Raw genomic sequence first — 113,676 nt, 5'->3', positions numbered from 1 at the left:
GGGATATGCCGGAAGTGACCTTGCGAACGCCACCGATCTTGCTCTTGCGGTCGAGACCAGGGTCGGTTGCGGCTCCGTCTGGCCGCTCCTTTATCGCGACGCGACCATCATCCCAGCGCTGATGTTCGTGGAGCCCGGACTCGCGGATCGGGTCAACGCCAGGCTGGACGAAGCCTTCGACAGGGCCCGGCGTCTCGTTGCCGAGCACAGGGACGAGCTGTTGGCGCTGGCCAATGCGCTTGTCGAAAGAGACACGCTGGAAGGCCCCGAGATTGCCGCGCTGATGGCCACCCCGTCGTCTGCTGGCCCTTCGTCATAGCGGCACAATCCCCGATGCCGGGGCCTTCGCAGCCCAAGGCACCATTCCCCACACAACCATGCTGCCGGTCGGCAGGCAAACCTGAAGGAGAAGAAGATGATCATATATGGTGATGGTCCCCGCGAGATCCGCCAACTGGAGCGGATGATAGAGAAGCTGCAGGCGCTACTCGACGACCTGATTGCCATCGGGGAAGGGGATCTGCCAGGCCAGGACCGCCTCGAGGACGCACCGCTGATCGACAACTGGTACCTGGCGACACGACAAATCGTCTGCCTGCGGGGCGAGATCTCCGGTCATCCGCGGCTGGGATACGCCCCGCACGGAATAACCTCCGATCTCTGGCTGCTTGCACCGCAACGCCGCTTTGCCCGGACGGTTTCACGCTACTATCGGTTGGGTTCACACACGAAAGGTTTCGACGACTAGGTAAGAGTCGATCAATGGCCGAATAGACAACGGTTCCGCGGACTTCGGCATCAAATCATGATGATGTGCAGGCAAAGCACTCTGCCTTGCGGCAAATCCCCTGCACGTCATCCTGATTTGAGATGATTTGTGGTTCTGCGATTCAAACATGCTGGCAAGCGATTCAAGGATCGAGATCGGCGTTACAGAACTCGATATTCCCGATTCCGGCACAAACGACGTTTGCGCCGCCTGCCCGTGATGAGCGAGAGCGGGGCGCAGGGCTGCTCGTCCTGCAGCGGTTCCTGATCCAGGCGTCGTAGTCTCTGCGGGAGATGAACCACATCACAGCCACCGGTGGCCAGTGGGCGAATTGGATCGATTTGAAATGCCTTGCCTGCACCTCAGGTCGATTTGCGATGATTTGCGGAAATCCGATTCATCTCCCTGAAACTGCGATTCCGATATCCAGATCAGCGTTGCAGATGTCGAGAAATGCGATTCAGTCTCAAACGACGTTTGCGGGAGAGAGGAGAAGGAGAGCGGACAGGTGACCAAACGGGGTGACAAGCGAGGTGATAAGCGGCTGGCGGAACAGCGCGAGCGTCAGCAGGTTTATCGCAAGCGGATCAAGACCGAGCGTCGGCCCTCAAGGGACGACATCGCCCGGGTGCTGCTGCACGTGGTCATCACCAGGAGCGCTGCCAGGGACAAGCTGGATGAGCTGGAGAAGTTCGGCGACCTGATCGTCGACAGGCTCGTGGAGCAGGGCTTCGACAAGCGTGTTTCCTATGACGCCTTCGATCAACTCGTCGACAAGTACGTGAAGCAGGGATGGGAGTTCAGGAGGAAGACACATATCACTAGTGAGCCCCCAACCGATGGCGATGACCAGGAATGATGCCAACGCTCTTGATGGAGAAATCCCTAGGTTCTGTCTGGACGCCCAACCCCGGTTCTGTCGGCATGACCACTTGGACTTCAACCGCTCGGAGCTGGCGTCAAGGGTGCTGTATTGCACAAACGTCGTTTTGTTGATTCATTGTATTCCCCCCGTTACTTCCTGAAACGGCGTTTACGACTGAATCGGAATCTAGACCGTGGACAATCACTAGGATGCCCGCATGACGATACGGGAGAGACGGCTGACGGCAACCGACCGCATTCGGCTCGTTCTGGCGGACGAGATCGTACTGGGGTCCATCGGCCCGGGTGTTGCGCTGGACGAGGTCTCGCTTGCCGAACGCTTCAAGGTATCCCGAACACCGGTACGCGAAGCTATCCGCCAGCTGGAGGCGATTGGATTCGTCGAAGCCAGGCCTCATCGCGGCGCAGTCGTTCCCCATTTCACGAAAGAGAAGATCGACGAGATGTTCGTCGTCATGGCTGATCTGGAGGCGCTTTGTGCCCGGAACGCTGCAGCCTCCATTGAGCCAGCAATGAAGCAGCAGTTGATGGACGCGCACCTCGCTTGCAAGCAGGCTGCGCTGGAGGGTGACATAGATGAGTACTACCGGAGAAATATCGCGTTTCACGAGGTCATCTATATCGCAAGCGGCAACGGTTTCCTGGCGGAAATCACGCTGAACGTGCGCAATCGCGTTGCACCCTTTCGCAAGGCGCAATTCCAGAGTTTCAACCGTCTGATGAACTCGGTCGCGGAACACGAGACGATCGTAAACCATATTCTTTCGGGTGAGGCCGAAGCTGCGGCTGAAGCGATGACGCAGCATCTGCGGGTTGTGAGAGATTCGGTGGGGACGGTTGCCCCCACCCTGCGCTGATCCGCTTCAGGCGGCGGCCTCGACACTTCGGCGGAAAGCACGCCAGCCGCCAAACCGGCTGATGTCCTCGGCCTCCCGGACGGCGATCTCCTCGACGAGGAAGCCCTTCGCAGCCGCCCCGCCACGCAGCTTGACCGTACCGATACCGAGCGGTGATGGAATGCGCGATACGAACAGACCGAAGGCTTTTGGCGTCAATGCCCAGACTTCCACTTCGATGGCCGCGCCAGCTTCGCTCTCCACGCGAAGAAGCCCTGGTTTCCGGGGTGCAGTGCCCGGTAGTTCGAAGAGTCGATAATCCGATGTCGTGGCGTCGAGGCGTACGAATTTTGCGTCGAGTTCCACCAGTTCCTTGTTCAGCGGCATGCCGCTCAGATGGGCGCCGACCACCACGAGGTCGATCAGGTATTCACTCTCATTTGTTTGCATCGTGCAATTCAGTCCGCTTGAATGTAAAAGAGCCCGCCGGTACGCCGGCAGGCGGGTTACCCCTCAGTTCTGAGCCGTCGCTTCGGAGGCCTTCAGGACGATATCATCGGTTAGTATCGTGGAGAGATCGACCGGGCCTGCCAGTGCCTTCTGCTCGCCTTCGCCTAGCTGAAGGTAGTCCATGTACACCTTCCAGGCTTCGGGCAGCATCGTGCCGTGGACCTTAACGCTCTCAGGCGCGGTATAGTAAGTCTGGACCAGCGACCAGAACTGCGGTGCGACAGGGTTGTCACCGAGGGACGCGGCGGCGTACTTTGTCTTCAGAAGTTCGAATGCCTTGTCGGGATTGTCCATGCCCCACTGACGGCCTTTAAGGGTTGCTCGCACGAACTTTACCAGAAGCTCCGGATCGCTGTCGTAAGTCTCGGCTCGAACCGACAGTGCGTCGCCAGGGAATGCTGCGATAGCTGCCGGAGTGATAGAGCGAGTCTCGATGCCCTGAGCCGCGATGAGCAGCAGATCGCGCTTGGCTCCGGCATAGGCTTGGATGCGGTCGGTTTCGAATGAACGGATGGTCGTGGGATCGCCTTCGCCGGCCACCACAAGCTTAACGTCTTCGCCTTCCTTTAGTCCGGTCTCGACGATCGACGCACGGGTCATTGGAACCTCACCGCCAGCGAGATCCGAGAGGCCGATGGTCTTCCCCTTCATGTCAGCCATGCTTTTGATGTCGCTGTTTGCCGGCACGACGATGTCGAAGGTGTCGGGGTAGTACACCTGCATGATGGCCTTCAGCGGGAAACCTCGTTGTACGGTCTGCATGGTGGCAGCCGAAGAAAAAATACCCCAATCGACGTTGCCGGCGGCGAGCTGACGAGCAGCATCCGACGAACCCTTGGAATAGTTAAGGGTCACATCGAGGCCTTCCTCTTTGTAGTAGCCCATCTCTTGCGCCATGTAGATCGGGAACATCTGGGCAGTCGCGCCGCCCTGGGCGGTAACGCCGTTGAACTTCACCAGCTCTTGTGCCTGCGATGCGGCAGCCATCATGGTGATCGCCGTTGCCGTGGCGTAGGCTGTGAAACGGGAAAGCATTTTCGTCGTGGCAGTCATGGGAGGTTCTCCTAGTTGTTGGTCTGTATGCACGGGATCAAAGTTGCTTCCAGAAGACGATCTTTCCCTCCAGCCATTCGATCAGCTGGTAGACAAAGAGAGTGAAGAGCGAGAGCAGGATGATGAGCGAGAACACGCCGGCGATATCGAGCTGGAAGTTCATCGCGTAGATCAGGTAGCCGATACCAGCCGATGCGCCGACGAACTCGCCGACGATCACGCCCAGGACCGCGAGCGTCCAGCAGAGTTTGACCCCCGCCATCATGATCGGGAGCGCGTTGGGCAGCAGCAGATAGCGGAATGTCTTCCAGCGGCCGGCGGTGAGCGATTTCATCAACTTGATCGCATTCGGATCGACGGATGAGATACCGGTCAGTGTGTTGAGAAACATCGGGAAGAAGCTCATCACAACACCGATCGCGATCTTGGATGCCTGATCGAAGCCGAACCAGGTGACAAAGATCGGTGCAAGAACGATTTTTGGCGGAGCTTGGATGGCGACGAGGTAGGGATAGAGAGTGGCGCGGACGCTGGCGAACATCGCAACACTCACACCCAGGAGAGCCCCGCCGCCAAGTCCGAGCGCGAAGGCCCAAAGTATTTCTTGAACGGTCACCCAAACATTGGGCCAGAACGAGCTGGAGCCCACGACACGAACCGTCGCTTCGATCGTATCTACCGGCGAGGGAATGATCAGCGCGTGGACAAAGCCACCTTCTGTAGCGATCGCCCAGGCGATCAACACGAAGATGCCGAAGCCTATCGCCATCGCGCGATTGGCGATCCGCTCGCGCTTCTGCTTGATCTGCTCGGAAGCAAGGAACCGTTGGATTGTGTCCGCGTGGATGTTCGCCGCAGGCTCCACCTCCGCCGTAGCGGATGCGGATGCGGAAGAGATATTAAGCGAGGCCATGTTCATTCGTCTCGTTCCTTCTGGTCATCAGTGATCGACGCCGAGCATCCGGCGGATATCGAACACCAATTCGGAATAGCGGGGGTCGCGCATCACCTCTGGCTTGCGCGGTCGGGGAAGGTCGACGTCAACGATGCCTTCCAGGCGGCCTGGGCGCGGCGTCATCACGAATATGCGGTCGGAAAGAAAGACTGCTTCGCCGATGTTGTGGGTGACGAAGATCACGGTCTTGCCAGTCTTCTCCCAGATACGGAGCAGCTCGACATTCATCGTCTCGCGGGTGAACTCATCGAGTGCGCCAAAGGGCTCGTCCATCAGGAGAACCTTCGGATCGTGGGCAAGAAGCCTTGCCAGCGCCACGCGTTGGCGCATTCCACCGGAAAGCTCGCCGGGATATCTGTCGCCGAAGCCGTTGAGCCCGACCATGTCGAGCAACCTGTCGGCTTCTTCCGCCTGTTGCTTGCGATCAAGGCCCAGGATGATGCCCGGCAGTTCCACGTTTTGCCGGATGGTTCGCCAAGGAAAGAGCACGGAGGTCTGGAACATCATCCCGATCTCGGCTCGGGGCCCGTCGTGCTCTTTGTCTGATAGCAGCAGCACGCCTTCCGTCTGATTTTCGAGCCCACCGAGGATCGACAGCAGAGTTGACTTGCCGCATCCGCTTGGGCCGACCAGCGAAATGAACTCGCCTTCATTCACGTCGAACGACACGTCAGACAGAGCCACCAGTGGTCCTGTCGCTGTGGCGTAGACTTTGCTGAGATGCGATCCCTCTATCAAACCGGCAGTCATGAACTTCTCCACTTAAATTGCATGCAAAAAAGAATGCAATGCGCGTGCCAGTTGGAAAGGAGCTATGAGAACAGTTGGTTAGCGAAAGGGGCGTCAGGTGCCTGAAGACAAAAATTCCGCCATCGGTCGTCCATCAAGCAGAATGAGCAAAACTTGAGCGTCGATAGGGAGTCACCCTATCGAGCCAATACACCGCCGTCTGATCTAGTGCGAACGTCTGCTGTATCAGTCCTTGGTAGGGGCATCAGATCATCTGAAGCTGGGCGCAGGGCGGGCTTCCAGTACCATTGGCGGCTTTGATCGGAACCTTGGCGGCTGTTATGCCCACGCTGCTTGATACCGCGCTTCGCGCGTAATCTCGCAAGCGGCTTGTGCGCCCAGCTGAACAGCTAACGCATGGAAGAAGCATGCCGCTGTTTTTCCTGAGAGCTTGGTAGCAGCTATGAAAACGTCCTCCAACAAAGACGGCGTGGAAATCAGGCTTTTCCCTTACGCGCCCATGGCGGGGCCTGCTTGTTTTCCACCCATGGGAGAAGCTGTAGCGGAGCGGGTTCGATAGTGGCGGTGATGACCGGGTATTTGGTCAACGCGCTGCGCATCAACGGGAGGCCTGCTGGATTGGTGTAGCGTGTATTTGTTTCGCTGCCCTCGCTCAGTCTTCCCGAAATATCGTCAATCACCTCTGTTGGTACGCCTGCTTGCTTCAGTGTATCCGCCATGCCGTGGCGAAGGGCATGCAGGGAGCGCTTCCACATGTTCTCCCCCAGTGCCTCCTGCATGATTGGGGTAAACGTGTCGTAGAAGAGGTCCCCAGGGTCATTCCTGGTCCTGTCGGAGAACAGGTCTGGGAACAACGCTTCATAGCCAAGCTGCTTGATCGCCGCGTGATACTGGACGAATCCAAGCCGAACCAGCTCATCTGGGACGGGGAGGGTCCTGTGAGATTGCGCGTTTTTCAGCCGCCGCAATGCGTTTGTTCTCAACTGGATGACAAGCCCGTTTGGATCTTGCTCCACGTCGTCAACGGCGAGACCGGCGAACTCGTTACGTCTCGCACCAAGATAGGTGAAAAGGATCGGGAGATAGTACAGGGCATCATGGAAGATGTGCCGGCCGGGTTTCTTTCTCCCACGCCTGCAATCCAGGGAGCCGGTGTAGATCGGACTCGCGAAAATGGGTGCGATGTCCTGCGGCGACGGCTTGTATTGCTGCAATCGGATTAGCCCCGCTTTAGGCTTCTTCGGACGCAGCCCCTCGAAGGACCAATCAGCGACATCGAATCCGTGACCACGCACATGCTTCAGAAAGTGTTGCAGATTCCCAAAATGCTTGCGGATGGTCCCGGTCGAAAGACCAACCTTGGCCTTCGTTCCCGTGGCCTCGGCCGCCTTCCGCAACCTGTCGCCTTCCGCGCGTAGTTCGATCGCCGACATGGCTCTCATTCGGCTGCTTCGGCCCCAGTCCGTCGGAATGTCGTTGAAGTGCTGACGTAGGCGGCCAATGTGATACTGCTCGATCTGCCCGGAATGCTCCACGCCATGTTCTGCAAGGACCGACTTGAACATCCGCACCAGCGACATGGCGTCCCGCGCGGTCGCCGGCTCCCATTCCTTTCCCATGTTCGCGATCAGCTTTTCGCATTCCTGCTCGAAATCCGAAACAGCAACAACCCGCTGTTCGCCCTCCTGACGCTTGGATGCCTTCCCCGATGCCTCTCTGCCGTTTTCCGACTGAAGCGGCGCGGCGAAGGAAGCAGGTTCAACGGCGGTGGCCTTGACTTCGGCAACGGGATCGTCCGCTCTGCTATTCACTGTGAATTCGCTTAGGCTGCGATCAACCAGTTCGTGGCGCTCGTAGATATCCAGCAGGGCTGCTGCCCGACCTTCGAAGATTTTCGACATCGCCCGCTCACGATTGAGCGCGGTGTCCGGAATGTCGAAGTTGTAGATCAGCCGCCGGATGGCGTCTTCGAAGCCCGCGCTACGCGCAATGGACAGTTCCGCGCGATAGTTCGCTCGGATAGCCTCGATATGGGAAATCGGTATTCCGCTCTTTAGGAGAAAGGCGAGGCCGGGACAGTTCTCTTCGAGGCTGAGGTCTGAACGGGTACCGAACTTCGCGAGGAGCTGATATGCCCAGCCGGCCTCAAGGTCGAGTTCCATCTCCATGACGTCGGCACCGCGCCCATTGCGCTTGGCCATGGTGCTGATGTCATCGAGCCTCTCTAGTTCCCTGTCCCGCTCGTGTTCGAAGAGTTTCTGGAGTTGCTGCTTGGACATGTTTTCCTGCGACTGCATCTTCAGCTCGGCCAGCCGCGTGTTGAGCTTGCGGCCGATGATCTGTGCCTTCCTATGATCCGAACAGTGAAGGGTCAGTGAAAGCCGGCTGCCTGGTGGGCATTGAATGAAGGCGGCCGGGATGCGTGGTCGCCAGTAGAAGATGTTTCCGCGGCGGATGAGATCCTCGACTTCGTGGCGGACAGCCATGACGAAGGTACCCTGTGTCGGGCCCAGGGTGGCTACCGGGCCGAATCCGGCTTGGGCATCACCTTTGGGCATCAGTTCTGGGCATCAGGTCGCCAATGATGCCAAAACGGGATCCGGCACGACTGGAAAAACAAGAGAATCAGGGCTTTCCGGGAGAATTGGCTGGGGAACCTGGATTCGAACCAAGATTAACGGAGTCAGAGTCCGTCGTTCTACCGTTGAACTATTCCCCAACGAGCGGGCTGCAAAGCAATCCCGCGAACGGTGTGCGCGGCTTATAACCAAACAGTTCGCACTTGCAAATACCCTCTGACAAAAAAATCTTCGATCTTCCGTCGATTTGCGTCTGAGCAAAAACCGATTGGCGAACTCGGCCTCTGCTGTTATCCTGTCGCCAACGAAACGATCAGACGCCAGCGGCAGCCCTTTTGAGGGATTGCGCGGCGAGATGGACATAGAAGTGATGGACCCCGATAGCGGCGGAAAGCCGCCGGAAGGCGGGGTGTCGGCGGCATCGCGTCATGAGGCGAAATCCTCAAGACGTGGCAAGGCGAAGCGTCGTGGCAAGCGCCGCGACGCGGCGGCAAACTTGCGTTTGGGCAAGGCTCTCGAGCCTGCCTCTGCTCCGCGCCCCCAAAATACCAAACCAGATGCGCCGGTGCGCAAGCGCAAACGCAGGCGTTCGAAATCCTCGGCCGCCGGTACACCGCAAGCTGTTGCGGCGGCGGCAGGCCAGCCGGCGGATGCCGCAGTGTCATCCCCGCAGGCTGCAGGAACCGTATCGGCGCCGACCGGCAAATCTCCTCGCCATCGACGCAAGAAAAATCGTGGCGGTCGCGGCTTGCAGGGCAGGCCTCTTGCGCCTGCCAAGGCCGTGCCGAGTTTCGCAAAGTCGCCGAATGGCGCGGGTGCCGCATCGGTCATGCCGGCGCGGGAGCAACGGCCACGTGATCCGGATGCGTCGGGCCTAGGCGCGCGGCCAGAGCGGCCGCAGTTCGTCGATGATCTTTATGCAGCGCTTGATCTCGGCACCAACAATTGCCGCCTCCTGATCGCCCAGCCGACGCGGCCGGGGCAGTTTCGGGTGGTCGATGCCTTTTCACGCATCGTTCGTTTGGGCGAAGGTCTCGGCACCAGTCGCAGGCTCTCGCAGGATGCGATGGACCGTGCGGTGGAAGCCTTGCGCATCTGCGCGGCAAAGCTTGCCAACCGGCCGATCCGCCGCAAGCGCCTGATTGCTACCGAAGCCTGTCGTTCGGCCGAAAACGGCGAGGAATTCTTGGCGCGCGTCACGGCTGAGACGGGGCTCGAACTCGAGATCATCAACCGCGAAACCGAAGCGCGGCTGGCCGTCTCAGGCTGCTCGTCGCTTGTCGGGCGCGAGGCGCGGTCGGTGGTTCTCTTTGATATCGGCGGAGGGTCATCGGAGATCGCCGTGATCCGCATCGATGACAACCGCTCGAGCCGGCTTGCAAACCACATCACCCACTGGACCTCCTTGCCCGTTGGTGTCGTGACGCTATCGGAGCGTCATGGCGGCCGTGACGTCACTCCGGATGTGTTTGCGGCCATGGTCGCCGAAGTGGAAGGCATGCTGGCCGAGTTCGATTGCCCGCCGCTCGGGCCCGAACATCGCCACGGCGCGGAAGATTTCCACCTGATCGGCACGTCGGGTACGGTGACGACACTTGCCGGCGTGCATCTCGACCTGCCGCGATACGATAGGCGCAAGGTGGATGGCCTGTGGCTTTCGGACGAGGAAGTGACGGCCATGCAGGCAAAGCTCCTGTCTTGGGATTTTGCCGGACGTGCGTCGAACCCCTGCATCGGGCCGGACCGCGCCGACCTGGTTCTTGCCGGCTGCGCAATCCTCGAGGCAATCCGCCGCCGCTGGCCGAGCCCGCGGATGCGGGTTGCGGACCGCGGCCTGCGTGAAGGTCTGTTGACGGATATGATGGCCGATGACGGCGTTTGGCGCCGGGTGCGGTCGCGCCACCATGGCGGCCACCGCCATTCGGATTGGTCGGATGAAGCGGGAGCAAGGCGATGACGAAACCGCCGGTGGGCAGCAACCGTCTGGGCCGCAAGCTCGGCCAGAAGGTCAAGAAGGGCAAGCTGAAGGCGTCGTCGCGGCGTTGGCTTGAGCGGCATATCAACGATCCCTACGTGCAGCGGGCAAAGCTGGAAGGGTATCGGGCACGTGCGGCCTTCAAGCTGCTCGAGATCGACGAGAAGCATCACATCTTGAAAGGCGCCAGGCGCATCATCGACCTTGGCGCAGCACCTGGCAGCTGGTCGCAGATCGCCGCCAAGGTAACAAACTCCACGGACGAGGATATTCGCGTTGCAGCGATCGACTTTCTGGAAATGGCGCCGCTGCCGGGCGTGAAGATCCTGCAGCTCGACTTCCTGGATCCAAAAGCGCCGGAGCTTCTGATGGAAGCGATTGGCGGCACGCCGGATTTGGTAATTTCGGACATGGCGGCGCCCACGACCGGGCACCAGAAGACGGACCATCTGCGCACCATGCATCTGTGCGAAGTCGCCGCCTATTTCGCTGTGGACGTGCTGGGCGAGGGCGGGCATTTCCTTGCCAAGACCTTCCAGGGTGGCACGGAGCGCGACCTGCTCAACATGCTGAAGCAGAATTTCAAGCAGGTCATCCACGTCAAGCCGCATTCCTCTCGCGCGGAATCGGTCGAGATGTTCCTGCTCGCCAAGCACTTCAAGGGTCGCAAGGTGCAGTCAGCCGATGCGGAACCGGTGGAGGCGGAAGCCGATCGCGCCGAGGATCACTCGCCCGCTTCGGACTGAACCACCTTGGGCCGGCGATGACCGGATACCGCTGCGCCGGTCATCGGGTCGAGCCTCAGAAGCGGCACGACCGCGAAGAGCGACAGCCCCGCCACCAGGAAGAATGCCAGGTGGAAATCGGCCAGTTGCAGGTGTGAGCCCGTGACCACCGACGAGGCTTCCAGGATGAAGGCCGCGAAGGCAACGCCGAGCGCCAGGCTGATCTGCTGCACGACGGAAGCGATGGACGTTGCCTGGCTCGCCTGGGCGTCGCTGATCTCGGAATAACTCAAAGCATTGGAGCCGGTGAAGAAGAACGACCGGCAGACGCCCGACATCAGCAGGAAGGCGATGATCAGCGCATGCGGCGTTTGCGGCGTAAAGAAGCCGTTCGCGGCCGTCGTCGCAGCCCCCATCGTACCAGCCACAATCAGCGTCATCTTGAAGCCGGACATCGCAAAGACGCGCCGCGCCACGAACTTCACCATCAGTGCCCCGACAGCACCTGCAAAGGTAATCAGTCCCGACTGGAACGGGTTCAGCCCAAAGGCAAGTTGCAGCATCAGCGGCAGGAGGAAGGGGATGGCGCCTGTCGAGATCCGGAACAGCGTGCCGCCGATCGTCGCGGTCCGAAAAGCATCATCCTGGAAGATCCGAAGGTTCAGGATCGGTGCCGGGTGGTTGCGGGCATAGAGCACATAGACAATGCCGGCACCGAGGCCCGCGGCGGCGGCGATTATCCCGACAGCCGGGGGCAGTGCGGGCAGGCCGATGACCGATAGCCCGAAGACGAGACCGGCTGCCGTCACGGAGGTGAGCAGGAAGCCCCGCCAGTCCACGCCCGGTGGATTGGTGCCTGGAACTTCGGGAAGGTAGATGGTGGCAAGCCAGATGCCGATGATGCCGACGGGCACGTTGATCAGGAAGATCCAGTGCCAGGTGAAATAGGTGGTGATAAAGCCGCCGATCGGCGGACCGGTGAGCGGCCCGACCAGCGCCGGGATCGTCAACAGCGCCATCGCAGACACGAGCTCGCTGCGCGGGGTGGTGCGCAACAGGACGAGGCGCCCGACAGGTGTCATCATCGCGCCGCCCATGCCCTGCAGGAAGCGGGACAGGACGAACTGGCTGAGGGTGGCTGAAAAGGCGCAGCAGATCGAGCCGATCACGAACACGAAGATGGCAAGCCGGAAGATCTTCTTGGCGCCGTAGCGATCGGCCATCCAGCCGCTGACGGGAATGAACATGGCGAGCGCCACCATGTAGGAGGTCAGCGCGAGCTTCAGCGTGATCGGCCCAACCTCTAGATCTTCTGCAATCGTCGGAAGCGCAGTCGATATGACTGTGGAATCCATCTGCTCCATGAACAGGGCGACGGCAAGGATCAGGGGAACAATACGATTCATCGAGAACCACGCTTATGCGTCAGAGTGGCAACGTGCTTAAACCCACCGGTGGCGGATGCCAACGACTGCTTGAGGCGATAAGCCATTTTCCGTCACGTCTGCGTGATGCCGGTTTCCCTCTCGGGCAAGGTGAATATCTTGCCTTGCACCGGAGCCCGAAGCGGAATTCGGCGACAACAAGAACGTGGGAGATTATCGTGGCACTATTCGGGATTGGCCGACGCGCGCTGCTGGGTAGCGCAGGCCTTGGAATTATCGCCGCACCGGCCATTCTTGGGCGGGCGCAGGCCCAGGAGAACCAGAACTTGGCAATAAATCGCGTGACCCCGCCTGACATCCACAAGTTCAAGGTGGGCAGCTTCCAGGTGCTCGTCGTCAAGGATGGCGCCCGTGCCTCCGGCAACCCGGGCGAAACCTTCGGCACCAACCAGTCGCCGGAAGAGGTCGGAAAGCTCCTGACCGACAATTTCCTGCCGGCCGACCAGTTCGTGAACAGCTTCTCCCCGACGCTGATCGATACCGGCAGTGATGTCATCCTGTTCGATACCGGATTCGGCAAGGCCGGGCGCGAGCAGGGCATGGGACGCCTGATCGAAGGTCTGGCGGCCGCGGGCTACATGCCGGATGACATCAGCATTGTTGTCCTGACCCACCTGCATGGCGACCATATCGGCGGCATCATGGAAGATGGCAAGCCGGCCTTCTCGAAGGCGCGGTATGTTACCGGTGAGACCGAGTACAATTTCTGGACCGATGCGGCACGCGCCGGCACACCGGCGGAAGGAAACCAGAAGGCGGTGCTCGCCAACGTCAAGCCGGTCGCCGACAAGATGACCTTCCTGAAGGACGGTGGCGAAGTCGTATCCGGTATCACCGCGATGGCAGCACCCGGTCACACGCCTGGGCACATGATCTTCAACGTCGAGTCGGCCGGCAAGCGCCTCATCCTGACCGCCGATACGGCAAACCACTTCGTTCTGTCCCTGCAGCGGCCGGATTGGGAAGTTCGCTTCGACATGGACAAGGCGAAGGCTGCCGAAAGCCGCAAGAAGGTCTTCGACATGATCGCCACCGACAAGGTCGCCTTCCTGGGCTACCACATGCCGTTCCCGGCGGTGGGTTATGCCGAAAAGCAGGAAACCGGCTACCGTTTCGTGCCAAAGAGCTACCAGTTCGACATCTGAGGCCGCGGTTCGGCCAACAGCCTGTGACTCTTGCAAACCCGGAGGTCCGCTTCCGGGTTTTTGCTATTCCCTTCCCGTCATGAACGTGTTACCAGCCCTCGCCAACTTCCAAGCAATAGTTGCCGGAGCGTCGGGACGTAGATTCGTTCCTGAGCGTATCCCGCATTTTCTAAATGAAGGAATTTGGCCATGGCTCGCATCATAGAAACGGCAACCGGCGCAGACGCGCTTACCTTTGACGACGTGTTGCTGCAGCCCGCCCACTCCGAGGTCATGCCGGGCCAGACGAATATCTCCACCACCATCGCCCAGGATATCGAGCTCAATCTGCCGATCCTGTCCGCTGCCATGGACACGGTCACCGAAAGCCGGCTCGCGATCGCCATGGCCCAGGCCGGCGGCATCGGCGTTATCCACCGCAACCTGAGCCCGGTCGTCCAGGCTGAAGAGGTTCGCCAGGTCAAGAAGTTCGAGAGCGGCATGGTCGTCAATCCGGTGACGATCGGGCCTGACGCGACGCTCGCCGAAGCGCTTTCGCTGATGAAGACTCACGGTATTTCCGGCATTCCCGTTGTCGAAAACGGTGGTGGTCATGTGCCGGGCCGGCTCGTCGGTATCCTCACCAACCGCGACGTGCGTTTTGCATCCGATCCGAGCCAGCGCATCTATGAACTGATGACGCGCGAGAACCTCGTCACGGTGAAGGAAAGCGTCGACCAATCGGAAGCCAAGCGCCTGCTGCACAAGCACCGCATCGAAAAGCTGCTGGTAATCGACGGCGAAGGCCGCTGCGTTGGCCTCATCACCGTCAAGGATATCGAAAAGTCGCAGCTCAACCCGAATGCATCGAAGGATGCCCAGGGTCGCCTGCGTGCCGCTGCTGCCATCAGCGTCGGAGACGATGGTTTCGAACGTGCCGAACGCCTTATCGAGGCCGGTGTCGACCTGCTCGTCGTTGATACGGCGCACGGTCATTCGCAGCGCGTCCTCGATGCCGTCAGCCGCGTCAAGAAGCTGTCGAACTCGGTGCGCATCATGGCCGGCAACGTCGCCACCGCCGACGGAACCAAAGCCCTCATAGATGCCGGTGCGGACGCCGTGAAGGTCGGTATCGGCCCGGGCTCGATCTGCACCACCCGCATCGTCGCCGGTGTCGGCGTGCCGCAGCTTGCGGCCATCATGTCGGCCGTTGAAGCCGCCCGCGCGCAAAACATCCCGGTCATTGCCGACGGCGGCATCAAGTTCTCCGGCGACCTTGCCAAGGCGATCGCGGCCGGTGCATCGGCTGTCATGGTCGGCTCGCTGCTCGCCGGCACGGATGAAAGCCCCGGCGAAGTTTACCTGCACCAGGGCCGTTCGTTCAAATCCTATCGCGGCATGGGCTCGGTTGGCGCCATGGCGCGCGGTTCTGCCGATCGTTACTTCCAGGCGGAAGTTCGCGACACGCTGAAGCTCGTGCCGGAAGGTATCGAGGGCCAGGTTCCATACAAGGGTCCGGTATCGGGCGTTCTGCACCAGCTCGGCGGCGGCCTGCGCGCTGCGATGGGTTATGTCGGTGGCGCGACGATCAAGGAGTTCCAGGAGCGGGCGACCTTCGTGCGCATCTCGGGTGCCGGCCTGCGTGAAAGCCACGCGCATGACGTGACCATCACCCGCGAAAGCCCGAACTACCCGGGCGCCGGCCTCTAATCAGTCGAAAGTGGCGAGGGATAGAGGCTCTCACGTAGAATTGTCCTCTGTCCCTTCTATACCCGCCTCGATTGCGCTGTACCTTTCTCGCCGCTGAGCTTGGCAAGGGAGGAGCGCAGATGAACAGCGACAATCCGAAGATTACGCAGGCGATGATCAACGCCTACGACGAATACACGCATCTTCATCTCGACCGGCGCCGCTTCATGGAAAAGCTGACGCAGCTTGCCGGATCCGGTGCGGCGGCCGCTGCAATCGCCCCGCTGCTGGCGGCGAACGGTGCCAAGGCCGACATGGTGCCGGCGACCGACGACCGGCTGACGGCAGAAGACGTGACCTATCCCGGCGCTAATGGCGTGACGATGAAGGGTTATCTCGTCCGGCCGAAGAACGCGTCGGGGCCGCTCGGCGGCGTGCTTGTCATCCATGAGAACCGCGGCCTCAACAACCACATCCGCGATGTTGCCCGACGTATGGCGCTTGAAGGGTTTAATGCGCTTGCCGTGGATTTCCTGTCGCCGAACGGTGGGACGCCACCCGACGAGGAACAGGCGCGGCAGATGTTTTCCTCGCTCAATCCATCCGAAGTCGCCGCCAATGGCGAAGCAAGCCGCGTTTACCTCGCCGGCATCGAGGGTGCCAACGGCAAGGTCGGCGCCATCGGCTTCTGCTGGGGTGGGGGAACGGTCGGAAACCTCGCGGTAAAGTCGCCGGACCTTAATGCCGGGGTGATCTATTACGGTAGTCAGCCAAAGACGGAGGACGTGCCGGCGATCAAGGCGCCGCTGATGGCGCATTACGGCGGGCTCGACGAGCGCATCAATGCCGGCATCCCGGCCTTCAAGGAAGCGCTGGAAAAGAACGGCAAGGAGTTCGAGATCTTCGTTTACGAGGGTGCCAACCACGCCTTCAACAACGACACCTCGTCCGCACGCTATGACAAGGCTTCCGCCGACCTCGCCTGGAGCCGCAGCATCGCCTTCTTCAAGAAGCACCTGAGCTGAGGATGACGTAAGGCGAAGCCGGTAACGCCGGCTTCGCTATTGCACCATTACCAGCCCGGCATCACCGAACTCGAGCGGCCCCGCACGATACGCGGGAAGGCCTTCACTTCGCCACTGTCGAGATCGTCGGGAATGACCGCCGGCGAGATGTTGTCGAGGCAGGCCGTGATGTGGTCGGTGATCGCGTTCATCAGCGACGGCGAAAGGCCCGGTCGCTTCATCAGGCCGATCTGCACCGGCGGCAGGGGCGGGAAGCCATCGGCCGAACTCAGCACCTTCATGCCGGTGCGCAAGGCCGACTCCGGAAGAACCGAAACCGCCATGCCGGCCAGCACGGCTGCGGCAACGACGGTCGACGACCAGCTTGTGAACAGCACCTGGTATTCGCGCCCATCCGCATCCAGTGCCGAGCAGGCGAGCTGCCGCCAAAGGCAATCCCGTCGTCCCAGAGCAAGTGGAACCGGCGCGTCGTCCTTCAGCGGATGGTTGGCCGAAGCCACCCAGCAGAGCGGCTCGGTGCGCACGACGTCGGAGATGCGCTGGCGCGGATTGTGCGTTACGAGCGCGATGTCGAGCTCGCCCTTCGCCATCTTTTCCGCAAGGCTGACCGACGGTTCGCAGACGATGTAAAGCTCCACATTCGGATGCGTCTTTGCAAACCGTCCAATGATTTCGGGCATGTAGCGGTCGGCATAATCATCGGGCGTACCAATGCGCAACGTCCCCTCGAGACGGTTGTCGTCGAAGGCCGCGATCGCTTCGTTGTTCAGCCGGATGATGCGCCGCGCATAGTTCAACAGCTTCTCGCCCTCCGCCGTCAGCCGGTTGCCACGCCCGTCCTTGGCGAACAACTGCTTGCCGATCCGCTCTTCAAGCCGGCGCATCTGCATCGAGACCGCGGACTGCGTCTTGAACACCCGGTCGGCCGCCTTGGTGAAGCTGCCGGAGTCAACAATGGCGATGAAGGTATGCAACTGATCGATATCAAGCGGTGCGGACATAGTCGTCATCCATCAGAGTGGTTGATGCTTACGATTAAAAACATTCGTTGGACTGATCAATAGGATTTCCGCATAACAGCATCATAATCATCTTCAACGGGTGCCTCCCAAGGGCGCCTCGCCGGCAGTCTTTCCGTGCACAGCAACGGGAAGGGCTGCCTTCTCGTGCCTGCGAAAGGATAGAGCCATGAGCACGACCCAATGCGGAACTGACCTCGACCTCCTCCATGAGCGCCGTAAACCTGCCGGTTTCGTCGCGGGCATCATGGTGCGAACGACATCCGTATGGCGTGCCCTCCGCAATCGCATGGTCGCCAACAGCCTCTATGATCTCGATGACTATCAGTTGAACGACATCGGGATCACGCGGCGCGATGTGATCGCAGCGCTCGAGCATTCCAGCGTGCTGGATGACCCGACGCGGCTGCTGGCTGGCGCCGCCCGCCAGCACTCCCGCACGCGGTTTGCCCGTACGCCAGGCCGCTGACCTCCCAAGTTTCCCCGCAGGGTGATAGCCAATAGCCCTGCCTCTTGCCCGGCCGGTTAATCCGCGCCGGGCTTTTTTCATATGTGGCGTCGTTGTTATTGGCCGGTCTTGGTGCCGTCAGCCGGCGAGGTTCTCCCGCCGCCAAAATAGGTTTCGAAGATCTGCTCCATGTTCTTCTGGTAGGTTTTCTGCACGTCCAGTCCGCTGTCGAACATGCTGTTGAGTATGTCGCGATAGACATCGGTCGGGCCCGCGGAGTTCGTGGTGCCGGTCGAAGGCCCTGGGAACGCTCCCCCCATCATGTCCTGGAATGCCTTTGCGAAAGGATTGTCCGCAAATGGATTGGCTGACGTCGTCTCCGCGGGCTTGTCCATGCCCCACATCGAGCGCATCTGCTGGAGGAACGGGTTGTCGAGGCCGGTGGCGCTGGGTTGTGCGTGCTTCGGCTGCAGTCCCATGTTCTCGAGCCATTGTCGCTGCATCTGGCCAAGCGGAGAGGCGGAAAACGCGTCGCTGCCACCCGTCATCTGCCCGGTCATCTGCTTGAACAACCCACCCATCAGCGCGTCTGCCATGGCGGGCATGATCTTCTTGTAGATCTCCTGCCCGATGCCTGTGAACTGCTCGGCCTGCTGGGCAATGGCGCGCGAAACGTCCTTCGAACCGAACAGGCGTGCCAGGACCTCGTTTCCATCGGCCAGGCCCTGCGGCGTAAACGCCCGGCTCATGTCCTCGAAATATTTGGCGTAAGCGCCTGAAAACAGGCTGCTCATCAGCTGCGTCAGGTCATAAGGCTCGCTGCTGGTGCGCTTGAAGCCGGCAGAGAAGGCAGGCATCAGCGCCGCCATCGCCTGCGCCGCCTGTTCCTGCGCCAGGTTGAACTGCTTGGCGAGTGCCTCGATGCTCGCGCCGTTCTGAGCCCTCAGCATCATGTCGAACAGTGGCAGCATGGAGCGATCCTTTCCGGCCGGGTTCACCCATCCTATCGCCGGAAAGCCGCCACCGCAAACCGCCCTAGGCGGTTTTGACGCTAATACTGGTATTCCTCGAAAACCGGCTCAACAGAGCCGTTCCAGCGGCCGTTGAAGAGGGCCAGCATGTCCTGTGCCATGGTCGTCTTCTTGGCGAGAACCTCTTCGAGCGGCTGCAGGAAGATGCTTTCGTCCTGGCCTTCGCCATTCAGGCGGGCACGGGACTTGAGCCCAGCCTTGGAGATCGCCAGCACCTCACGGGATGCCTCAAGCACGGACCGGCCGCGGATCTGCGCGTCGAGACCCTTGGCGGGAACCGCGTCGCGCATCGCCACGACATCCTCGAAGGTCCATTCGGCGGTAAGTTTTTCCGCATCGGCAAGCGCCGTGTCATCGTAAAGCAACCCGACCCAGAAGGCGGGGAGCGCACAGATTCGGCGCCACGGGCCGCCATCGGCGCCACGCATCTCCAGGAAGCGCTTCAGGCGCACATCGGGGAAGAGCGTCGAGAGATGGTTGATCCAGTCGCCCATCGTCGGCTCCCAGTCCGTGATCTCTCCCTTCAGCGCGCCGTTCATGAACTGGCGGAAGGTGATGTTCGTGCAGTCGCGGTATTTGCCGTCGCGGACGATGAAATACATCGGCACGTCGAGCGCCCATTCGACATAGTCGTTGAAGCCGAAATCCGGCTTGAAGACGAAGGGCAGCACGCCGGCGCGCTGGTTGTCGGTATCGCGCCAGATATCGCCGCGCCAGGAGAGGAGGCCGTTCGGCTTGCCCTCAGTGAAGGGCGAGGAGGCAAACAGCGCCGTTGCGAGGTACTGCAGCTTCATCGAGACGCGCATCTTGCGCGCCATGTCTTCTTCCGAGGAGAAGTCGAGGTTCACCTGGATGGTGCAGGTGCGGTACATCATGTCGAGGCCCTGCTTGCCGACCTTCGGCATGTAGTTCGTCATGATGCCGTAGCGGGACTTCGGCATCCGCGGCGTCTCGTTGAACGACCATTTCGGGCTGCCGCCGAGGCCAAGGAAGCCGATGCCCATCGGCTCGGCGATTTCCTTCAGGATCGCCAGGTGCTGGTTGGATTCCTTGCAGGTCTCGTGAATGTTTTCGAGCGGCGCGCCCGACAGTTCGAACTGCCCGCCCGGCTCGATCGAGATCGCGCCCTGGCCGGATTGCTCGCCAAGACCGATGATGTTGTCGCCGTCCATGATCGGCTCCCAGCCGAGCTTGGCCTGCATGCCCTTGAGTAGCGCGGAGATGCTGGCGTCACCGGAATAAGGAACCGGGCTGTTGTCGGCGCGGAAGAAGGCGAACTTCTCGTGTTCCGTGCCGATGCGGAATTTGTCCTTTGGTCGCGCGCCCACTTCCAGATAGCTCGAAAGCTCGGACACCGAAGAAAGCGGTGTCTGGTCTGTCGTGTCTCGCGCCATAAAAAATACCTTGTTCGAACAGTCTGATCGGACGCCACAATCCGTACGGGAGCCGGCTGATTGGACCGAATTGATGTGCGGCGCAAGTGAATTTCTTTCAACGCATCTTCAGAAAATCAACGCCGCTGTGTCAATTCCGCCGCCACGCTTCAACGCCAGTCGCCGATGGCTGCCTGGATGACGGCGAGAGCCGCAACGGCGGCCGTATCGGCCCGCAAAATCCGGGGACCTAAAGGGATCGCCGTGACGAAGGGCAGGGCGCGAAGCCGCTGGCGTTCTTCTTCCGAAAACCCGCCTTCCGGACCAACGAGAAGCGCGAGCTGCGTTTCCTCGATGCGCGAGAGGATCGGGAGCGGGTTTTGGCCCTCGTCGCCCTCGTCACAGAAGATGATGCGGCGCTCAGTCGGCCAACTATCGAGAAGGTCGCTGAGCCTCTTCGGTGCAACGACCTCGGGCACCGAAAGGATGCCGCATTGCTCGGCGGCTTCCACGACATTTGCCTGGAGCCGGTCCAGATTGGTGATCTTGCCCTGCACATGCTGGGTCATGACCGGCTGCAGCAGACCGGCGCCCATCTCCACCGCTTTCTGGACAAGGTAATCGAGCCTGCCAACCTTCAGCGGGGCAAACAGGTAATGCAGACCCGGCGTCGGAGGCTGCGGCCGCGTCTGCTCCACGGCGTGGAGTTGGATCTTCTTGCGGCTTGGGAAGGTGATCTTCGCCCGCCACTCGCCATCGCGTCCGTTGAAGACGAGAACGTCGGAGCCTTCATCCATGCGCAGCACATTGGCGAGATAGTTGAACTGCTCGGGCGTTACCTCGTGCCGGGCGTCCGCCCCAAGCGGTGCCTCGATGAAAAGCCTCTGCATTCGAAAATTGGCGCGCATGAAAACCCTCGCTACAAGAACAGCGCGAACATAACCGTCGCGATGAGCGCCGCAAGCGCTGCCGATGCGGGAAGCGTGATCATCCAGGCCGCAATGATGGACAGGAAATGCGAGCGGCGCACAAGGCGGCGATGTCTCATCTCCTCATCCGTGCGAGGTTTGGGCTCGCTTACGTCCGGCTCCTTGCCGGCCCGGACCCGCATGTATTCGTAACGGCGCCTGGAGTGGCGGGTGTACCACTCTCGGAAGAAGCCGACGCCGAACACGGCGCCGACCGCAATGTGGGTCGAGGATACCGGCAGGCCGACCCAGGATGCCACGATCACCGTCAGCGCTGTCGACAGCGATACGCAGTAAGCGCGCATCGGGTTGAGCTTGGTGATCTCCGCGCCGACGAGCTTGACGAGCTTCGGCCCATAGAGGATGAGGCCGAGCGAGATGCCGACCCCGCCGATGACGAGTTCCCAATAGGGCACGTGGACGTCGTCAGCCACTCCGCTCTGGGCCGCCGAGACGATTGCGGCGAGAGGGCCTACGGCGTTCGAGACATCATTTGCACCATGGGCGAATGACAGGAGTGCCGCTGAGCAAACGAGCGGGATGCGGAAGAGCTTGCGCAGTGACTGGTTGCGGTTCTCCAATCCCTCCGCCTGCCGGGCGATCACCGGGATCAGCAGGCGCCAGGCAACAAGCCCGACAACGAGGGTGATCAGCGTTGCGACCGAGACGGGGACATGCACCAGCTGCCCGAGCCCGATCAGCGAGAGGAAGCCGGCAAAGGCGCCCACCATGATGCCGATCAGCGCCGGCACCCAACGCTTGGCCGCACTGATCTTGTCATGCTGGTAGATGATCGTTTCCTTGATGACGAACAGGAACAAGGCGGCAATGACTGCGCCGAGGATCGGCGAGAAAACCCAGCTCGCGGTGATCCCGGCGACGGTGCCCCAACTGACGGCGGAAAAGCCCGCGGCAGCAATGCCGGCACCCATCACACCGCCGACAATCGTATGGGTGGTGGAGATCGGTGTCCCGAACCAGGTCGCGACGTTGATCAGCACCGCCGCGGAAAGAAGGGCTGCCATCATCGCCCAGATCATCACCTCGGGACTGCTGATCGCTTCCGGCGGCAAAATGCCTGTGGCGATGGTGGTCGCCACGCCGCGCCCTGCAATCACCGCGCCCGCGACCTCGAAGACGGCGGCTAGCCCTAAGCCGAATGCCATGGTCATGGCGCGCGCGCCGACCGCTGCACCAATATTGTTGGTGACGTCGTTGGCGCCGATATTCATGGCCATGTAGGCGGCAAGACCCGAGGCGGCGATGACGAGGACGGCTCCCGGCTCGCCCGTCACATAAGCTCCGGCGAAGATCGCAACGAGAATGATGAACAGCAGCGCGGCACCCGGCGCTGCAAGCCCGCGGGACGTCTGACGCGCGGCCTCCTCAACGGAGGTGAACTTTTCCAGATCTTTGTCGAGGGTCGGCTTCGCCAATCGTGGCCGTCGGCTCATGATCCCGCCTTGGATGTGAAAATAATCGCCCGCCGCTGGAAGCACGCGGGCATCGGTTCATCGGTAAGATCGAGGCTTTTGGCCTAAAGGCAAGGGCCGGCCATGGCAACACGGGTTGCCGCCTAGCCAGCAACCTTGGTCTGCGCGCCCGCAAGCAGCGGTTCCATCTTCTCGGCAAACTGCAGGAAGAGGATCTTCAACTCAGGTTCGTGGACACGCGTCGCAGCCTCTTCACACGAGACCCATTCGATCTTGCGCGACCCCTTCTCCGGAAAGCTCTTCAGGCATTCATCGACTTCCAGCGCATGAACCTGCACCACGACCGGAATTTTCAGGCCGTTGTCGAGCGTCTTGCGATAGTGGTAGTGGCCAAGCGGTTCCTTCTCCACCTTGCCCTTCACGCCGACCTCTTCATAGGCCTCGCGCTCGGCAACCTGGTGCGCCTTCTTGTCGGTCATCGGCCAGCCCTTGGGGATGACCCAGCGTCCCGTATCGCGGCTGGTTGCCACCAATACTTCAAGCAGGCCCTGCTTTTTCTTCATGCGGTAGCACAACGCAGCATACTGCTGTCGCGGCGGCCGCTGCAGCATCAAGTGTAGATTGCGTTTTACCTTGCTCATGAAGCCCAATTCTGACCTGCCTCCGATGGTTGCCAGCTTGTAATATAGTGATTGCGCCAGGCTTAACGAGCTCGGCCGCCGGGAAGATCCGGAGTCATCACTATTTGGTCGCTGAATGGAGATAGTTGGCGCAGCTCGCTACGGCGTCAACGGGTAAATTGCACAGCTGTTCATTTGGTGGGCGGCGCCGGGTCACGGTAGGCAACAAAAAAGCCGGCGCTGAGGCCGGCTTTTCGATCCGATAATCGGTGACGTCCTAGAATTTGTAGGAGACGCCGAAGTTGATCGCGTGCGTCAGAATGTTGGTCTCGAGTTTCGAGCCGCTGTCGATGTCCACGTCGATCCAGGAATAGTTGCCCTTGTATTCGGTGAAGACCGACCAGTTCTCGTTCACCTCGTAACGAACGCCGGCCTGCGCCTGGAGCGTCGCGCCGCCGAACTGGTAGTTGAAGGTGCGGCCGGTCGGGCGCGTCACCTCAACATGCGGAACGTTGATGCCGACACCAGCGCCGACGTAAGGCTTGAACGGACCTTCGAGGTCGAACTTGTAGAGCGCGTTGACGGTGAGCAGGTTCAGGCCGTCGGTGAACTCGAACGTCGTCCAGCCGGGGGATTTCGTGAAGGTCGCGTCGTCGGCATAAACCTTGGCGTGGGTATAGTCGAGCGAGATACCCCAGTTGGCCAGAGCACCGCCCTCGAACCAGTAGGTACCGCGTATACCCCAGTAGGGAGGCATCTGGAAGGATTTCGTGTCCCAGCCGGCGGTGAAGTCGGTAGCGCCTGCTCCCGATACGCTGACATCCGAATGCGGCGCGAACTGGAAGCCGCCGTAACCGGAGATTTCAAAACCGCCACGGCTGGTAACTTCTTCAACCGGAGCAGCGATCGGCGCTTCAACGGTAGCCATGTCGGCAGCCTGGGCTGCACCCGCAGCAAGCGCTGCAGAAAGGATGGAAAGCGAAAGGAGTTTGCGCATGAATCAGCCCGCGGAATGGGATTGGCAATCGATATGCCATATTGTAGCTGCCGGCGCTTCGCCGGTCTGTGCTTTTTCTGCACCAGTTATCGACGAAGCTAAAGCAGTTATGGTTAATCAATTCTGAAGTGTAGGCAGAAAGCGGCCAACGCCGCTCCCTGACTTGCCAGGCGCGCCGCTCAACCGCCGAAAATGGTGCGGAAGATGTCGACGCCGCGATCCTGGAAGCTCACGTCGCCCTGCTTGTTGCCGGGGCCGATGACGATGACCTTGGCGCCGATATCGGCGCGGGCATAGAGATGCTCGACATCCTTGTTCATCATGCGGATGCAGCCCGACGACATGTTGAGGCCGATCGTCCAGGGCTGGTTGGTGCCGTGGATGCGGAAGATCGTGTCGCGGCCGCCCTTGTAGAGATACAAGGCCCTTGCACCGAGCGGGTTGTCGATGCCGCCCGGCATGACGACGGGCAGGATACGGCCGGCACGCGCCTCGCGGGCACGCATTTCTGCCGGCGGACGCCAGTCCGGCCATTCAGCCTTGCGACCGACCTTGACGACGCCGGACCAGCCGAAGCCTTCGCGGCCAACGCCAATGCCGTAGCGGGTGGCGCGATCGCGGCCTTCGACGTAGTACAGGAACTTGTTGTTGGTATCGACGATGATCGTGCCCGGCTTCTCGTTCGTCGTGAACCGGACGCTGCGCCGCTTGTACTTTTCAGGCACTTCCCGCTGCTTTGCGACCTGGGTCACGGCACTTGTCGGCCGCTCCACATGCGGTGAGGCGGGGCTGAAAGCGCCGGCGCTCGTTGCGGTCAGGAAAATCGCCCCAGCCAGGCCTGCTGCGGCTGCCAAGATGCTTTTCTTCATTCCACCCATCCCCGTTTCTCCAGAAGCACAAGAAGCTAGCGGCTGAAGAACGCAAAGCAAGCATTAAGCGGGGTGGGAAGGACAGGTGACGCGAAACAAGACAGCTGCACTGTGGCGCAGCTGCCTCACTTTTTAGCCGAAATAGGCGGTGTTACATCACGATGACACGGGTTCCGACATTCACCCGCTCGTAGAGATCAACGACATCTTCGTTGCGCATGCGGATGCAGCCGGAGGAAACGGCGCTCCCGATTGTCCAGGGCGCGTTGGTGCCATGGATGCGGTAAAGCGTCGAACCGAGGTAAAGCGCGCGTGCACCCAGCGGGTTCTCCGGACCGCCTTCCATGCGCGCCGGCAGGTAGTGACCCTTTGCCGCTTCGCGCGTGATCATCTCCTTCGGCGGCACCCAGCTCGGCCATTCCGCCTTGCGGGTGATCTTGTGGGCGCCCGCCCATTCAAAGCCCGGCTTGCCGACGCCGACGCCGTAACGGCGGGCCTGGCCGCCTTCCATGACGAGGTAAAGGAAGCGGTTGTTGGTATCGATCACGATCGTGCCCGGCTTTTCCTTCGTGGCATAGGAAACCACCTGCGGCAGGAACTGGGGCTCGAGCTGGCTGCGGATCGGCCGGTTGGCGCGCATCGCGACCGGTTGCACGGGGCGGCGGTCAAGGACACCGCGCCGCGCCGGCTGTGCCTGCCGCTGCTGGTAGACCGGGCGCGGCCGGTAGACGACCCGCGGCTGGGCGGCTTGGCGCGGATAGGCGACGCGGGCGTTCGGGCCGGCAAGCTGCATCACCCACGGGGCGGCAAGATCAGGGCTTACCACCACAGGGGGGCGCTCGCGATAACGCTCCTGTGCGAAACTGGGACCGGAAAGGGAGGCAGCAAAGGCAATCGCCAGAAGCAGGGTCTTCTTCATGCTCGGATCCACTCGTTACAATCACCGACCGGGCTCAGTTGGAGGGCCCGTGTTGACGAACATGGTGATCGTCAGGTGAAAGCGAATGGTAAACGGGTGGCGCTCAGGCCTTGCGCTAACGCATAAAGTGTCTGGCAGGGTTACCGTGTGGTTGTCTGATATGGTTGACGGCAGCTGAAGCGGGTGGATAGGCCGTTAACCCGGACGATTTGCGAGGGGGAGTGAATGACGAAACCAGGGATCATCATCGGCGAAGACGGCAGGGGGCGCTGCGCCTGGCACGGGGGGCTCGAGGACTACCGCCGCTACCACGACCAAGAATGGGGCCGCCCAGTCACCGATGATTTCCGCCTGTTCGAGAAGATCTGCCTTGAAGGCTTTCAATCGGGCCTCTCCTGGCTCACCATCCTCAGGAAGCGGGAGAGTTTCCGGGCTGCCTTTGCCGGTTTCGACTTCGACAAGGTCGCCCACTTCGGGGAGGGTGACGTTGAGCGCCTGGTGGCGGACGCCGGCATCATTCGCCACCGCGGCAAGATCGTGTCCACCATCAACAACGCGAAGCGCGCCGTCGAGATGCGCGAGGAATATGGTTCGCTCGCGAAATTCTTCTGGAGCTTCGAGCCGGCCGCGTCCGAGCGTCCGCTGGTGATGGATCTGGAAACGCTGCGGGCCAATCCGACCACGGCAGTTTCCGTGCGCCTTTCCAAGGACTTGAAGAAGCGTGGCTGGACCTTTGTCGGCCCGACCACCGTCTATGCCTTCATGCAGGCGATGGGGCTGGTGAACGACCATCTCGACAGCTGTTATTGCCAGGCCGAGGTGGAGAACCTGCGGCTTCGGTTCAAACGCCCTTAATCTCGAGCAGGATCTGGTGCAGGTCCGACAGTGTCTCGATCTGGCGGAAACGTGGTGCGTCGCTCGGTGGCTCCACATGCTCGACAGCCCAGGTGAGGGCGTGCGGCACGAAGACGCCCCAGGAGCCCGCCGCGATTGCCGGCACGATGTCGGATTTCAGCGAGTTGCCGACCATCATAGCGCGCTCGGGCCCATCGGCGAGCTTGGAAAAGATGCGCCGATAGGTCGTGGCGCTCTTGTCACTGACGATCTCGACCGCATCAAAAAAGTCGCCAAGCCCCGACTGGGCGAGCTTGCGCTCCTGGTCGAACAGGTCGCCCTTGGTGATCAGCACCAGCAGGTTTTCGCCGTTCAGCGCTTCCAGCGTTTCTTCGACATGCGGCAGCGTCTCCACCGGGTGCTGAAGGAGCTCGCGGCCGATGCTCAGGATCTCGCCGATCGCCTTGGTCGGCAGCTTGCCTCCGGTGATCTCGATCGCCGTCTCGATCATCGACAGGGTGAACCCCTTGATGCCGAAACCATAATAGGCGAGGTTGCGCTTCTCGGCTTCCAGCAGGCGGGCGGAAATGTCCGAGCCCTCCGCATAGTCGGCGAGCAGCGCCTGGAAATGTTCTTCCGTCCAGCGATAATATTGCTCGTTCTGCCAGAGCGTATCGTCGGCATCGAAGCCGATGGCGGTGATCGGTCTCATGAAATCCACCTCATGGCGTTCATATGGCAGACCCGGGACGCCGGGCAAGACTGACCTCGCCGGCGCGTCATCCTGGTTACTTGCCCCGGGCCTTCAGCCAGGCCTGCATCTTGGCGATCTCGGCTTCCTGCGCCTTGATGACCTCTTCCGCCAGCTTGCGCAGTTCCGGGTCCTTGCCGTGTTCAAGCTCGACCCGCGCCATGTCGATTGCCCCCTGGTGATGGGGGATCATGCCGCGCACGAAATCCACATCGGCATCGCCAGAATAGGTAATGGCCATGTCCTTGTGCATCTTTTCGTTCGCCGCCTTGAAGTCCTGCGTAGACTTGGGCTCACCCGTGCCTTGAGCCGGCATCCCAGCCGCACCGTGACTATGTCCCTGCATTGTCTGCTGTCCGTAGGCCCATGGCGAGGTTGCGGAAACGATGACCGCAGCCATGACAAAAGTCTTGAGAGACATGGGTTCTTGTCCTCTGTTTCGATGAATGGGATTGGACGGAGCAGGTACCACTCAGTCTCGGGGAGGCGGTATCGGCAATGTCGCGACGCGTGGCATGAATCGGATAGTATGGCGCCACCGCAGGAAATCAACCTGAGGGGAAGCGGGTGGCAATGACCTGATGGACCGCCTGGGAATTCCGGCTGAGTTCTCCGAAGGGCGCAACGGTCCAGCTCCAGTCGCGCAATGCCGGGGGAGTGGCGACACCGTGCATCAGGTCCGCCTCCTCGGTGACGCGGCCTTGCTTGTCCGTCACGGTGTAGGATGTATCGGTGATGAGAACCACCTTGCAGGGAAGCATCTGCAATCCGTCAAGATGCGCCTGGATCAGTGATCGCAGTATCTCCGGCTGCTCCGGCCGCCCGTCGCGCGCCAGTTGCCGCACGGCGCCAACGCCGATCTGCGAAAGAACATTAACGGATACGACGAGATCGAGAAACGGCACCTGCCTCAGGAAGGCGAGCGGCTCCAGTGGCTTACCCGTCAAGATGCCGTCGAGCCCGGAAATATCGCGCCAGATCAGCCGGGTATTCGAAAGCCGCCTTGCCGAAAGCCATGCGCGAACCGTCGCAAGATGAACCAGATCGACAAGCACGACCGTGTCGAAGCTGCGGGCGAGAAACTCGATCGGCACGTCGCGCAGCAAGCCGGAGCCGAGAACAATCGCCGTGCGCCGCTGCTTCATGCCCTCGACAGTCTCGCGGATGACGGTCTTGCAGTTGGCCTCGTGCGGCGCCCATTGAGCCGAGCATCGCCGGGCGCGCGACCAGAGACTGACCGATGAGCGGACAAAGGGCCGGAACGCTTTCGGCGTGATCGGGCAGGTCGCGGCATATTGAGCGGCTTCGAGGATCATGGGGGTGCGTTATCATCATCAGCGAACCTTCACCAGCCGCCGCCCTTGCCGCTTCCGTCGTCATCCTCTAAGAAACCGCTCACAAATCCGGCCTCTTCAGGCCGCTGGCAATGGATTTTCGATCATGAGCGACAAACAGAAAAAGCCCCAGAAACTGAAGGCGCGCCTGCCGCGTGGCTTCGTCGATCGTTCCGCTGCCGATATCCATGCGACCAACGAGATGACGGCAAAGATCCGCGAGGTCTATGAACGTTACGGTTTCGATCCGGTCGAAACGCCGCTTTTCGAATATACCGATGCGCTCGGCAAATTCCTGCCGGACAGCGATCGCCCGAACGAAGGTGTGTTCTCGCTGCAGGATGACGACGACCAGTGGATGTCGCTCCGTTACGACCTGACGGCGCCGCTTGCCCGCCATGTGGCGGAGAACTTCAACGAGATCCAGTTGCCGTTCCGCACCTACCGCGCCGGTTATGTGTTCCGCAATGAGAAGCCCGGCCCGGGCCGTTTCCGCCAGTTCATGCAGTTCGATGCCGATACCGTTGGTGCACCCGGCGTCCAGGCCGATGCCGAAATGTGCATGATGATGGCCGACACCATGGAAGCGCTCGGCATCAAGCGCGGCGACTACGTGATCCGCGTCAACAACCGCAAGGTCTTGGATGGCGTGATGGAAGCAATCGGGCTCGGTGGCGACGACAAGGCCGGCCAGCGGCTGAACGTCCTGCGCGCGATCGACAAGCTCGACAAATTCGGCACCGAAGGCGTAAAGCTGCTGCTTGGTCCGGGCCGCAAGGACGAGTCCGGCGACTTCACCAAGGGCGCGGGCCTCGGCGAGGAGCAGATCGAAAAGGTTCTCTTCTTCGTTGGTATCAAGGATTATGCGCAGAGTGCCGACCAGCTTGCCGCACTCGTGGCAGGGACTGCCAAGGGTGCCGAGGGCGTGGACGAACTGAACGCGATCCGCGCCATGGCGATGGGTGCGGGCTACGAGGCGGACCGCATCAAGATCGACCCGTCGGTCGTGCGTGGCCTTGAATACTACACCGGCCCGGTCTTCGAAGCCGAACTCCTGTTCGACGTCACCAATGAGAAGGGTGAAAAGGTTGTCTTCGGCTCCGTTGGTGGTGGCGGGCGTTACGACGGCCTCGTGTCACGCTTCATGGGCCAGCCAGTGCCGGCAACCGGCTTCTCGATCGGCGTCTCGCGCCTCATGACGGCGCTGAAGAACCTCGGCAAGCTAGGCCAGGATGAGGTCATCGCACCTGTCCTCGTCACCGTCATGGACGGCGATGTCGAAAGCATGGGCCGCTACCAGCGCTTCACCCAGGAGCTTCGAGCCGCCGGCATCCGCGCCGAGATGTACCAGGGCAACTGGAAGAAGTTCGGCAACCAGCTGAAATATGCCGACCGTCGTGGTTGCCCGATCGCCATCATCCAGGGTGGTGATGAGCGCGCGCAAGGCGTGGTGCAGATCAAGGACCTGATCGAGGGCAAGCGCCTGTCCGGCGAGATCGAGGACAACGCCTCCTGGCGCGAGGCCCGTGTGGCGCAGGAAACCATTGGCGAGGCTGAACTTGTTGCCAAGGTGAAGGAAATCCTCGAAGCGCAGGCCGAGGATCGCAGGCGGGCGCGCTAGCCATGCCGATGATCGACATGCCCGAATTTGCCGGCGACCTGCTCGCCGAGTTCGCCCGGCGGGATGCGGAGCGTGTCAACACGCCGGTGATCCAGCCGGCAGAGCCGTTCCTGGACATGGCGGGCGAGGATCTGCGCCGGCGCATTTTCCTCACCGAAAGCGAAACCGGCGAGAGCCTCTGCTTGCGGCCGGAGTTCACCATCCCGGTCTGCCTGAGACACATCGCCAGCGCCACTGGCACCCCGCGGCGTTACGCCTATTTGGGCGAAGTCTTTCGGCAGCGACGTGATGGCTCAAACGAGTTTTACCAGGCGGGCATCGAAGACCTTGGCGACGACGCAACGGCTGCCGCGGATGCGCGCGCTATCGGTGATGCGCTCGGGATCCTGAAGCGGGTCCTTCCCAAGGCGGATCTCAGGCTGACGCTCGGCGACCAGGCTGTGTTCGAGGCGGTCGTGAAGGCCTTGGGGCTGCCGCACGGATGGCAACGCCGCCTGATCCATGCCTTTGGCGACATGGCGCATCTGGAAGCCTTGCTGGAGCGGTTGGCGCGGCCGCAGCCGGTTGCCGGTCTCGATCCGGATATCTCGGCGATGATGGCAGCGGGGGATGAAGCGGGCCTTGTCGAGCGCCTCGACCGGACCATGCAGGAAACTGGCTACTCCACCAATGCCAGCCGCTCGCCGGCCGAGATCGCCAAGCGGCTGAAGGAAAAGCTCGAGCTTTCGCAGACCCGCCTTGATGGCACGGCGTTGCTCCTGCTGCGCGAATTCCTGACGCTGCAGCTACCGCTGTCCGATGCGCCGGCGGCGCTCGCAGGTTTTGCGGATGCCGCGGGCCTCAAGCTGGGCGATGCCGTCAGCCTGTTCAATGCGCGTCTTCAGTCGCTCGCGGACGCCGGTGCGGACATCTCGGCGATGACCTATCGCGCCGCGTTCGGTCGTCCGCTCGATTACTATACTGGCCTTGTCTTCGAGGTGACGGCAGCGGGTTCAACCGCAGTGCTCGCCGGTGGTGGCCGCTTTGACCGGCTGATGACGCTGCTTGGCGCCAGGGAGCATATCCCGGCGGTCGGCTTCTCCCTTTGGATCGACCGGATCGAGGCGGCGAGGGCAAGACAATGAATGCCATAACGATTGCTCTTCCCTCCAAGGGACGCATCAAGGAAGAAACCGCAGCCGTCTTCGAACGTGCCGGCCTCTCCATCTCGGCTGTCGGCAATGACCGGTCCTATCGCGGCCGCGTTGCCGGGATCGAAGGCGTTGAGATCGCCTACCTCTCCGCATCCGAAATCGCCCGCGAGCTTGCGGCCGGCGCCGTCGATTTCGGTGTCACCGGCGAGGACCTGGTTCGCGAAGGCATGCCGGGCGTCGACGCCAAGGTCGAGTTCTGTGCGCGCCTCGGCTTTGGCCATGCCGATGTCGTGGTGGCGGTTCCGGAAATCTGGCTCGATGTCGAGACCATGGCGGATCTTGGCGACGTCGCCGCCGACTTTCGCGCCCGCCATGGGCGGCGCCTGCAGATAGCCACGAAATACTGGCGGCTGACGCAGCAGTTCTTCTCCGCCAAGCACGGCATCCAGCTTTACCGGATCGTCGAAAGCCTTGGCGCGACCGAAGGTGCGCCGGCGGCCGGCCAGGCGGACATCATCGTCGACATCACCTCGACGGGCTCGACGCTACGCGCCAACCATCTCAAGGTCCTGAGCGACGGCGTGATCCTCAAGTCTGAAGCCTGTCTCGTTCGTGCCCGCAAGCCCGGTCATGACGAGGATAGGCGGATCTCGCAGATCATCGAGGCCGTTCACGCCTCCCTCTGAAGCCGTGGGCCTGTTGCAAAAGCCAACAAAAAACCCGCCGGATATCGGATCCGGCGGGCGAGGCTTGGGCAGGGAAGTCGTTAGGCTAGGCAGCGAATGCGACAGAACCGCGGCGACGTGCGTCGATCGAATAAGCACCAGCTCCAGCAGCGGCGAGCGCCAGGAAGCCACCGCCGAGTGATACGTTCTTCCAGAAGATCAGGCCGTTGAACACGGTCAGCAGGCCATTTGCTTCAGGCGAGAAGCTTGGGATGTTGATCGCGCCGTTGTGGAAAACGAAGGCGGTGAACCAGCAGAACACGGCAAGCAGCAGGGCGGCGATCCTGGTCTGGAAGCCGGTGAGAATGGCAAGACCGGCAACAAGTTCGAAGACGCCGACGAGATAAGCGAGCAGCGTGGCGGCAGGCAGCCCGGCGCCGGCAATCATGCCGGCCGTGCCGGACGGATCAACGAGCTTCTGGAAGCCGGACATCACGAACATGATGGACAGCACGATGCGGGCGGCAAGAAGCAGGGTGTTGGTAGAAGAAGAATTGGACATTGGAGGTCTCCAGGTGATCTCAAAGGGCGTTGCATTTCCTGGACTCCAATGTGCCGCTTTTTATTTGTCTCCGGAAGATGAACAAGCGTTGACGAATTGTTCGACAATATCGAACGTGCGAGTCGTCAGATCTCTTCGATCCGTCGCGCCTTCTCAGGCAGGACGGAAAGCTCCCGCCAGTCGATCTCCTCGAGCAACAGGTTGTATTCATCGACATTCACGTGGTGCGCGGCACGAAGTTCCTCCAGCCGCCGGCGCTGCGCGGCAATGGCTGACAGCGCCAGCCGCCGGTAGTTCGTCAGCGATGTCGGCTCACCGCTCTTGGACAGGGCCTGCTGCTCGAGGCGGAACTTCGTCCTCAGCAGCTCCGCCTCCTCTTCCTGCGCCTCTTCCAGCTCCTCCAGCCCGGCCGCATTGATCTGCTGGCGGACTTCCGCCAGTTCGCGTGGACCATCGGCACGGCGATCGAGGCCCAGCCAGCGGATGATCGGGCTGAGCGTCAACCCTTGCACAACCAGCGTCGCCAGCACCACGGCGAAGGCAGTCAGCACAACGAGGTCACGTTGCGGGAAATCAGCCGGAAGCGCAAAGGCGGTGGCAAGCGTGAGCAAGCCGCGCATGCCGCACCAGCCAGCCAGAATGCCCTGGTTCAGGCTCGCGGGCTCCGGCTGGCCGTTGCGGACGGCGTAGAAGGCATGGATGCGGTTGAAACCGACGCAGACGATGAAGCGGACGACGATGCAGGTGACGACGACAGCCAGCGCGAAGGCGGCGGACTGGGCAATATGGTCCGGCTCCATCTCAGCCACGATGTTGCGGGCCTGCATGCCCATCAACAGGAACGCCATGACGTTGAGCACGAACACCACCGCCGTCCACACCGCATAGGACTGCACCCGCATCCGGACGCTGCTGACCGAATTGCTGCTCCGCGCGATGGTCATGGCGAAGGTGACGATGGTCAGAACCGCAGAGAGGCCGAGGCGCGAGGCAACTATCCAAAGCAGGAAGGTCTGCACGAACTGGAGCAGGTTGCCGCCAAGCGTGCCGCTGACGAGGCTGGTGATGTAGCGCATGCCATATGCCGCAACGAAGCCGAGGAGGATGCCGCCCGGCACCGCAAGCGCGACATGCAGCCCGACCTCACTGTTCATGTGGCCGGCTTCCTGGACGGCGAGTGCTGCATCAAAGATCAGCAACGCGGCGGCATCGTTGAACAGGCTTTCGCCCCGAAGAACCGTGTCCGTGTTGCGCGGGATCGCCATGGACGAAAGCACGGCCGTTGCCGCGGCAGCATCCGGTGGCGCCACGATCGCGCCAAGCACCAGCGCCGCAGCAACTGGCAGCCCGGCAAATGCCCAACCGATCCAGGCAACCGCCGCGGCGGTGAAGACGACGCCGCCGATCGCGAACACGAACAGCGGCAGCCAGAAGCGCCGGGCAGTTCCAATCGGAAAGTCGAAAGCCGCATCAAGCAACGCCGGTGCGATAAAAAGTGCGAGCGCCGTGGCTGGATGAAGAGTAATATGCGGAATGCCGGGTATGAGAGCCACGGCCGCCCCTGCCAGAGCCAGCATGGAAGGGTAGGGGACCGCAAGACGGCGCGATACCTGAAGCAGCACCACCGCGATCAGGAGCAGGACAAGAAGGCTTTCGAAAAAACTCATGGGACGGATGACCCCTGGCTTTGGCGGAGAGATGAAGCGAAGCTATCAGGTATCCTCTTTGGTCCCCGCAGCAAGGTTTTACTGCCCGTTAACCATGCATGGCTACAAAATCGGCAGCGCGGAATGAAAGCGCGCCAACCTTAGTGGGATCAACATGTACGTTGTATCAGTGCTCGACAATGGCGACCAGCGGACCTTCGTGTCCGAGAATCTCAAAGTCGTGGATCGCATTGTGTATGCGACCATCTGCGGGTCGTCCAAACAGTTCCTGCTGGCCGATGTCGTGGACATCGTTCCGGTGGAAGCCGCACGGGCCAGAATGCCGTCCGCGCGGAACATGACATCGCAAGTGCAGTAATCGAACTCCATCACCAGCTTTGGCTGTGCTGATCACATTCATGGGTGCAGCCATCGAGGGCCCGTCGACAACTGTCGGCGGGCTTTGGCTTTCTGGCACCTCTGGCAAATGGTCGTGTCTACCAACGCAAAAAGGGCGGTCCGAAGACCGCCCTTCCTGAACTGAACCGGATGGCTCAGATGTAAGACCTTGTGGTCTCACATCATGTCCATGCCGCCCACTTCAGCGCGCTTGACGCGCTGAAGCATTTTAAGTGTATGGGCGGCTTTCACGGACAGCTGCAATCAGACCTTGTGGCCTGATCACATCATGTCCATGCCGCCCATGCCGCCCATGCCGCCTGGCATTGCCGGAGCGTCCTTCTTCGGCAGCTCGGCGATCATGGCTTCCGTGGTGATCAGCAGCGAAGCAACCGAAGCTGCGTTCTGCAGAGCCGTACGGACAACCTTGACCGGGTCGACGATACCCATGGCGATCATGTCGCCGTATTCGCCGGTCTGAGCGTTGTAGCCGAAGTTGTCTTCGTTCTTTTCCAGAACCTTGCCGACAACGATCGAGGCTTCGTCACCAGCGTTGTCTGCGATCTGGCGAACCAGCGACTGCAGAGCGCGGCGAACGATGTTGATGCCGGCTTCCTGGTCGTCGTTGACGCCCTTGACGGCGATCTTCGTGGAGGAGCGCAGAAGAGCGATACCACCGCCCGGAACGATACCTTCCTGAACAGCAGCGCGCGTCGCGTTGAGGGCGTCGTCGATGCGGTCCTTCTTTTCCTTCACTTCAACTTCAGTCGAGCCGCCAACGCGGATGACTGCAACGCCGCCAGCGAGCTTGGCAAGACGCTCCTGCAGCTTTTCGCGGTCGTAGTCCGAGGTGGTTTCTTCGATCTGGGCCTTGATCTGGTTGACGCGGCCTTCGATGTCCGACTTCTGGCCGGCACCGTCGACGATCGTCGTGTTTTCCTTGGAGATCGAAACCTTCTTGGAACGGCCGAGCATGTCGAGGGTAACATTCTCGAGCTTGATGCCAAGATCTTCGGAGATGACAGTGCCGCCCGTGAGGATGGCGATGTCTTCCAGCATGGCCTTGCGGCGGTCGCCGAAGCCAGGAGCCTTGACGGCAGCGATCTTCAGGCCACCGCGCAGCTTGTTGACGACGAGCGTTGCAAGAGCTTCGCCTTCGACGTCTTCAGCGATGATCAGGAGCGGCTTGCCGGTCTGAACAACAGCTTCGAGAACCGGCAGCATGGCCTGCAGGTTGGAGAGCTTCTTCTCGTGAAGGAGAATGTAGGCGTCTTCCAGGTCCGCGACCATCTTTTCCGGGTTGGTCACGAAGTAGGGCGACAGGTAGCCGCGGTCGAACTGCATGCCTTCGACGACTTCGAGTTCGGTTTCAGCGGTCTTGGCTTCTTCGACGGTGATAACACCTTCGTTGCCAACCTTCTGCATGGCTTCAGCGATGTCGAGACCGACCTGCTTGTCGCCGTTTGCGGAGATCGTGCCGACCTGAGCAACTTCTTCAGAGGTGTTGATCTTCTTGGCCTTGGCCTGGAGATCCTTCACGACTTCTGCAACAGCGAGGTCGATACCGCGCTTCAGGTCCATCGGGTTCATGCCGGCTGCAACAGCCTTCTGGCCTTCGCGAACGATCGCCTGGGCAAGAACGGTTGCAGTCGTAGTGCCGTCACCGGCGATGTCGTTGGTCTTCGAAGCAACTTCGCGGACCATCTGGGCGCCCATGTTCTCGAACTTGTCTTCCAGTTCGATTTCCTTGGCGACGGAAACGCCGTCCTTGGTGATGCGCGGTGCACCGAAGGACTTGTCGATAACAACGTTACGACCCTTCGGGCCGAGCGTTACTTTCACTGCGTCAGCGAGAACATCGACGCCACGCAGCATTTTCTCGCGCGCGGTGCGGCCGAATTTAACTTCCTTGGCTGCCATTTTGGTAACTCCTGAAAAGAGGTGTCAGCGATTTCGTTTGGGTGTCAGCGGCGATCAGCCGATGATGCCCATGATGTCGGATTCCTTCATGATCAGAAGGTCTTCGCCGTTGAGCTTGATTTCCGTGCCGGACCACTTGCCGAACAGGACGCGGTCGCCGACCTTGACGTCGAGAGCGGTGATCGAACCCTTGTCGTCGCGGGCGCCCGGGCCAACGGCGACGATTTCGCCTTCAGCCGGCTTTTCCTTGGCAGTATCCGGAATGATGATGCCGCCCTTGGTCTTTTCTTCAGACTCGACGCGCTTTACGACAACGCGGTCGTGCAGGGGGCGGAAAGATGTGCTTGCCATTGTCTTATCCCTCGATCAAATGACATTGACGGATCAGACAGATCCGTAAACTTGATTAGCACTCATCAGTGGCGAGTGCTAACGATCGCCGAGATAAGGGTGTGCCGATCGCTAGTCAAGGACGGCAGCCAAAAATTCGTTGCGATGACCGGAACCTTTCCGAAGATGCTTAACGCGCGATCGTGGTGACACCGCGGCAGGTAAAATCATCAGCTTCCGCGCAATTCTCCTTGCCATGACGGGCGGGCTTTGCGACATCACCGCCATCATTATCGACGGGTAGGCAGGTATGGCAAAGCGCATCCAGAACTTGAGCGACGTGATCGGGGGCTATGACGTGGTCCTGTCCGACGTCTGGGGCGTGGTCCACAACGGCGTCGAGGCCTTCCAGCAATCATGCAAGGCGCTTGCCCAGGCGCGGGAGGCCGGCGCGACCGTCGTCCTCATCACCAATTCGCCGCGACCGGCGCCGGGCGTGATCGACCAGATGCGCCACCTCGGCGTGCCGGACGAAACCTATGACCGCATCGTGACATCGGGTGACGTGACACAGCACCTCATCGCTGAAGGTCCGAAGAGAGTGTTCCTGATCGGGCCCGAGCGCGACCTCAACCTGTTTGACGGACTCGGCGTCGAGGTCGTCTCCGCAGAAGATGCCGAATGCATTGTCTGCACCGGCTTCTTCGACGACGAAACTGAAAAGCCGGAAGATTACACGGAGATGCTGCAGGCATTTTCGAAGCGGGAGGTGCCGCTGATCTGCGCCAACCCCGACCTCGTGGTCGAACGCGGCCACCGGATCATTCCTTGCGCCGGCGCCGTGGCTGCCTATTACGAGACGATGGGGGGCGATGTCCGCGTTGCCGGCAAGCCGCACCGCCCGATCTACGAGGCGGCACTAGCCGCAGCACACGAAGAGCGGGGCGAGTTCCCTCTGGAGCGCGTCCTTGCGGTCGGCGATGGAATGCCGACGGATGTGCGCGGCGCGCTCGCCTATGGCCTTGACCTTCTTTACATCAGCGCCGGCATCCATGTCGCCGAATACACGGAAAACGGCCAGACGAATGAGGCGCGCCTCATGGCCTGGTTGCGCCAGGAAAACGCTGCACCGAAATACTGGATGCCGCGGCTCGCCTGACCGGGTGCCCTGAACTGGATTTGAGCGTCGCATGACCGTTTTCCATCGCAATGAGAAAAAGGAACCGCTGCCCGCAGAGCTGAAGGGCGGCGTGATTGCCATCGGCAATTTCGATGGCGTTCACCGCGGGCACCGGAGCGTTCTTGAACGGGCGCTGTCCCTGGCGGAGGAACGTGGCGTCCCGGCGCTGGTGCTCACCTTCGAGCCGCATCCGCGCACTGTCTTCAACCCGGAAGCGCCCGTCTTCCGCATTACGCCGGCGCCGCTCAAGGCGCGCCTGCTGGAGGCGATGGGCTTCCAGTCCGTCATCGACTACCCCTTCACCCGTGAGTTCGCGACGCGCTCGGCCGAGGAGTTCATCCAGAGCGTGCTCGTCGACTGGCTTGGCGCAAGTGCCGTCGTAACCGGTTTCGACTTCCACTTCGGCAAGAACCGCGAGGGCGGTCCCGCCTTTCTGATGGCGTCTGGCGCCAAGCATGACTTCACCGTCTCGCTGATGGATGCCTTCCGCGACGAAAACGCCGAAGTCATTTCCTCAAGCCGCATCCGGCAATGTCTGGCCGATGGTGATGTCGTTGAGGCCGCAGGGCTGCTCGGCTACCGCTACACCATTGAGGCGGAGGTGGTCGGCGGCGAGAAGCTCGGGCGCCAGCTGGGATACCCCACCGCCAACATGCAGCTTCCGCCGGAAGCGGCGCTGAAGCCCGGCATCTATGCTGTGCGTTTCCGCCGTGCCGATGGCAGCCTGCATGACGCAGTGGCGAGCTACGGCCGCCGTCCGACGGTGACGGAAAATGGCGCGCCGCTGCTTGAAACCTTCCTGTTCGATTTCTCGGGAAGCCTTTATGGTGAGGTCTGCTCTGTCTCCTTCTTCGGGCATTTGCGCGACGAACTGAAGTTCGATGGTCTCGACCCGTTGGTCGCCCAGATGAAACGCGACGAGGAGGAGGCGAGGGCGCTGCTTTCCCGCGTCCAGCCGTTCAGCGAGCTGGATGCGAAGATCGCGTTCTGATCCCGCGAAATCTTCTTCCTTTCCAAGCCAAAACGCCGTAAGAACCGCCACCATGAAAATTTTCAGGCTGGCCCTGGTCATCGAAGCGATGATCATACGAATTATCGGCCCGGCCTTCCGCGCGGCTTGAAAGTCGGCCGGAGGGTCCGGGTTTTCGGCGCTTGTGCGGCGCCTCCGCCACCGAATTCTTTTGCGACATGCGCCGGCCCTAATTGCCGAGACGCCAGAGATGATGCTCACGATGACCGATACCGTTGATAAGCTGGACTACTCCAAGACGCTCTACCTGCCCGAAACCGATTTCCCGATGCGCGCCGGACTGCCGCAGAAGGAGCCGGAACTGGTGGCGCGCTGGCAGCAGATGGACCTCTACAAGCAGCTGCGCGCCTCAGCCGCCGGGCGCCAGAAGTTCGTCCTCCACGACGGCCCTCCCTACGCCAACGGCAACATCCATATCGGCCACGCGCTGAACAAGATCCTCAAGGACGTCATCACCCGCTCGTTCCAGATGCGCGGTTACGACTCCAATTACGTGCCGGGCTGGGACTGCCACGGCCTGCCGATCGAGTGGAAGATCGAGGAAGAGAACTACCGCGCCAAGGGCAAGGCGAAGCCTGACCTGACGCAGCCGGACGCGATGATCGAATTCCGCAAGGAATGCCGGGCCTATGCCGAAAAGTGGATCAAGATCCAGGGCGACGAGTTCAAGCGTCTCGGCATCGTTGGTGACTTCGACAACCCGTACCTGACGATGAACTTCCATGCGGAAAGCCGCATTGCCGGCGAACTGCTGAAGATCGCCATGAGCGGCCAGCTTTATCGCGGGTCGAAGCCGATCATGTGGTCGGTGGTCGAGCGCACGGCACTCGCCGAAGCGGAAGTCGAATACCACGACTACGAGAGCGACACGATCTGGGTGAAGTTCCCGGTCATCGTCGGCAGCGACCTGCTGGATGCGCACATCGTCATCTGGACCACGACGCCCTGGACGATCCCCGGCAATCGTGCGATCGCGTTTTCACCGAAGATCGAATACGGCCTCTACGAGGTGACGGCAGCCGAGAACGATTTCGGCCCGCAGCCCGGTGAAAAGCTGGTCTTCGCCGATGCCCTGGCACAGGAATCCGCGGCCAAGGCCAAGCTCACCTTCAATCGTCTGCGCAGCGTTTCCGCAGAAGAGCTTTCGGGCGTCACCTGCGCCCACCCGCTGCGTGACCTCGGTTATACCTTCGACGTTCCGATGCTCTCCGGCGACCACGTCACCGACGATGCCGGTACCGGCTTCGTGCACACCGCTCCATCGCACGGCCGCGAGGACTTCGAGGCCTGGATGGCGTGTGTGAAGGAACTGGAAGCGCGTGGCATCGAGACGAAGATCCCGTTCCCGGTCGATGACAGTGGCACCTATACTTCCGATGCCCCCGGCTTCGAGGGCGCTCGCGTCATGGACGACAACGGCAAGAAGGGTGATGCCAACGAGCGCGTCATCAAGGCGCTGATTGACAAGAACGCGCTGTTTGCCCGCGGCCGCCTGAAGCACCAGTATCCGCATTCCTGGCGCTCCAAGAAGCCAATCATCTTCCGCAACACGCCGCAGTGGTTCGTCTACATGGACAAGGACCTGAAGGACGGCACGACGCTGCGCACCCGCGCCCTGAAGGCGATCGACGACACGCGTTTCGTGCCGGCTGCCGGCCAGAACCGCCTGCGCGCCATGATCGAGCAGCGCCCGGACTGGGTGCTGTCGCGCCAGCGCGCCTGGGGTGTGCCGATCTGCGTTTTCGTTGACGAACAGGGCGAAGTCCTCAAGGACCCGGAGGTCAACCAACGCATCCTCGATGCCTTCGATGCCGAAGGTGCCGATGCCTGGTTCGCCGAAGGCGCCAAGGAGCGCTTCCTCGGCAGCGAGCATGACACCTCGAAGTGGACGCAGGTCATGGACATCCTCGATGTCTGGTTCGACTCGGGCTCCACGCACACCTTCACGCTGGAAGACCGCCCGGACCTGAAATGGCCGGCTGACGTCTACCTCGAAGGCTCCGACCAGCACCGCGGCTGGTTCCATTCCTCGCTTCTGGAGTCCTCCGCCACCCGCGGCCGCGCGCCTTACGACGCCGTCATCACCCATGGCTTCACCATGGATGAGAAGGGCCAGAAGATGTCGAAGTCGCTCGGCAACGTCGTGGCGCCGCAGGACGTGATGAAGGATGCCGGTGCCGACATCCTGCGCCTGTGGGTCATGACCACCGACTATTGGGAAGACCAGCGCCTCGGCAAGACGATCATCCAGACCAATGTCGATGCCTATCGCAAGCTTCGCAACACCATTCGCTGGATGCTCGGAACGCTGGCCCATGACGAAGGCGAGGATATTGCCTACGAGCAGATGCCCGAGCTTGAAAAGCTCATGCTGCATCGCCTCTCCGAGCTCGATCAGCTGGTGCGCGAAGGTTATGACGCCTTCGAGTTCAAGAAGATCACCCGCGCGCTGATCGACTTTGCCAACATCGAGCTTTCGGCCTTCTACTTCGACATCCGCAAGGACGCGCTTTATTGCGACGCGCCGTCTTCGCTGCGCCGTCGTTCGGCTCTGGCGGTCATCCGCAAGATCTTCGACTGCATGGTGCTGTGGCTGGCGCCGATGCTGCCGTTCACGACGGAAGAAGCCTGGCTGTCTCGCAAGCCGGATGCGCAGTCCGTGCATCTGGAACAGTTCCCGGATATTCCCGCTGACTGGCGCAATGACGGGCTCGCCGGCAAGTGGGCGAAGATCCGCAAGGTCCGTTCGGTTGTGACCGGCGCTCTCGAAATCGAGCGCAAGGACAAGCGCATTGGTTCGTCGCTGGAAGCGGCACCGGTGGTTTATGTCACCGATGCCGAGCTCATGGCTGCGCTCGAAGGCCAGGATTTCGAGGAAACCTGCATCACCTCAGGCGTCTCGCTGGTTGCCGGCGAAGGTCCGGAGGCCGCTTTCCGCCTGGCGGAAGTGCCCGGTGTCGCTGTTGAGCCGAAGCTCGCAGAGGGTACCAAGTGCGCCCGGTCCTGGCGCGTGACCAAGGACGTTGGGTCTGATCCCGAGTATCCTGATGTCTCCGCCCGTGATGCTGCAGCCCTTCGCGAGCTTGCTTCGCTCGGCCGTCTCTAGGAGCTGACTTGCCGGATGATTGCGCTTCTCGCGATCATCCGGTAAAAGTGCCTGAAATTGGCCGGATTTTACGGCCACGAGGGGAATAAGTTGTGTGTTAGGCGCGGGACGGCGCCGCTGGAAGGGTTTTGATGAAAGCGACATCTGCGTTTCGTGTCGGCCTCGGCTTGGCCGGCATATTCGCCTCGACGGCGGTGCTTTCCGGCTGCGTTGGTGGACCCACCTACGGCACCGACAAGACGGCGATGGAGCAGTTGAGCGACGACCTTGGCAGCTCGATCGCGCTTGGAAGCAGCCGCGAAGAAGAGCGCGCGTCGGTCAAGTACAATCCGCGCCCGAGCCTCGTAGTCGCCAAGGACCAGGCCAGTGCCCTGCCGGCGCCGCAGCAGTCGCTTGCCAATCGGGAAAACAACCCGAACTGGGTCGAGTCTCCCGAAGAAACGCGCAAGCGCCTGAGGGAAGAAGCTGACCGCAACAAGAACGACCCCACCTACCGTTCGCCGCTGCTCGCCGGCAAGGGGCAGGCCGGCCAGATGACCGAGTCCGAGAAGTGGGAAGCCTTCCGTCGCGCCAAGGCGAGTGCGGAAAACGTCGAGGTCACCGGCCGCCGCCGCTCGCTCTCGGATCCGCCGACCGAACTGCGCGCCGCCGATGCCGCAGCCCTCAACGATCTCGGCGAGCCCGAGACCCAGAAGGAACGGCGCCGCAAGAAGGAAGCCGCATCCGCCAAGCAGACCAGCGAGTGGTGGAAGTTCTTCTAAGGCGGTCTAGTCTTCGCGTTTCGCCTGGAAGAACTCGGTGAGCAGCCGGGCTGCCTCGCGCTCCCCGATCCCGGAATAGACATCCGGTGCATGATGGCAGGTGGGCTGGCTGAAAAAGCGTACGCCGTTATCCACCCCGCCGCCCTTCGGATCTTCGGCGCCGTAATAAAGGCGGCGGATACGACCAAACGAAATGGCGGCGGCGCACATGGTGCAGGGCTCAAGCGTCACGTAAAGATCGGCCCCTGTGAGCCGCTCCTGGCCGAGTGCCGCAGCTGCCTTTCGGATAACAGATATCTCCGCATGCGCCGTCACGTCATGGTCGGCGCGGGTGGTGTTTCCGGAACGGGCGACGATCTTGTTGTCGACCACCAGGACGGCACCGATCGGAACCTCGCCGCGTTTGCCCGCTGCTTCTGCTTCGGCAAGGGCGGCATCCATGAACCTTTCGGCATTCGGCATTTCGGCAATTTCCTCTTAACCCGGAACGCATGAACTGATAGGAAGCATGCAACTTGAAGCCCGTCCGCGGGCCTCGCTTCGTTTCAATCAACACGAACAAGAATGTCCGGATTGCTCCGTTAGACATCACGCTTCAGGCAAACAACAAATGGTTTCTAAAGACAAGCCGAAGCGCGGCGAAGGCAGGACCTTCGTACGCGAGACCAAACCCCGGGCTGAAAAGTCGGAAGGCAAGGCAGGCGGCAAGGGCGGTTTTTCCGCAAAGGCAGGATTTGGCAAAAGGGCAGGAGGCCCCAAGGCTGGTGCCGACAAGGCGGCAAAGCCTGCCCGCAAGCTGCCGCCGGCACCGGCGACGGTGGAGAGCGAGAACAAGCCCGAACGCATCTCGAAGATCCTGGCGCGCGCAGGCGTCGCCTCGCGCCGTGACATCGAGCGCATGATCATGGAGGGTCGCGTCACCCTCAATGGCAAGGTGCTGGAAACGCCAGTCGTCAACGTCACCTTCGCAGACAATATCGAAGTGGACGGCCAGCCGATCCGTGGTCCGGAGCGCACGCGTCTGTGGCTCTACCACAAGCCGGCCGGCCTGGTGACCACCAATTCCGATCCGGAAGGTCGCCCCACGGTGTTCGAGAACCTGCCGGAAGGCCTGCCGCGGGTGCTCTCCGTTGGCCGCCTCGATATCAACACGGAAGGCCTGCTGCTTCTCACCAATGATGGCGGCCTGTCGCGCGTTCTCGAACTGCCGACAACCGGCTGGCTGCGCCGCTACCGCGTGCGCGCCCATGGCGAGGTTGACCAGGCGGCGCTGGACAAGCTGAAGGAAGGCATCGCCGTCGACGGCGTCCTTTATGGCGCCATCGACGCAACGCTGGATCGTGCCCAGGGTCACAATGTGTGGATCACCATGGGCCTGCGCGAAGGCAAGAACCGCGAGATCAAGAACGTGCTCGGCGCGCTTGGTCTTGAGGTGAACCGCCTCATCCGCATTTCCTACGGCCCATTCCAGCTTGGCGATCTGCCCGAAGGCCAGGTCGTGGAAGTCCGCGGTCGCATGCTGCGAGACCAGCTCGGCCCGCGCCTCATCGAGGAAGCCAAGGCCAATTTCGACGCGCCTGTTTACAACGAAACGCCGGCAGCCGATATCGAGAAGCCCGCAAAGGCGGAACGGTCGGATTGGGCGGCACCGGGTGAACGCCAGCGGCCTGATAAGCCGCGCGGCGATCGTCCGGCGTTCCGCAAGGATGGTGATCGTCGCGAGGCAGCCCTTGGCCGCCTCGATACAAAGCGCGACGACCGCAAGTTCGGCGACAAGAACCGCCAGGGTGGACGTGGGGGCAAGCCTTTCGCACCACGAGAAGCGGAAGCCGAAGAGCGGCCGAAGAAGCGCCCGCCGATGGGCACGAGCCGCACGGCCAATGTCTGGATGGCGCCGGGTGCTCGCCCGACGGCTGATGGTCGCGAAGGCCGGACTTCGGCACGAGCCGAGGCCGAGCAGCTCTTCAAGAAGCAGGTTCCGGAAAACGATCGTCGCGTGGTGGTGAACCGTGCCGACGATGACAGCGACTGGATCCGCGCGGAATCGCCGCCGTCGCGTCCGGGCGAGGATGAGCGCGGCGGGTTCGGCCGCAAGCGCTCGTTTGGAGACCGCGAGGATCGCGGTTTCGACAAGCCGCGCGGCGAACGCAGCTTTGGCGACAAGCCGCGGTTTGACCGCAAGTCGCGCGAAGATGGCGACCGCCCCGCAAGGGCTCGCAGCGATCGTCCGGCAGGGGATCGTCCCTTCGGTGACAAACCCCGCGGTGGAAAGCCTGGCGGCAAACCCGGAGGAAAGCCGTTCGGTGGAAAACCAGGCGGTGCCAAGGCTGGTTTCGGCGGCAAGCCTTCCGGTGGACGTGGCAAGCCGGGCGGCGGCAAGCCATCCGGTGGTCGTCCGGCAGGTGGCGGCAGGCCCGCAGGCAAGCCGCGCAGCCCGAGGGGGTAACGTCTCGTGCGGATCGTCGGTGGAGAATTCCGTGGCCGCGCATTGGCCACGCCCAAGAGCAGCGACATTCGGCCGACCATCGACCGGACACGCGAGAGCTTGTTCAACATCATCGGTCACGTTTACCCGGAAGCCCTTGACGGCACCCGGGTGATCGACCTTTTTGCCGGAACTGGCGCGGTGGGGCTGGAAGCCGTGTCGCGCGGCTGCAAGACCGCGCTGTTCGTCGAGAACGGCGTTGAAGGCCGTGGGCTCCTCTGGGAAAATATCGACAACCTCGGCCTGCACGGCCGCGCTCGCATCCTGCGGCGTGACGCGACCAAGCTAGGCACGGCCAATAATGTCGAGCCGTTCCAGTTCCTGTTTGCCGACCCACCGTATGGCCAGGCTCTCGGTGAAGGAGCGCTGCTCGCGGCCCATGCCGGCGGCTGGCTTGCGCCCGGCGCGCTTGCGATTCTTGAGGAGCGGGCCGATGTGAACCCGGAGGTCGATCCGGTGTTCAAGCTGCTCGAAAGCCGCACCTTCGGCGAAACGCGAATGGATTTCTTCCGCTACCAGCCATGAGGGTGGGATGAGTATCAAGCTTGCCCTGCCGGACCGGGAGGCGGTGAAAAACCGCGATCTCACCTTTGCGGTGGCTCTGGGCGGCGGCGGTGCGCGAGGGATCTCCCACATCCACATCATCGAGGCGCTGGACGAACTCGGCATCAGGCCCGTCGCCATATCCGGCTCATCGATCGGCGCCATCATGGGTGCGGGCTGGGCAGCCGGCATGACTGGACGCGAAATCCGCGACTATGTTCTGGAACTCGTCAGCGATCGCGGCAGGCTCCTCAACCGGCTCTGGAGCCTCGGTCCGGCCAGCATGCGCGACACGCGCGGCGGCTTTCGTTTCGGGCAGTTCAACCTGGAGCGGATCCTTCACGCCCTTCTGCCGCCACAGGTGCCGGACGATTTCGCTGACCTCAAGATCCCACTGAAGGTCTCGGTCTGCGACTATTACGGGCAGGCGGAAGTCGTGCTGGAGCAGGGTGACCTGAAGCAGGCGGTTGCGGCCTCGGCGGCCCTTCCTGGCCTCTTCATGCCGATCCTGATCAACGGCCGGATCATGATCGACGGCGGCATCGTCAATCCGGTTCCCTATGAGCAATTGCTGGATCGGTCAGATCTCGTGATCGCTGTCGATGTGGTTGGCTCGCCGGAAGGCGACGGTACCCACGCGCCGTCACGGATCGACAGCCTGTTCGGCGCAAGCCAGATCACCATGCAAGCGAACAATTCACTGAAGCTGAAGCTCAACCCGCCGCATATTTTCCTGCGCCCATCCGTCAATCCCTTCAGGGTCATGGATTTTTTGCGCGCCGGGGAGATCCTGGAGATGTCAGCGCCCGCGAAGGACGATCTGAAGCGGGCCATCGATGCATTGCATATCGCTGCGGCGGCTGCGGGCTAGGTGGTCCCTTCCAGCGGCTCACTTCCTTCCTCATCCACCACGGGCACACGCTTCGGCTTGATCAGCGGCTCCGGCCGGACCGGGCTGTTGTAAAGCATCTCGCGACCGGCTCCCAAGCCTTGGGCCGCCTGGATGCGCAGACGTTCCTCATCACGGCGGCGAATGTCATCGCCAATATCTGCCGCTTCCGCCTCGCTCATGCCAAGCCCTTCCAGCACGCGACGACCAAACAACAGGCCGGATTCCAGCGTCTCGCGCAGTTCGTATTCAACCCGGTCCCGCAGCGAGAGCGAATGGAGCCGGTCGTAGGAGCGCACGAAGAGGCGCGCATGTGGGAAGTCGGCGCTGATGAGATCAACGATCCGATCGGTCACTTCCCGCTTCTGTGTCGCAACGACGACGATCTTTGCGCGCTCGATGCCCGAAGCGATCAGAACGTCGCGGCGCGTGCCATCGCCGAAATAGATCCGGAAACCGAAGCTCGCCGCCTGGCGGATACGGTCGGGAGAGTCGTCGATGACGGTCACCTCGCGTCCACCGGCAAGCAGGATCTGCGCGGCGATCTGCCCGAAACGGGAAAAGCCGATCATCAGAACGTCCGCCCCGGCGCCGGCGTAGTCTTCCGCGAGCTGCTCGCGCGCTACCTTGGGCATCAGCCGCTTCGACAGCCGCGCGCCGAAGGGAGTGAGCGCCATGGACAGCGTAACGCAACTGATCAGCAACGAGGATGTCTCGGAGGAGAAAAGTCCTGCCGAAGCGGCTGCGGTGAACAGCACGAAGCCGAACTCGCCACCTTGCGGCAGGAGGAAGGCGATCTGCACCGCATCGGCATGTGAAGAGCCCCAGAGCCGGCATACCCCGTAGATCACCAGCGCCTTGACCGCCATGAAGATCGGCACGGCAAGCGCGATGAACAGCAGGTTGTCGAGGATCACCGAGACGTCCACCGAAAGCCCGACAGCCATAAAGAACAGCGCGAGCAGCAGCCCGCGGAACGGTTCGATATCCGCCTCGAGCTCGTGGCGATAGGAGGATTCGGCAAGCATGACGCCGGAGAGGAAGGCCCCCATGGCCATGGAGAGGCCAACCGCCTGCATCGCGGCGGCCGAACCCAGCACCACAAGCAGGGCCGCCGCAATCATCACCTCGCGCGCGCCGGTGCTGGCGATGATCTGGAACATCGGTGTCAGGAGGTAACGCCCGGCAAGAACCATTGCGGTAATTGCGCCGATCGCTACGGCAAAATCGGTGAGCGGCGTTGCTGCCTCCTCCGCCGTGCCGGGGGAAAGAATGGTGACGAGCGCGAGCAGCGGCACGATGGCGAGATCCTGGAAAAGCAGGATGGAGAAGGATCGCTGCCCATAACGGCTGCTCATCTCACCGGCGTCGGTAAGGATCTGCATGGCAAAGGCTGTCGATGAAAGGGCAAGGCCAAAGCCGATAACGAGGCTTCCCCGCCAATCAGTGACGGCTGCAGCGTAAGCCAGGCCGCTCATCAGGATACCCGACAGCACGACCTGCGCCGGGCCCAGTCCGAAGACATCGCCCCGCATCTGCCACAGGCGTGATGGCTTCAGTTCAAGCCCGATGACGAAGAGGAGGAAAACGATCCCGTATTCGGAAAAATGCAGCACTTCCTCGGTATCGATGATCCGCTGCAAGACCGGGCCGATGACGATGCCCGCCGCAAGGTAACCGAGGACAGTGCCGAGCCCTAGCTTTCGAAACAGTGGGGCGGCAACCACCGCGCCAGCCAGAAGGAGCAGCACTTCATAAAACAGGGACCCGGGCATGCAGCATTACTTTCTCGTCATAGACCGACGATCCTCAAGATTTGGTGCGCCGCCCTTGATGGTTCTGATAGTGGACAATAAATGGGACGGCAACGAAAGGCTTGCAATCATGACATCCGAAATCGACTCCGCTGCATTGCTCTCCCGTGCCAGTGAACTGGTAGCTCTGGCCAAGGCGGCGGGGGCCGATCAGGCGGATGCTGTCGTGGTCCGTTCCCGGTCGCGCTCTGTCAGCGTGCGGCTCGGCAAGGTGGAAGGCACCGAAGCATCCGAAAGCGACGATTTTGCGCTGCGCGTCTTCGTTGGGCGGCGCGTCGCAAGCGTTTCGGCCAACCCCGGTTTCGACATGAGGACGCTTGCCGAGCGGGCGGTCGCCATGGCCAAGGTCTCGCCTGAAGATCCCTATGCCTGCCTGGCGGACGAAAAGGATCTCGCCCGTTCATATCCCGACCTGGACCTGTTTGATCCGACCGATGTGCCGACCGAAGATCTTCGTTCTGCTGCGCTCGAAATGGAGCAGGCGGCACTTGAAGTCCCGGGCATCTCGAACTCCTCTGGCGCCGGAGCATCTGCCGGTCTCGGCGGGCTCGTGCTTGTCACCTCGCATGGTTTCTCGGGAAGTTATGTCGCAAGCCGCTTCGGCCGTTCCGTCAGCGTCATCGCCGGCGAGGGCACCAGGATGGAGCGCGACTATGATTTCGACAGCCGTCTTTTCGCAGCAGACCTCGATGATCCAAAGATGATCGGTCGTCGCGCCGGTGAGCGTGCAGCCAAGAGTGTCAATCCGCGCCAGGTCGATACCGGCAGCAACGTCACCGTGGTCTTCGATCCGCGCATTGCCCGCGGCTTCGTCGGCCATATCGCAGGGGCCATCAACGGCGCCTCCGTTGCCCGCAAGACCAGCTTCCTCCGGGACAAGATGGGGCAGCAGGTCCTCAAATCCGGTCTACACATCACCGACGACCCGCTCATCGTGCGCGGATCCTCCTCTCGGCCCTTCGATGGGGAAGGCGTGAAAGGCGAGCGCCTCGTGATGATCGAGGATGGCGTCCTGAAGCACTGGTTCCTGTCGACCTCGACGGCGCGTGAACTCGGCCTCTCCACCAACGGTCGCGGTGTGCGTGGCGGTACCTCGGTTTCACCGGCCTCCACCAATCTGGCGCTCGAGCCTGGCGATATCTCGCCGGAAGACCTGATCAAGTCGGTTGGAACCGGCTTCTACGTCACCGAGTTGATCGGCCAGGGCGTCAACATGATCACCGGCGAATACAGCCGCGGCGCCACCGGCTTCTGGATCGAGAATGGCGAACTGACATATCCGGTCTCGGAGGTCACGATCGCCTCCAACCTCAAAGACATGTTCATGCGGATGACCCCTGCCAGCGACATCGACCGGAAGTTCGGCATTGCCTCCCCGACCATCGCCATAGAGGGCATGACCCTGGCGGGACGCTGATCCCATGGACACGGTGAGCGAGCAGTGGCGCCAGGATCTCGACCTTATCATTGACGCGGCACGCGAGGCGGGTGAAATCGCCCACGGGTTCTTTGGCGCCTCGCCGGAAGTCTGGTGGAAAAACGAAGGCAAGTCGCCCGTCAGTGCCGCGGATTTCGCAGCCAATGACCGTCTGCAGAGCCTGCTCCTGAAAGCCCGGCCGAACTATGGCTGGCTCTCGGAAGAGACCGACGACGATACCGCCCGGCTCACCATGGACACGCTATTCGTCGTCGACCCGATCGACGGGACACGTGCCTTTCTCAACGGCGAAAAGACGTGGTGCGTATCGGTCGCCGTCGTCCACCGCGGCAGCCCGGTCGCCGGTGTGCTCGTTGCCCCGGCGCTGAAGGAGGAGTTCTCCGCGGTCGCTGGCGGTCCGGCCTTCAAGAATGGTGCGCCTGTTTCCGTCACGAGCGGGCGCAATGGTTCGGAACTGGTGATCGCCGCCGACGAGGCGTTGGTGAAGCGCTTTGATCCGACCTTCCGCAGCGATGTGCGCCGTGTCAGGCACGTACCATCACTTGCGTATCGTCTGGCGATGATCGCCGATGGCCGTATCGACGGCACGGTCGTCAAGCGCGACTCCCACGACTGGGACCTCGCGGCAGCGGACCTCATTCTCGACCGCGCGGGCGGCTGCCTGACCGACCTTGCCAGCAACAGGCTCACCTATAACCGCGAGAGCGTCAGCCACGAGATGCTGGTCGCCGGCGCACCGCATGCCGTTGGCAGCCTTCTGCCGCAGCTGCACCCTTAAAACATCGGGTTGACGTTTCCGGGTGAATGCCGCAGATGATGGCCTCACGCGGGAGGAGCCTGAACGAACGGACAATAAGAAATGACGGAAACAAGCGATAAGAAGCAGCTTTTGCACCTGGTCTTCGGCGGCGAGTTGAAGAGCCTCGGGAGCACCGAGTTCAAGGACCTTTCGAAGGTCGATATCGTCGGCATCTATCCAGACTATGCGAGTGCTCTCGTCGCCTGGCGCACCAAGGCGCAGCAGACGGTGGACAATGCCGAGATGCGGTACTTCATCGTTCACATGCACCGCTTGCTTGATCCGGATGCCAAGTCGGCCTGAGCAAGGTCTCTGGTGCAACCGGCAGCCCGTCCAGCAATCCGAGAAGTGATCCGGCAGAGCCCGTTTTTGACGCATTTGTAACAGACAGAATCTCCATTACGGATGTTCATCGGAGAACAGGCAGATCGATGGCGGCCATGTTGCACCAAGGGGTTAGGCACCAAGGGGTTAGGCATTGAGCAGCTTTCCTGCACGCACGGCCCTTCTTGCCTACCGGGCAGCCGGCGTCGCACTTTATCCGCTGGTCGGTCCTTACCTGACCTACCGGGCGATGAAGGGGAAAGAGGAACGCTCCCGGCGCCTGGAGCGGTTCGGCTTTGCAAGCCTTGCGCGCCCCCGCGGTCCGCTTGTCTGGGTTCATGCCGCAAGCGTCGGCGAGACGCTTGCCATCCTGCCATTGATCCGCGAACTGCGGCGCCGCGAAATTCACGTGCTCCTGACCACCGGAACCGTCACCTCGGCGGCGCTGGTCCGCTCGCGGCTCGGCGATGAGGTCATCCATCAGTATGTGCCGCTCGACCTGAAGTTTCCGATCAAGCGCTTCATCGCCTATTGGAAGCCGGATGCCTGCATCACGGCGGAATCGGAAATCTGGCCCACCACCATCCTAGAACTGACGCGTCGGCACATCCCGCAGATCCGCGTAAATGCACGTATCTCCGACCGCTCCTTTGACCGCTGGCGCAATCGTGCCAGCCTTGCCGAGGCCCTGTTCGGCAAGATGTCGCTCGTCGTTGCGCAGTCGGACCTCGATGCCGAGCGCTTTCGCGAACTCGGCGCTTGGCCGGTTATCGTTTCTGGTAACCTGAAAAGTGACACAGACCCTCCGCCCTGTGACGAGCAGGTGCTGCAAACCTATCGCAAGCAGGTCGGCAATCGTCCCACCTGGGCTGCTATTTCCACCTTTGAAGGCGAAGAGAAAACCGCAGCCGCCGTGCATGGTGCGCTGAAGCCGAAGATGGGACAACTGACCATCCTCGTGCCGCGTCATCCAGACCGGGCCGATGCGATCGAAGCCATGCTGAAGGAAGCCGGCCTCAACGTCGCAAGGCGCTCTCGCAATGACGAACTGACGTCTGAAACGGATGTCTTCCTCGGGGATTCGATCGGTGAGATGGGGCTTTACCTGCGCCTGACAGAGATCGCCTTTGTCGGTCGGTCGCTTTCGGGCGAAGGTGGGCAGAACCCGCTGGAGCCTGCCTTGCTCGGTTGCGCCATCCTGTCCGGCCCCCATGTGCAGAATTTCCGCGATGCCTACCAGCACCTCGTGCGCAAGGGCGCGGCGCGCATCGTCAAGGATGCCGACATGCTGGAGAGGGCCGTGCACTACCTGCTGGCAAACGACATGGCACGGATGAAGATGGTGGATGCGGGGCATGACGCCATGGAAGAAATGCGTGGGGCGCTGTCGAAGACGGTGAAGGCGCTGGAGCCATACATCAATCCGCTCACGGTCAGTGCGCGTCTGCAGCCAAAGAGCGCGGCGATCTGATGATGGAAGCCAAGGCAAGCCAGGACGTGCTGGAGAACATTGCGGGCATTCTGTTCGACAAGGACGGCACTCTGCTGCTTTACGACGAAAGCTGGGGCCCGGTAAACCGCGAGGCCGCGCGCATCGCCGCCGCCGGTGATGCCGACCTTGAGCCGCAGCTTCTGTTTGCGGCGGGGATGGATCCTGTATCCGGCCACACCCGCGCAGACAGCCTCTTTGCCGCCGGTAATGCGGCGGAGATTGCCGAAGGCCTCGTTGCTGCCGGCTCTCCCCTGGCGGTCGGTGAATTGACGCAGCTGCTGGATGAGCTCTTCGTGCGCGCCACGGAGTTTTCCGTTGCCGTCACGGATCTCGCCGCGCTGTTCGCGAGCCTCAAGGCGCGGGGCTTCAAGATCGGCATCGCCTCGAGCGACAACGAGCAATCGATCCGCCAGACCGCCATCCGCTTTGGCATTATCGACATGGTGGATTTCATCGCGGGCTATGACAGCGGCCATGGCGTCAAGCCGGAGCCGGGCATGATCCTCGGCTTCTGCCAGGCGACGGGCCTTCAGCCTTCCCAAGTCGCCATGGTCGGCGACAACAATCACGACATGCATATGGGAGCAGCGGCTGGAGCCGGCCTGAAGGTCGCGGTGCTGACCGGCACGGGCTCGCGCGAAACGCTTTCGGCGGCCTCTGACATCTGCCTTGATGACATCACCGGGCTTCTGTCGCTTTTCCCGCAGAAGCTCGCCGTCTGACCTCAAGCGACCGCGCCGGGTCTTGCCTTTTTGGCGAAACTACCATCTTTTCCTCGTTCAATACGGGTCGGGTCTGCCGGAGACGGAAGTATATGGTATCGGAAGCGCCGCCATTTTGGTGGACGAAAGCGGATTGGCGTGCCTGGGGTCTTTCCCCGTTCTCCTTCATCTATGGGCGAATTGCGGGCCGCCGCATGCTCAAGGCGCGCCGTGCCAGCGTTCCTGTTCCCGTCATCTGCATCGGCAATTTCACCGTCGGTGGCGCCGGCAAGACGCCGACAGCGATCGCTATAGCGCGGGCGGCCAAGAACAAGGGGCTGAGGCCGGGATTCCTGAGCCGCGGTTACGGCGGCACGCTGGATGTCACCACTGTCGTTGATGGAGAACATCACCGCGCCGAGGCCGTTGGCGACGAAGCGCTCCTGTTGTGCCGGGAAGCGCTTACTGTCATTTCGCGTGGGCGCGTCGATGGCGCCCGCAGGCTGGTGGAAGGGGGCGTTGACCTCATCATCATGGACGACGGCTTCCAGAGCGCTCGCCTTGAGCTCGACTTTGCGCTGGTGGTGATTGACACGGTCCGTGGCATCGGCAACGGCCACCTCGTGCCTGGCGGCCCTGTGCGGGCGCCGATTGCCGAACAGATGCGGCAACTGTCAGCCATCCTGAAGGTGGGGGAGGGCACAGCAGCAGATGCGCTGGTGCGCCAGGCCGCACGCGCCGGAAAGCAGATCCACGTCGCGTCGCTCGCGCCGCGGCCGAACCCGGAAATCGCCGGCAGAAACCTGTTTGCCTTCGCCGGTATTGCCGATCCGGAGAAATTCTATCGCAGCCTGCAGCAGGCGGGTGGGCTGGTGATGGCCAAGCGCGCTTTTCCCGATCATCATTATTTCACCGATGACGAGGTGGCGGAACTCCTGGCGGATGCGGGGAAGGACGGCTTGACGCTCGTCACGACTGCCAAGGATTCCGTTCGGCTCGGCGGTCACCACGGCCCCAAGCAGGAACTGGCAAGCGTTGCGCAGGTGCTGGAAGTCGACATGACCTTCGATGACCCCAATGCACCGGGCAAGATCATCGAAACGGCGATGGCGAATTTCAGAAACCGCCGCCTGAAGGAAGCAAGCAGCCCGAAAGCTTAAGCCTGCCTTTGCGTGGGAAGCACACCGGCGCGTTTGTCGGCCTCGAGCGCGGTCGCGCAGTCAACATAAGGCTCCTGCCGCGCCACGCTCCAGTAGCGCAGTTCATCGATCGGGATCTGGGTGCCGGTGATGGCGCAGACGACGTAGGACCCGGCGGTCAGGATCTGGTAGTCGCCGTCCAGATACCGGATTTTCGCCTCGCGGAAGCCGCTGCCTTCGAACCGGTTCATCTGTCTTCTCCTACGGAAAAACATGGCGCTCCTCTAACGCGATACGCTCGCAAAGGCCAGCACTTTCAGCTTCGCCCAAACAGCCGCTCGATGTCGGAGAGCTTCAGTTCGATATAGGTGGGGCGGCCGTGGTTGCAGGTTCCGGAGCCGGGCGTCGCCTCCATTTCCCGCAGCAGCGCGTTCATTTCCTCAGGCTTCAGACGCCGTCCGGAACGGACTGAGCCGTGACAGGCCATGGTGGCGGCAACATATTCGAGCTTCCCGCGCAACCCGCCAGCAGTGTTCCATTCGGCGACCTCGTCGGCAAGGTCGCGCACCAGCGATGCAGCATCCACCTCGCCAAGCATGGCAGGCGTTTCGCGCACCGCGACGGCGCCCGGGCCGAACCGCTCCAGGGCGAGCCCCAACCGATCGAGCTCTGCCGCGTGGGCGATCAGCCTGTCGCAGTCTTCTTCCGGCAGGTCGATGATCTCCGGGATCAGCAACACCTGGCTCGGCAGGCGGCGACCGTCGAGCGCCTTGCGCATCGCCTCGAACACCAGCCGTTCGTGGGCGGCGTGCTGGTCGACGATCACCAGCCCGTCCTCGGTCTGCGCCACGATATAGTTCTCGTGAACCTGCGCCCTTGCTGCGCCCAGCCGGTGCCGCTGGATCTCGGTGTCCTGCGTCGCCTGCACCGGATGGGTGTTCGGCATGTCCGCCCGGGCGGCGGGCATGGTCAGAGTATCGAAGACCGCCTGGCCGCGTTCGGCAAACCCCGCGGTGGCGAATGGCTCAAGCGGGCGCGACGGCGAGGATGCCGCAGTCCATGACGTGGTCCGCGCCGCCTGATAGGTTGCGCCACCAGGATTGAAGCCCGGCCGGAACGCCTGCATCAGCCCGGCGCCGCCGGTCGTTGCCGCCCGGTCACCCTCGCGATGCAGCGCCTGGCGGATGGCGCCGACGATCAGACCACGCACGAGGCCGGGATCGCGGAAGCGTACATCTGCCTTGGCGGGATGCACGTTGACGTCAACCAGCGCTGGATCGAGGGTGATCGAAAGAACCGCCACCGGATAACGGCCGGACGGTACGCTCTCAGCATAAGCCCCGCGGATCGCCGACAGGATCAGCTTGTCCTGCACCGGACGGCCATTGACGAAGGCATATTGATGGGCCGAGTTGCCGCGGTGGAAGGTCGGAAGGCCCACGAAGCCGGCAAGCTCGACATCCTCGCGGGCGGCATCGATCTGGATCGCGTTGTCGCGAAACTCGGCCCCCAAGACCTGCGCCATGCGGGCCAGATGGTCGTCGCCGGTCGCCGGAAATTCCAGTGTCGTGCGGTCGGAGCCGGACAATACGAAGCGGATTTTCGGAAAGGCGATCGCCATCCGCTTGACGATCTCGGTGATCGCACCCGCCTCGGCGCGCTCGGTCTTCAGGAACTTCAGCCGCGCCGGCGTCGCAAAGAAGATGTCGCGGACTTCGACCACCGTGCCGGCATTGGCGGGCGCCGGGCGGACGCCGGCGGTTTTGCCGCCGGTGACCGAGACCTGCGATCCTTCGCTATCGCCGTGCCGGCGGCTGGTGATCGTCAGCTTGGCCACCGAACCGATCGAGGGCAGCGCCTCGCCGCGAAAGCCGAGGGTACGGATATCGTCGAGCGTACCGGAAATCTTGGAGGTGCAGTGCCGCCGGACCGCGAGATCAAGGTCCGCTGCGCTCATACCGGATCCGTTGTCTGTGATCCGCATCAGGCTCTTGCCGCCGCCGGCGGTGGCAATCTCGATACGCGTCGCGCCGGCGTCGATGGCGTTCTCGATCAATTCCTTGGCGGCGCTGGCAGGTCTTTCGATGACCTCGCCGGCGGCGATCTGATTGATGAGGGTTTCGGGCAGCTGTTGAACGGGCATGCGCCATTTTCGCGGATTCGGACCGGCAAGGGAAGCCCGTGCCGGTACGGGTCAACAATCGCACGAGAGCGGCATCTTGCTGTCGTCGATTAACAGCCCCTTAAGCTAAAACCGATAACCAGTTGCATCTGATTGGATGAACCCGGGGAAGCGCCAGCTTCCCGCACGCAGCAGGGATGGCGGCCAGCTGGGCACCGCCATACGAGACCCGGTTGCGCGCTGAAGACTTGCAGCCAGCATGTGCCTACCCCCTCCCACAGTGACTCGCAGCGAGGATCAACATCCCAGGTGTGATTGCCGGACTGGTGGCCGCGTTGGACCATCAGCCTGAAATGGATACGGAGTTCATCCTATGAATGATTTGCCGTCGGCGGACGCGAACATTCAGACTACGATGTTGGAAGTCATCTCCGAGTGCATCACCGGAGGTGTCCTCGTTTATGACAAGAACGACCTGATCCTCTTCGGCAGTCAGCAGCTTCTTTCCCTGCTTCCGATCACGCCAGCGGCAATCGCGCGCGGCACCCGGCTTCGTGACTTCATGGGCGCCGTCTACGATGGCGGCGGGCGCTTCTTGTGTGAAGGACCGAACCAGCGCCGCGTGCTGGGCCGCGAGGACTGGATCGCCGAACAGATTGCCTCGTTCTGGAAAGAGCGGGTGGACACGGTCGAGCGCCGCGGCACCGACCGCTGGCTGAGTTTTTCCAAGCGCCGGCTGGCCTCCGGCTTCGGCATGTGCCTCGTCAAGGACATCTCGGAACACAAAAAGCGCGAAGAGCAGTGGCGTTTTGACATGGAACGCGTCCAGGTGACCGAGGAGGTGCTGGACAACCTGCCGTTCCCGGTAAGCGTCAGGGACAGCAAGCTCGCCTATGTCGCCGTCAACAAGATGGCTGCCCGTTTTCATGACCTGCCGGTGGAAGCCTTTCTTGGCCGCACCGGCGCAGACGTGCATCCCCCGGAGGTGGAGAAGCGGCTCGACCCGATCAATCGCGAAGTGCTGGAAACCGGCGAACCGAAGCAACTGCCGGAACTGGTGACGCGCCCCAATGGCTCGCAGATGGCGATCATCGCCCACAAGTACAGGATCGGTAAGCCCGGCCGCTATTATCTGGTGACGGCAATGGAGGACATCACCGATCTGGTCGATGCAAGCGAAGACGGCAATACCGTCACCTCCCGCGTGCGCCTGCAGGCACTAACGCTCACCAATCTGATGGGGCGGCACAACCATGCGGCAGGCACGTCCACAGATGCGGAGCCGCTGCCGAGCCTCGTGGACAAGCGCATCCTTGTCGTCTCCGCCGACTTGCGCCGGTCGACCGAAGCACTGGACGTCGTCGCGGCGATGGGCGCCGAGAGCGTTTCGGTTCGCAGCCTCGCCGAGCTCCAGCTCTTCCTGAAATTCGCCCAGGAAGCGGGTCTCGCCATCGATCTCCTGGTAATCGACGCCGCGATGGACAGCCTGTGCTTCGAATTCGCCCGCCAGTCCGGCATCAAGGCGATCGAGATCGAGGCCTTCGAACTGAAGCAGGACTTCGCCTATCGGCTTGCCCGCTGCCTTTCCGGTTCCAGCGTTGAACCGGAACAAGTGGTGCAGGATGACTGGCAGATCACGGTCGTCGGCAGCGACAAGCCGCAGCTTGATATCCTCGTGGCGGAGGACAACGAGGTCAACCAGATCGTCTTTTCGCAGATCCTTGACGGGCTGGGCTACAGCCACGTGATCGCCGCCGATGGCGAGGAGGCGGTGCGGGTGTGGACGGAGCGTTCGCCGCGCCTCATCCTGATGGACGTCACGCTGCCGAAGCTGAACGGTTATGAGGCGAGCCTGAAAATCCGGTCGCTTGAGACGCCGGACAACAGCATTCCGATCATCGGCGTGCTGCCGCTCGCCTTCGATCGTGATCGTGACCAGTGCATCGCATCCGGCATGAACGACGTCATCCTGAAGCCGATCAGCCCCGAGGCTCTCGAGAACCTCTTCAAGACACATCTCGATGTGTCGCCCCGGCAGAAACAGGCCTGACCCCGAAGGCTAATCCTTCCGCGCAAACGCATCTTTTTCTTAATCTTTTTCTCGCATCTTTCACCTGGATTTTGGGAGAGCGATGAATTTTGATGAAGCCGGCGGGGAACATAATACCGCAAGTCAGCCATAACGAACTGCAGGCCATGGCCTACAGCGATCCGCTGACAGGGCTTGGAAATCGGTATCGATTGCGCGACAAGGTGAGGCTGCTTGCCGCCGAACGCGCCCAGGATCCGGCCCCCTTCACCATCTGCATCGCCAACCTTGATGGCTTCAAGCCGATCAACGACCTTTTCGGTGCCGAGGCGGGCGACGAAATCCTTTGCCAGGTGGCGCATCGCCTGAAGGCCTGCATCCCTGACGGCGCGACGGTGACGCGGCACGACGGTGACGAATTTGCCTTCGTGCTGCCGCTGATTTTCGAACGCCAAGGTGCCGAACGCATCGGCCAGATGATCCGCGACGTCCTGTCGGCGCCTTATGACCTCGGCGACCGCAATGTGCGCCTCTCGGCCTCCTTCGGGTTCGCCGTTTATCCCTTCGCCGGCGAAGAGTTCGAGGAGCTGCTGAAGAGTGCCGAAACGGCGCTTTATCGCTCAAAGCGTCGCGGCCGCGGGCAGATCACCGTTTATTCTCGCGAGATTGCCCAGGAAATGAAGCGGGCGACGCAGCTCGAGCAGGCGCTGCGCAATGCCGTTATTGCCGATGCGGTGGACGTGCATTTCCAGCCGATCGTGCGCATTCACGATGGCGCCGTGGTTGGCTTCGAGGCCCTGGCGCGCTGGATGGACCCGGATATCGGTTCCGTGTCACCGGCAGTCTTCGTGCCGCTTGCGGAAGAGCGTGGTTTCATCGATGCCCTGTCGGAAACCCTGCTGCGAAAGGCCGCCGAAGCCGCCCTGTCGTGGCCGCGCGAGCTTTTCCTGTCTTTCAACCTGTCCTCGGCCCAACTGATGGACCCCGGCACGACCGACACCATCCTCTCGACCCTGGCGCGCGTTGGGCTCGACCCGCGACGGCTTGAGCTGGAAATTACCGAAACGGCGGTGATGACATCGGCCGATACTGCAAGCCGCATCATCGCGGACCTGCGCAATCACGGCGTAAGGATCTCGCTGGATGACTTCGGCACCGGGCAGTCGAGCCTCGGCCGGCTTCGCGACTTCACCTTCGACAAGGTGAAGATCGACCGTGCCTTTATCTCGCAGATCACCACGGATCGCGCCTCTGAGCATATCGTCAAGGCGATCATCGCCATGTGCGATGGCTTGAATCTGGCCGTGGTTGCCGAAGGCATCGAGCAGAAGGCCGATGCCGACAAGCTGAAGCAACTCGGCTGCGGCATGGGGCAGGGGTATTATTACGGCAGGCCCGTGGATGGCCCGGCGACCCTGCGTTACCTGCACGATCACTTCCGCGAGTTCATGTCGATCGAGCGCAGCGAAAACCGCTAATTGCCAAAGAGAAAGGCGGCGCCATTGGCACCGCCTTCCTTGCAGAATGACAAGCTGTCACCCGTTCCAGGCTTACTTGCTCGGAGCCGGGGCAGCCGGGGTGGTTGCTGCGCCGCCAGCGCCAGCACCCGTACCAGCACCGGTGCCGGCAGCAGGCATGGTCGAGGACGTAGTGGTCCGGTCGGCTTCAGCCTGCTTGTCGTCAAGCGTCTTGAATTCCGGAGCAGCCTGAAGCGATTCAGCCGTTTCCGTGGTCGTCAGGCGAACTTCGTTGTTGTTTTCAGCGTCGCGGGTCATGGTGATCTTGTCCATCGGGACTGCGACGTCCTTCTGGCCGATGCCGAGGAAGCCGCCAACGCCGATCACTGCAGCGACGATGCCGCCGTCTTCTTCCATGATCAGGTCGGTGACGTTACCGATGCTCTTGTCGTCAGACGTGTAAACGGACTTGCCGATGTAGTCATTGGCGCTGATCTGGTTCTCAGCCTGCTCGGTGATGTAGCCGCCAGAAGCTGCTGCCGTGTCCGTTTCGGTTTCCGTGGAAGTGGTTGCTGCGCTGTCAGCAGGCTTCGCTGCATCAGCCGGGGCAGCCGGAGCGGCAGGCGTTGCCGGAGCCGGGGTCATGGGTGCTGCCGGCGAAGCCGGTGCTGCGGGCTCGGTCTGGGCAGACGCCGGTGCAATGGCGGTGGACGCCATGAGAACTGCTGCTGCGGCCATGGTGCTGAGGGTCTTCTTCATAACAATCCTACCTTCCTGTTCTTGTTAAACTTTCTGAACACGCGGACTTGGCAGGTGCCGCCGCGCTGGTTCGAAGGGAGAATGTTGACGAAGACTTTTGGTTCCGATGAAATGAAAGGCGAGTGCTGATTAGATTTTATGCACTCGCCTGTGAGCTATGCATCAAAGAAGGTACGCGGGTTCTGTAGGGCACTCGATCGGCGCGGTGATCTCAAAGACGTTACCGGCCTGTGGGTCTGCGGCCCGTTCGGCGGCATCAAGCCCTTCCCGCGAGGAGGTAATTGCCAGCCGCCCGCTTCCGATGAAGACAGGGCAGGTCGTGCGCTTAGCGGGCAGCAGGTGGCGCGACAGGTGTTGGCCATCGGCAGAATAATGATCGACCGCACCTTCGCCCCAGCGCGCATTCCAGATCGAACCGTCGCTGGCGCAGATCGAGCCGTCGATCCCGCCGGGTCTGCCGCTGTCATCCAGCAGCAATTGCGGCTCGGCAACGGGCAAGCCGGTGGCAGGGTCAAGTGCGACCCTCATCAGCCTGTTGACCTTGGTGTCAACGAAATAGCCAGTTGAGCCATCGGGAGAAAAACAGATCGAGTTCGGAATGCTGATCTGGTCATAGAGCTTCACGACTTCGCCCTTGCGCACGCAATAGATGGCGCCGGCGCCGATCTCACCCGTCTTGCTCATCGTGCCGATCCACAGGCTGCCGGACGGATGCACCCGTCCGTCATTGGAGCGGTTGCCCGGCTTGTTCGGCTCGAGCTCGTGGTACAGCGTCAATTCCCCAGTCGCACGGTTGCGTAGGAACAGGCCCTTGTCGCTCGCAAGAAGCTGCCGTTCGGCATCGACCGCGGCCAGCACGCTGCCCATGACAGGAAGATCGTGCTGCGTTTCCTTGTTTGTCGGCAGGTGAAGTTCATGCAGTTTCTTGCCCAGGATGTCGAACCACCAGAGCGTTTGCGTGGCGGCCTCGAAGCTTGGGCCTTCGCCAAGTTCGCAAGGAGAGGCGGACAGGATTGCTCCTTCAAAATTGTAGGTTGTTACCATGCGAAATCTCCAATTGCGGTCTCGGGTGCGGAATCTGTATCATTAGCAAGCAAGTCCGCAAATGTCCCGTGGTGGGGCCGGTGATGACGCCGGCCTTAAGGCTGATGCGAACGCATAGGCAAAAACAGATTACCTTTCACCATTGAAGGCCACGCCGTTTCGGCGCCCATAGATAAAATCGAAGCAGATCCAATGATTCACGCTGGCGACGACGCTAGAAAGCACATTTACGATAGTGTCGAAGAGATCGGCCAGTTGAAGACGCAGTTCGAGGTGCTCCGCTTCATGAGGGGCATCGCCGAGCTTTACGACTGTCGCACCTTCCTAGTGCTGAACCTGCCACCAGCCACCTCGCTCAACCTGTCGAGCAACACAATCATCACGAACTGGCCCGTCGACATGCTCGCGACCTTCGACCGCGAAGGGTTGATGCAGACCGGCGCGCTGCTTCGGCGCCTGCGCAAATCCACGGTTCCCTTCACCTTCGATCTCGAACAGTTGGTGGCCGAGCGTGACAGCCCGCTCTCCCGCAACGTCTTCCAATCGTTCGGCGTGGTACGCGGAGGGTATTTCCCCGTGCATGACGTGATGGGCACCCGCGGCGCCGTTTCCTTCGCAGGCAGTGGCCCGCTGTTCGATGGCCAGCAGATGATGGAGCTGATGTATATCTCCATCCATGTCTTCCAGCGGCTGGCGGAACTTCGAAATCTTGATTCGCGGCAAACGGAAGTGCTGACGGACCGGGAAACGGATTGTCTCAACTGGACGGCCGCCGGCAAGACGAGCGCCGAAATCGCCGGCATCCTCAATCTGTCTGAGCATACGGTGAACCACTACCTCAACCGGGCAGCCCGCAAGCTCGATACGGTGAACCGTACCCAGGCCGTCGCCAAGGCTCTTCGTATAGGCCTCATCAAGTAACAGTTTGATGTGCTGCACCTGCGTAAAAACGCGGCAGCGCGTGTGCCAAAAGCAGCAATAACTGCTTCAAAAATAACATCATGCTGCGCTGCAATCTTCGGGATGTAAAAGAGAGCTTCGGAATGCTTGGTGCATGCGAGCCATCTTCCAGCTTGGCATATTTTGTGCTTACCTACACGTCAGGTCCAGAGGGGACTGAAAGGCGCACGAAGAGGCGCAATCAAGAAGGAAGCCGTCCGTTCCGTGCGCCTGCTGGCTGCCGACGGACGGCTTTATCCTTCTTGCCCTCGGCAAACCCGAACTCCTATATAGCCGGCTGGAACCGCTTGAGCTTTTCGAGCGGCAGGGCGCATGCTCGGGAGTGGTAAAATGTCGGGTGTAACGAAGGAACAGGTTCTCTCGGTTCTGGGCAAGGTCCGGGGGCCCGATCTGGAAGGCGACATCGTCTCGCTGGGCATGGTGTCGGACATCTTCATCTCCGACAACAAGGTTTATTTCTCCATTACCGTGCCGGCGGCGCGGGCTAACGACCTGGAGCCATTGCGGTCTGCAGCCGAACGCAGCGTCAAGGCAATCCCTGGCGTCACGGGCGCATTGGTAACATTGACCGCCGACCGTAAGGCCGGTGAAGCCGCGCCTGCCGCGCGACCACAACAACGGCCGGCCGCGGAGCGACATAGCCACGGTCATGCCCATGGCCACAGCCACGCGGCCCCGGGAGCACCTGCGCAACGGGAAAAGACCGGTGTTCCGGGCGTTGGCGCGATCATCGCAGTTGCCTCGGGCAAGGGGGGCGTCGGCAAGTCGACGACGGCGATCAACCTGGCGCTCGGTCTGCAGGCGAATGGCCTTCGCGTCGGTATCCTCGACGCCGACATCTACGGTCCGTCCGTTCCGCGGCTCCTGAAGATTTCCGGCCGCCCGCAGCAGATCGAAAACCGCATCATCAAACCCATGGAGAACTACGGGCTGAAGGCCATGTCGATGGGCTTCCTGGTGGATGAGGAAACCGCGATGATCTGGCGCGGGCCGATGGTCCAGTCCGCCCTGATGCAGATGTTGCGCGAGGTTGCCTGGGGAGAGCTTGATGTTCTCGTCGTAGACATGCCGCCGGGCACCGGCGACGCGCAGTTGACGATGGCCCAGCAGGTGCCGCTGGCGGGTGCGGTGATCGTCTCGACGCCGCAGGATCTCGCGCTCATCGATGCGCGCAAGGGCATCGCCATGTTCCGCAAGGTCGAGGTGCCGTTGCTCGGCATCATCGAGAACATGAGCTACTTCCTGGCTCCCGATACCGGCATGCGTTACGACATCTTCGGCCATGGTGGTGCGCGCGGCGAGGCGGACCGTATCGGCGTGCCATTCCTTGGCGAAGTGCCGCTGACGATCGATATCCGCGAGCGTTCCGACGCAGGCACGCCGGTCGTTGCTTCGGATCCGGAGGGCGCGTCTGCCCAGATCTACCGCGACATTGCCGCAAAGGTCTGGTCGCAACTGCAGGAGCGCACCCCGCGCAAGGCCCCGGCTATCGTCTTCGAATAGATAAGGGGGCCGCGTTGTGCGGCCTCTGCTGAAAGAAATTATACGCCTGCCTGCTATTGTGCTGGTCCGCAGCACCCGAGATGTGCCTGTGAAAGGCCACGCGATGCCCCACTTGATTATGACAATGCCTGTCATTATAGCCGCGTGCCGCAGGCCAGCGGGCTTTCGTCCAGGTGGACGGAACGCAAGCCTGCCTTTCCCGTTCAAGGCCGACGGATTTCGGCCGGAGACACTGCTTGATCAACGCCTATAGCGCCGACGGCACAACAACTGAACTTGTGCCGACTGAAGTGCCGCAGCCGCTTCGGGACGACATCGTCTGGCTCGATCTCGTGGAGCCAACACCACAGGAAGACGCTTTTGTTGAAGGTCTTCTGGGCATCCCGATCCCGACCCGGGATGAATTGAAGGACATCGAGCCTTCCAGCCGTCTTTATATACAAAGCAACTCGGTGTTCATGACTGCGTCGTTGGTCTACCGCGCCGATAGCGAAGACCCGCACCTGACGGATGTCGCCTTTATCCTCTCCGGAAACAGGCTGGTGACGGTGCGCTACGCCGAACCGAAGAGCTTCCAGTTGTTCATTGCAGCACTCGGGCGGGTGCCGGAAGGAAAACGGGACGGGACGACGCTGCTTGCCCGCCTGCTCGAAACCATCGCGGACCGCACGGCGGAGATCCTCGAGCACACTGTCGACCATATCGACAAGTTGTCGACCGACATCTTCCGCGACCGGGGCAAGCGCCGCCCGCCTCATTATCTTGAAAGCAAGCTTGCCAAGATCGCCGAAGCCCACCGGTTGGTGGCCAAGGTGCGCGACAGCCTCGGTTCGCTGTCCCGTCTCCTGACCTTCCTGATGAATGTGCCGCACATGCAGGCGGACAAGGGCGACAGCAGCTTGTGCGCCACCGTTGCCCATGACGTCGAAACGCTGTCGGAACATGCGTCCTTCGTTGCGGGCAATATCTCGTTCCTGCTTGATGCCTCGCTCGGCCTCATCAATGTCGAGCAGAACGCCATCATCAAGATTTTCTCGATCGCCTCGGTGGTCTTCTTGCCGCCGACGCTTGTCGCATCCATCTATGGCATGAACTTCCATTTCATGCCGGAGTTGAACTGGCATCTCGGATATCCGCTCGCGCTTTTTGCGATGCTGATGTCCGCAATCATTCCCTTCTTCATCTTCCGTTGGAAAGGCTGGCTCTAGCAGGCCAGGCACCCTTATGGGTCATCCCGCAGAAATTCATGCCGCCCCTGCCAAGGCGCAGGGGCTCTTCGCGCTCGCCTTGGGGTCCGTCGGTGTCGTTTATGGCGACATAGGCACGAGCCCCCTTTATGCATTCCGCGAGGCCCTGAAGCCGATCGCCCATGATGGCGTCACCCGGCTCGAGATCGTCGCCCTGATCTCGCTGATGATCTGGACGCTGACCATCATCGTCACCTTCAAATACGTGCTCTTCCTGCTGCGCGCCGACAATGACGGGGAGGGCGGCACGCTCTCGCTTCTGGCGCTGCTGACGAAGTCCGCCGCCGGCCACCGTGCGCTGCTGATGCTGCTCGGGCTCGTCGGGGCCGCGCTGTTTCTTGGCGATGCCATGATCACGCCAGCGCTGTCGGTGCTGTCGGCCGTCGAGGGCGTCAAGCTCGTCGCGCCGGGCTTGACGGACGCGATCCTGCCGATCTCGGTCGTCATCCTGATTGTGCTGTTTGCGATCCAGTCCAAGGGGACCGGGCTCGTCTCGCGCTTCTTCGGCCCGGTCACCGCGGTCTGGTTCATTGTCATGGGAGCGGGCGGCATCATCCATATCTCGGATGACTACGGCATCCTGTCCGCCTTCAATCCCTGGCATGCGCTCGAATTCATGCTGCACGAAAGCTTCGTGGGCATTGTGGTGCTGGGTGCGGTCTTCCTGACGGTGACGGGTGCCGAAGCGCTTTACGCCGATCTCGGCCATTTCGGCCGCCGGCCGATCCAGTGGGCGTGGTTCGTGCTGGTGTTTCCGGCGCTGACGCTGAACTATCTCGGGCAGGGGGCTCTGGTGCTGAAGCACCCAAATGCCATGTCCGACCCCTTCTATCTGATGTTCCCGAACTGGGCGTTGCTTCCGGTCGTCATCCTGGCGACGGCAGCGACCATCATCGCCAGCCAGGCCGTCATCACCGGTGCCTTCTCGCTTGTGCGCCAGGGCATCCACCTCGGTTACCTGCCGCGGATGCAGATCCTGTTCACCTCCGAGACCAACACGGGGCAGATCTTCCTGCCATCGGTCAACACGCTGTTGCTTATCGGCGTGATCGCACTGGTGCTGGGCTTCGGAAGCTCCGAGTCGCTTGCCACCGCCTATGGTATCTCGGTCACCGGTGCCATGGTGGTGACGACCCTGATGGCGTTCGAGTTCGTGCGCCTGAAGTGGAAATGGCCGCAGACACTGGCGATCGCCGTTCTTTCGCCACTGCTGGCGCTGGAACTCATCTTCCTTTGCGCCAATCTTCTGAAAGTCCATGACGGCGGCTGGGTGCCGGTGATGATCGCCATCATCTTCACCATCGTCATGTGGACCTGGAAGCGGGGCACCGCGATCCTGTTCGAAAAGACCCGCCGCATCGACGTGCCGCTCGAAACCTTCATCCCGATGGTGGAGAAGAAGAGCGACCATGCGCCCGTATCAGTGCCGGGCGTCGCGATCTTCCTGACCAGCGATCCAGAGACCGCGCCGGCAGCACTGCTGCACAACATCAAGCACAACCATGTCCTGCATGAGAAGAACGTCATCCTGACGGTCGTGACCGTGAACAAGCCGCGCGTCGCGCTGGAAGATCGCTACAGGATCGAGAAGCTGTCCGATCGCTTCACGCGCGTGGAACTGCGCTTCGGCTTCATGCAGTCGCACAATGTCTCACAGGCGCTCGCTTACCTGAGGAAGACCGGATTCAAGTTCGACATCATGTCGACGTCCTTCTACCTTGGCCGCCGCAAGCTGGTGCCGGATGCAGCCTCCGGCATGCCGATCTGGCAGGATCGGCTGTTCATCGCCATGGCCAATACCGCAACCGATCCGTCTGACTACTTCCGCCTGCCGGCCAACCGCGTCGTCGAGCTCGGCTCGCATGTGATCATCTGAGGAGCGCCCGCTAACATTGATGTGAAGATGCTAAAAATGCGGATGTTCCAAGCCCTTATCTGGCAGGCGTTAACTGCTCATCAAGGTTAATGAGTGATTTTCATGAGGTCTTTAGTGCCTTGTGGAGTTGATGGTTTTGCGTGCGAAGAGCGTACTGCGTCGCAGGTCCCCCGTTCGGTCGATCAGCCTCGGCCGGATCAAGGGTTGGACCTCCCCGGCCGTCTTCGGCCTTGCTTCTTGGCTTGTTTTTCCGTCTGCGCCTGCGCATGGCGACCTGAGCGACCTCCTGAGCGGGTTCGGTGCCGCCGACCAATGGCGGATGGTGCTGACGGATTCACCGGCGGGATCCATCCATCAGGCATCGCTTGCATTCCCCGGCGTGCGGACTGCCGTGTCCGGCAATGCCGGCCTTCAACTGCCGAACGGCCAGAAGATCGCGCTTGTCGACGAGAAGGACGGTCCTTCCGAAGCGACGCCCGACGAGGATCGCGTGACGCGCGGCGCCAAGAAGGGCCGCATCGTCGCTGTCGAACCCATGCTGCCTCCGCGGGCCTTTTCGGCCGGGTCGATTCTGGAGCGGCACAGCTCGCTCGTTGCGCCCGTGGATGAAGCAACCGAGTTGACGGCCTTCGCCAAGGTCGACCTTGAGGACACGGAAGTGGAACTGGCTGCCTTCTATTTCCGCAAGGACGAGACGTCAAAGCCGGATGACGACATGCTGCCGATGGTGGCAAGCCTTGTTAATAATGACACAGCCGATGTGCTGGCGACCGCCTATGCCCCGCCGGCGCCGGATTTCTCCAAGCAGTCGCCGTTTGACGCGATCCTCGCCGACAAGCAGAAGCCCGGCCGCTTCATTCCGCCGATCAGCCCGGATGACCACGCCTGGGCCGCGACGCCGTTGCCGCCCGAGTCGTTTACGGCCAAGCAGCAGCAGTGCCTGGCGTCCGGCATTTACTTTGAGGCGAGAGGGGAATCGGTGCGCGGCCAGGCCGCCGTGGCGCAGGTCATTCTCAATCGTGTCCGTAACCCGTCTTATCCGGGCACCATCTGCGATGTCGTTTATCAGAACGAAGACTGGCGCAACCGCTGCCAGTTCTCCTTTGCCTGCGACAACATCAAGGACCGCATCCGCTCTCAGGAACACTGGAAGGTGGCGAAGGAAGTGGCGATGGCGGTGACGGCGGGCAAGATCTGGCTGCCCGAGGTGGGATCGGCGACGCACTATCACGCCACCTATGTGCGCCCCAACTGGGCGCGCACGATGAAGAAGGTCGGGCGCATCGGCCTGCATGTCTTCTACCGCACCTATGGCGGCGGCTGGAGTTGAGGCGCCGGCCTTGGCGATAAGCGTGCGATTCCCGCGACAGTTTTACCCAGCCGCGGTTGTAGGGCAAATAAGCTATTGATTCGTCTGAATTAATTAACCGCTTGTGGAGAGGCTTGAACGCCTTGACTATGAGAACGGGCAAAACTATGTTGCGCGCGACTTGAAAACGGGCCTGAAGGCGCAAAATCCCACGCTGGCTGCACTTTTAGGGCAGTCCGCCGGCTACTGAAGAGACCGGCAGGGGAGGAAGCGCATGACGGACGACCGAAACGAAAGTCTGGAAGAGCGCCGGAGGCGCCTTTCTGCAGCTCTTGCAGAAAGGAAGGCCGAAGATGCTGCCGAGGCGAAGCGGGACGCGCAATCTGAAGAAAGCCGGAAGGGCATGGCCCTTGGCTTCAAGATTTCCTCCGAGTTCATCTCTGCAGTGGCTGTTGGCGCCGTTCTAGGCTTTCTGCTCGACCGTTTTGCCGGCACGTCGCCATGGGGGATGATCGTCTTTCTTCTTCTTGGCTTTGGTGCTGGCGTTCTGAACGTGCTTCGCGCTGTGGGAAAGGTGGCTCCGTCCCCTTTCGCTCAGCAGGAAGCTAAGGATAAGAAGCGCGACGGCTCTTGAAGTCTTGCGTACGCGAATAAGAAGCGAGCCGCGGCGAGCGGCGAAGGATAAGAGGTAGACGGTGGCAAACGATCCGATCCATCAGTTCCAGATCAGCAAGATCGTTCCGATCGAGATCGGCGGCATCGACTTTTCCTTTACGAACGCATCGCTCTTCATGGTTGCCACGGTCGCTTGCGCTGCCGGCTTCCTGTATTTCGCGACTTCGCAGCGTGGCCTGATCCCGGGTCGTGCCCAGTCCGTCGCGGAAATGTCCTATGAATTCATCGCTGGCATGTTGCGGGAAGGCGCGGGCAGCCAAGGCATGAAGTTCTTCCCGCTTGTGTTCTCGCTCTTCATGTTCGTGCTGACTGCAAACCTGCTCGGCATGTTCCCGTACTTCTACACAGTGACGAGCCAGATCATCGTGACCTTTGCCCTGGCGCTTCTCGTCATCGGCACGGTCGTTGTCTACGGCTTCTACAAGCATGGCCTGCATTTCCTCCAGCTCTTCGTTCCGAGCGGCGTTCCCGGCGCGCTCCTGCCGCTGGTTGTTGCCATCGAAGTCATCTCGTTCCTTTCCCGCCCTGTGTCGCTCTCGGTTCGTCTTTTCGCGAACATGCTGGCCGGCCACATCACGCTCAAGGTCTTCGCAGGCTTCGTAACCTCGCTTGGTGCCCTCGGTGCGCTTGGCGTAGGTGGCGCGATCCTGCCTCTCATCATGACCGTCGCTCTGACCGGTCTCGAATTCCTCGTCGCCTTCCTCCAGGCCTATGTCTTTGCGGTGCTGACTTGCATGTACCTCAACGACGCGGTCCATCCTGGCGGGCACTAAGGATAACGACATTGGCGTCCTAGGCGTCAGTCTACAGCCGCAACAACCATTTCGAAGGAGTTTCTCATGGAAGCGGAAGCAGCAAAGTTCATCGGTGCAGGTCTGGCTTGCTTTGGCATGGCCGGTACGGCCCTCGGCCTCGGCAACATCTTCGGCAACTACCTGTCGGGCGCCCTGCGCAACCCGTCTGCCGCTGACAGCCAGTTCGGCCGCCTGGTATTCGGCTTCGCCGTTACGGAAGCTCTGGGCATCTTCTCGCTGCTCATCGCTCTCCTGCTGCTCTACGCAGTATAAGACCTGACCAGGGATTGGGATCGCGGCCGCTCCAAAACAGCGCGCCGTGATCTTTCGCATTTAGACTACACCTGGAGGTGATGATGTTCGTGACCTCGGCATATGCGCAAACCGCGCCGGCCGCTACTGACCAGAATGCAGCGCCCGCTGGCGAAGTGCATACCGAAACCGGCGTTGCCCACGAGGCAGAGCACGGTGGCGGCGTTTTCCCGCCTTTCGACTCGACGCACTTCGCGTCGCAGTTGCTTTGGCTCGTCATCACCTTTGGCCTCTTCTATCTTCTGATGAAGAAGGTCATCGTTCCCCGCGTCGGTGGCATTCTCGAACACCGCCACGACCGGATCGCACAGGATCTCGATGAGGCTGCTCGCCTCAAGGCAGAGGCTGATGCCGCTGTCGAGACCTATGAGCGTGAACTGGCTGCTGCCCGTGCGAAGGGCAATGCGATTGCTGAAAGCGCTCGCGAAGAAGCCAAGACCAAGGCTGCTGCCGACCGCGCCGCGATCGAAGCTGAACTCAGCGAAAAGCTCTCGGCTGCCGAAACGCGCATCGCCGAGATCAAGGCTCAGGCATTTGCCGAAGTTGGCCAGATCGCAGAAGAAACCGCGTCCGCCATCGTCGATCAGCTGATCGGTGCGAAGGCGACGGGCGACGACATCAAGGCTGCCGTTGCAGCCGCGAAGACGGGAGCCTGATCATCATGGCATTCGATGCAACATTTTTCGCACTCGTTGGCCTCATTCTCTTCCTGGCGCTCGTTATCTACCTGAAGGTTCCGGGCATGATGGCCAAGTCGCTCGACGAGCGCGCGGCCAACATCCGCCAGGAACTCGACGAAGCACGTCGCCTGCGTGAAGAAGCCCAGGGCCTGCTTGCTGAATATCAGCGCAAGCGCAAGGAAGCAGAAGCCGAGGCCGCACAGATCGTGGCTGCCGCAGAACGCGAAGCCGCTGCGCTGACGGAAGAAGCACGCGTGAAGACGGAAGAATTCGTCGCTCGCCGCAACGCGCTTTCCGAGCAGAAGATCCGCCAGGCCGAAGCTGACGCCATCGGTGCCGTTCGCGCCGCAGCCGTTGACCTCGCCGTCGCTGCTGCCGAAAAGGTGATCGCAGCAAAGGCCGACAGCGCCACGCAGGACGCGCTGTTCAAGGATGCCGTCGGAAGCGTTCAGACCCGTCTGAACTGATCGCGAACAACCAGACAAAATTCAAAGGCCGGGCAAAACCCGGCCTTTTTTGTTGCGCTGTGGAATGGTGAGGCGTCGGGCCGCCCTTCGGCTGGCGCTTAGCTTTCCGGTAGAACATCCTTGCGCAGCGGCCGGAAGCTCATGCGGTGCAGCACGCAGGGCCCGTGCTTCTCGATGCCGGCGCGGTGCTGCGGCGTGCCGTAACCGGCATGGCTCGCAAAGCCGTACCCGGGAAACACGATATGCGCCCGGGTCATCATGCGATCTCGCGTCACCTTGGCGATGATGGAGGCGGCAGCAATCGACAGCGACCGGGCGTCACCCTGGATGACGGCCTTGCCGGCGCAGCAGAGGCCCTGGGGAACGTCGCGACCATCCGCAAGGACATAAGACGGCGTCACCGCCAAGCCCGCTACTGCGCGCCGCATGGCGTCAAGGCTCGCACGCAGGATGTTGCGCTCGTCGATATGGCGCGGGCCAGACGCCGCGATCGAGACTTCTGCCGTCGCCATGATGGCTTCGAACAGTGCCTCGCGCTGGTTGGCCGTCAGTTGCTTGGAATCGTTGAGGCCGTCGGGGATGTTGTTCGGGTCTAGAATGACCGCGGCTGCCACCACCGGACCGGCAAGCGGGCCGCGCCCGGCCTCGTCCGTGCCCGCTACCGGCCAATGGCCTGCCTTGCGGGCCTGAAGCTCCAGGCTGAAATCAGGAACGAGCGGAACGTCTTCAAAAAGTGAAAGAGAATCGGGTGACGTGCGAGGCAACATGGCGGCAACCTCGCACGTCGACCCGACCTCCTGCAACCCCCGGCGGGGCGAGTGCGGCATCGCTCTCCACCGAGGGGCGGCGGTGGAACCGGGGTGTTTCCGACGCGGAACAGGACGAGCGCGTCGAAACCGAGAATTAAGAGTGCGGCCGTGACAGCTTGTCTGTCAGAGCAGCGACAACTGGATGCCTCCGCCGTCTGGCCGCACGAAGATGTCGTCACGCAATGGCAGGCCGCGCCGCGTCATGCCCAGCCGCTTGGTTGCCATCTCGAACCGGCGGCCAATCTGCCAGGCATAGGGACCAGCGCCCTTCATCCGCTTGCCGAACTCCGCGTCGTAATCCTTGCCGCCTCGCATCGAACGGACGAGCGACATCACGTGGCGGTAGCGGTTCGGGTAGTTCTGCAGCAGCCAGTCGCGGAAGAGGGGGCTCACCTCCAGCGGAAGGCGCAACAGCACGTAGCTCGCCTCGGTGGCGCCCGCAGCATGTCCCGCCTCAAGGATGCGCTCGATCTCGTGATCATTGAGCGCTGGGATGACCGGAGCCACCAGCACGCCCGTCGGAATGCCCGCGTCGGTCAGCGCCTTGATCGCGTCGAGCCGCTTGGGTGGCGTGGAAGCGCGAGGCTCCATCGTGCGGGCCAGTTTCCGGTCGAGTGTCGTCACCGAAATCCCAACCTTCACGAGGCCCTTCGCCGCCATGTCCGACAGGATGTCGATGTCGCGGGTGATCAGTGCAGACTTGGTAACGATGGCAACGGGATGGTTTGCCTTCTGCAGCACTTCGAGAATCTGCCGCATGACGCGCCATTCGCGCTCGATTGGCTGGTAAGGATCGGTGTTCGTGCCGATGGCGATCGCCCGCACCTTGTAGTCCGGCTTGCTGAGTTCGCGTTCCAGAAGTTTAGGCACATCCGGCTTAGCGAACAGCTTTGCCTCGAAATCGAGCCCCGGGGACAAGCCCATATAGCTGTGGGTCGGGCGGGCAAAGCAATAGATGCAACCATGCTCGCAGCCGCGATAGGGATTGATGGAGCGGTCGAAGGAAACGTCAGGCGACTCGTTGCGAGTAATGGCCGTGCGAGGCTTTTCGACCTGCACATCCGTCTTGAATGGCTCGAGCTCCTCAAGCGTCTGCCAACCATCGTCAAAGGCTTCGCGCCGCTCGCCCTCGAAACGACCGGTCGGGTTCAGTCCGGCGCCACGACCACGCCGACGGTCGACGTCAACTCTCAGGCCTGTGGCCTGGACCATCGCATCGGCAATATCAGCCGTATGGGCAGGCGCGAAAGCGGCCTGCCGCAGTTGGGACAGTTCGTTCATGGGACACTCCTGGAGGCACGCCTCCAAACCTGATGCTGGATTCGTAGCGCCGAAATGAGAACAATGCAAGAACAAACTTCTGGAACAAACTGGCGTTCGGTTGTGCGATGCAGTAGAGCAAGAGGATGCTCACGGTCCTCATGGAATGCCGAAATCAGGAATCGGAACTGGCCCAGACGCTGTCGGTGCTTGTCTCCGGCGCCGTCGAGGGCCTCATCAGCGACGTTATTGTTCTGGATCACGCTTCGACCGATGGTTCTTCGCGCGTGGCAGATGCCGCGGGCTGCCGCTTCCACACTGGGTGGGATCTTCCATCGGTGCTGAAAGAGGCTCGCGGGGAATGGTTGCTGCTCCTCGAACCGGGCGCTCGCCTGCAATCCGGCTGGATCGAAGAAGTGCTGGAATATCTGGCGCTCAACCGTCGGCCGGCGCGCTTTTCGCCAGCGCGGAACTATCGCCGGCCATTGCTGCAGCGAATCACCCGCAAGGCGACGCCGCTTGAACAGGGGCTGCTCTTGCCCAAATTCATGGCGACCGCAGAGGGCGAGGCAGGCAGGGGGCTGGAAGCGTTGGCGAGGGGCGTCAAGCCGCTCAAGCTCAAGAGCGAGCTGATCCCGGCCTGGGTCGCTGCGGCGCGCTGACTACTTGCCGCTGCGGCGCAAGTGTTCGTCCAGTCGCGGCATGATCTCGATGAAGTTGCATGGCATGTGCCGGTAATCGAGCTGCGCCTTCAGGATGCAATCCCACGCGTCCTTGCAGGCGCCCGGCGAGCCGGGAAGCACGAAGATGAAGGTGGCATTGGCCACGCCACCGGTGGCACGCGACTGGATGGTCGAAGTGCCAATCTTGTCATAGGAAATGCGGTGGAAGACTTCCGAAAAACCGTCCATCCGCTTCTCGAACAGTGGTTCAAGCGCTTCCGGCGTCACGTCGCGGCCGGTAAAGCCGGTGCCGCCGGTGGTGATCACCACGTCGATCTCCGGATCCAGCGTCCAATCGCGCACCTGCGCTGCGATCTTCTCCTTGTCGTCCGGAACGATCGCCCGCGCCTTCACCTCATGCCCCGCCTCGGTGATTCGCGCGACGAGCGTATCGCCGGAGCGGTCGTCGGCGAGGGTGCGGGTGTCCGACACCGTCAGCACGGCAATTCCAACGGGGATGAAGGGGCGGGTCTCATCAATCCGGCTCATGATCGCTCCTTTGTGGGTTACGCGCCGACCGTCTGCGCGGCCTGAAAATACCAGTCAGGCCGCTTGGCGGCGAGGTTGGCGGCGGCGTGTTCTGCAGCCTCGGCATTGCGGAATATTCCGAAACAGGTCGCCCCTGAACCGGACATCCGCGTCAGCAACGCGCCCTCGGCCTTGATCTCGGCCGAGAGCTGCTCAACCTCCGGAACAAGCAAACGCGCCGGCGGCTCAAGATCATTGCGCAACCGGTGGAGAACATCCATCCAGTCGCCGTCGAGCGCGCCGATCGGATCATTGTTCTTGTTCGGCAGGCGTCGGAAGATTTCGGGCGTTGAAACGCCAACCAGCGGATTTCCCAGCACCACCGGAAGGGACGGAAGCATTGGAAGAGGTGTCATCTCCTCACCGATCCCCCTGGCCAGCAGCGGCTCGCCCTTGAGGCACATCGGGACATCCGCGCCAAGTGAAAGTGCCAGCGTGGCAAGCACGGCCTCAACAAGCTCTGCATTCCACAGGCGAAGCAGGCCGCGGATCGCCGCGGCTGCGTCGGCAGACCCACCGCCGATGCCTGCGGCGATCGGCAGGTTCTTTTCCAGATGCAGCGCCACGGGCGGCGCCTCATGCCCGGCGTCCTGCAAAGCCTGCCGCAGACGGTCCCGGGCCCTCAGCACAAGGTTTTGCGTGGCATCCGTGGGGTGGAGCAGATGCCCGAATCGCCCGGAAACATGGAAGCTGTCGGCTTCAGCGGGTGCAAAATGAAGGCGATCGCCTTTGTCGGCGAAGGTCACGATCGTCTCGAGCAGGTGATAACCATCAGCCCTTTGCCCCACGACATGCAGGGCCAGGTTGATCTTTGCAGGCGCAAGTTCAAAAAAGCCCGCCTTCTGGGCGGGCCTTTCCTGGTTCAAGCTATTGGAAAGCATCAGGACTTCTTGTCCGGAGCAGCGGGCGCCGGTGCAACGGGAGGCGCAGGCTCGGTCTGGCTGCGATCGGCCGTCGTCGCGTTCGGATCAAGCGGCGCCAGACCCTTCTCGATCTTTTCCTTAACCTGCTCGCGGTTGATGTCTTCGCCTTCCGAGATCAGCGCCCGGTTCCACTGGTAGACCGCTTCGAGCTTGCGGCCGACCTGCCAATAGGCGTCGCCCAGGTGGTCGTTGATGGTCGCGTCACTGGCGCGCAGTTGCACGGCGCGTTCGAGCTCCGTCACGGCCTCCTCAAACTTGCCCATGCGGTAATAGGCCCAGCCGAGCGAATCGACGATGTAGCCGTCATCCGGCCGCGCATCGACGGCCCGCTTGATCATGTCCAGGCCCTCTTCGAGGTTCTTGCTCATGTCGACAAGCGAATAGCCGAGATAGTTCAGCACCTGCGGCTGTTCCGGATTAAGCTCCAGTGCGCGACGGAAGTTCGGCTCGGCCTTGTCCCACTGCTTCAGGCGCTCATAGGCAATGCCGCGCTGGAAAAATACGGTCCAGTCCGATGGGCGCGGCACGGGGCCGATCTTCTCGACCGCCTTGTCGTAATTCTCCGCCATGGCCTTGAAGTCCTTGGCCTCGGACAAGACGCTGCCATAAGCGATGTAGCTGCGCAGGTCCGACGGATCGGACGCGATCAGCGCCTTCAGGTGCTCCTTGGCTTCTTCCACCTTGCCGGTGGTGGAAAGTGCCAGGCCAAGCTGCAGTTCGGAAACCCGGCGCATCGGCGAATCAGCCGGCACGCGGGAATAAAGCTCGATGGCGCGCTCCGGCTTTTCAAGCTTTTCGGCGAGGCCGCCGAGCAGGATCAGCGTATCCGGGCTGTTCGGGTCCAACGCATGTGAAACCTGCAGGTAGAGCGACACCATGTCCTCGGCGCCCTGGCGGTTCAGCGCACCGCCGATGGAAAACAGCACGCCGGCCGCACCTTCGGCAGCGGTGGTCACCTGCTGGGCCGGCTTTTCGCCCTTTTCAATGCTTTGGCGAAGCGCCTTCAGCGGTGCATAGTTCGCAACCGCCGTGTCGCCGACGGAAATCGCGTCGAGCGCCTTCTGCTTGTTGCCGGCAGCCGCTTCCAGACGGGCGAGCGCCATTACGGCGCGAATGAACGTATCCGGCGCTGTGGCAATGGCTTCCTTGTTGGTGACGGCGTCGTTCAGGTGCCGCCGGGCAGCGGCCGTGTCGCCCGCAACCAGGGCCATGGCACCCAGATGATAGTCGGTGAAGACCTTGTACCATGCCGGACCCTTGAGGCCGGAAACGGTCGACATCGCCTGCTTGGCCTTGCCGGCGCCGACATCGGCCCAGGCTCCGAGCAACTGGTGGGTCAACCGGTCGAGATCGTTCGGGCCCTTGTAGGCGAGGATCTTCTTGGCTGTTTCAAACTTCTTGTGGCGCAGCGCATCCAGGCCGCGGACGATCTTGGTGATCCGCTCTACCGAGCCGTCACCCTTCAGGTTCTCGGCTTCCTTCAGACCGTCCTCGAAATCGCCATTGAGTAACAGCGAGATCATCAGCCGTTCGCGGATTTCCAGATTGGCGGCATCAAAGCTCAGCGCCTTGCGGTATAGCGCAATGGCCGTTGGGTAATCATGGTCGACATCGGCAGTACGGGCAGCGAGGAACGCGCCGGAAAAGGAGTTGATGTCGCCGGGACCGAATTCGGTCACTTCCTCTGTGTCCGGTTTTGCCTCCGGCGTCGCAGCACTGGCGAGGCTTCCGAATGCCAGAACGGCCGCGAGTGCTGCACTTGAGAGCAGAAGGAGGCTGGAATTCCGCCGCATCGAATTGCCTTTCATGTAGAGCCGTGTGCCGCCGACGAACCGGGGCTTGGTAGCTCATTGATTCATGAACAGAATGGCTTTTTTGAAGCACGTCCGCAAGGAAATCTCCGGCACCGCAGGGCCCGCGATGCCGTCACATTCCGTTGAGGCCGAAGGCTTTCTCAGTTCACGCGCTGGATCGAGAAGTCGATGACTTCCAGCAGGGCGGACTTCAGCGGCGAGGTCGGCAGCGGCGCAAGTGCATCGCGGGCGATCGTGCCGTAATGCAGGGCGCGGCCGATCGTGTCGTTGAGCGCGCCATACTTGGTGATGAGGCCGAGCGCCTTTTCGAGATTTTCCTCGCTGCTCTCACCCTGTTCGATCGACTGGCGCCAGAAGGCGCGCTCGTCTTCGGTGCCCCGGCGATAAGCCAGGATGACCGGAAGCGTGATCTTGCCCTCGCGGAAGTCGTCGCCGACATTCTTGCCGAGGTCGGCAGCCTTGCCGCCGTAATCGAGTGCGTCGTCGACCAGCTGGAAGGCGTAACCAAGGTTCAGGCCGTAGGACTTCATCGCCGCGCGCGCACCCTTGTCGGCATTGGCGATGATAGGGCCTACTTCGGCGGCGGCGGCAAACAGCGCGGCCGTCTTGGCGCGAATGACCGAAAGATAATCGTCTTCGGTCGTTTCCATGTTCTTGGCGACCGAAAGCTGCAGCACTTCGCCTTCGGCAATCACGGCCGCGGCGGATGCGAGAACGTCGAGCGCTTCGAGCGAGCCGACTTCGACCATCATCTTGAAGGCCTGGCCGAGCAGGAAGTCGCCGACAAGTACGCTCGCCTGGTTGCCCCAGATCGTCCGTGCAGTCGACTTGCCGCGACGAAGGTCGCTTTCGTCCACGACGTCGTCGTGCAGCAGGGTGGCGGTGTGCATAAACTCGACGCTGGTCGCGAGTTTCACATGCGCTTCGCCGCGATAGCCGAACAGCGTGGCGGACGCGAGCGTCAGCATCGGCCGCAGCCGCTTGCCGCCTGACGAGATCAGGTGGTTCGCCACTTCCGGAATCATCTGGACGTCGGAACCTGCCTTGGAGAGAATGAGCTGGTTCACGCGCTCCATGTCGCCCTTGGTGAGATCCACCAGGGGTTTGACGGAAGCGTGTTTGTTTTTGCCTTCTTCAAGCGGTATGACGACGCCCAACGGTCAGGACTCCTATCGAATTTTTCCAAGGACAATAGAAAGCCGCGTATAGGGCGGCAAGGGCAAATCGCGCCCTGCGACGTTTAAGGAGCACCCAGCATGCAGGAAATCATCCGCACGAACGATATCGTGGTCTTGTCGCTGGCCGAGAGCCTGATGAAGGACGCCGGTATCCACAGCATGGTGGCGGATCAGTCCATGAGCGTGCTCGAAGGGTCGCTCGGCTTGCTGCCCCGCCGTTTCCTGGTGGAGGAAGACCGGGCCGACGAGGCAAGGCGAATCCTGAAGGATGCCGGGCTCGAGGCGGAACTGAGGCCGCAGCGAAAGTCATGAGCACAACCTTCACTGTGGATGCCTTTCATCGGGGCGCCTTCCATGTGATGCAGCCGAAGGGGGGAGGGCACCGCTCCGGTGTCGATGCCATGCTGCTGGCTGCGCTGGTGGCGGACGACAAGCCGATCCATGTGGCTGATCTTGGCGCAGGCGCCGGTGCGGCAGGCCTTGCGGTCGGATCGCGGCTGCCAAGTGCGCGGATCGACCTGATCGAGCGGTCGCCGCTGATGGCGGACTACGCGCGTCGTTCGCTGGCGCTATCCGAAAACGCAGTGCTTAAGGACCGCGTTCACGTGATCGAAGCGGACGTGACACTGACAGGCAAGCCGCGTATCGCTGCCGGCCTGTTGGATGAGATCTACGACCACGTCATCATGAACCCGCCGTTCAACGACGCCTCCGACCGCAAGACGCCGGATGCGCTGAAGGCGGATGCACATGCGATGACGGAGAACCTGTTCGAGACCTGGATCCGCACCGCGGGCGCAATCATGAAGCCTGGCGGCCAATTGTCCCTGATTGCCCGGCCGCAATCGGTGGCCGAGATCATCCAGGCCTGCGGCAAGCGATTCGGCGGGCTGGAGATCACCCTGCTTCATCCGCGGCCGGACGAGAGTGCTACGCGGCTGTTGCTTACCGCCATCAAGGGGTCCCGGGCGCGGCTGACCTTCCGGGCACCGCTCGTGGTCCATGGGCCGGACGGCCATGCTTTTGCGCCATTCGTGGATGACCTGAACAACGGTCGCGCCGCTTATCCCCGGCTCAGCCCAAGACGAAGTCCATCACAAGCTTCACGTTAAGGCCGGCGATAGCCACTGCAATGGCCCAGGCTATGGCGGATAACCAGCGTGGCGCAACAAGCTCGCCCATCTTTGCCTTGCTGGCGGTAAACATCACCAGCGGGAAGACGGCAAACGACAGCTGAAGGCTGAGCACGACCTGCGTCAGGATCAACAGTTCAGCCGTGCCTGCGTCGCCATACCAGATTGCGACGAAGCCTGCCGGAATGATGGCGATGGCCCGGGTGATCAGCCGGCGCAGCCAGGGCTGCAGCTTCATTTTCAGGAAGCCTTCCATGACGATCTGACCGGCAAGCGTTGCCGTTACCGTCGAGTTCAGGCCGCAACAGAGAAGCGCGATGCCGAAGAGGGTGGGGGCGATCGCCATGCCGAGCAGCGGTGCAAGCAGCGAATGTGCCTCCCCGAGGTCGGCCACCTCCGTCCGCCCCGTGCCGTTGAAAGCCGCTGCGGCCAGGATGAGGATCGACGCGTTGATCAGCAGCGCGAAGGTCAGGGCTACAGTCGAGTCGACCGTAGCAAAAGCCAGGGCTTCCCGCTTCTCCGGCAGCGTCTGCCCGTATTTGCGGGTCTGCACGATGCCGGAATGCAGGTAGAGGTTATGCGGCATCACAGTCGCACCAAGGATGCCGAGCGCGAGGTAGAGCATCTCCGGATCGGTGACAATCTCGGTAGAGGGTAGGAACCCGCGGATCACGCCGCCCCAATCCGGGTCGGCAAGAAAGATCTGGATGCCGAAGCAGAGCGCGATCACGCCAAGCAGCGTGATGATGAAGGCTTCCACCCAGCGGAAGCCGAGCCTTTGCAGGTAGAGGATGATGAAGACGTCGAGCGCGGTGATCAGCACGCCAAGCTCGAGAGGAATACCGAAGATCAGCTTGAGGCCGATGGCCGTTCCGATGACCTCGGCAATATCCGTGGCGATGATGGCAATTTCCGCCAGCGCCCAGAGCGGCACGGCAACCCATTTCGGGAACGCGTCGCGACAAGCCTGCGCCAGGTCGCGGCCGGAAGCGATCGCAAGCCGGGCACAGAGCGACTGCAGGACGATCGCCATCAGGTTGGATAGGAGCGCGACCGCAAGCAGCGCATAACCGAACTTCGAGCCGCCGGCGAGCGAGGTCGCCCAGTTGCCGGGATCCATGTAGCCGACCGCCACCAAATATCCGGGACCGGCAAACGCCGCGATGCGGCGCAGTTTGGAGCTATGGCGGGCGACATCGACGGTGCCGTGGACATCAGACAAGGACGCTTCGCCTCGGCTAAGGCGCCATCCTCCGTCTGTTCCCGAACCTCGCATGTCCATTCCACGGCCTCGCATGATCTTTGGTGACATCAATATGTTCTTTTCAAATGATAATGCTAGTCATTCGCAACAAGATTTCGACCTGATATTCTGCTGGCATCGGGCAAAGCCATTGCGTTTGGGGAATCCGCACATACATGCTGAGGCGGCTCGCACGGAAAAAGGAAGAAAATGGCCGCGTTCTTGAAGAGGTTGATGCCCAAAAAGTTCCGCAAGAAGGGGATGGTTGTCCCCGTAGTCCGGTTGCACGGCGCAATCATGACGGGCGGAAGCCAGTTCAAGCCGACGTTGAGCCTCGCCAATGTGGCGCCGATGCTGGAAAAGGCCTTCTCCAACAAGGAGACGCCAGTTGTCGCGCTGTCGATCAATTCTCCGGGCGGCTCACCCGTGCAGTCGCGCCTGATCTTCCAGCGCATTCGCGCGCTTGCCGAAGAGAAGAACAAGAAAGTCCTCGTTTTCGTCGAGGATGTCGCGGCCTCGGGTGGCTACATGATCGCGCTCGCCGGCGACGAGATCTTCGCCGACCCCACCTCGATCGTCGGCTCGATCGGCGTCGTCTCTGGAGGTTTTGGTTTCCCCGAGCTCCTGCGCAAGATGGGCGTTGAGCGGCGCGTCTACACCGCCGGTGAAAACAAGGTCATCCTTGATCCCTTCCAGCCTGAGAAGGAAGGCGACGTCGAATACCTGAAGTCGCTGCAGCTCGAGATCCACAAGGTCTTCATCGAAATGGTCAAGATGCGGCGCGGTGAACGCCTGGCCGACGACACGACGATCTTCTCTGGTCTGTTCTGGAGCGGCCAGCGCGGCCTCGACCTCGGGCTGATCGATGGGCTTGGCGAAATGCGCGATGTCATCAAGCGCCGTTACGGCAAGGACGCCAAACTGGAACTGATCGGTAGCGCCCGCACGATCTTCGGGCGCCGGGTTCCGGGCGTCGTCCTCGGTGACGCAGACGCATCGCAATTGGCCGCGGGTGCTGCTTCGGGGCTTGCCGCAAGCCTCGAAGAAAAGGCATTGTGGAGCCGATACGGGCTCTAAGGCGGCAGGGGATTTCAAGGGGAAATGGCACAACTAATTTTCATGATCATCCTCATCGGCGGAGGGTGGCTGCTCTACAAGAAGTTCATCAGGGATGCCGAGCGGCTGGCGTCCCGTTCCCGCCGCGAGGAAACCGAACGTCGCACTGGCGCCATGGGCACGCTGGAAAAGGATCCCGTCACCGGCGAGTACCGGGTAAAGAAGGAAGAGGATTAAGCCGGACAGGCTTTAAACCTTGACCGGTGGCATGGAGCGTGGCACTCGTCCGCATCCTTCAACTGAAGATATTGCCATGACCGTAGTACCCGATCACATGTCGCCGACCCGTTCCTTCCAGGGTCTGATCCTCGCTCTCCATAACTATTGGGCGGACAAGGGATGCGCGGTGCTGCAGCCCTACGACATGGAAGTCGGTGCCGGTACATTTCATCCGGCAACCACGCTGCGCGCGCTGGGCCCCAAGCCCTGGAAGGCTGCCTACGTGCAGCCGTCGCGTCGTCCGTCGGACGGCCGTTATGGCGAAAACCCGAACCGTTTGCAGCACTATTACCAGTACCAGGTGATCCTGAAGCCGAACCCGCCGAACCTGCAGGAACTCTACCTCGGTTCGCTCGCGGCAATCGGGCTTGATCCGCTCCTGCATGACGTGCGTTTCGTCGAGGACGATTGGGAAAGCCCGACGCTCGGCGCCTGGGGCCTTGGCTGGGAGTGCTGGTGCGACGGTATGGAAGTGTCGCAGTTCACTTACTTCCAGCAGGTCTGCGGCATCGAGTGTTCCCCGGTTGCCGGCGAACTGACCTACGGCCTTGAACGCCTTGCCATGTATGTCCAAGGGGTCGACAACGTCTACGACCTGAACTTCAACGGCCGCGAGGGCGAAGAGAAGATCTCCTACGGCGATGTCTTCCTGCAGGCCGAGCAGGAATATTCACGGCACAATTTCGAATATGCCGATACTGCCATGCTGCATCGTCATTTCGAGGATGCCGAGAAGGAGTGCCAGGCGCTGCTCGCCGCCGGCGCACCCGGCTCAAGCGCCAACCAGATGCTGCACAAATGCGTCTTCCCGGCCTATGACCAGTGCATCAAGGCAAGCCACGTCTTCAACCTGCTGGATGCCCGCGGTGTTATCTCGGTCACGGAACGCCAGAGCTATATCCTGCGCGTGCGCACACTCGCCAAGGCTTGCGGCGAAGCTTTCCTGCTCACCGATGCAGGTGGGGCGAACTTCGGCCAGGCCGCCTGAGGAGGCCTGGCTTTACCAACTTCGCGTTGTTTGACCGCCTTGCGAAAGTGTGGCTAGTTTCCGCGCGGAATGGGGCGCATATCTGGGGGAATCGCGCATGTATATCTTGATCGGCATTCTTGTCGCCGTCGCGCTGTATGTCGTTATGATCTATAACGGCCTGGTCAAGGCTCGCCAGATGGCGGAGGAAGCCTGGTCCGGCATTGACGTGCAGCTGAAGCGCCGCGCCGACCTGATCCCGAACCTGATCGAGACGGTGAAGGGCTACGCCTCCCACGAAAAGAGCACGTTTGAAGAGGTCGTCCGGCTGCGCAACCAGGCGCAGGCCGTACCGTTGGGCGATGTTGCAGGTCGTGCCCAGGCTGAAGGCCTGCTCGGCCAGGCGCTCGGCAAGCTTTTTGCGCTGGCGGAAGCTTACCCTGACCTCAAGGCAAACCAGAATTTCGCGGAGCTTCAGGCCTCGCTCGAAAACCTGGAAAACGAGATCCAGATGTCGCGCCGTTATTACAATGGCGCCGCACGCGACCTGAACGTCAGGGTCGAGAGCTTTCCCAACAACCTCATCGCCGGCCAGTTCGGGTTCTCGAAGAAGGAATATTTCGAGATCACCAACGAAGCCGACCGCGCCGTTCCGAGCGTCAAGTTCTAGGTCACGCATTGGCCTTTGCCTCGCCACCGTCTAAGAGCGGCGAGGAAGGGAACTAGGTGCCTCCGGCCGGGCTGGAGTGCGCCGCCAGTGGCAGAAGAAGCAATGATCATGGGCAGAGCCAAACTCACCGTCGTACCACCGGGCAAGCCGTTGATCGGTCGCGCCATCCCGCCGGGCTCGAAGTCCATCACCAATCGCGCGCTGCTTCTCGCAGGGCTTGCGAAGGGGACGAGCCGGCTGACGGGCGCGCTGAAAAGCGATGACACGCGCTACATGGCCGACGCCCTTCGTGCCCTTGGCGTCGTGGTGGATGAACCGGATGCCACGAGTTTTGTGGTGACGAGCACCGGCAAACTCGAGCCGCCGGCCGCGCCGCTTTTTCTTGGCAATGCCGGAACCGCGACCCGCTTCCTCACCGCCGCATTGGCGCTTGGCAACGGCCGTTATGTCGTTGATGGCGATGAGCATATGCGCAAGCGCCCGATCAAGCCACTGGTCGATGCGCTGCAGTCGCTCGGCGTCAAGGCCGAGGCGCCGACGGGCTGCCCTCCGGTGACGATAGACGCGACAGGCGCCTTCGCAAGCGACAAGGTCGTCATCGATGGCGGGCTTTCCAGCCAATATGTCTCGGCGCTACAGATGGCGGCCGCCTGCAGTTCGGCGCCCTTCACCATCGAACTTGCCGGTGCCGATATCGGCGCACGCGGTTACATCGACCTGACTCTCGCGGCGATGCGCGCGTTTGGGGCTGAAGCGGAGCAGACGTCGCCGTCGTCCTGGCGCATCCAGCCGACGGGCTATCGCGCAGCGGATTTCACCGTCGAGCCGGATGCCTCCGCCGCAACCTATCTCTGGGCAGCGGAAGTGCTCACCGGCGGCAAGATCGACCTCGGCGTTGCCAACGAGGAATTTACCCAGCCGGACGCGAAGGCATACGACATCATCCGCCAGTTCCCGCATATGCCGGCGGAGATCGACGGCTCGCAGATGCAGGATGCCGTGCCGACCCTTGCCGTGCTTGCGGCCTTCAACGAGCAGCCCGTGCGCTTCGTTGGCATTGCGAATCTCCGAGTCAAGGAATGCGATCGCATCCGCGCGCTTTCGCTGGGGCTGAACGCCATCCGCGATGGCCTGGCGCGGGAGGAGGGCGATGACCTCATCGTGTTCTCGGACCCTGCTCTTGCCGGACAGGTGCTGCCCGCCGCGATCGATACCTTTGCCGATCACCGGATCGCCATGAGCTTTGCGCTGGCAGGCCTCAAGATCGGCGGCATCACGATCCTGGATCCGGATTGCGTGGCAAAGACATTCCCGAGCTATTGGGACGTCTTGTCCTCGCTCGGCGTATCTTACACGGATATCCAATAAACGCAGCGGCAGAAGCCGTACTGGAAGGTTGGCAATGCGGTGGTTTTCGGTCGTCTGGTTGGCGTTCAGTCTCGCGCTCGTAGCGGTACCGGCGCGTGCCGAAGAATTCATCCGCGCCTACCATTCCGACATCGAGATTGCCGAGAACGGCGACCTGACGGTGACCGAGACCATCACGGTCAATGCGGAGGGCAACCGCATCCGGCGCGGGATCTTCCGTGATTTCCCGCTCACCATGCTGGATGCCGAGGGGCGCAAGCTGAAGGTCGGCTTCGAGATGGAGTCCGTCACCCGCAATGGCGAGGACGAGCCGTTCCACACCGAAACGATCTCCGGCGGCATCCGGATCTACGCAGGCTCCGATGACACGGTGTTGAGCCGTGGCGAGCACACCTATGTCTTCACCTACAGGACCGACCGGCAGATCCGCTTCTTTGACGATCACGACGAACTCTATTGGAACGCCACGGGGAATTTCTGGCAGTTCCGCATTGCGAAAGCCTCGGCGCGGGTAACATTGCCGAGCGGTCGCGTTACAGATGTCGAGGCTTATACAGGTGCCCAGGGATCAAGCGCCCGCAACGCCACCGCCCGCGCAAGCGGCAACCAGGCTGTCTTCGCCACGACGCGCGCGCTGGGTGCCGAAGAAGGTCTGACCATTGTTGCGGGCTTTCCCAAGGGGATCGTTGCCGAACCCAGTGAAAGCCAGGAAAGCGAATGGTGGTGGCGCGACAATGCCGGCAGCATCCTCAGCATTGGCGGACTGGTCGCCGTATTCCTCTATTACCTCTTTGTCTGGAGACGCGTCGGTCGCGATCCTCCACGCGGCGTCGTCGTGCCGCGCTGGGATGCACCCGACGGCCTGTCTCCTGCGCTGGTGAACTATGTCGACAACAAGGGTTTTTCCGAAAGCGGTTGGACGGCCTTTTCCGCCAGTGCGCTCGATCTTGCGGTCAAGGGCTTTGTCACCCTGTCCGATCTCAAGAACAGCATCGTCATCACCCGCACCGGCAAGGCGTCCACGAAGGGGCTGCCGGTCGGCCAAGCAGCTCTTCTTTCCGCGATGGACGAAAACGGGCAAAGCCTGACGATCAACAAGGAAAACGGGCCTGCGGTTGAATCCGTCGGCAAGAAGTTCCGCCAGGCGATCGAGCGCGAGCATCGCGGCAAATATTACCTCGGCAACCAGGGTTATATCGCAGGCGGCGTCGCCCTCACGCTGCTTGCCATCTTCGCGCTCGTCGTCTTCGGCGACCTCGATGAAGAACTGATCGTGCTTCTGGTCGTACCGGCGATCTTCGCGGTCATGTTCGGCACTATCGCGGTCTCCTTCGGGAAAAATCTGAAGCGCAAGCGCAGCCTCGCAGCGAAGATCTTCACGGTCGTCATCTTCGGCTTCTTTGGCTTTGTCGGGCTTTCGATAGCCTCTTCGATCCTTGTCGCAATATCCGATCTTGCAGGTCCCGATCACTGGCCGATCCTGGTTGCGGTTGGCGGCATCGTGCTGACCAACGTCATCTTCTTTTTCCTGATGGGCGCGCCGACGCCGCTGGGTCGCAAGCTGATGGATGGCATCGAAGGCTTGCGCATCTATCTGACACTCGCCGAAAAGGACCGCATGAACATGGCCGGCGCGCCGACCATGTCGCCGCAGCATTACGAGACACTGCTGCCTTATGCGGTGGCGCTGGGCGTTGAAAAACCGTGGAGCGATACCTTCGAGACCTGGCTCGCATCCGTTGCCGCGGGCGCCGCTGCGGCCTCCTACCAGCCCGGCTGGTACAGTGGCTTCTCTCACGGCAGCCTCGGCGATCGGATTGGCGGCTTCTCGTCTTCCATGGCGTCCACGATCGCCTCGACCATCCCGGCGCCGGAATCGAGCTCCTCGTCGTCCTCTTCCGGTTTCTCCGGCGGCTTCTCGGGAGGAGGCGGCGGCGGCGGCGGTGGTGGCGGCTGGTAGCCACTTTCGCCAATCCATTGGTGACTTTTGGTGACAGGCTTGCTAAGTCCGCCGCGACGTCACTCTGAGCGCAAAGACCTACATCATGCCCGACTTGCTTCTTGAACTTCGCTCCGAAGAAATCCCCGCGCGCATGCAGCGCAAGGCGGCGGGAGATCTGAAAAAGCTTGTGACCGATGCGCTCGTGGATGCGGGGCTGACCTATGAAGGGGCGCGGGAGTACTGGACACCGCGCCGCCTGACGCTTGATATCCGGGGGCTCACCGCCCGTTCGGCCGACCAGCGCGAAGAAATTAAGGGCCCGTCGACAAAGGCGCCGGAGCAGGCGGTGCAGGGCTTCCTGCGCAAGGCAGGCCTTTCATCTGTTTCCGAGGCGCAGGTCGTCAGCGACCCGAAGAAGGGTGACTTCTATGTCGCCATCATCTCGCGTCCCGGCCGCGCCGCCGAAGAGATCATCGCCGATGTCATGCCCGGCATCATCCGCACCTTTCCCTGGCCGAAATCGATGCGCTGGGGCGCGGCTTCCATGCCGAAGGGCGCGCGTTTTGCGGGCGTCGAGGGCAAGGGTTCGGAAAGCATGCGCTGGGTACGCCCGCTACAGTCGATTGTCTGCGTCTTCGGACCGGAGCACGACGAAACGCAGGTCATCCCCTTCGAAATTGATGGCGTGACCGCCGGCAACGTGACCTATGGCCACCGTTTCCACGCACCGGAGCCGATCACCGTGCGCCGCTTCGATGACTATGTGGCGAGCCTTGAGAAGGCGAAGGTCATGCTCGATGCCGAGCGCCGCAAGGACGTGATCCTTCACGACGCACGCGATCTCGCCTTCGCAAACGGTCTGGAGCTTGTCGAGGACGAAGGCCTTCTGGAAGAGGTGTCCGGCCTCGTCGAATGGCCGCATGTGCTGATGGGCGAATTCGAGCGGGAATATCTGGAGATCCCCTTCGAGATCATCCGCCTCACCATCAAGACGAACCAGAAGTGCTTCGTCACCCGACCGCAGTCTGGCGAGGGCCTTTCCAACCACTTCATCCTGGTGTCGAACATCCAGGCGAAGGATGGCGGCAAGGAAATCATGCACGGTAACGGCAAGGTCGTGCGCGCGCGCCTGTCGGACGCCAAGCATTTCTGGACCCGCGACCAGGGTGATCTTCCGGACCTCGAGACGCTGCGCACCTCGGCCGAAAAGTTCAACCTTGATCTCGCCAAGCCGCTCGACCAGCGCATGGCGAAGCTTGATGCGCTGAACGTTACCTTCCATGCCAAGTTGGGCACGCAAGGGGAACGCGTGCGTCGCATCCGCGGCCTCGCGGCTCACCTCGCGCCCATCGTAGGTGCCGATCCGGCGCTTGTTGACCGCGCTGCCGTGCTTGCCAAGGCGGACCTGCGCACCGAGGCTGTCGGCGAATTCCCGGAACTGCAGGGCCTGATGGGGCGTCGTTATGCGCTGCTGCAGGGCGAGGATGCGTCCGTCGCCGCTGCCATAGAAGATCACTGGAAGCCGAATGGCCCTTCCGATCGCCTCCCGGAAGACAAGGTAGGCCTGACGGTGGCGCTCGCCGACAAGCTCGACACGCTCGTCGGCTTCTGGGCGATCGACGAGAAGCCGACAGGCTCCAAGGACCCGTTTGCGCTGCGCCGTGCAGCGTTAGGTATCGTGCGTATCCTGCTGGAGCGCAAGCTTCGCCTGAACCTCCTCCAAGTTTTCGAAAAGGCATTGCCTGGTCGCAGTGGTGCCCCAACCGTCGAAGCATCGGAAGGCGGCAGCGCAGTCGAAGACAACAGCTATATCAATGAGACCTTCCCGGTTGTTGGCGGGCATGCGGATGTCGTGGCCGACCTCCTGTCCTTCTTCCACGATCGCCTGAAGGTTTATCTGCGCGACATGGGCGCCCGTCACGACCTGATCGATGCCGTGCTGACCCCGGAAGCCGACGATCTGTTGATGGTCGCCCGCCGCGTGGAAGCGCTGACGGCCTTCATCACCTCCGAAGACGGCAAGAACCTGCTTGCCGGCACCAAGCGTGCCGTGCAGCTTCTCGCCGCAGAGGAGAAGAAGGGCACCGTGGTTGCCGATGGCGTGGCGGACGAGCTTCTGAAGCTCGACGCGGAAAAGGCGCTCTGGGCGGCCGTCCAGACGGCGTCCAAGGAAGCTTCCGAGGCGATCGCCAAGGAAGATTTCCGCTCCGCCATGGAAGCGCTCTCCAAGCTTCGCGCACCGGTCGACCGCTTCTTCGAGGATGTCCTGGTTGTCGACGAGGACGTGGTCGTGCGGGCCAATCGCCTGGCGCTCTTGAAGGCCATCCGCGAAGCAACCGGCACGGTTGCCGACTTCTCGAAGATCTCCGGGTAAAAGAAAACCGCCGGGCTTATCACCCGGCGGCTCTCAATCGATCATCCTGTTTTGCCTGCTTAGCTCGCCTTGCGCATCTGGTAAGCCATCTGGTGCAGGCTGTTCGAGGCGCTTTCAACCTGGCCTATGCGGAAGCCGCGGATCAGGTTCAGCAACTCGTCCGTGTCGGTTGCCAGCGCCTCGGCGGAAGCCGTGGTCTCTTCAGCCATCGCAGCATTGTGCTGGGTGGCAGCGTCGAGCTGGTTAAGCGAAGACGAGATCGACCGCAGGGTCGTGTCCTGCTCGGAAGCGGAGTGGGCGATCTTGCCGACGATCTCGCTGGCCACCTTCACCTGATCCGAAATCCGCTTCAGCGCTTCCCCGGCTTCACCCACCAGGCGGACGCCGTTCTGCACCTGGCCCGACGAGCGTGAGATCTGGTCCTTGATCTCCTTGGCCGCCGCGGCCGAACGCTGGGCCAGTTCGCGCACTTCCTGGGCAACGACTGCAAAACCCTTGCCGGAGTCGCCCGCACGCGCGGCTTCCACGCCAGCGTTGAGCGCGAGGAGGTTGGTCTGGAAGGCGATGTCGTCGATCACACCGATGATCTTGGAGATCTCGCCGGACGACTGCTCGATACCGCCCATCGCCTCGATGGCCTGTGCGACGATGAGATCCGAACGGCTCGCCTCAGAACTGACCGATGTCACGCGCTGCGAAGCCTCATGGGCGCCTTCGGCCGTCTGGCGCACGGTGACCGCCAGTTCGTCGAGCGCCGCGGAGGTTTCTTCGAGGTTTGCCGCCTGGCGTTCGGTGCGCTGCGACAGCTCGTTGGAGGCGCGGCGAATCTCTTCCTTGGAGCCACCGATATCGATGCCCTTGGCATTGACCTTGGCCATGGCTGCTTCCAGCCGCGCCAGCGCGTCGTTGAAGTTGTGGCGCAAGGTCTCGTAGCGCGGGCCAAGATCGCTGCAGCGAACGGTAAGGTCGCCGGTCGCGAGCGCTTCGAGCGCTTCGCCAATGGTGGCGACGACGCGCGCCTGCGCTGCTGCGTCCTTCTGCTGCAGGTCGGCGTTCTGCTGGCGCTCGCGATCGAGCTCCCGCTTCTGGCTTTCCTCGCGTTCGGCCATGGCGTGCCGCTCGCGCACCTTCTCCTGCAGCGCCTTCGTGGCCTTCGCCATCATGCCTACTTCGTTGCGCATCTCCGTATGCGGGATCGCCGTGTCGACGTCTTCATCGGCCACCGCTTCCAGCGCCTTGTGAACGGCGGCAAGCGGCTTGGTGATGTTGCGGATCAGGAGTAGCGCAAACAGGATGCCGATCAGCGTGATGGCAGCGCCGGACGACACTGCCCGCCAGATAGCGGCGCGCGCCTGCGCCTGCAGGTCATCGAGGTAGACGCCGGTTCCGACAGCCACCTGCCACGGCTCGAAGGCTTTCGAATAGCCACCCTTGAGGAATGTGGCATCAGCCGGCTGGCCGGGCTTCGTCCAGTAGAAGTCGGCGCGGCCCTTGCCGTTGCGGGCCTGCTCAACGACATCGCGGACAAGGTACTTGCCGGTCTTGTCCTGGACGTCCTTGAAGCTCTTGCCGCTGTCGTCCTTGATCCCGTGGAAGACCTGGACGTGGTTGTAGTCATATCCATAGAGGTAGCCGTCCGGCTCGAAACGCACGTTCGAAAGCGCCGCATAGGCCTGGGCCTTGGCTTCCTTTTCGTTCAGTTCGCCCGATAGCTGCTTCTTGTGGAAGCCTTCAAGGATGGAGACCGCGGATTCGACCTGCGTGCGCAGCATGCCGTAGCGCTCGTCAAACATCGTGTTGATGGAAGAGCGGATCTGGAAGAACGACGCGACCGCAAACGCGAGCACCAGCGCGATCGTCAGAAATATCAGCTGGTGTGATATCTTCAAATTCTTCATGTTGGGAACTTTCAAGGACAGGAACTTCGGTGCACGCCGAAGACGAAGAGGCGAGAGCGCTTCCTGCGCGACAAGGTGCTGCATTGCACTGCAACAACAATGAAAGCTCAACTTGAATAAAGATTTAATGATATGCTGAAATAGGCCGCAGCCGCAGCGCTGGCCCATGCGACTTTCGACTGTGTTTGCTGGTGTTGTTAGTTTACCCGCAGTTCTACGTCGCCCAGCAGTGTAGCCTGGGGAGCAGCCGCGGACTCAACGGCGCTGGTCGTGGCGTCCTCATCGATGCCATCTTTCGTGGGCACAGCGGTCGCAGACTGTGCTTCGGCTGGAACAGGCTGGTCAGGACCGGTTTCGGCAACCGCACTGTCCTGCATCCAGCTTGGGACCTTGCTGACAAAGACCACGGGCGAGCCGCCGAACCAGGCCTCCGTCCGCACAAGCCTTTTTTCGCCGTGCATCTCGATCACTTCGATCTTCTGGGTGCCGGCCGCAAGTTCGGGCACGACGTAGCTGCCGGAGTCTGCCTTCGCAGGCTCGGCGTCACAATGCGTGCAGGTCTTGACGACGATGCTCGTCGCAGACGACGGCGCGCCGCCGACACTGGTGATCGACGAAGCGAGCGCTGTGCCGCCGGATAAAACCACTGCCATAGCCAGGACGATACGCATGACGAAATCCCCATTAAGCCCTCATTGGAGCTAAGCAGGGTTTCCTTTCGATCCCGTCAGGAAAAACAGTAAATTTTGAATGAACTGCGTCGTTAGCGGCCTTCGCGCGCAATCGCACGCCAGCCGATATCGCGGCGGCAGAAGCCGTTGTCCCACTTCACCTGGTCGAGGAGCGCATAGGCTCGTGCCTGCGCCTCGCCAACGGTCTTGCCCGTCGCGGTGACGTTCAACACGCGCCCACCGGTTGCCACCAGTTCGTCCCCCTGCAAGGCCGTGCCGGCGTGGAAGATCTTGGCGCCATCGCAGCCTGCGGGCAGATGCGCAATCGGTGTGTTCTTGTCATAGGAACCGGGATAACCCTTCGATGCCATGACGACCGTCAGCGCCACGTCATCGTGCCATTCGGCCTGCACCTGGTCGAGCGTTCCTGTCGCGGCCGCGTAGAGCAGGTCAAGCAGGTCGCTTTTCAGCCGCATCATCAGCACCTGGCATTCCGGATCGCCGAAGCGGACATTGTATTCGATGAGTTCCGGGCCCCTGGCGGTGATCATCAGCCCGGCAAAGAAGACGCCGGTGAACGGGTAACCGCTTTCCGCCATGCCGCGGATCGTAGGCTCGATGATCTCGGTCATCGTGCGCGCCACCATTTCGTCGGTCATCACCGGGGCGGGGGAATAGGCGCCCATGCCGCCGGTATTTGGGCCGGTGTCACCGTCTCCAACACGTTTGTGGTCCTGCGCGGTTGCGAGCGCCAGCGCCGTCTTGCCGTCCGACAGGCAGAAGAAGCTCGCCTCTTCGCCGTCGAGATAGGCTTCGACCACGACTTCTGCGCCGGCGCTGCCGAAGGCGCCGTCAAAGCAGTCATCGATGGCGGCAAGCGCTTCTTCGATAGTCATCGCAACGGTGACGCCCTTGCCGGCCGCCAGGCCATCCGCCTTGACGACGATCGGTGCGCCTTGTTCCTCGACATACGTTTTGGCGGAAGTGGCGTCGGTGAAGCGGCGATAGGCGCCGGTGGGGATGTCGTAGCGGGCGCAGAGATCCTTGGTAAAGCCCTTCGAGCCCTCAAGCTGTGCGGCTGCGGCGGAAGGGCCGAAGACATGGATGCCGGCGGAGCGAAGCACATCGGCCAAGCCTGCCACCAGCGGCGCCTCGGGACCAACCACGACGAGATCGATCCCGGTCTCGCGGCAAAACGTCAGCACCGCGTCATGGTTCTCGACGTCGAGCGCAACGAGTTCTGCATGGTCGGCGATGCCGGGATTGCCCGGTGCGGCATAAAGCTTGCTGAGCTTTGGCGACTGGGCCAGCTTCCATGCCAGCGCGTGTTCTCGTCCACCCGAACCAATCAAGAGAAGCTTCATGTTGCACCCTTTCGCTGCCGTCCTCGGCGGTTAAGGGGAGGGGAGGCAAAGGTCAAGTTGCCAGCCTGTGGAATCGCACTCTTGAAGCGTTGCCTTGCCGCAAAGTTTGACTATGGTCGCGCCTCCAAATTGAACGAGGATACGCATGGCCGCCGATAACCGATTTCTCGCCACCGCGATCGCTGCCGAAATCAATGCCCGTCCCGAACAGGCGGCTGCTGCGATCGGGCTGATCGACGAAGGCGCCACCGTACCCTTCATCGCCCGTTATCGTAAGGAAGTCACCGGTGGCCTTGACGATACGCAGCTGCGCACGCTGTCCGAGCGGCTGGTTTACCTGCGCGAACTGGAAGCGCGTCGTGCCTCGATCGTCGATTCCATCAACAGCCAGGGCAAGATGACCGATGAACTGGCCGCCAAGATCGGCAAGGCGACCACCAAGGCGGAACTCGAAGACCTTTACCTTCCCTACAAGCCCAAGCGCCGGACGCGCGCGGAAATTGCCCGCGAGCGAGGGCTGGGGCCGCTGGCCGAAGCGCTCTGGACAGATCGCACGGCGGATCCGGCCCTGCTTGCGGCGCCCTATGTCACGGGTGACGTTGCCGACGTGAAGGCGGCGCTTGAAGGCGCACGTGACATCGTTGCCGAAACCATTTCCGAAAATGCCGATCTGCTTGGCAAGCTGCGCCAGCACATGCGCAATGGCGCGATGCTGCGCGCCAAGGTGGTCGACGGCAAGCAGGAGCAGGGCGCCAAGTTCGCCGATTACTTCGATCACTCGGAGCGCTGGGCAACGGCGCCGGGGCACCGCGCGCTGGCGATGCTGCGTGGCTGGAATGAGGAAGTCCTGACCCTGACGATCGAGGTGGATGCCGACGATCCGTCGCCGGTGAAGCCCGCCCAGCGGATCATCGCCGCTGCTTTCGACATCCGCGATCGCGGTGCGGCAGATCGCTGGCTGATGGACGTCGCCGGCTGGACCTGGCGTGTGAAGCTCTCGGTCTCCCTGTCGCTCGATTTGATGCGCGAACTCCGCGAACGGGCCGAAGAGGAAGCGATCCACGTTTTCGCGCGAAACCTGAAGGACCTGCTGCTTGCCGCACCCGCTGGCTCGCGCCCGACCATGGGGCTTGATCCCGGCATCCGTACCGGCGTTAAGGTCGCCGTGGTGGATGCAACCGGCAAGCTCCTCGAAACCACCACCGTTTATCCGTTCCCGCCGAAGAACGATGTGCGCGGCACCCAGGCAGAACTTGCTGCGCTCATCCGCAAGCACAATGTCGAGCTGATCGCGATCGGCAACGGCACCGGCAGCCGTGAGACGGAAAAGCTGGTGGCGGACATGCTGGCGGCGCTGCCGGGCCAGAAGCCCACCAAGGTGATCGTCTCCGAAGCAGGCGCCTCGGTGTATTCGGCCTCCGAGACGGCTGCGGCAGAGTTTCCGCAGCTCGATGTATCTTTGCGTGGTGCCGTCTCCATCGCGCGCCGCCTGCAGGATCCGCTCGCGGAGCTCGTCAAGATCGAGCCGAAATCGATTGGCGTGGGTCAATACCAGCATGACGTGGACCAGGGAAAATTGTCCCGCTCGCTCAATGCCGTGGTCGAAGATGCGGTGAACGCCGTCGGCGTCGACGTCAACATGGCCTCTGCGCCGCTTCTGGCACGCGTCTCCGGTCTCAGCCGCTCGATCGCCGAAGCGATCGTTGCCCATCGCGACCAGAACGGCGCCTTCTCCAGCCGCCGAGATCTGCTCAAGGTCGCCCGCCTCGGCAACCGCACCTTCGAACAGGCCGCTGGCTTCTTGCGCATCCCGAACGGCAAGGAGCCGCTCGATGCCTCCGCCGTGCACCCCGAGGCTTACGATGTTGCAAAGAAGATCGTCGCTGCCTGCGGTCGCGACCTTCGCTCGCTGATGGGCGACAGCGCAACCTTGAAGGCGCTTGATCCGCGCAGGTTCATCGACGAGCGCTTCGGCCTTCCGACGGTCAAGGACATCATCGCTGAGCTTGAAAAGCCGGGACGCGACCCGCGTCCAAGCTTCAAGACCGCTACCTTTGCGGAAGGCGTCAACGAGATCCAGGATCTGAAGCCCGGCATGATGCTGGAAGGCACCGTCACCAATGTCGCCGCCTTCGGCGCCTTCGTCGATATCGGTGTGCACCAGGACGGTCTCGTCCATGTCTCGCAGCTTGCCGACCGGTTCATCAAGGACCCGCATGAAGTGGTGAAGGCAGGCGATGTCGTGAAGGTTCGGGTTGTCGAGGTCGACGTGAAGCGCAAGCGAATCGGCCTGACGATGCGCAAGGATGGTGGCGAGGCGCCACCGCCGCGGATGGGCGATCGTGGCGCTCCGGCGAACAAGAAATTCATGAAGACGGAAAAACCGGCCTCGCAGGGCGCTTTCGGTGCAGCACTCGCGGAAGCTTTAAAGCGGCGCTGATTTCACCACACGTTCTACGATTATCTACCAGAAGATGCAGGTTGTCGGCCGAGGGTTTGACGACCTGCTTTTTTATGTCATTTTCGGGGCGCGGACGTGCTTGCATGTCTTCAGGAACACGCTAGGTTAAATTGATAAGGCAACCTTAGTACTTTCGGAGGTGAGTCTATGGCCTCGTCCCTTCACATCCTTCTCAGCAAGATCATCAAGACCGGCAGCCTGACCGTCCGCGGCTCGGGTGGAGAGCAACACTACGGGGATGGTGGAGGCAGGCGGGTCGCCATCAGGTTCACGGACGAGGCGGCTGAACGGGCGCTGGTCCGAGATCCGCAACTCCAGCTTGGCGAGCTTTACATGGACGGGCGCCTCGTGGTCGAGGAAGGCGATGTCTACGAGTTCCTGGCGCTCATCAAGGACAACACGCTGGAAGAAGGCCTGACGCTGAGCATGGTGCTCAACGGCATCAGGCGCATGATCGTCTCGCAGTTCCGCAATCGCGTGCCGATCAACCACAACCGGCGCAATGTTGCTCATCACTATGACCTCGACGAGAAGCTGTTTTCGCTCTTCCTCGACGAGGACTGGCAATATTCCTGCGCTTATTTCAACCCGCCAGGCATCTCGCTCGACGAAGCGCAGATCGCCAAGAAGCGTCACATCGTGGCGAAGCTTCTGGCCGAACCGGGCCAGAAGGCGCTCGAAATCGGCTCCGGCTGGGGCGGCATGGCGATGTATCTGTCGGAATCTTCCGGCGTCGACGTCACCGGCATCACGCTGTCGACCGAGCAGTTGAAGATCTCGCGTGAACGGGCTGCTAAGCGTGGACTGGCCCACAGCGTTCGTTTCGAGCTACAGGACTATTATTACCTGCCGAAGACGACGAAGTATGACCGCATCGTTTCGGTCGGCATGTTCGAGCATGTCGGGCGACTGAACTACCGCAAGTTCTTCAACAAGGTGAACGACGTGCTCGCCGATGACGGCGTCATGGTGCTGCACTCGATCGGCCAGCCATACCCGGCGATCTACAACAATCCCTGGATCGAGAAATACATCTTCCCCGGCGGCTATATTCCGTCGATCGCGGAAGTCATGCCGGCGATCGAGAAGGCCGGGCTGCTCGTCTCCGACATCGAGATCCTGCCGATGCACTACGCCTACACGCTGCGCCATTGGCGTGAGCGCTTCATGGCGAACAAGGAAAAGGCCGCGGCGATCTACGACGAGCGGTTCGTGCGCATGTGGGAGTTCTATCTCGCCGGCTCCGAGATGGCGTTCACCCACGAGGCGTTCTTCATTTTCCAGATGCAGATCGTCAAGAAGCGCACCGCGGTGCCCGATAACCGTAACTACATCTACGAGCGCGAGGCAGAACTGAAGGCGTTCGAGCAGCAGCGCATCCCGCTCGACAGGATCGCCGTGTGAGGAGGCAGCGTCGGGCAGCCCGCGCGGCTGCTTGACCCTGTGTTAAACCGGGCGCTAGAACCGGTTATGTCCGACATTCATCTTTCCGGTCGCGTTGCCGACGCGCCTTCCAACAACTGGGTCTACAGGGTGCTGCCGCGCAACCTCTGGCCTTACGCACAACTCGCCCGCTGGGACCGTCCGATCGGCTGGCAATTGCTGATGTGGCCGTGCTTCTGGTCCGCAGCACTCGCCGCCAATGCGGCCAAGGATCTCGAGGCGTTTTCGCCCGGTCAGTTCATCTGGCACCTGGTGCTGTTTTTCATCGGCGCCGTCGCCATGCGTGGCGCGGGCTGCACCTATAATGACCTCGTTGACCACAAGATCGACATGGAAGTCGCACGCACGCGGTCGCGGCCGCTGCCATCAGGTCGCGCCACGCGCTTCCAGGCGAAGGTGTTCATTGCGCTGCAGGCGCTCGTCGGCTTGCTGGTGTTGCTGCAGTTCAATGGCTTTGCGATCGCGCTCGGCATCGTCTCCTTGGCGATCGTTGCCATTTATCCCTTTGCCAAACGCTTCACCGACTGGCCGCAGTTCTTCCTTGGACTGGCGTTTTCCTGGGGTGCGTTGATGGGGTGGGCGGGCGTCTTCTGCAGCCTGTCCTGGGCGGCCATCTGGCTCTACCTTGCGGCCATCGCCTGGACGATCGGCTACGACACGATCTACGCGCACCAGGACAAGGAAGATGATGAACTCATCGGCGTCCGCTCCACGGCACGCCTCTTCGCCGAGGATACGAAGGCCTGGCTGATCGGGCTTTACGGGCTGACACTGCTGTTCCTCCTCTTCGCCTTCGCGGCCGCGGGTATCGGCTTCCTCGGCTATCTGGGCTTGTTCATCGCCGCTGGCATGTTTGCCTGGCAGGTGGCAGTGCTCGATATCGACAACGGCGACCAGTGCGTCGAACTCTTCCGGTCGAACAGTCGGGTGGGCGCCATCATCTTTGCAGGGCTTGCCGTTTCGCTGCTCTTCTAGAAACGAAAAAGCCCGACCGCTGCCGGTCGGGCTTTTCATTGCATTACACGCTGGACAAAGGGACAGAAAGCCTAGCGCCGTGCAATGATTTCCTTGCCTTCGATCCGCATCGTCACGCCCAGATTGCCGGTCGTGCGACGGACGAGGAAGCGCGGCCGCCGTGCCGCGAAGTAGGAATGGCGCCGACGCGGAGCGGTGCGGGTGGAGCGCACGTCTCCGAAATGGTTTTCCAGCGGCCGGGCAACGCCGTCGGCCTCCACCATCAGCATCGGAATTCGGAAGGCATCCGACCAGCTGCGCCAGTCGGCTGCGATATCGCAAAGGTCATGCGCCACCAGAAGCGGGATGCAGAGATCCGGATCGTCGTGGTGCAGTTCAAGCGTCACGGTGACTTCGCCGTCTCCGTGGTCGATGGCTCTCGCAGCAACGCCCTTGAAGGCGCGAGCGGGAAGGGCGAACGACAGCGGCAGGCCGCTGGTCGGAAGGATCTTGCGCAGCACAGCGCCGCGCTCGTCGATGGTAATAGTGACATCTCCTGATGTCTCGCGCAGCGCATACGTGATTTGCTGCGGGAAACGAGACGGATCGAGCCTCAATGTCGACCCTGCCCATACGGGCTTCAGAACGGTATTGCTCATCCAATGCTACCCTTGTTTTACCTGAGAGCCGTTGCCGGTATCTCGTGCGGGACTTTTGTCCTCTGATGGCTGGAGCATAGGAGCCGCCCTTCCAAAACTGCTTAAAAATCGCGGTTAAGGAAAGTTTGCCTCGGTCGATGGTTATCAAAACCGATCGGAGTTGGGTTTCTCCAAAGTAAATCAGGTACAGAAAATGCAGTCTAATCATCGACTTGAGGCGGCGCCGCCGGCTTGAAAGCCCCGGGCAAGGCTGGTCGGCAATGCTTGCCACAGCATCATTCCGACTCGCAGGGCCTCGTCATGGTATCGACCTATCTCACCTTCGATCTCGTCAATCGGGATATCCAGAAGAGCCTCGGCCGCATCTCCGGCCAGACGATGGTGGCCAACGATACCAAGTATTACCAGGAGAATATCGGCAAGGTGAAAAACCTGGACGAGTTCCTGGGCGATTACCGCCTTTATTCCTACGCCATGAAGGCGCACGGCCTGGAAGAGATGATCTACGCCAAGGCCTTCATGAAGAAGGTGTTCGAAAGCGACCTCAGCGACGAGAACTCGTTTGCCAACCGCCTGACGGACGAGCGTTACAAGAACATCGCCGCGGCGTTCAATTTTGGGGCAGCCGGCGGTACTGCAGCCGCCCAGTCGAACGGTCAGATGGATGAATTGTTCGAGACCTACGACGAAACTGTCGCAGCATTGAACGATACGACGGCCGAGGACACCCGCTATTTCAGGGTCATGCTCGGCACGCTAGGCAATATCAACAGCGTCGACGAGCTTCTCTCCAACGACCGGCTGCGTGATTACCTGTTCCGCGCCTACGATTATGACGCGAAATATTACAACCGCGATGCCATCCGCGGCGCCATGGTGAGCGATCCGAACGATCCGTCGAGCTTCTTCAACCAGGCATATGGCAACGAGCTTGCGGGTTACCGCGCGGCGCGCACGGAGGATGGCGAGCTTGCCGAGCGCTCCACGATCATCATAGCGCTTCCCGCCCTGCAGGACACCATCCAGACAGGACAGACGACGCGTACCGACCTGATGGCGCAGATTGCCGCCAAGCAGAACGAGATCGACAACGCCACCGGCGACACCTCGGCGCTGCAGCAGGAACTGGATGCGCTGCAGGCGAGCCTTGCCGCGACCGAAGCCGGGCTCCTCAGCGACCAGGCCGAACTCGACCGCTACAACACGCGCCTGACGGAGCTCAACTCGCGCCTCGTGCCGGTCGACCAGACGGAAGCGCGTCGCGAAGCGCTGCAGGAGATCATCAACGCATCGGTCGACAAGATCCCGTTCTTCCAGTTCATGGAAGTGCTGGCGAATGACTTCAACTTCAACCCGGATGGTTCCGTCCCACCCGGCGGCTTCATCACGGACGACAAGATCGACGAACTGGTTGGCGGCTATTTCAGCTCCCAGACACGCACCACCCGTGCCGAGGCAATGTATAATCAGGAGTATTTCGAGAAGAAGCTCCCTACCATCACCAAGGCTTCCGACATCACGGACGACCCGCGGCTGCTGCAGTATGTGAAGGTCGCCTACGGTCTCGACGAAAGCTATATCGTCCCGTCGACGATCGAGCGTATCCTGGCGAACGACGGCGGCATCGTCGAGCAATATGAAGAAACGCGTCCGCAATACCGCGCGCTCTACAACGCCTTCAACTTCCAGGCGGACGGTACTGTCGCTGCCGGCAACGCTCAGACCGAAGCACAGACCTCGGCGACCCGCGACGGCTATATGAGCCGCTGGGACGACAAGCAGGAAGCAGCGACCGAGAAGAGCATCCAGTTCTACAAGCTGGACATGGCCGCGCTCAAGTCGGTCAACGATCTGTTCGGCTCGGGCCGGACCAGCCTCAACTTTGCGCTGGAGGCCGTCGGCATCGAGCTGTCGACCTATTCCGACCTGAAGCTTCGCAACGCGCTGAAGAGCGATCTTTCCGACCCCAAGAGCTACATCTACACGCTGAAGGATCCGCGCCTCGTCAAGCTTGCGAAGCTGTTCAACTTCGCCCCGGACGGTTCGATCACGACGCCCGTCATGGCGCAATCCAACGCGACCATCACCAACATCGCCAAGGACTACATCCTGCGCAAGACGCGCTATCTCGAAAAGGACGAGCTCGAAGCAGCCAAGACCAAGGCGCAGGCGGAAGCGAAGTATTACACCGACACCATTCAGCGCATCGAGAACAAGTCGGAGCTCCTGGCGGATCGCAAGCTGCTCGATATCCTGCTGTTTTCGAAGGGCATCGATCCGGAAACCGTCACCGACGATTTCCTGAAGAAGGCCTTCGATTCCGACCTTTCCGATCCGAAGAGCTTCGTCAACATTCAGGCTGACAAGCGTTTTGCGCAGCTCGTCGGCACGTTCAACTTTCTGCCGGATGGCGAAATCGACCGCCGGGCCGCTGGTAACGTGCAGAACGGCGGCGAGGTCATCACCACGCAAAGCATGTATGTGCGGCAGTTGCTGGAGACTGAGCAGGGCGAGGAAAACCCGGGCGTGCGCCTGGCGCTTTATTTCGAGCGCATGGCCGACAGCATCACTGACCCTTACGTCATCCTCGGCGACGAGGCGCTGCTGGAGTTCTTCCGCGTCACCTTCAGCATGCCCGCCGAAATGGGCAGCATGGATGTCGACAAGCAGGCACAACTCGTCAAGAGCAAGCTCAATCTGGAAGACCTGAGCGATCCGGTGAAGCTCAAGAAGCTCGTCCAGCGCTTCACCATGATGTACGACATCGAGAACCAGGTGATCAGTTCCGGTGCCGTCGACATCCTGGGCGGCACGAGCGGCAGCATTAGCGCCGATACGCTCTGGGCACTTTCGCAGCTGAAGATGCGCTAGCCCTCTAGCGCATCGTCCGGGCCTTAGGGTCCCGTTACGGGACGCTGACGACCTTGCCGGGATTCATGATGCCGGCCGGGTCGAAGGCCATCTTGATGCGCCGCATCAGGTCCATCTCGATCGGTGAGCGGATATGCGCGAGCTCGTCCCGCTTCAATTGTCCGATCCCATGTTCGGCCGAGATCGAGCCACCGGCAGCCAGCACGATCGGGTGGACGATGTCGTTGATCATCCGCCACTTGGCGAGGAACTCCGCCTTGTCGGCGCCAACCGGTTGGGAGATGTTGTAGTGGATGTTGCCGTCGCCCAGGTGGCCGAAGGCGCAGATGCGCGCACCTGGAACCGCTTCGAGCACGGCCTTGTCCGCTTCCGCCATGAAAGCCGGTATCTTCGAAACCGGCACTGAAACGTCATGCTTGATGGAGCCGCCTTCCGGCTTCTGGGCATCCGACAGGCTTTCGCGCATGTGCCAGAGCGCCTTTTGCTGCGCGACCGAGGAAGCAATCACGGCATCGCGGATCAGCCCGCTCTCGAAGCCCGCCTCCAGCAGCGTCTGGATCATGCGCTCCGCTGTTTCGGCGGAGTCCGATGTGGAGATGTCGATCAGCACATACCACGGGTGCGGATCAGACAGCGGGTCGCGCACGCCTTCGGTATGTCGAACCGAGAACTCTATGCCGATGCGTGGCATCAACTCGAAGCCGGTGAGGGAAGTACCGCACAAGGTGGAAGCGGTCTCCAGCAGCCGCAACGCATCCTCCGGCGAATTGACGCCTGCCATGGCGACCTGGTGGCCGCGCGGCTGCGGGAACAGCTTCAGTACCGCGCCGGTAATGACGCCGAGCGTGCCTTCCGCGCCGATGAACAGATCGCGCAGGTCATAACCGGCATTGTCCTTCTTCAGCCGGCGCAGGCCGTCCCAGATCTCGCCGGTCGGCAGCACGACCTCCAGCCCCAGGCAGAGCTGGCGCATGTTGCCATAGGCAAGCACGGCGGTGCCGCCGGCATTGGTGGAAAGGTTGCCGCCGATCCGGCAGGAGCCTTCCGATCCGAGCGACAGTGGAAACAGGCGGTCGACGGCTTCTGCGGCCTTCTGGACATCCGCCAGGATGGCGCCGCCATCCGCAACGAGAACATTGGCGACGGGATCAACGTCACGGATGCGGTTCATCCGCTCCAGCGAAAGGATCAGGTCGGTGCCTTCGGCGCGAGGCGTCTGGCCGCCCACAAGCCCCGTATTGCCGGTCTGCGGCACGATCGGCGTGCCGGTTTCGCTGGCGAGCTTGAGGATCGCGGAGACCTCCTGGGTCGAACCGGGTTTCAGGAGCATTGGGGAGGCGCCCCGGTACAGCCCGCGCCCTTCCACCAGATGCGGCGCAAGGTCATTCGAGTCGCGCAGCACATGATTGGCGCCGACAATGGCGGCGAAACGATCGAGAAGCTCCGGTCGCGGTCCTGGAATGTCCATAGGCTCCTCCTTCTGTCGGCTAAGTTTCGCGCGGCGCGGCCGCGCGCGAAAGGCGGTCATTGATGGCTTCGCCGAGGCCATGATTGGGTATCGGTGCCACGGCGATGACCCGCGCCCCGGTCGCATCGGCGCGCTTCAGCATGTCGAAAAGATTGGCCGCCGCCTCGGCGAGGTCACCGGAAGGGCTGAGGTTGAACACCGCCGCGGCCTCGTTCGAGTTGCGGATCGTGTCAGCGCCGAACTGGATCAGTGCTTCCCCAGCCTTGGCCTCGGTCGCCTGCAGGCGGACCTGTGCGCCCGGAGCATAATGGGAGGCAAGCATGCCCGGCGCCGCGATGATCGCCGCAGCACCCTTCGGCCGCTCGATCGCGGTCCCTGTAACCTTCTCGATCTCTTCGGCCGCGATGCCGCCCGGCCGCAGCAACCGGATCGTGTCCCCTTCCACCCGCACGATGGTGGATTCCACGCCGACCGGCGCGGTGCCGCCATCGATCACCAGGTTCAGTTTTTCCCCAAGATCATCCGCCACATGCCGGGCACGCGTCGGGCTGATCTTGCCGGAGGTGTTGGCGCTTGGCGCCGCGAGCGGCTTTCCGAAGGCGCGGATGAGATCGGAAGCGAAACCCTTCGGCACCCGGATGCCGACCGTATCGAGGCCAGCTGTCGCCAGCGCATGGATGCCGCTCTGTGGCTTCAGCGGCAGGATGAGCGTCAGCGGTCCCGGCCAGAAGGTTTCCGCTAGCTTTTGCGAAATCGGGTCAAAGACGGCGTAGTGCTCGGCCATGGCGAGATCCGCCATGTGGCAGATGAGCGGGTTGAAGCGTGGCCGCCCCTTGGTCTCGTAAATGCGTGTGATCGCGCCCGGATTGGTCGCGTCGGCCGCAAGCCCGTAGACTGTTTCGGTCGGCACTGCCACGGGCAGGCCTTCGCCCAGCACCTGGCAGGCTGCCTCGATGCCGTGGTCGCGGTCTGTTCTGATGTCGATGATGTCTGCCGTCATGTCCGCCTGTGAATAACGCGGACCGGGCCAGCTTCAAAGCTTTTTGATCTTTTCCCGAAGCTCTTCGCTCGAGGTGCCCAGCATCAGCACGTTCTTGACGGCTTCCTTGGGGTCGCTGGTCTGGAACAGCACACCGTTCTTGCGGATCGAGCGGTTGATCTGCAGCTTGCCCGGCTCGCCGGTGAGCGCCACGGCGAAATACATGCGGCCGTTCGCCGGGCTGATCCGCTCGAAGAACGTGTCTTCGCCAATCTGGCCGGAAAAGTTGGCGATATAGAAGGACCAGCTCACCGGCAGGCGGGCGAGCAGCGTCCGCGCCGCCGTCACATGGCAGTAACCGAGGTGCGGCCGCTCATCCAGCGTGCGGTGGAAGATGATCTTGGGAAACTGGATCGAGCGATGGAAGCCGTTGATCCGCTCGTGGCTCTTTTCGGCGGCAGCCTGCAGCACCTGGCCGGTGCGTTCGGCGACCTCCTCATGCGTCAGGTAACGCCGCTCTTCCGGCGACCACGTGCTGCGCGCCCGGTAGATCCGGCCGGTGCGCAGGAACTCGGAATGTTTGGCAGGTTTGGGCGCCGGCTGGTTTGCAGCCGAAGGCGCAGGAGCATCGAAATACCTGATCTTTGCGCTGGGCTGCACGGCGACATAGCTCCTGTTCATGCTGCGATCGAAACCGTAGCGACCTTCTTGCCACCCCTTCCTTTTGCGGGGCTGGAGACACACCCTTCAACGACAAAAACACGCCGTCGTCATTGCAGTGTCCGATGTCGCATTGTCGCCTATGCGACAGATCCGTCGGGTGGTTATATCCGCGCCGGGTGGGGAACAGGATTTATCGGTCGCGGTGATTTTCGGCGAGGCAGGCCAGGCGGAACGCCGCGGTCCTCCCGGACCCTTTGCCGCGCATTTTGGGAACCGGAAGATGGAATTTCGCAGTCAGGTGATGCGGCAGCTCAAGAACCGCCGCGAAGGCTTCAGCCTTGAGCAACCGTTCTATACCGACCCGGCCTATTTCAAGCTTGATATGGAAATGCTCTGGTACCGCGACTGGCTGTTCGTGGGCCATGATTGCGAACTGCCAAAGAACGGCAGCTATTTCACCCTGCAGATCGGCGATTATCCGGTGGTCGTGGTGCGTGGTCGGGATGGCCAAATCCGCGCGCTGCACAACACCTGTCGGCACCGCGGAAGCCGCGTCTGCACCAAGGAGCACGGCTCGGCGGTTCGGCTTGTCTGCCCTTACCATCAGTGGACCTACGAACTTGACGGTTCGCTCCTCGTCGGCCGCCAGATGGGCAGCGAGTTTGACAAGTCGCAATACGGCATGAAGCGGGTCCATTGCGAAAGCGTCGGCGGCTATATCTTCATCTGTCTTGCCAATGAAGCGCCAGATTTCGCGCCGGTACGGGCGCAGATCGAACCCTATCTCGCGCCGCATCGCCTGAGCGAAGCGAAAGTCGCCCACCAGTCGACCATCATTGAAAAGGGCAACTGGAAGCTCGTCTGGGAAAACAACCGCGAATGTTACCATTGCGCCGCGAACCATCCGGAGCTTTGCCGCACCTATCCGGAAGCGCCAACGGCGACGGGCGTCCAGGGCGCGGCGGATGATCCGGTGATTGCCGATCACTGGAAGCGTTGCGAAACGGCGGGCCTGCCCAGCACCTTCCAGATGCATGAAAGCGGGCAGTTCCGCGTCGCGCGCATGCCGCTTATCGAGGAGGCTGAAAGCTACACCATGTCCGGCAAGCCGGCCGTTTCGCGCCCGCTGTCGGATGACGTTACGCTCTCGCATATCGGCACGATGCTGCTCTTCCATTACCCGACCACCTGGAACCATGTGCTGGGCGACCATGCGATCTCCTTCCGCGTGCTGCCGCTTGGGCCGGAAGAAACGGCCGTCACCACCAAATGGCTGGTCCACAAGGATGCGGTCGAGGGCGTTGACTATAACCTCGAGGAACTGACGCATGTCTGGAACATGACCAACGACCAGGACCGCCAGATTGTCGAGGAAAACGCCTTCGGCATCCGTTCTCCGGCCTATGAGCCGGGCCCGTATTCGGATCTCCACGAAGGCGGCGTCATGCAATTCGTCGAATGGTATTCGAACTTCATGGTCAACCGCCTGATGGGGGAGCAGGGGCAACTTTCGATCGTCGCCTGATCCGTGAGACATCCAACAACCATCTGCAAACGGCCAGGCCTTCGCTTGGCCGTTTCTCTTTAGGAGTGTCGCACACAGTCCGCCTGCCGCTCCTCTCCTCACGCACGAGATTGACAACTGTATTTACGTTTACGTAAAAAGCAGGTGGAGAAGCCGGTCCCGCCGATCGGCTGCGGCGCGTCAGGCGAGGAGATTTCGATATGTATAAGGCACCGGTTCAGGACATCGCGTTCACGCTCAACCATGTGGCGGGACTGGCGGAAGCCGTGGAAAGCGGGCGCCTGGGAGATCTAGGTAGCGATCTCGTCGACGCGATCCTGGAGGAAGCAGGTCGCTTCGCCGGTAACGAGATGGCGCCGCTTGGCGAAATTGGCGATCGGCAGGGCGCGCGCCTCACCGACGGCGAGGTGAAGACGCCGGACGGCTGGGCCGAGCTTTACCGCCACTGGCGCGAAGGTGGCTGGAACGGCCTCACGGCACCGGAAGCCTTCGGCGGCCAGAACCTGCCGCATATGCTCAACGTCGCCGCGCTTGAGATGTGGAACTCCGCCTCCATGGCCTTCGCGCTCGCCCCGACGCTCACCATGGGTGCGATCGAGGCGCTGGTCGCCCACGGCAGCGACGCGCTGAAGGACAAGTATCTGGCCAGGATGGTGTCCGGCGAATGGACCGGCACCATGAACCTCACAGAGCCCCATGCGGGCTCCGACCTCGGCGTCCTGAAGACGCGCGCCGAACGCAATGGTGACGGCACCTACCGCATCTTCGGCCAGAAGATCTTCATCACCTGGGGTGAGCACGACGCGGCCGACAACATCATCCACCTGGTGCTTGCACGGCTTCCCGATGCCCCGGCCGGCACCCGCGGCATTTCCCTTTTCCTGGTGCCGAAGCTCTTGGTCAATGACGACGGCTCGCTCGGCGAGCGCAACGATGTCTATTGCCATTCCATCGAGCACAAGCTTGGCATCCACGGCTCGCCGACCTGCACCATGATCTACGGCGACGGAAAGTTCGGCGCCGAGAAGGGCGCTATCGGCTGGCTCATTGGCGAGGAAAACAAGGGCCTCGCCTGCATGTTCACGATGATGAACAATGCGCGCCTGGCTGTCGGCATGCAGGGTGTCGCGATTGCCGAGGCGGCAACGCAGAAGGCCATCGCCTATGCCAACGAGCGCACGCAGGGCAAGGCGCCGGGCTGGTCCGGCTCCGGCATGAGCCCGATCATTGAGCATCCGGATATCGCCCGCACGCTCGTCACCATGAAGGCGTTGACGCAAGGCGCACGCGCGATCTGCTATGCCTGCGCCCATGCGATCGACATGTCGCACCACACCGAAGGCACCGACGCCCGCTTCTGGAGTGAACGCGCTGCCTTGCTGACGCCGATAGCCAAGGCCTTCGCCACCGATGTCGGCGTCGACGTGGCGTCGCTCGGCATCCAGGTGCATGGCGGCATGGGCTTCATCGAGGAAACGGGCGCGGCGCGTTACCTGCGTGATGCCCGCATTGCACCGATCTACGAAGGCACCAACGGCATCCAGGCGATCGACCTTGTCGTGCGCAAGCTGCCGCTCTCCTCCGGTGAGCAGGTGCGCGGTTTCATCGGCGAGTTGCGCGACATTGCTGAACGCGTTGCGACTTCCAACAACGCCGCCTTCGGAGAAACCGGCGACCGGCTGAAGGCCGCCCTTGCGGCGCTGGAAACGGCAACGACCTGGCTGCTCGAGGCGCAAGCCGAGGGCAGGGTGGCGGAAGCGCTCGCAGGAGCCACGCCTTACCAGCGTCTTTTCGGCCTCGTGCTGAATGGTTGCTACCTTGCCAAGGGTGCGCTTGCCCCAGTGGAGGACGGCAACGCCGACAAGCGCGTCGCGCTCTGCCGCTTCATGGCGGAGAACCTTCTCGCCGAAACCTCGGCACTCAAGGATCGCGTTGTCTCCGGCGCGCCGAGCCTCGAAGCTGCCCGCGCTGTTCTCGCCTGAAGGAGCCTCCCGTGAGCGATACGCACATCCTGGTCGACCGTCCCGAGGCGCATCCGGGCGTCATGGTGATCCGCTTCAACCGCCCGGAAAAGAAGAACGCCATCACCTCGGCCATGTATGACCGGATGACCGCGGCACTCGACGAGGCCAATTCGACGCCGGAAATCCGGGCCGTGGCTTTCATCGGCACCGAGGGCTGTTTCTCGGCCGGAAACGACATGGCCGATTTCCTGAGCTACGCTATGTCCGGCTCCACCGAGCCGCCGGAAGCCGCAAAATTTATCAAGGCGCTGGCAAAGGCGGAAAAGCCGCTCGTCTCCGGTGTCGATGGTCTGGCGATCGGCATCGGCACGACGATCCACCTGCATTGCGACATGACGGTTGCCTCGAGCCGCAGCCTGTTCAAGACACCTTTCGTGGATCTCGCCCTCGTGCCTGAAGCGGCCTCCAGCCTGCTTGTGCCAAAGATCATGGGTCACCAGCGCGCCTTTGCCTTGCTTGTTTCCGGGGAGGCATTCTCCGCACAGGCCGCGCTCGATGCAGGCTTGATCTGGAAGATCGTCGAGCCTCGCGACGTCGAGCCACACACGCTGGCACTGGCAGCGAGCCTTGCGGCAAAGCCACCCCAGGCGCTGAAGATCGCGCGCGACCTGGTCAAGGGTCCGCGGGACGAGATCCTGGCGCGCATGGATGAAGAACTGGTGCACTTCTCGGCTCAACTGCGGAGTGCAGAGGCCCGCGCCGCCTTCGAAGCATTCCTTCGCCGTTAAGCATCACCAAAGCAAAGACGGCGCGCATCTTCCTCTAGACGCGGAAAACGCTAGATCTTCTTCTTCCAACCTTGGGAGAAGAGAAAATGCCCAACCGTTTATTGTCTGGTCTGGTTCTGGCGCTCGTGAGCATCACTCCGGCAGCCGCCGAAGGCCTCGCCCCCATGACCGTATGGAGTGCGCAGGTCGAGCTGGCGCAGGCGCCGTCGGTGACGATCGGCCCGAACGGGATCACCATCGGCCGCGAGCGCGACAGGGATCGGGTCAGGGAACGTGATCGCATCAGGGATCGCGATCGCGAACGTTTTCGCCGCGACCGCTATGTCTGCGTCGTCGAGCCGCCGCGCAGCTCCGACCGCCGGCGTCCCTATGTTTGTGATGCCCGTCCGGGTCGCGTTGGCGAGCGGTGCCGCTGCTCCGGCGTGGTGGGCAGCGGGCGCCTGAACCTCGACCGCTAGTTACCTCACGAGAAGGGCGACTGCCTCGACATGCGGCGACCACAGGAACTGGTCAATCGGGGTGACCTCCTTGATCTGGTATCCGCCATCGACCAGGATCTTCAGGTCGCGTGCCAGCGTCACCGGGTTGCAGCTGACGGCTGCGACCGTCTTCACGCTGGAGCGGGCAAGTTCGCGCATCTGGGCTTCCGCCCCGGCACGCGGCGGATCGAACACCACCGCATCGAAGTTCTTGAGCTCCGACACCATCATCGGGCGGCGGAAGAGATCGCGCCTTTCCACCGTAACGGGCTTCAGGCCCTGCGTGTTGCGGGCAGCCGTATCGAGCGCCCGGATCGCCTTGTCGTCACCCTCGACAGCGTGAACCTTCGCGCGGCGCGCCAGCCGAAGCGAGAACGTACCTGAGCCCGCGAAGAGGTCGATGATCCGCTTTGACTTGCCGACATGGGCCTGCACCAGTTCCGCCATGGCCTCTTCCGCTGGTTTCGTTGCCTGCACGAAGCCAGCAGGTGGCGGGGTGACTGTCACACCGCCGAAATCAACCTTCGGTTTCTGAGGTTCGATCAGGATCTCGCCATTGACCGAAAGGCGGGCAATACCGCGCAGGCTCAGCACCGTTTCGGTGACGCTGCGGCGATGCTTCTCCCCAAGTGGCTTCAGGCCCTCGACGGCAAGATCAAGACCGACCAGCGTTTCCAGCACCGCGATGCGGATGATTTCGCTGCCGGACACCAGCGACTTCGCGATGGCACGGATGGCACCAAGCTGGCCTACGATCCCCGGCGAGGAGATCGGACATTCAACCACGTTGAAAATATGGTTGGTTTCGGCGCGGTTGTATCCGAGCAGGAATTCCTTTTCCGTCTGGCGCGCCGACAGCACCACCCGCCGCCGTTCACCGGGACGACAGATGACGAGGTCGCGCACCGGAGGCTCCAGCCCTCTCGATCGCAGGGCGTGAACCACCAGGTCCCGTTTGAAGCTGTGGTAGGGCGAATCCGCCAGATGCTGCAGCACACATCCGCCGCAGGCGTCGCTGTCCGGACCGAAGTGGCGGCACGGTGGTTTCACCCGGTCGGGCGAGGGCACGGCGATTGACATGATCGTGCCATAGTCGCCGTTCCTCGCAATCGCAACGCTCTCGCGGGGAAGCGCGTAAGGCACGTAGATCGGGCCATTGCTGTCCTCGGCAATGCCATGGCCCTGGGATCCCAGCCGGTCGATGGAAACGGTCAGCGTGCTCATGCCTGCTCCTGCGGTTTTCTGCCGGCAAGCAGGAACTCCTGGTTCCCGTCTCCGCCGGTGATCGGGGAGGGGATCAGGCCAAGGCCTTCCCAGCCCATGTCTTCCGCAAGCCAGCGCTCCAGTTCTGCGGCGACTGCCGGCGCGGTTTCCGGCTCCTTCAGGAGCCCCGCCTTGCTGATCGCATCGCGACCTGCCTCGAACTGCGGCTTGACGAGCAGCACGCAGACCGCGCCCGGCTCGGCAAGCTCAAGCGCCGGTGCCAGCGCAAGCTTCAAGGAAATGAAGGAGACGTCCGAGACGATGAAGGTGATCTCGCGCTCATCATAGTCCTCAGGTGTGAGGTAGCGCGCATTGACGCCCTCGAGGTTCGTCACCCTCGGGTGGTCGAGGAGGCGGGGATGCATTTGCCCGTGACCGACGTCGATCGCCGTCACATGCTCTGCACCGCGCATCAGCAGCACTTCGGTAAAGCCGCCCGTCGAGGCGCCGATATCGAGACATTCGTGGCCAGCCGGATCGAGCTGGAAGTGGTCAAGCGCCGCAACAAGCTTCAATGCCGCGCGGGAAACAAAATCCTGGGCCGGATCATCGATGCTGATTTCGGCGTTGCTGGGAAAGGTGAGGCTCGGCTTGGTGACGACGCGGCCGTTCACGGTCACGGTGCCGCGCGAGATGGCGTCTCTGGCGCGGGCACGGCTTGCAACAAGATCGAGGGTGACCAGAAGCTGGTCGAGGCGTTGGTTTTCTGACATGCGCAGTCAATGACGTGGCTTTGCGTCATCCGCAAGTCATTGCTTCGGGTTGCGATGTCTTCCTGTGTCATTAGGCGTCAGGCGCAAGAAGCTGTAGTGCCCGCGCAACCCAATTTTAATGATGTTGGCGTTCCTTCCGGGGTGGAGACAAGCGCGATGCTGTTTCACCTGTGAGCGGAAAAACATGTCACTGAAGAACCTTTCTCTGAATTCCAAGCTGATCATTACCTTTGCGGCTTTGATGGGTGTCTGCCTCCTGGCGTCTGCCGGTGTTTACTGGCAGGCACTGAAGTCCAGCCGTGCCTCCGCTGACCAGGCCGCGTCCCAGGCGATCCTGGTGCAGGTGGACAACGCGCTCGAGGCGATGCTCGAACAGGCCGTCAACCAACGCGGCTTCCTGCTGTTCAAGAGCGACAGCACCTACAAGGACGTATTTGCCAACCGCGACAAGATGATCGCGGCGATCGATGCAGCCAAGAAGGTTGCAGCTGGTCGTCCGGAAATCGTGACGTCGCTGGAGGCCATGCGCTCTGCCGCAGACGTGTTCCACACCCAACTGACCGTGCCGCAGCTTGAAGCGCGCAAGACGACAGAGATGACGATTGACGAGGTCATCGAGATCGGCCGCAACCAGGCCAAGGGCCAGCTCGATGGCTTCCGCGAAGCGGCTGCCAAGATCAAGAAGCAGGCGCTCGATCTTTCGGCTGGCCTGAACGAGGCCCAGGTCGAAGCCCATGACGACCTTCTCATGACGCTGATCATCGGCGGCGCCGCTGCCGGTGTCATCGCCGTTGTCCTCGTCTGGGCCCTGTCACGCGCCATCGTCTCGCCGATCATCGGCATGACCAATGCGATGACGCAGCTTGCCGGCGGCAACAACGATATCGAGGTACCGGCGACCCATCGCGGCGACGAAGTCGGCCAGATGGCCAAGGCCGTTGTTGTCTTCAAGAACGCTGCCATTGAAAAGCAGGCGCTCGCCCGCGATGCCGACGCGCTGCGCGAAACCACCGAACGCGAACGGCTCGCCAACGACGCCGAGAAGGCCCGCGAAGCAGCCGATGTCGAGTTTGCAATCGACTCGCTTGCCACGGCTCTTGCAAAGCTTGCCGATGGTGAC

104 protein-coding genes and 1 tRNA gene (2 of these 105 running past the window's edge) are annotated in these 113,676 nt (G+C 61.8%); 60 read left to right on the top strand and 45 right to left on the bottom strand.

What is annotated here, in order from left to right:
• The 4 genes from M0654_RS12320 to M0654_RS12305 form a co-directional block, all read left to right on the top strand.
• On the top strand, positions 1-319 hold the final stretch of the coding sequence (locus tag M0654_RS12320) for an ATP-dependent Zn protease (protein WP_248683331.1). Its footprint begins 449 nt before the window's first position; the window shows 319 of its 768 coding nt (coding positions 450-768); its start codon lies beyond the left edge, outside the window; it ends in the stop codon at positions 317-319.
• Positions 320-415: 96 nt separating this feature from the next.
• Complete coding sequence (locus M0654_RS12315) at positions 416-748, top strand: DUF6634 family protein (RefSeq protein WP_248683330.1); 333 nt, start codon at positions 416-418, stop codon at positions 746-748.
• Between the two features lie 529 nt (positions 749-1,277).
• Positions 1,278-1,628 (top strand): hypothetical protein, encoded by a 351-nt coding sequence (locus tag M0654_RS12310; protein WP_248683329.1) that lies wholly within the window; start codon positions 1,278-1,280, stop codon positions 1,626-1,628.
• Between the two features lie 223 nt (positions 1,629-1,851).
• Complete coding sequence (locus tag M0654_RS12305; RefSeq protein ID WP_248683328.1) at positions 1,852-2,511, top strand: GntR family transcriptional regulator; 660 nt, start codon at positions 1,852-1,854, stop codon at positions 2,509-2,511.
• A 6-nt stretch (positions 2,512-2,517) separates the two neighbouring features.
• Here M0654_RS12305 and M0654_RS12300 read toward each other — a convergent pair whose 3' ends face one another.
• The 6 genes from M0654_RS12300 to M0654_RS12275 all read right to left on the bottom strand — a co-directional run bounded on the left by M0654_RS12300 (position 2,518) and on the right by M0654_RS12275 (position 8,477).
• A complete protein-coding gene (locus tag M0654_RS12300) occupies positions 2,518-2,940 on the bottom strand; it encodes an allophanate hydrolase-related protein (RefSeq protein WP_248683327.1) in 423 nt (140 codons plus the stop codon).
• 63 nt (positions 2,941-3,003) lie between these two features.
• Positions 3,004-4,053, bottom strand: a complete 1,050-nt coding sequence (locus tag M0654_RS12295) for an ABC transporter substrate-binding protein (protein ID WP_248683326.1) — start codon at positions 4,051-4,053, stop codon at positions 3,004-3,006.
• Between the two features lie 37 nt (positions 4,054-4,090).
• Positions 4,091-4,972, bottom strand: a complete 882-nt coding sequence (locus M0654_RS12290; RefSeq protein ID WP_248683325.1) for an ABC transporter permease — start codon at positions 4,970-4,972, stop codon at positions 4,091-4,093.
• A gap of 21 nt (positions 4,973-4,993) precedes the next feature.
• A complete protein-coding gene (locus M0654_RS12285; protein WP_142521643.1) occupies positions 4,994-5,758 on the bottom strand; it encodes an ABC transporter ATP-binding protein in 765 nt (254 codons plus the stop codon).
• Positions 5,759-6,234: 476 nt separating this feature from the next.
• The gene (locus M0654_RS12280) at positions 6,235-8,244 is read right to left on the bottom strand and encodes a tyrosine-type recombinase/integrase (RefSeq protein ID WP_248683324.1); all 2,010 of its coding nucleotides are present in this window, start codon (positions 8,242-8,244) and stop codon (positions 6,235-6,237) included.
• A 159-nt stretch (positions 8,245-8,403) separates the two neighbouring features.
• Positions 8,404-8,477 (bottom strand) — tRNA-Gln (locus M0654_RS12275).
• Positions 8,478-8,692: 215 nt separating this feature from the next.
• Here M0654_RS12275 and M0654_RS12270 point away from each other — a divergent pair.
• A complete protein-coding gene (locus M0654_RS12270; RefSeq protein WP_248683323.1) occupies positions 8,693-10,294 on the top strand; it encodes a Ppx/GppA phosphatase family protein in 1,602 nt (533 codons plus the stop codon).
• A complete protein-coding gene (locus M0654_RS12265) occupies positions 10,291-11,058 on the top strand; it encodes an RlmE family RNA methyltransferase (RefSeq protein ID WP_248683322.1) in 768 nt (255 codons plus the stop codon). Before M0654_RS12270 ends, M0654_RS12265 begins: the two co-directional genes overlap by 4 nt.
• Here the strand turns inward: M0654_RS12265 and M0654_RS12260 are convergent.
• Complete coding sequence (locus M0654_RS12260; protein ID WP_248683321.1) at positions 11,037-12,443, bottom strand: MFS transporter; 1,407 nt, start codon at positions 12,441-12,443, stop codon at positions 11,037-11,039. The genes M0654_RS12265 and M0654_RS12260 overlap by 22 nt on opposite strands.
• A gap of 194 nt (positions 12,444-12,637) precedes the next feature.
• Between M0654_RS12260 and M0654_RS12255 the strand changes: the two genes are divergently transcribed.
• The 3 genes from M0654_RS12255 to M0654_RS12245 all read left to right on the top strand — a co-directional run bounded on the left by M0654_RS12255 (position 12,638) and on the right by M0654_RS12245 (position 16,320).
• Positions 12,638-13,627, top strand: coding sequence for an MBL fold metallo-hydrolase (locus M0654_RS12255; protein ID WP_390920165.1), 990 nt, complete (start codon positions 12,638-12,640; stop codon positions 13,625-13,627).
• A 189-nt stretch (positions 13,628-13,816) separates the two neighbouring features.
• Complete coding sequence (gene guaB / locus M0654_RS12250) at positions 13,817-15,316, top strand: IMP dehydrogenase (RefSeq protein ID WP_118848776.1); 1,500 nt, start codon at positions 13,817-13,819, stop codon at positions 15,314-15,316.
• 119 nt (positions 15,317-15,435) lie between these two features.
• Positions 15,436-16,320, top strand: coding sequence for a dienelactone hydrolase family protein (locus M0654_RS12245; RefSeq protein WP_248683319.1), 885 nt, complete (start codon positions 15,436-15,438; stop codon positions 16,318-16,320).
• Positions 16,321-16,367: 47 nt separating this feature from the next.
• On the opposite strand, the gene M0654_RS12240 is transcribed toward M0654_RS12245, so the two are convergent.
• Entirely contained in the window at positions 16,368-17,321 is a 954-nt protein-coding gene (locus tag M0654_RS12240; RefSeq protein ID WP_248683318.1) for a LysR substrate-binding domain-containing protein, read from the bottom strand.
• 187 nt (positions 17,322-17,508) lie between these two features.
• On the opposite strand from M0654_RS12240, the gene M0654_RS12235 reads away from it, so the two are divergent.
• Positions 17,509-17,808 (top strand): DUF1127 domain-containing protein, encoded by a 300-nt coding sequence (locus M0654_RS12235; protein WP_248683317.1) that lies wholly within the window; start codon positions 17,509-17,511, stop codon positions 17,806-17,808.
• A 95-nt stretch (positions 17,809-17,903) separates the two neighbouring features.
• Here the strand turns inward: M0654_RS12235 and M0654_RS12230 are convergent, their stop codons facing one another.
• From M0654_RS12230 to M0654_RS12205, 6 genes are all read right to left on the bottom strand, one after another.
• A complete protein-coding gene (locus M0654_RS12230; protein ID WP_248683316.1) occupies positions 17,904-18,758 on the bottom strand; it encodes a DUF937 domain-containing protein in 855 nt (284 codons plus the stop codon).
• Positions 18,759-18,838: 80 nt separating this feature from the next.
• The gene (locus M0654_RS12225) at positions 18,839-20,212 is read right to left on the bottom strand and encodes a glutamate--cysteine ligase (protein WP_248683315.1); all 1,374 of its coding nucleotides are present in this window, start codon (positions 20,210-20,212) and stop codon (positions 18,839-18,841) included.
• A 149-nt stretch (positions 20,213-20,361) separates the two neighbouring features.
• Positions 20,362-21,099 carry a 16S rRNA (uracil(1498)-N(3))-methyltransferase gene (locus tag M0654_RS12220; RefSeq protein ID WP_248683314.1) on the bottom strand — a complete coding sequence of 246 codons (738 nt, stop codon included), beginning with the start codon at positions 21,097-21,099 and terminating at the stop codon, positions 20,362-20,364.
• Between the two features lie 11 nt (positions 21,100-21,110).
• Positions 21,111-22,616 carry an inorganic phosphate transporter gene (locus M0654_RS12215; RefSeq protein ID WP_248683367.1) on the bottom strand — a complete coding sequence of 502 codons (1,506 nt, stop codon included), beginning with the start codon at positions 22,614-22,616 and terminating at the stop codon, positions 21,111-21,113.
• Between the two features lie 119 nt (positions 22,617-22,735).
• On the bottom strand, positions 22,736-23,242 hold the full coding sequence (locus tag M0654_RS12210) for an NUDIX hydrolase (protein ID WP_248683313.1): 507 nt from the start codon (positions 23,240-23,242) through the stop codon (positions 22,736-22,738).
• Positions 23,243-23,489: 247 nt separating this feature from the next.
• Entirely contained in the window at positions 23,490-24,209 is a 720-nt protein-coding gene (locus M0654_RS12205) for an outer membrane protein (protein WP_248683312.1), read from the bottom strand.
• Between M0654_RS12205 and M0654_RS22775 the strand changes: the two genes are divergently transcribed.
• Positions 24,208-24,336, top strand: coding sequence for a hypothetical protein (locus tag M0654_RS22775; RefSeq protein WP_282571616.1), 129 nt, complete (start codon positions 24,208-24,210; stop codon positions 24,334-24,336). The genes M0654_RS12205 and M0654_RS22775 overlap by 2 nt on opposite strands.
• Before the next feature lie 52 nt (positions 24,337-24,388).
• On the opposite strand, the gene M0654_RS12200 is transcribed toward M0654_RS22775, so the two are convergent.
• Entirely contained in the window at positions 24,389-25,078 is a 690-nt protein-coding gene (locus M0654_RS12200; RefSeq protein WP_248683311.1) for a L,D-transpeptidase, read from the bottom strand.
• A 151-nt stretch (positions 25,079-25,229) separates the two neighbouring features.
• Positions 25,230-25,997 (bottom strand): L,D-transpeptidase, encoded by a 768-nt coding sequence (locus M0654_RS12195; RefSeq protein ID WP_248683310.1) that lies wholly within the window; start codon positions 25,995-25,997, stop codon positions 25,230-25,232.
• Positions 25,998-26,222: 225 nt separating this feature from the next.
• On the opposite strand from M0654_RS12195, the gene M0654_RS12190 reads away from it, so the two are divergent.
• Positions 26,223-26,852, top strand: a complete 630-nt coding sequence (locus M0654_RS12190; protein ID WP_248683309.1) for a DNA-3-methyladenine glycosylase I — start codon at positions 26,223-26,225, stop codon at positions 26,850-26,852.
• Here the strand turns inward: M0654_RS12190 and M0654_RS12185 are convergent.
• The 3 genes from M0654_RS12185 to M0654_RS12175 all read right to left on the bottom strand — a co-directional run bounded on the left by M0654_RS12185 (position 26,839) and on the right by M0654_RS12175 (position 28,898).
• Positions 26,839-27,543, bottom strand: coding sequence for an HAD family hydrolase (locus M0654_RS12185; RefSeq protein ID WP_248683308.1), 705 nt, complete (start codon positions 27,541-27,543; stop codon positions 26,839-26,841). The genes M0654_RS12190 and M0654_RS12185 overlap by 14 nt on opposite strands.
• Positions 27,544-27,619: 76 nt before the next feature.
• A complete protein-coding gene (copM, locus tag M0654_RS12180; RefSeq protein WP_248683307.1) occupies positions 27,620-28,003 on the bottom strand; it encodes a CopM family metallochaperone in 384 nt (127 codons plus the stop codon).
• A 127-nt stretch (positions 28,004-28,130) separates the two neighbouring features.
• Positions 28,131-28,898, bottom strand: coding sequence for a hypothetical protein (locus tag M0654_RS12175; protein WP_248683306.1), 768 nt, complete (start codon positions 28,896-28,898; stop codon positions 28,131-28,133).
• 124 nt (positions 28,899-29,022) lie between these two features.
• Here M0654_RS12175 and hisS point away from each other — a divergent pair, with 124 nt between their 5' ends.
• The 3 genes from hisS to hisG are packed head-to-tail and all read left to right on the top strand — an operon-like array spanning position 29,023 to position 32,356.
• On the top strand, positions 29,023-30,537 hold the full coding sequence (gene hisS, locus M0654_RS12170) for a histidine--tRNA ligase (protein WP_248683305.1): 1,515 nt from the start codon (positions 29,023-29,025) through the stop codon (positions 30,535-30,537).
• 2 nt (positions 30,538-30,539) lie between these two features.
• Positions 30,540-31,661, top strand: a complete 1,122-nt coding sequence (locus tag M0654_RS12165; protein WP_248683304.1) for an ATP phosphoribosyltransferase regulatory subunit — start codon at positions 30,540-30,542, stop codon at positions 31,659-31,661.
• Positions 31,658-32,356: an ATP phosphoribosyltransferase gene (gene hisG / locus M0654_RS12160; protein WP_248683303.1), complete on the top strand. Its 699-nt coding sequence runs from the start codon at positions 31,658-31,660 to the stop codon at positions 32,354-32,356. Before M0654_RS12165 ends, hisG begins: the two co-directional genes overlap by 4 nt.
• A gap of 85 nt (positions 32,357-32,441) precedes the next feature.
• Here the strand turns inward: hisG and M0654_RS12155 are convergent, their stop codons facing one another.
• Positions 32,442-32,897 carry a DoxX family protein gene (locus M0654_RS12155; protein ID WP_248683302.1) on the bottom strand — a complete coding sequence of 152 codons (456 nt, stop codon included), beginning with the start codon at positions 32,895-32,897 and terminating at the stop codon, positions 32,442-32,444.
• 125 nt (positions 32,898-33,022) lie between these two features.
• Positions 33,023-34,564 carry a cation:proton antiporter gene (locus tag M0654_RS12150; protein ID WP_248683301.1) on the bottom strand — a complete coding sequence of 514 codons (1,542 nt, stop codon included), beginning with the start codon at positions 34,562-34,564 and terminating at the stop codon, positions 33,023-33,025.
• 154 nt (positions 34,565-34,718) lie between these two features.
• On the opposite strand from M0654_RS12150, the gene M0654_RS12145 reads away from it, so the two are divergent.
• Positions 34,719-34,922, top strand: a complete 204-nt coding sequence (locus tag M0654_RS12145) for a hypothetical protein (protein ID WP_248683300.1) — start codon at positions 34,719-34,721, stop codon at positions 34,920-34,922.
• 302 nt (positions 34,923-35,224) lie between these two features.
• Here the strand turns inward: M0654_RS12145 and groL are convergent, their stop codons facing one another.
• Positions 35,225-36,862 carry a chaperonin GroEL gene (groL, locus tag M0654_RS12140; RefSeq protein WP_248683299.1) on the bottom strand — a complete coding sequence of 546 codons (1,638 nt, stop codon included), beginning with the start codon at positions 36,860-36,862 and terminating at the stop codon, positions 35,225-35,227.
• Positions 36,863-36,916: 54 nt separating this feature from the next.
• On the bottom strand, positions 36,917-37,213 hold the full coding sequence (groES, locus tag M0654_RS12135; protein WP_248683298.1) for a co-chaperone GroES: 297 nt from the start codon (positions 37,211-37,213) through the stop codon (positions 36,917-36,919).
• 289 nt (positions 37,214-37,502) lie between these two features.
• Between groES and M0654_RS12130 the strand changes: the two genes are divergently transcribed.
• From M0654_RS12130 to M0654_RS12115, 4 genes are all read left to right on the top strand, one after another.
• Entirely contained in the window at positions 37,503-38,351 is an 849-nt protein-coding gene (locus M0654_RS12130) for a TIGR01459 family HAD-type hydrolase (protein ID WP_248683297.1), read from the top strand.
• A 31-nt stretch (positions 38,352-38,382) separates the two neighbouring features.
• Positions 38,383-39,363 carry a bifunctional riboflavin kinase/FAD synthetase gene (locus M0654_RS12125; RefSeq protein WP_248683296.1) on the top strand — a complete coding sequence of 327 codons (981 nt, stop codon included), beginning with the start codon at positions 38,383-38,385 and terminating at the stop codon, positions 39,361-39,363.
• Between the two features lie 241 nt (positions 39,364-39,604).
• Positions 39,605-42,508: an isoleucine--tRNA ligase gene (ileS, locus tag M0654_RS12120; protein WP_248683295.1), complete on the top strand. Its 2,904-nt coding sequence runs from the start codon at positions 39,605-39,607 to the stop codon at positions 42,506-42,508.
• A gap of 131 nt (positions 42,509-42,639) precedes the next feature.
• A complete protein-coding gene (locus tag M0654_RS12115) occupies positions 42,640-43,269 on the top strand; it encodes a hypothetical protein (RefSeq protein WP_248683294.1) in 630 nt (209 codons plus the stop codon).
• 6 nt (positions 43,270-43,275) lie between these two features.
• Here the strand turns inward: M0654_RS12115 and M0654_RS12110 are convergent, their stop codons facing one another.
• Positions 43,276-43,731 (bottom strand): nucleoside deaminase, encoded by a 456-nt coding sequence (locus tag M0654_RS12110; RefSeq protein WP_118848800.1) that lies wholly within the window; start codon positions 43,729-43,731, stop codon positions 43,276-43,278.
• 148 nt (positions 43,732-43,879) lie between these two features.
• Between M0654_RS12110 and M0654_RS12105 the strand changes: the two genes are divergently transcribed.
• The 3 genes from M0654_RS12105 to M0654_RS12095 are packed head-to-tail and all read left to right on the top strand — an operon-like array spanning position 43,880 to position 47,168.
• Complete coding sequence (locus M0654_RS12105; RefSeq protein WP_248683293.1) at positions 43,880-45,715, top strand: pseudouridine synthase; 1,836 nt, start codon at positions 43,880-43,882, stop codon at positions 45,713-45,715.
• Between the two features lie 6 nt (positions 45,716-45,721).
• Positions 45,722-46,279 (top strand): 16S rRNA (guanine(966)-N(2))-methyltransferase RsmD, encoded by a 558-nt coding sequence (gene rsmD / locus M0654_RS12100; protein ID WP_248683292.1) that lies wholly within the window; start codon positions 45,722-45,724, stop codon positions 46,277-46,279.
• Positions 46,280-46,286: 7 nt separating this feature from the next.
• Positions 46,287-47,168 (top strand): patatin-like phospholipase family protein, encoded by an 882-nt coding sequence (locus tag M0654_RS12095; RefSeq protein ID WP_248683291.1) that lies wholly within the window; start codon positions 46,287-46,289, stop codon positions 47,166-47,168.
• On the opposite strand, the gene M0654_RS12090 is transcribed toward M0654_RS12095, so the two are convergent.
• A complete protein-coding gene (locus tag M0654_RS12090) occupies positions 47,165-48,961 on the bottom strand; it encodes a monovalent cation:proton antiporter-2 (CPA2) family protein (RefSeq protein ID WP_248683290.1) in 1,797 nt (598 codons plus the stop codon). The genes M0654_RS12095 and M0654_RS12090 overlap by 4 nt on opposite strands.
• A 109-nt stretch (positions 48,962-49,070) precedes the next feature.
• On the opposite strand from M0654_RS12090, the gene M0654_RS12085 reads away from it, so the two are divergent.
• From M0654_RS12085 to lpxK, 6 genes are all read left to right on the top strand, one after another.
• Entirely contained in the window at positions 49,071-50,417 is a 1,347-nt protein-coding gene (locus tag M0654_RS12085; RefSeq protein WP_248683289.1) for a TldD/PmbA family protein, read from the top strand.
• Positions 50,418-50,421: 4 nt separating this feature from the next.
• The gene (locus tag M0654_RS12080) at positions 50,422-51,216 is read left to right on the top strand and encodes a 3'(2'),5'-bisphosphate nucleotidase CysQ (protein WP_248683288.1); all 795 of its coding nucleotides are present in this window, start codon (positions 50,422-50,424) and stop codon (positions 51,214-51,216) included.
• 81 nt (positions 51,217-51,297) lie between these two features.
• Entirely contained in the window at positions 51,298-51,540 is a 243-nt protein-coding gene (locus M0654_RS12075) for a DUF4170 domain-containing protein (RefSeq protein ID WP_118848806.1), read from the top strand.
• A gap of 175 nt (positions 51,541-51,715) precedes the next feature.
• Positions 51,716-53,032 (top strand): lipid IV(A) 3-deoxy-D-manno-octulosonic acid transferase, encoded by a 1,317-nt coding sequence (waaA, locus tag M0654_RS12070; protein ID WP_248683287.1) that lies wholly within the window; start codon positions 51,716-51,718, stop codon positions 53,030-53,032.
• A gap of 2 nt (positions 53,033-53,034) precedes the next feature.
• The gene (locus tag M0654_RS12065; protein ID WP_248683366.1) at positions 53,035-53,775 is read left to right on the top strand and encodes an HAD family hydrolase; all 741 of its coding nucleotides are present in this window, start codon (positions 53,035-53,037) and stop codon (positions 53,773-53,775) included.
• Between the two features lie 92 nt (positions 53,776-53,867).
• On the top strand, positions 53,868-54,914 hold the full coding sequence (gene lpxK / locus M0654_RS12060) for a tetraacyldisaccharide 4'-kinase (protein ID WP_248683286.1): 1,047 nt from the start codon (positions 53,868-53,870) through the stop codon (positions 54,912-54,914).
• Here lpxK and M0654_RS12055 read toward each other — a convergent pair.
• On the bottom strand, positions 54,911-55,144 hold the full coding sequence (locus M0654_RS12055) for a DUF2093 domain-containing protein (RefSeq protein ID WP_118848809.1): 234 nt from the start codon (positions 55,142-55,144) through the stop codon (positions 54,911-54,913). The genes lpxK and M0654_RS12055 overlap by 4 nt on opposite strands.
• A 65-nt stretch (positions 55,145-55,209) precedes the next feature.
• Complete coding sequence (mutL, locus tag M0654_RS12050) at positions 55,210-57,036, bottom strand: DNA mismatch repair endonuclease MutL (RefSeq protein ID WP_248683285.1); 1,827 nt, start codon at positions 57,034-57,036, stop codon at positions 55,210-55,212.
• Positions 57,037-57,388: 352 nt separating this feature from the next.
• Between mutL and M0654_RS12045 the strand changes: the two genes are divergently transcribed.
• Entirely contained in the window at positions 57,389-59,065 is a 1,677-nt protein-coding gene (locus M0654_RS12045) for a response regulator (protein WP_248683284.1), read from the top strand.
• Between the two features lie 92 nt (positions 59,066-59,157).
• Complete coding sequence (locus tag M0654_RS12040) at positions 59,158-60,522, top strand: putative bifunctional diguanylate cyclase/phosphodiesterase (protein ID WP_248683283.1); 1,365 nt, start codon at positions 59,158-59,160, stop codon at positions 60,520-60,522.
• Positions 60,523-60,594: 72 nt separating this feature from the next.
• Here the strand turns inward: M0654_RS12040 and M0654_RS12035 are convergent, their stop codons facing one another.
• Both M0654_RS12035 and M0654_RS12030 read right to left on the bottom strand, forming a co-directional pair.
• Positions 60,595-61,260 carry a PRC-barrel domain-containing protein gene (locus M0654_RS12035; RefSeq protein ID WP_248683282.1) on the bottom strand — a complete coding sequence of 222 codons (666 nt, stop codon included), beginning with the start codon at positions 61,258-61,260 and terminating at the stop codon, positions 60,595-60,597.
• A 162-nt stretch (positions 61,261-61,422) separates the two neighbouring features.
• Positions 61,423-62,304 carry an SMP-30/gluconolactonase/LRE family protein gene (locus M0654_RS12030; protein WP_248683281.1) on the bottom strand — a complete coding sequence of 294 codons (882 nt, stop codon included), beginning with the start codon at positions 62,302-62,304 and terminating at the stop codon, positions 61,423-61,425.
• Positions 62,305-62,496: 192 nt separating this feature from the next.
• On the opposite strand from M0654_RS12030, the gene M0654_RS12025 reads away from it, so the two are divergent.
• The 10 genes from M0654_RS12025 (at position 62,497) to M0654_RS11980 (ending at position 72,127) form a co-directional block, all read left to right on the top strand.
• The gene (locus M0654_RS12025) at positions 62,497-63,225 is read left to right on the top strand and encodes a helix-turn-helix transcriptional regulator (RefSeq protein ID WP_248683280.1); all 729 of its coding nucleotides are present in this window, start codon (positions 62,497-62,499) and stop codon (positions 63,223-63,225) included.
• 369 nt (positions 63,226-63,594) lie between these two features.
• Positions 63,595-64,767: an Mrp/NBP35 family ATP-binding protein gene (locus M0654_RS12020; RefSeq protein ID WP_248683279.1), complete on the top strand. Its 1,173-nt coding sequence runs from the start codon at positions 63,595-63,597 to the stop codon at positions 64,765-64,767.
• 236 nt (positions 64,768-65,003) lie between these two features.
• Entirely contained in the window at positions 65,004-65,975 is a 972-nt protein-coding gene (locus tag M0654_RS12015; protein WP_282571615.1) for a magnesium transporter CorA family protein, read from the top strand.
• A 16-nt stretch (positions 65,976-65,991) separates the two neighbouring features.
• Positions 65,992-67,890, top strand: coding sequence for a potassium transporter Kup (locus M0654_RS12010; RefSeq protein WP_248683278.1), 1,899 nt, complete (start codon positions 65,992-65,994; stop codon positions 67,888-67,890).
• A 130-nt stretch (positions 67,891-68,020) separates the two neighbouring features.
• The gene (locus tag M0654_RS12005; protein WP_248683277.1) at positions 68,021-69,220 is read left to right on the top strand and encodes a cell wall hydrolase; all 1,200 of its coding nucleotides are present in this window, start codon (positions 68,021-68,023) and stop codon (positions 69,218-69,220) included.
• A gap of 253 nt (positions 69,221-69,473) precedes the next feature.
• Complete coding sequence (locus tag M0654_RS12000) at positions 69,474-69,833, top strand: AtpZ/AtpI family protein (RefSeq protein ID WP_118848820.1); 360 nt, start codon at positions 69,474-69,476, stop codon at positions 69,831-69,833.
• Between the two features lie 61 nt (positions 69,834-69,894).
• Positions 69,895-70,647, top strand: a complete 753-nt coding sequence (locus tag M0654_RS11995; RefSeq protein ID WP_118848821.1) for a F0F1 ATP synthase subunit A — start codon at positions 69,895-69,897, stop codon at positions 70,645-70,647.
• Between the two features lie 66 nt (positions 70,648-70,713).
• The gene (locus M0654_RS11990; protein WP_037158317.1) at positions 70,714-70,941 is read left to right on the top strand and encodes a F0F1 ATP synthase subunit C; all 228 of its coding nucleotides are present in this window, start codon (positions 70,714-70,716) and stop codon (positions 70,939-70,941) included.
• An 83-nt stretch (positions 70,942-71,024) separates the two neighbouring features.
• The gene (locus tag M0654_RS11985) at positions 71,025-71,636 is read left to right on the top strand and encodes a F0F1 ATP synthase subunit B (protein WP_118848822.1); all 612 of its coding nucleotides are present in this window, start codon (positions 71,025-71,027) and stop codon (positions 71,634-71,636) included.
• Positions 71,637-71,641: 5 nt separating this feature from the next.
• On the top strand, positions 71,642-72,127 hold the full coding sequence (locus tag M0654_RS11980) for a F0F1 ATP synthase subunit B (RefSeq protein ID WP_118848823.1): 486 nt from the start codon (positions 71,642-71,644) through the stop codon (positions 72,125-72,127).
• 98 nt (positions 72,128-72,225) lie between these two features.
• Here M0654_RS11980 and M0654_RS11975 read toward each other — a convergent pair whose 3' ends face one another.
• Together M0654_RS11975 and M0654_RS11970 are read right to left on the bottom strand one after the other, a co-directional pair.
• Positions 72,226-72,894, bottom strand: coding sequence for a ribonuclease HII (locus M0654_RS11975; RefSeq protein WP_248683276.1), 669 nt, complete (start codon positions 72,892-72,894; stop codon positions 72,226-72,228).
• A 165-nt stretch (positions 72,895-73,059) separates the two neighbouring features.
• Entirely contained in the window at positions 73,060-74,217 is a 1,158-nt protein-coding gene (locus tag M0654_RS11970; protein WP_248683275.1) for a PA0069 family radical SAM protein, read from the bottom strand.
• 125 nt (positions 74,218-74,342) lie between these two features.
• On the opposite strand from M0654_RS11970, the gene M0654_RS11965 reads away from it, so the two are divergent.
• Positions 74,343-74,858: a glycosyl transferase gene (locus M0654_RS11965; protein WP_248683274.1), complete on the top strand. Its 516-nt coding sequence runs from the start codon at positions 74,343-74,345 to the stop codon at positions 74,856-74,858.
• Here M0654_RS11965 and moaB read toward each other — a convergent pair whose 3' ends face one another.
• The 4 genes from moaB to M0654_RS11945 form a co-directional block, all read right to left on the bottom strand.
• The gene (gene moaB / locus M0654_RS11960) at positions 74,859-75,407 is read right to left on the bottom strand and encodes a molybdenum cofactor biosynthesis protein B (RefSeq protein ID WP_248683273.1); all 549 of its coding nucleotides are present in this window, start codon (positions 75,405-75,407) and stop codon (positions 74,859-74,861) included.
• Positions 75,408-75,424: 17 nt separating this feature from the next.
• Complete coding sequence (locus tag M0654_RS11955) at positions 75,425-76,327, bottom strand: 4-(cytidine 5'-diphospho)-2-C-methyl-D-erythritol kinase (protein WP_248683272.1); 903 nt, start codon at positions 76,325-76,327, stop codon at positions 75,425-75,427.
• Positions 76,327-78,162 carry a tetratricopeptide repeat protein gene (locus M0654_RS11950; protein WP_248683271.1) on the bottom strand — a complete coding sequence of 612 codons (1,836 nt, stop codon included), beginning with the start codon at positions 78,160-78,162 and terminating at the stop codon, positions 76,327-76,329. Before M0654_RS11950 ends, M0654_RS11955 begins: the two co-directional genes overlap by 1 nt.
• Before the next feature lie 161 nt (positions 78,163-78,323).
• Positions 78,324-79,340, bottom strand: coding sequence for a polyprenyl synthetase family protein (locus M0654_RS11945; protein WP_118848829.1), 1,017 nt, complete (start codon positions 79,338-79,340; stop codon positions 78,324-78,326).
• Between the two features lie 99 nt (positions 79,341-79,439).
• Here M0654_RS11945 and M0654_RS11940 point away from each other — a divergent pair, with 99 nt between their 5' ends.
• Together M0654_RS11940 and M0654_RS11935 are read left to right on the top strand one after the other, a co-directional pair.
• Positions 79,440-79,673 carry a putative signal transducing protein gene (locus tag M0654_RS11940; RefSeq protein ID WP_118848830.1) on the top strand — a complete coding sequence of 78 codons (234 nt, stop codon included), beginning with the start codon at positions 79,440-79,442 and terminating at the stop codon, positions 79,671-79,673.
• Positions 79,670-80,473, top strand: coding sequence for a tRNA1(Val) (adenine(37)-N6)-methyltransferase (locus M0654_RS11935; protein WP_248683270.1), 804 nt, complete (start codon positions 79,670-79,672; stop codon positions 80,471-80,473). The genes M0654_RS11940 and M0654_RS11935 overlap by 4 nt, the downstream gene beginning before the upstream one ends.
• On the opposite strand, the gene M0654_RS11930 is transcribed toward M0654_RS11935, so the two are convergent.
• Positions 80,436-81,776, bottom strand: coding sequence for an Nramp family divalent metal transporter (locus M0654_RS11930; protein ID WP_248683364.1), 1,341 nt, complete (start codon positions 81,774-81,776; stop codon positions 80,436-80,438). The two genes, M0654_RS11935 and M0654_RS11930, sit on opposite strands and share 38 nt — an antisense overlap.
• A gap of 171 nt (positions 81,777-81,947) precedes the next feature.
• Here M0654_RS11930 and M0654_RS11925 point away from each other — a divergent pair, with 171 nt between their 5' ends.
• The 7 genes from M0654_RS11925 to glyS all read left to right on the top strand — a co-directional run bounded on the left by M0654_RS11925 (position 81,948) and on the right by glyS (position 90,393).
• Positions 81,948-82,814: a S49 family peptidase gene (locus tag M0654_RS11925; RefSeq protein ID WP_248683269.1), complete on the top strand. Its 867-nt coding sequence runs from the start codon at positions 81,948-81,950 to the stop codon at positions 82,812-82,814.
• Positions 82,815-82,838: 24 nt separating this feature from the next.
• Entirely contained in the window at positions 82,839-83,030 is a 192-nt protein-coding gene (locus M0654_RS11920) for a hypothetical protein (RefSeq protein ID WP_118848834.1), read from the top strand.
• A 76-nt stretch (positions 83,031-83,106) separates the two neighbouring features.
• On the top strand, positions 83,107-84,060 hold the full coding sequence (locus tag M0654_RS11915) for a glycine--tRNA ligase subunit alpha (protein WP_248683268.1): 954 nt from the start codon (positions 83,107-83,109) through the stop codon (positions 84,058-84,060).
• 97 nt (positions 84,061-84,157) lie between these two features.
• Positions 84,158-84,709: a LemA family protein gene (locus tag M0654_RS11910; protein WP_248683267.1), complete on the top strand. Its 552-nt coding sequence runs from the start codon at positions 84,158-84,160 to the stop codon at positions 84,707-84,709.
• A gap of 108 nt (positions 84,710-84,817) precedes the next feature.
• Positions 84,818-86,077 (top strand): 3-phosphoshikimate 1-carboxyvinyltransferase, encoded by a 1,260-nt coding sequence (gene aroA, locus M0654_RS11905; protein WP_390920160.1) that lies wholly within the window; start codon positions 84,818-84,820, stop codon positions 86,075-86,077.
• Between the two features lie 34 nt (positions 86,078-86,111).
• Positions 86,112-88,037: a DUF2207 domain-containing protein gene (locus M0654_RS11900; RefSeq protein ID WP_248683266.1), complete on the top strand. Its 1,926-nt coding sequence runs from the start codon at positions 86,112-86,114 to the stop codon at positions 88,035-88,037.
• Positions 88,038-88,122: 85 nt separating this feature from the next.
• Positions 88,123-90,393 carry a glycine--tRNA ligase subunit beta gene (gene glyS / locus M0654_RS11895; protein WP_248683265.1) on the top strand — a complete coding sequence of 757 codons (2,271 nt, stop codon included), beginning with the start codon at positions 88,123-88,125 and terminating at the stop codon, positions 90,391-90,393.
• Positions 90,394-90,452: 59 nt separating this feature from the next.
• On the opposite strand, the gene M0654_RS11890 is transcribed toward glyS, so the two are convergent.
• The 3 genes from M0654_RS11890 to purD form a co-directional block, all read right to left on the bottom strand.
• Positions 90,453-92,291 (bottom strand): methyl-accepting chemotaxis protein, encoded by a 1,839-nt coding sequence (locus tag M0654_RS11890; protein ID WP_248683264.1) that lies wholly within the window; start codon positions 92,289-92,291, stop codon positions 90,453-90,455.
• A gap of 197 nt (positions 92,292-92,488) precedes the next feature.
• Entirely contained in the window at positions 92,489-92,962 is a 474-nt protein-coding gene (locus M0654_RS11885) for a plant virulence effector HPE1-like domain-containing protein (protein WP_248683263.1), read from the bottom strand.
• 92 nt (positions 92,963-93,054) lie between these two features.
• Positions 93,055-94,326, bottom strand: coding sequence for a phosphoribosylamine--glycine ligase (gene purD, locus M0654_RS11880; RefSeq protein WP_248683262.1), 1,272 nt, complete (start codon positions 94,324-94,326; stop codon positions 93,055-93,057).
• 145 nt (positions 94,327-94,471) lie between these two features.
• Between purD and M0654_RS11875 the strand changes: the two genes are divergently transcribed.
• From M0654_RS11875 to ubiA, 3 genes are all read left to right on the top strand, one after another.
• The gene (locus M0654_RS11875) at positions 94,472-96,766 is read left to right on the top strand and encodes a Tex family protein (RefSeq protein WP_248683261.1); all 2,295 of its coding nucleotides are present in this window, start codon (positions 94,472-94,474) and stop codon (positions 96,764-96,766) included.
• A 168-nt stretch (positions 96,767-96,934) separates the two neighbouring features.
• The gene (locus M0654_RS11870; RefSeq protein WP_248683260.1) at positions 96,935-98,191 is read left to right on the top strand and encodes an SAM-dependent methyltransferase; all 1,257 of its coding nucleotides are present in this window, start codon (positions 96,935-96,937) and stop codon (positions 98,189-98,191) included.
• 66 nt (positions 98,192-98,257) lie between these two features.
• On the top strand, positions 98,258-99,205 hold the full coding sequence (ubiA, locus tag M0654_RS11865; protein WP_248683259.1) for a 4-hydroxybenzoate octaprenyltransferase: 948 nt from the start codon (positions 98,258-98,260) through the stop codon (positions 99,203-99,205).
• 71 nt (positions 99,206-99,276) lie between these two features.
• On the opposite strand, the gene M0654_RS11860 is transcribed toward ubiA, so the two are convergent.
• Positions 99,277-99,843 (bottom strand): DUF6101 family protein, encoded by a 567-nt coding sequence (locus tag M0654_RS11860; protein WP_248683258.1) that lies wholly within the window; start codon positions 99,841-99,843, stop codon positions 99,277-99,279.
• A gap of 300 nt (positions 99,844-100,143) precedes the next feature.
• On the opposite strand from M0654_RS11860, the gene M0654_RS11855 reads away from it, so the two are divergent.
• Positions 100,144-102,714: a DUF1217 domain-containing protein gene (locus tag M0654_RS11855; RefSeq protein ID WP_248683257.1), complete on the top strand. Its 2,571-nt coding sequence runs from the start codon at positions 100,144-100,146 to the stop codon at positions 102,712-102,714.
• A gap of 34 nt (positions 102,715-102,748) precedes the next feature.
• Here the strand turns inward: M0654_RS11855 and M0654_RS11850 are convergent, their stop codons facing one another.
• Genes M0654_RS11850 through M0654_RS11840 form a run of 3 tightly spaced genes read right to left on the bottom strand, consistent with a single transcriptional unit; the run spans position 102,749 to position 105,842 of the window.
• On the bottom strand, positions 102,749-104,182 hold the full coding sequence (locus tag M0654_RS11850) for an FAD-binding oxidoreductase (RefSeq protein WP_248683256.1): 1,434 nt from the start codon (positions 104,180-104,182) through the stop codon (positions 102,749-102,751).
• Positions 104,183-104,201: 19 nt separating this feature from the next.
• On the bottom strand, positions 104,202-105,182 hold the full coding sequence (locus M0654_RS11845; RefSeq protein ID WP_248683255.1) for an L-threonylcarbamoyladenylate synthase: 981 nt from the start codon (positions 105,180-105,182) through the stop codon (positions 104,202-104,204).
• Positions 105,183-105,215: 33 nt separating this feature from the next.
• Positions 105,216-105,842, bottom strand: coding sequence for a DUF6656 family protein (locus M0654_RS11840; protein WP_118848848.1), 627 nt, complete (start codon positions 105,840-105,842; stop codon positions 105,216-105,218).
• 262 nt (positions 105,843-106,104) lie between these two features.
• On the opposite strand from M0654_RS11840, the gene M0654_RS11835 reads away from it, so the two are divergent.
• From M0654_RS11835 to M0654_RS11820, 4 genes are all read left to right on the top strand, one after another.
• A complete protein-coding gene (locus M0654_RS11835; protein ID WP_248683254.1) occupies positions 106,105-107,349 on the top strand; it encodes an aromatic ring-hydroxylating oxygenase subunit alpha in 1,245 nt (414 codons plus the stop codon).
• Between the two features lie 200 nt (positions 107,350-107,549).
• On the top strand, positions 107,550-109,331 hold the full coding sequence (locus M0654_RS11830) for an acyl-CoA dehydrogenase (RefSeq protein ID WP_248683253.1): 1,782 nt from the start codon (positions 107,550-107,552) through the stop codon (positions 109,329-109,331).
• Between the two features lie 11 nt (positions 109,332-109,342).
• Positions 109,343-110,101 (top strand): crotonase/enoyl-CoA hydratase family protein, encoded by a 759-nt coding sequence (locus tag M0654_RS11825; RefSeq protein WP_313791081.1) that lies wholly within the window; start codon positions 109,343-109,345, stop codon positions 110,099-110,101.
• Between the two features lie 86 nt (positions 110,102-110,187).
• Positions 110,188-110,559, top strand: a complete 372-nt coding sequence (locus M0654_RS11820) for a hypothetical protein (protein ID WP_248683252.1) — start codon at positions 110,188-110,190, stop codon at positions 110,557-110,559.
• Here the strand turns inward: M0654_RS11820 and M0654_RS11815 are convergent, their stop codons facing one another.
• Together M0654_RS11815 and M0654_RS11810 are read right to left on the bottom strand one after the other, a co-directional pair.
• Positions 110,560-111,804, bottom strand: coding sequence for a class I SAM-dependent RNA methyltransferase (locus tag M0654_RS11815; RefSeq protein WP_248683251.1), 1,245 nt, complete (start codon positions 111,802-111,804; stop codon positions 110,560-110,562).
• Positions 111,801-112,556 (bottom strand): TlyA family RNA methyltransferase, encoded by a 756-nt coding sequence (locus tag M0654_RS11810; protein WP_248683250.1) that lies wholly within the window; start codon positions 112,554-112,556, stop codon positions 111,801-111,803. The genes M0654_RS11815 and M0654_RS11810 overlap by 4 nt, the downstream gene beginning before the upstream one ends.
• A gap of 184 nt (positions 112,557-112,740) precedes the next feature.
• Between M0654_RS11810 and M0654_RS11805 the strand changes: the two genes are divergently transcribed.
• A protein-coding gene (locus tag M0654_RS11805; RefSeq protein ID WP_248683249.1) for a methyl-accepting chemotaxis protein crosses the window boundary here: on the top strand, positions 112,741-113,676 show its 5' end (the start). 1,002 nt of this gene lie beyond the right edge of the window; only the first 936 of its 1,938 coding nucleotides appear in the window; its start codon is at positions 112,741-112,743; its stop codon lies beyond the right edge, outside the window.

It is taken from the genome of Neorhizobium turbinariae, assembly GCF_023223505.1.
GTDB lineage: Bacteria > Pseudomonadota > Alphaproteobacteria > Rhizobiales > Rhizobiaceae > Neorhizobium > Neorhizobium turbinariae.
This window is presented reverse-complemented; position numbering and strand designations above follow the sequence as displayed.

Coding starts and splice junctions, on each gene's coding strand:
- M0654_RS12315 (WP_248683330.1), top strand. CDS start 416: ATGATCATATATGGTGATGGTCCCCGCGAGATCCGCCAACTGGAGCGG.
- M0654_RS12305 (WP_248683328.1), top strand. CDS start 1,852: ATGACGATACGGGAGAGACGGCTGACGGCAACCGACCGCATTCGGCTC.
- M0654_RS12300 (WP_248683327.1), bottom strand. CDS start 2,940: ATGCAAACAAATGAGAGTGAATACCTGATCGACCTCGTGGTGGTCGGC.
- M0654_RS12295 (WP_248683326.1), bottom strand. CDS start 4,053: ATGACTGCCACGACGAAAATGCTTTCCCGTTTCACAGCCTACGCCACG.
- M0654_RS12290 (WP_248683325.1), bottom strand. CDS start 4,972: ATGAACATGGCCTCGCTTAATATCTCTTCCGCATCCGCATCCGCTACG.
- M0654_RS12285 (WP_142521643.1), bottom strand. CDS start 5,758: ATGACTGCCGGTTTGATAGAGGGATCGCATCTCAGCAAAGTCTACGCC.
- M0654_RS12280 (WP_248683324.1), bottom strand. CDS start 8,244: ATGGCTGTCCGCCACGAAGTCGAGGATCTCATCCGCCGCGGAAACATC.
- M0654_RS12270 (WP_248683323.1), top strand. CDS start 8,693: ATGGACATAGAAGTGATGGACCCCGATAGCGGCGGAAAGCCGCCGGAA.
- M0654_RS12265 (WP_248683322.1), top strand. CDS start 10,291: ATGACGAAACCGCCGGTGGGCAGCAACCGTCTGGGCCGCAAGCTCGGC.
- M0654_RS12260 (WP_248683321.1), bottom strand. CDS start 12,443: ATGAATCGTATTGTTCCCCTGATCCTTGCCGTCGCCCTGTTCATGGAG.
- guaB (WP_118848776.1), top strand. CDS start 13,817: ATGGCTCGCATCATAGAAACGGCAACCGGCGCAGACGCGCTTACCTTT.
- M0654_RS12245 (WP_248683319.1), top strand. CDS start 15,436: ATGAACAGCGACAATCCGAAGATTACGCAGGCGATGATCAACGCCTAC.
- M0654_RS12240 (WP_248683318.1), bottom strand. CDS start 17,321: ATGTCCGCACCGCTTGATATCGATCAGTTGCATACCTTCATCGCCATT.
- M0654_RS12235 (WP_248683317.1), top strand. CDS start 17,509: ATGAGCACGACCCAATGCGGAACTGACCTCGACCTCCTCCATGAGCGC.
- M0654_RS12230 (WP_248683316.1), bottom strand. CDS start 18,758: ATGCTGCCACTGTTCGACATGATGCTGAGGGCTCAGAACGGCGCGAGC.
- M0654_RS12225 (WP_248683315.1), bottom strand. CDS start 20,212: ATGGCGCGAGACACGACAGACCAGACACCGCTTTCTTCGGTGTCCGAG.
- M0654_RS12220 (WP_248683314.1), bottom strand. CDS start 21,099: ATGCGCGCCAATTTTCGAATGCAGAGGCTTTTCATCGAGGCACCGCTT.
- M0654_RS22775 (WP_282571616.1), top strand. CDS start 24,208: ATGAATCAGCCCGCGGAATGGGATTGGCAATCGATATGCCATATTGTA.
- M0654_RS12205 (WP_248683312.1), bottom strand. CDS start 24,209: ATGCGCAAACTCCTTTCGCTTTCCATCCTTTCTGCAGCGCTTGCTGCG.
- M0654_RS12200 (WP_248683311.1), bottom strand. CDS start 25,078: ATGAAGAAAAGCATCTTGGCAGCCGCAGCAGGCCTGGCTGGGGCGATT.
- M0654_RS12195 (WP_248683310.1), bottom strand. CDS start 25,997: ATGAAGAAGACCCTGCTTCTGGCGATTGCCTTTGCTGCCTCCCTTTCC.
- M0654_RS12190 (WP_248683309.1), top strand. CDS start 26,223: ATGACGAAACCAGGGATCATCATCGGCGAAGACGGCAGGGGGCGCTGC.
- M0654_RS12185 (WP_248683308.1), bottom strand. CDS start 27,543: ATGAGACCGATCACCGCCATCGGCTTCGATGCCGACGATACGCTCTGG.
- copM (WP_248683307.1), bottom strand. CDS start 28,003: ATGTCTCTCAAGACTTTTGTCATGGCTGCGGTCATCGTTTCCGCAACC.
- M0654_RS12175 (WP_248683306.1), bottom strand. CDS start 28,898: ATGATCCTCGAAGCCGCTCAATATGCCGCGACCTGCCCGATCACGCCG.
- hisS (WP_248683305.1), top strand. CDS start 29,023: ATGAGCGACAAACAGAAAAAGCCCCAGAAACTGAAGGCGCGCCTGCCG.
- M0654_RS12165 (WP_248683304.1), top strand. CDS start 30,540: ATGCCGATGATCGACATGCCCGAATTTGCCGGCGACCTGCTCGCCGAG.
- hisG (WP_248683303.1), top strand. CDS start 31,658: ATGAATGCCATAACGATTGCTCTTCCCTCCAAGGGACGCATCAAGGAA.
- M0654_RS12155 (WP_248683302.1), bottom strand. CDS start 32,897: ATGTCCAATTCTTCTTCTACCAACACCCTGCTTCTTGCCGCCCGCATC.
- M0654_RS12150 (WP_248683301.1), bottom strand. CDS start 34,564: ATGAGTTTTTTCGAAAGCCTTCTTGTCCTGCTCCTGATCGCGGTGGTG.
- M0654_RS12145 (WP_248683300.1), top strand. CDS start 34,719: ATGTACGTTGTATCAGTGCTCGACAATGGCGACCAGCGGACCTTCGTG.
- groL (WP_248683299.1), bottom strand. CDS start 36,862: ATGGCAGCCAAGGAAGTTAAATTCGGCCGCACCGCGCGCGAGAAAATG.
- groES (WP_248683298.1), bottom strand. CDS start 37,213: ATGGCAAGCACATCTTTCCGCCCCCTGCACGACCGCGTTGTCGTAAAG.
- M0654_RS12130 (WP_248683297.1), top strand. CDS start 37,503: ATGGCAAAGCGCATCCAGAACTTGAGCGACGTGATCGGGGGCTATGAC.
- M0654_RS12125 (WP_248683296.1), top strand. CDS start 38,383: ATGACCGTTTTCCATCGCAATGAGAAAAAGGAACCGCTGCCCGCAGAG.
- ileS (WP_248683295.1), top strand. CDS start 39,605: ATGACCGATACCGTTGATAAGCTGGACTACTCCAAGACGCTCTACCTG.
- M0654_RS12115 (WP_248683294.1), top strand. CDS start 42,640: ATGAAAGCGACATCTGCGTTTCGTGTCGGCCTCGGCTTGGCCGGCATA.
- M0654_RS12110 (WP_118848800.1), bottom strand. CDS start 43,731: ATGCCGAATGCCGAAAGGTTCATGGATGCCGCCCTTGCCGAAGCAGAA.
- M0654_RS12105 (WP_248683293.1), top strand. CDS start 43,880: ATGGTTTCTAAAGACAAGCCGAAGCGCGGCGAAGGCAGGACCTTCGTA.
- M0654_RS12095 (WP_248683291.1), top strand. CDS start 46,287: ATGAGTATCAAGCTTGCCCTGCCGGACCGGGAGGCGGTGAAAAACCGC.
- M0654_RS12090 (WP_248683290.1), bottom strand. CDS start 48,961: ATGCCCGGGTCCCTGTTTTATGAAGTGCTGCTCCTTCTGGCTGGCGCG.
- M0654_RS12085 (WP_248683289.1), top strand. CDS start 49,071: ATGACATCCGAAATCGACTCCGCTGCATTGCTCTCCCGTGCCAGTGAA.
- M0654_RS12080 (WP_248683288.1), top strand. CDS start 50,422: ATGGACACGGTGAGCGAGCAGTGGCGCCAGGATCTCGACCTTATCATT.
- M0654_RS12075 (WP_118848806.1), top strand. CDS start 51,298: ATGACGGAAACAAGCGATAAGAAGCAGCTTTTGCACCTGGTCTTCGGC.
- M0654_RS12065 (WP_248683366.1), top strand. CDS start 53,035: ATGGAAGCCAAGGCAAGCCAGGACGTGCTGGAGAACATTGCGGGCATT.
- lpxK (WP_248683286.1), top strand. CDS start 53,868: ATGGTATCGGAAGCGCCGCCATTTTGGTGGACGAAAGCGGATTGGCGT.
- M0654_RS12055 (WP_118848809.1), bottom strand. CDS start 55,144: ATGAACCGGTTCGAAGGCAGCGGCTTCCGCGAGGCGAAAATCCGGTAT.
- mutL (WP_248683285.1), bottom strand. CDS start 57,036: ATGCCCGTTCAACAGCTGCCCGAAACCCTCATCAATCAGATCGCCGCC.
- M0654_RS12045 (WP_248683284.1), top strand. CDS start 57,389: ATGAATGATTTGCCGTCGGCGGACGCGAACATTCAGACTACGATGTTG.
- M0654_RS12040 (WP_248683283.1), top strand. CDS start 59,158: ATGAAGCCGGCGGGGAACATAATACCGCAAGTCAGCCATAACGAACTG.
- M0654_RS12035 (WP_248683282.1), bottom strand. CDS start 61,260: ATGAAGAAGACCCTCAGCACCATGGCCGCAGCAGCAGTTCTCATGGCG.
- M0654_RS12030 (WP_248683281.1), bottom strand. CDS start 62,304: ATGGTAACAACCTACAATTTTGAAGGAGCAATCCTGTCCGCCTCTCCT.
- M0654_RS12025 (WP_248683280.1), top strand. CDS start 62,497: ATGATTCACGCTGGCGACGACGCTAGAAAGCACATTTACGATAGTGTC.
- M0654_RS12020 (WP_248683279.1), top strand. CDS start 63,595: ATGTCGGGTGTAACGAAGGAACAGGTTCTCTCGGTTCTGGGCAAGGTC.
- M0654_RS12010 (WP_248683278.1), top strand. CDS start 65,992: ATGGGTCATCCCGCAGAAATTCATGCCGCCCCTGCCAAGGCGCAGGGG.
- M0654_RS12005 (WP_248683277.1), top strand. CDS start 68,021: ATGGTTTTGCGTGCGAAGAGCGTACTGCGTCGCAGGTCCCCCGTTCGG.
- M0654_RS12000 (WP_118848820.1), top strand. CDS start 69,474: ATGACGGACGACCGAAACGAAAGTCTGGAAGAGCGCCGGAGGCGCCTT.
- M0654_RS11990 (WP_037158317.1), top strand. CDS start 70,714: ATGGAAGCGGAAGCAGCAAAGTTCATCGGTGCAGGTCTGGCTTGCTTT.
- M0654_RS11985 (WP_118848822.1), top strand. CDS start 71,025: ATGTTCGTGACCTCGGCATATGCGCAAACCGCGCCGGCCGCTACTGAC.
- M0654_RS11980 (WP_118848823.1), top strand. CDS start 71,642: ATGGCATTCGATGCAACATTTTTCGCACTCGTTGGCCTCATTCTCTTC.
- M0654_RS11975 (WP_248683276.1), bottom strand. CDS start 72,894: ATGTTGCCTCGCACGTCACCCGATTCTCTTTCACTTTTTGAAGACGTT.
- M0654_RS11970 (WP_248683275.1), bottom strand. CDS start 74,217: ATGAACGAACTGTCCCAACTGCGGCAGGCCGCTTTCGCGCCTGCCCAT.
- M0654_RS11965 (WP_248683274.1), top strand. CDS start 74,343: ATGCTCACGGTCCTCATGGAATGCCGAAATCAGGAATCGGAACTGGCC.
- moaB (WP_248683273.1), bottom strand. CDS start 75,407: ATGAGCCGGATTGATGAGACCCGCCCCTTCATCCCCGTTGGAATTGCC.
- M0654_RS11955 (WP_248683272.1), bottom strand. CDS start 76,327: ATGCTTTCCAATAGCTTGAACCAGGAAAGGCCCGCCCAGAAGGCGGGC.
- M0654_RS11950 (WP_248683271.1), bottom strand. CDS start 78,162: ATGCGGCGGAATTCCAGCCTCCTTCTGCTCTCAAGTGCAGCACTCGCG.
- M0654_RS11940 (WP_118848830.1), top strand. CDS start 79,440: ATGCAGGAAATCATCCGCACGAACGATATCGTGGTCTTGTCGCTGGCC.
- M0654_RS11935 (WP_248683270.1), top strand. CDS start 79,670: ATGAGCACAACCTTCACTGTGGATGCCTTTCATCGGGGCGCCTTCCAT.
- M0654_RS11930 (WP_248683364.1), bottom strand. CDS start 81,776: ATGGACATGCGAGGTTCGGGAACAGACGGAGGATGGCGCCTTAGCCGA.
- M0654_RS11925 (WP_248683269.1), top strand. CDS start 81,948: ATGGCCGCGTTCTTGAAGAGGTTGATGCCCAAAAAGTTCCGCAAGAAG.
- M0654_RS11920 (WP_118848834.1), top strand. CDS start 82,839: ATGGCACAACTAATTTTCATGATCATCCTCATCGGCGGAGGGTGGCTG.
- M0654_RS11915 (WP_248683268.1), top strand. CDS start 83,107: ATGACCGTAGTACCCGATCACATGTCGCCGACCCGTTCCTTCCAGGGT.
- M0654_RS11910 (WP_248683267.1), top strand. CDS start 84,158: ATGTATATCTTGATCGGCATTCTTGTCGCCGTCGCGCTGTATGTCGTT.
- aroA (WP_390920160.1), top strand. CDS start 84,818: ATGGGCAGAGCCAAACTCACCGTCGTACCACCGGGCAAGCCGTTGATC.
- M0654_RS11900 (WP_248683266.1), top strand. CDS start 86,112: ATGCGGTGGTTTTCGGTCGTCTGGTTGGCGTTCAGTCTCGCGCTCGTA.
- glyS (WP_248683265.1), top strand. CDS start 88,123: ATGCCCGACTTGCTTCTTGAACTTCGCTCCGAAGAAATCCCCGCGCGC.
- M0654_RS11890 (WP_248683264.1), bottom strand. CDS start 92,291: ATGAAGAATTTGAAGATATCACACCAGCTGATATTTCTGACGATCGCG.
- M0654_RS11885 (WP_248683263.1), bottom strand. CDS start 92,962: ATGCGTATCGTCCTGGCTATGGCAGTGGTTTTATCCGGCGGCACAGCG.
- purD (WP_248683262.1), bottom strand. CDS start 94,326: ATGAAGCTTCTCTTGATTGGTTCGGGTGGACGAGAACACGCGCTGGCA.
- M0654_RS11875 (WP_248683261.1), top strand. CDS start 94,472: ATGGCCGCCGATAACCGATTTCTCGCCACCGCGATCGCTGCCGAAATC.
- M0654_RS11870 (WP_248683260.1), top strand. CDS start 96,935: ATGGCCTCGTCCCTTCACATCCTTCTCAGCAAGATCATCAAGACCGGC.
- ubiA (WP_248683259.1), top strand. CDS start 98,258: ATGTCCGACATTCATCTTTCCGGTCGCGTTGCCGACGCGCCTTCCAAC.
- M0654_RS11860 (WP_248683258.1), bottom strand. CDS start 99,843: ATGAGCAATACCGTTCTGAAGCCCGTATGGGCAGGGTCGACATTGAGG.
- M0654_RS11855 (WP_248683257.1), top strand. CDS start 100,144: ATGGTATCGACCTATCTCACCTTCGATCTCGTCAATCGGGATATCCAG.
- M0654_RS11850 (WP_248683256.1), bottom strand. CDS start 104,182: ATGGACATTCCAGGACCGCGACCGGAGCTTCTCGATCGTTTCGCCGCC.
- M0654_RS11845 (WP_248683255.1), bottom strand. CDS start 105,182: ATGACGGCAGACATCATCGACATCAGAACAGACCGCGACCACGGCATC.
- M0654_RS11840 (WP_118848848.1), bottom strand. CDS start 105,842: ATGAACAGGAGCTATGTCGCCGTGCAGCCCAGCGCAAAGATCAGGTAT.
- M0654_RS11835 (WP_248683254.1), top strand. CDS start 106,105: ATGGAATTTCGCAGTCAGGTGATGCGGCAGCTCAAGAACCGCCGCGAA.
- M0654_RS11830 (WP_248683253.1), top strand. CDS start 107,550: ATGTATAAGGCACCGGTTCAGGACATCGCGTTCACGCTCAACCATGTG.
- M0654_RS11820 (WP_248683252.1), top strand. CDS start 110,188: ATGCCCAACCGTTTATTGTCTGGTCTGGTTCTGGCGCTCGTGAGCATC.
- M0654_RS11815 (WP_248683251.1), bottom strand. CDS start 111,804: ATGAGCACGCTGACCGTTTCCATCGACCGGCTGGGATCCCAGGGCCAT.
- M0654_RS11810 (WP_248683250.1), bottom strand. CDS start 112,556: ATGTCAGAAAACCAACGCCTCGACCAGCTTCTGGTCACCCTCGATCTT.